Below are 115343 nucleotides of genomic sequence, written 5' to 3'. Positions count from 1 at the left end.
TAGAGATCAACCCTTTCGTCTCACCGGAACCGGAACCGAGGACTAACACATCCCCCTGTTCAATCCCCGGAGTCACCGTTTCGCCTACAACATAAGCCTCTTTACCAACATGCATTAACCGCATAGCAAAGGCCCGTCCCATCAATCCAGATCTGCCCGCTCCAGCCACGAAGATCTTGTTGGACTGAAGCAGCAGCTCAGCCATTCGCTCAGTCTCTTCTTCATCAAGCTGAGATATGGAGCGCTGGAGCTCCTCTATAATTTGCTGCGCGTATTTCATTGTATCCATTGTAATCTTAAGCCTGACTAACTAGACGTTTCATTTCTGCTGCGGCAGCCTTTTGATCCGCTTCACCTGTGATGCCTCCGCCAACGATGACAAGATCAGGGTTCGCGGCGATCACTTCTGGAAGTGTGCTTAGCTTGATCCCTCCAGCGATAGCTGTTTTTGCCTGCTTAACCACACTCTTAATCGCATTTAAATCTGCAAAAGAATTTTTACCTTCCGCTTGATGGTCATATCCAGAGTGCACACAGATATAGTCTACGCCAAGTGCGTCTACTTCAGCCGCTCTTGTTTGGATATCCTTCACATTGATCAGATCAACTAGAATCTCTTTATTGGTTTTCTTCGCTTCCTCCACTGCACCTCTAATGGTAGAATCATCAGAAACACCAAGTACAGTAACGATATCCGCGCCCGCTTCCACGGCCTTCATCACTTCATATCCACCTGCGTCCATGATTTTCAAATCTGCCAACACAGTCAAAGCAGGAAAAGCCTCTTTAATTGCTTTCACTGCATGCAAACCTTCATTTATAACGATAGGTGTTCCAATTTCAACGATATCTATAAATTCGGCAACTTTTGAGACAACCTCTTTCGCTCCCGCAATGTCCACTAAATCCAACGCTAATTGTAATTTCATATTTATTTGCACTCCTCATTAATATATTTTAGTAAGTCATGTACAAATTGTAGTTCCTTACATCCCTCTAGGGAAGTAGGCACTTTATTGTGATGTAGTTACCTGGAGGATACTAATGCGCGGTTAAAGGGCTCTTTTCGACCTAAATTAAAAACGTTTTGTCATTTTTCTGTAAAAATACTGCATTTCCATGAAAGCTGTGCTAATATTACAGTTTGTTTATGAAATTTTAGGAAGTACATCATAATATAAGAAGGTGCACAATGAAGCAAAATAATCACCAGGAATTCAACCTGGTCAAACTGACCTGGCCGATTTTCCTCGAGCTATTCCTCTTTATGCTCATGGGTAGTGTGGATACTTTTATGATCAGTTCAGTGTCCGACGATGCCGTGTCTGGTGTCGGCGCAGCGAATCAGATCATTGCGATAGCAATTTTAGTCCTCAGTGTAATTGGTAACGGTGCAGCTATTGTGGTCTCCCAATATCTCGGTTCCAAAAAACCTCTGGAAGCCGCTCAAGTGACCGGCAATGCCATTACCCTAAACCTGTTAGTCGGCATTCTTCTAAGTACGTTTTTGCTGATATTCGGAGGGACGCTACTGACTGCGCTGAATGTAAAAGGGGATATCCTCATTTACGCCAAAGCCTATATGAATATTGTTGGGGGCGGTATTTTTCTGCAAGCATTAATCAATGCTCTGGCGACTACTATCCGTACTCACGGTTTCACCAAACAGACGATGGTCGTATCCTTGCTGATGAACATTATTCACGTGGTGGGCAACTACCTGCTCATTTATGGTCATTTCGGACTTCCGGCGTTAGGTGTGGAGGGTGCGGCTATCTCAACAGTGATGAGTCGATTTATCTGCCTGATCCTTTTCTTCCTGCTGCTCTACAGAGTGATGGAGGTACGGGTGAAAGTAACCTATTACATTCATCTTTCTAAAAAATACGTGCTGCAAATTCTCAAAATTGGCATCCCGTCCGCTTTTGAATCCATCACTTATCAATCATGCCAGCTTGTATTCACACTCTATATTACTTATTTAGGCGCTGAAGCTATGGCTACTCGCCAGTACGCGCTTAATATTTCCAATTATATTTATTTATTCAGTGTAGCTGTCTCTATGGGAACTTCCATCGTTGTAGGACATCTCGTGGGAGCTAGACGCCCTGATGAAGCCTATAAGCGTGTATTCACCAGTGTAAAGTGGGCGCTGCTGGTTACCGTAATAATAGATGCTGTGGTGATTTTCTTCCGGGTACCGCTATTCGGGCTTTTCACAGACAATGAGAACATCATTAGGATGGGGGCGCAGGTCATATTGCTTAGCTTCTTCCTGGAAACCGGGCGCACAACCAATCTGGTTATCATTAACTCTTTACGCGCCTCGGGCGATGCCAAATTCCCTGTATATATGGGACTGATCTCTATGGTCTGCATGAGCTTACCTCTTGGTTATTTCCTGGTGTTCCAACTTGATCTCGGGTTAGCCGGCGTGTGGATTGCCACTGCGGTGGACGAGTGGGTGAGAGCCGTCATTATGTATTTCCGTTGGAAAAGCCGAGCTTGGGAGAAACATGGACTTATTGAACACGAAGCTCCAGAACACTGTACGCCTTCCGCTACTCCCGCAGCTGTAAATTAACATGTATACTCAGAGGTTCTTTAAGGTCATATCAGATCTTAAGGAACCTTCTTTTTTATTTACGCCAACATTACATAAAATTTGAGAATGAATGAACCATTCTACGTTACAATAGATAGAACATAATTAACAAAGCTAAAGGAGAGAGCTTCATGCCGGAGGAAACCGGAATTCATGAGTTACTGACGCTCAAAACGATTGCGGAGACTTTGAACAGTTCCAATGAGCTGAGACCCATGCTCGATACAGTCATGGGCAAGCTACTTGAGTTAACCGGAAACACTGCAGGCTGGATCTTCCTGAGCGAAGAATACATGGAATATGAGTGTGCCGCTGATCGAGGTCTGCCACCTGCACTACAACGCGACAATAAACAACCAATGCAGTGCGGAAGCTGCTGGTGCCTAAGCCGCCTATGGGATGATCGGCTCGAGCATGCCGTCAACATTCTAAGCTGCAAGCGGCTCAGTAACGCCAGGCAGTATAACTGGGGCGACACGCTGGGGATCACCCACCACGCTACCGTCCCGCTGCATTCAGGTGAGCGTTACTTGGGACTTATGAATGTGGCTGCACCAGGCAAAGCACATTACGCCGACAGCGAGCTGGCTCTGCTGCAATCCGTGGCTTTGCAAATTGGCAGTGCTATTGAACGGATGCAGTTATATAGCACCGAGCAGCGCCGCGCGAATCTGTACGCCAAATTAGGCGAATTCAGCGCAGCTTTAAATCTAACCGCCAACCAATGTATCTCGCCCAGTATTCTAATCGAGAAAAGCGCCGCCCTGATTGGCGACTATTTCGATTGGCCCTTTGCAGCGATTATCGGGCAGCATGAGGGACAATTCGAAGTCCATGCTGCCTATGCGGCTAATATAACGCCGGAAACAGCTCCCTTCGAGCTCTCGGATTCTTTTAAAGTACGTCTAGGAGATATCGCAAAAGGACAACGCTTTGCGACATTAAGCCCTGATGAAGAGCAGGAAATTACGAAGTCCTGCTGTTCTGAACAACCTGTTGCGGAGCGTGTCGTGATGCTCGCTGTGCCCTTTCGGCAGATTGCCGCACAAGGTGCAGGAATTCTACTGATCACCTCACCCAAAGCACTAGCCTCCGCAACTGCGGATGGAGAGGTGCTTGAGGCTGTCGCTGAACATATTTCCGCTACATTGGAAAGTGCTCAGCTTGGAGAGAAACGCCGCGAAATTGCGCGTCTTGACGAGCGGAATCGTCTGGCCCGTGACCTGCACGACTCCGTGAACCAGATCCTCTTCTCCCTCTCAATGACCGCCAAAGGCGTGGAAAGCATGCTGAAGCAGGAGCATATCTCCCATCCTGCTACTGAAGCTGTCCGCGATATTCAAGCTTTATCCCAGTCAGCACTCAAAGAAATGCGTGCATTAATTATGCAGCTTCGGCCTGCCGGACTGGAAGCCGGTTTATTGACTGCGCTGCAGGCTCATGGCCAGCAGCTAGGGCTGCTGATACAGACGCAACGGAGCGGTGTTCACGAACTTCCCCGCAACGTGGAGGAAGGGCTGTGGCGCATTGGCCAAGAAGCGCTCAATAATGTACGAAAGCATTCCGGAACCTCTAAAGCGGAGGTATCTCTGCATCTGAATGCAGCCGAGGTGGTAATGAGCGTTGCCGACCAAGGTAAAGGCGGGGCCAAACGTCGTTCTAACACAGACACTAATGAATCTCTTGGTCTGCATATTATGAAGGAAAGAGCAGAAGCTCTCTCCGGTCGTATTCATATCCACAGTGTGGAAAATCAAGGCACAACGGTTGAGGCAATCATACCTCTGCCCATCCAATCTACATGAAGTCGGGTGATCATAAATGACGATAAACTTATTATTAGTAGACGACCATGCAATGGTACGCCGTGGGCTGCAAGTATTTCTCTCCACACAACCCGATATCAAGGTTATTGGGGAGGCCTCCAACGGCCGCGAGGCACTGGAAAAAACAGCTGAATTGAACCCGGATGTCATATTAATGGATTTGCATATGCCCATTATGGACGGCATTGAGACCGCTCAAGCACTGAGGATCTCCCACCCGCAGGTCAAGGTCATTGTATTGACCTCCTTTTCGGATCAGGATCATGTACTCCCGGCTATCCGCGTAGGAATCAAAGGCTATTTGCTTAAAGATATAGAACCAGAAGCGCTGGTAGTTGCGATCCGCAAGGTACATAACGGGCAAGTGGAGCTACATTCCGAGGCTGCCAGCCAACTGATGAATCTAATGGCGACCTCTACACTAGAGCAATTGGAACTTAATGCTTCCGATCCGAACGGCCCAAACGCAACACCTGCTGCGATCACCGGATTAGAGCTTCTTACTCCACGCGAGCAAGAAGTATTAGACCTGATTGCGCTCGGTATGAGTAACAAAGAGATTGCCAGCAAGCTGGTCATCACCGAAAAAACCGTTAAGACCCATGTCAGCCACGTTCTCGGAAAGCTAAACTTAGCGGATCGGACTCAGGCTGCCATTTTCGCATTGAAAGGCGGCTATAACGCCTAGAATCAAAACTCCTCTACAACTTTAGTCTTAGACGCTCAGCACAATGGCTGAGCGTTTTTATTATGTATGTTCATTCCATGTGCTGATGTTAACAGAGGCTGATTCAACTATCATTGGTTTATAGCAATTGACCTCACATAGGAGTGGATACAGATGAAAGTGATGATCCTGACAGGCAGTAATCGAAAAGAAGCAACCAGCACGAAGCTGGCAGAACATGCTGCCCATTTCATTAGTCAGCATGGGGAAAAGGTTACCGTGTTTGATCTCTACAAACGCCCACTTCCCTTTTATTCACCAGACGAGGTTTACACAGAGCATGAACATTTAAACGAGCTTAAACAAGAGATGTTAGCAGCGGATGCAGTAATCTTGGTTACTCCGGAATATCACGGCTCGGTAAGTGGCGTATTAAAAAATGCGATTGATCATCTAGGCCAGGCGCATTTCAACGGTAAAGTTGTGTTATCCGCCAGTTCAGCCGGGGGAGCGGTAGGGATAAGCTCATTACTTCAATTGCAAGCCATCGTACGCAACCTGCACGGCATCAATACACCAGACTGGATCTCCATCGGTGGACTGCAACGCAAGCGGTTCGAGGTCGGGTACGACGGATATGAGGGTGGGCAAGAAATCGAAGATCGCATCCACCTAGTATTAGAAGCATTCCTGAACTTAGCCCGCAAAATCGGCAGACCGGCAGGTGCTATCCAATGATCAAAGGACTATATGAAGCACATTTACCAGTAAGCAATCTTGAAGTATCCATCGAATTTTATGAGAAATTAGGTCTGAAAATGGCTTGGCGGGATGAAGAAACTGTATTCTTCTGGATCGAGGAAGGTCGGAGCTGGATTGGTCTTTGGGAAGGCCAGGAGGTTCAAACCCCATACCATCCGTCCTTGCGGCATATTGCCTTCCGTATCACTTACGAGGACTTGAAGCAATCACTGCAATGGCTGGAATCGATTGGGGTAGAGGCTGTTCCGTTCCGCAACCGGACTTCTGTTGAGCCTTTTATCCGGGCTTATCAAGGAAATGCTTCTGTCTACTTCAACGACCCTGACGGCAACAGCTTGGAATTTATGTGCCACGTAGAGGTTCCTGAACATCTGAAGCCTATTTCAGAGAACATAACCTTAACGGAATGGGAGAAATTACTGCACAGTAAATAAAATACTCAAACAAAAAAACAGCTGCTCCCGTCCAAGGGTCCAGCTGTTTGAGTATATTAGCTTCTTCGATTACTTAATCGAAATGCCCTTCTTCATGGCCTTCATGTCTGCATTCGTATTCACAAGCGTTGGCAGTATCTTCATACTTCTAGTCATGGGAGAGTTGCATTGCCAGCAGGTAGGTACATATTGAAAGGCGAAATTATCGCGCATCCAACCTGTGCAACCTTCCTTGGTACAGGACCAAATAGCTGTGTCTTCTTGCGGAAGTTCCTCCAGTGCTTTTTTACGAAAATACATAAGTACCCCTCCTTGGATCGAATCGAGACGATATCGCTACCCTATTAGGGGCAGATTCATACTATGAAAATAAAAAAAGCTGCCCTCAACTTGTGTTAAGGGCAGCCTGATTTTTAAACTACAGTTTTACAACGTTTTCGGCTTGTGGTCCACGAGCGCCTTGAGTTACGTTGAACTCAACGCGTTGGCCTTCGTCCAAAGATTTAAATCCGTCGCCTGTGATTGCGGAGAAGTGTACGAATACGTCGCTTCCACCTTCAACCTCGATAAAACCGAATCCTTTGTCTGCGTTAAACCATTTCACTGTACCTGTTTGCATGATATTACCTCCAATATTTTATTTAACACATGTCCTTTTATTCCTACGTAGTGTACGAACAAATAAAAATTCACACATTGGAAAAGGACTCATACGCACAAATGATAACCTTTTACAATATGTGAATTAAGGGTTAAATTTATGATTGATTTCATTGTACCACACTAAATCACTAAAAGCAATGCGTATGCCTATTTAATTTTCACTCCGGCTCTTATTGCCTGTAAACAGCAGCAGCCGAGCCGGACGAATACCCATGTTAGTCGATATAACCTGCCAATCCTTTATCCATCAAGTAATCCATTTCTGCATCAAGAATGGTCTCTACTGTGATTTCATCCAGCTTCACATCACGTTGGGCGGTAACATAGTCGACCAGATCATCGCTGTCGATGTCTACCTCACCCTTGGCGTTCGCCTTGGCCTTATTGATAAAGGTCTGTTCATGCTTCAATACTAAGCGGATGATTTGCGGATCCACTTTGGTTTTGGCAGATAATACATTTACTAGCTCCTGCTCATTTACTTTGTCACTCATTTTTTAAATTTCATCTCCTTACAATTATTACACAATCATTGTAGCATATTTCGCGCTTTAACGCGTCATTACGCGAAGTATACCGCGGTTTATTCACACTTTTCTTATCATTCCAGTGTCTATAACGTTCCACTTGAAGTAAGTTATTTAATAAAAACAGTTGTGAGGAACATTGACTTGTGCCAAAATATAAAAAAAGTGTTGGACCAAATGAATACTAGAAAAGGCGGTTGAATTCATGAGCTCTGTATCTACCCAGCAATTAGACACAAACAGCAACAAGGCACATCGTTATATCGAAGACGTATACGCACAGGTTGTTGCGCGTAATCCTTTTGAGCCCGAATTTCATCAGGCCGTAAAGGAAATCCTTGAATCTTTGCTTCCAATCCTCGCTGCTGAACCTAAGTATCAGGAAAATGCCATTCTGGAAAGATTGGTTGAGCCAGAACGTTTGATTATGTTCCGTGTTCCTTGGACAGACGATCAAGGTAAGGTCAGAGTTAACCGTGGATATCGTGTACAGTTCAGCAGTGCAATTGGACCTTACAAAGGTGGACTTCGTTTTCACCCATCCGTTAATGCTAGTATTATCAAATTCCTTGGTTTCGAGCAAATCTTCAAAAATGCTCTTACCGGCCAACACATCGGCGGAGGTAAAGGCGGCTCCGACTTTGATCCTAAAGGTAAATCCGAAGGCGAAATCATGCGTTTTGCACAAAGCTTCATGACTGAATTGCAAAATTACATCGGTCCTGACCAAGACGTTCCTGCAGGAGATATCGGTGTAGGTGGTCGTGAGATCGGCTACATGTACGGACAATACAAGCGGATCCGCGGAGGATATCCGGCTGGCGTATTGACTGGTAAAGGTATTGGTTACGGCGGAAGTCAGGCTCGGACAGAGGCTACTGGTTACGGTACAGTTTATTTCGTAAACGAGATGCTGAAAGCAAAAGGCCTTTCTTTTGAAGGAAGCCGCGTTGTTGTTTCCGGTTCTGGTAACGTAGCGATCTATGCGATCGAAAAAGCTGTACAGCTAGGCGCTAAAGTCGTAGCTTGTAGTGATTCCGCCGGATATATCTATGACGAAAATGGGATTAACCTCGAAACTGTCCGCCGCCTGAAAGAAGTCGAAAGAAAACGGATTAGTGAATATGTGAATGAACATCCTAACGCTGTGTATACTGAAGATTCCACGCAAATTTGGACCATTCCTTGTGATATCGCCCTTCCGAGTGCTACTCAGAATGAGATTGATGAAGCCATGGCATTGAAACTGATTGAGAATGGTGTAAAAGCAGTAGGCGAAGGTGCCAATATGCCGTCCACCCTTGAAGCTATTCATCAGTTCCAACAAGCTGGCGTACTATTCGCACCTGCTAAAGCTGCTAATGCTGGCGGCGTAGCTGTCTCTGCGCTTGAAATGGCACAAAACAGCATGCGGTTGTCCTGGAGCTTTGAAGAAGTAGATACGAAGCTGCATGAAATCATGGTTTCCATCTACGAACAATCTGTAAATGCATCCGAGCAATATGGACAGTCCGGCAACCTTGTTGCAGGAGCGAACATCGCTGGATTCAAAAAAGTGGCCGACGCTATGCTGGCTGAAGGTGTAATCTAAATAAATTACCGGCGCTCTAGTCACGAACGCCCGACATACAAAAGTCCCCGTAACCGGTCAGCAAGAATCCGGTTACGGGGACTTTTTGTGTGTCTAAGCGTTCCATCCGGGGATCTTCCGCAAATCCCCGTCCCATATCGATTGAGTACTCTCCACAGTCGTATCGGGGGGTGAAGAAGCCGTACGAATGTAACAGGAATCTATTCCTATCGTTAGTGCCCCTGCAATATCCGTACGGGGATCATTCCCGATCATGATGGCCGAACGCAAGTCCGCTCCATAATGTTCAACTAGATAACGATAAAATAGCGGATCCGGCTTACTCACTCCTGCTTCGGAGGAAATGGCAATGCCATCGAATAAAGGAAGAATACCCAGCATCGTTAATTCTGCTTCTATAAAGGTTTTCTGGCCATTGGAGAGCAAAAACACCTTTTTGCCACGTTCTCTTAATGTTTGCAGAATTTCAACCACACCCTCATAAAGCGAGATATGGATCATCGATAATGTCCGCAGCCATCTAACCGTTTCATGTAACCACGCTTGATCCGGTTCCCCACCCAATTGACGGGCCACAGAACGAAACACATCCTCCATTACGAAATCTGGATACTGACAATTCCGTGCGGCTTTGGCGAGCTGTAAATCCCTCTCCCGCAGAAATTGTGCCTGTAGCTCACTTCCTGTTATGGACATCCCCTGATATCCGAAATGGAGCGATAATCGATCCCATACCTCCTGCTTCTCCTCATCTGTCTGAATATCGATTAATGTGCCATACAGGTCGAAAATATAAGTCTCGTACATCCACCGTCTTCCTTCCTATTATTCTCTCTGTGTTTTATCCCTTAGTACCATTGCCATTGTCGGTGGTTGTCTGGCCCTCCTCCATCCGGTTTGACACCTTTTGATAGAGATAGGAGATGCCGAGCAAACAGATACCAAAGCTGGCATAGGCTATGATTTTGCTGCCAGTATTCAGCAGACCCAAATCATAGAGCAGCAGCTTGCCCGTGGCCAGCAGCGTTAATCCAAGGCCGAAGCGCCGGATGTACACATACCTTTTGCGGAAGCCATACATGATAAATAGAACGGCTAACAGTAGATAAATGAGACTAAAAATTAACCCTGCATCACTCAGTTGCAATTGCACTCCTAGGAAAGCGGTGATAATGCCGAGTAGATAAATCGCCATGAAAACAGGATAGATCTCCATACTCTTAAACTGGCGATTCAGTGCTGCAATCAGCAGATCACGTCCGCTAAACCAAACAAAGATATTAAAGATAATCAGTACGGCCAGTGCGATATAATCAGCTGCTGTATTTTGCGCGAGATTATTTTGCAGACTTGGCAGGCCTACTGTAATCACTATACAAATGACGTAGCCAATCCCAAACAGAAGTCTCACAAAATATTTAACAATCGTGTCATACAGCACCTTAACCTTTGGCAGCACGTAAGCCAGAACCAAGGTCCATACCGCGGACAGCAGCAAGTTATAGAAGGTTCTATGCGCAAAATCCTCCGGTACAACCAGATGATACAATCTTCCCGATTCATACAAGCCGTAAATCCAGAAATTTAATAACGCCGCATATTTGAACCACAACGCTAAGGTGATTTCATAAGGTTCGCTGCGCTGAAGAGCATCCTTACGGTTATGCTGAACAGCATACAACACCGCGACAATCAGCATGCCTGCTGTGATAAAGACATATTTTAGCGGGAAGTAGACATCTCTAAAATTCGTCCATTGATAGTCTGCGACCCACTGCGTCGGTACATTTAGACAGAAGAATACTACAAGGCAGAGCATCATAATGCCCCAGCCTGCCCTTTCCATCCCCTTAAAGCGGTTCAGATTGCCATACAGCGTAAGAACGACGGCCTCAATCAGCCAACCGATGGACCACCAAGCCGCTCCAAATTGAAATGGAATCATCAATATGCCGAAGGTCAGTGAAGTGGCATAGAACAGCAGCATGCTTTCTTTTTCCTGTGGCATCAGCTTCTCGAGCCCTCGACCCAGACCGAGATACAGCAGGCAGAAAAGCAACGCCAGTGCACCATTGTAATCCTTCAGTCCTGCATCCATAAATAAAATATACAAGGTGAGACAGCTAATAAACGTATTACATCCTAAGAGAGAGAAATCCCACCAGGACAGCTTGGAACGATATTTGAACGGGTACCACAAGGTAATTCCCAGATACATCGCAAAAGTCAAAACAGCATAACACATATTAATTCCGTTGCTATCCGACAAAGCTATTAATATGAGCATGGAGGGTGTATTAAATAAGTAGCTGATATAATTGACAACGTTCCAGCGTTTGCGGAAAGAAATCAATAAGATGAATAAATTCAATAGAAACAAGTAACCCATAGCCACATAAACCGCGTTGCCCGAAAGGCCAAACGCCCCCAGATAAGAGTATAAGGGCAGATATCCTCCGATTAAGCCCAGCGCACAAATACTCCGTGATTCATACCTTAAAGACAGGAGTACCGCAGTTAAAGTAACGAGTACAGACAAGGATAACCCTACATATATACTAATAATATCAAGCAGAAAATAGCTATAAAAAATAGAGCCATACAGCACCGAAATCCCGCCGCCAAGCAGCCCTAAAGCGAAGGTGCCTTTTCCTTTGCGGTATAGCCACTCCCCGCCTCCCAGCATCAATAACCCCAGTAGAAAAAAAGCGCTTCCCTTCATATAACCTGTGAACCAGTTGGAATAGGTATACCGGAAGCCTGCCCCCACCGCCAAAATCAACAGCAGAATGCCCAGCTTGTTAATCCAGCTTAGTCCAATCTTCATTTCGATCTGATTTTGTTTTCTTCGGCGCTTAAGCACCTCTTCACTGATCTCTTCCGAAGCAAAATCATGTAATCCATTATCCATGCCCGAGTTGAGGCGAAGCTCCGCTTCCCTCAGTCTCTGCCGCTGTGCCAGCACACGCTCATTTAATTCTGCCGCCAACGCCCCGAGTCGACTGGATATCTCTGCTTGTTCCTCACCCAGCTGCCTGGAGGCTGTGTGGTACAGCTGCTGAATATGGCGTTTCGTCTCCACTTCAAAAGCCGTCAGCCGATCCGTATGAGCGTGGCTTCTAGAGGCAAAATAAGTCTGCAGCTTCTGCCTCGACACTTTAAGAATGCCCAGCTTTTCATCTAAAATTTGTTCCGTTAGCGCAACTCTTAGCTCAGTATTCTCTTCTTGAAGCTTACCTACCTGAGTCTTTAGCTCGACCAAAGCGAGCTTATGCTTCTCATATTGCTTCTTCAAGTATTCATTCTCGTTGACCAGATCGTGACTTTCATATTCCGCAATCAGAGCCTCATATTCCTTAATAAGCCCGTCCTGCTGTACCTTCATGAATCTCAGTCGATCTTTGAATGACTCCATAGCGCCTCCTTATGTGAGCGATTGTTAATACTTACATATTACTACATATAGCTGGGGGGTCTTATGCTTTTTTTATATTTGCAATGAATGAAGATTACGATCGGGATGCAAAAAAACTGCAACATTTTGGAGGGGTGTCCCGTCAGAATAATAACAACACTAACAAAAGATTTTAAAAGGAGCTCACAACCATGAACAACATTTTAAAAACAAGTACAGTTCTTTTAACTTTGTCCCTAGCACTTTCTACAGGAGCAGCTTATGCTGCACCCACCACAACTTCTGCTAAAAATGAGGCTACACAAACCTCCGCTAGCGTTAATCAAAAGACGTTTGCGATTGAAATCAACGGATCGACTATTAAAGAAACAGGCTTCCAAAGCACAAGCGGTAAAGAGCCGATGGTACCACTACGTTCAATTACTGAAGCCCTTGGATTTGAATTAACCTGGAATGCACAGAATAAATCCGTTGAACTTATCAATGGCGCTGTATTCACTACAGTGAAAGCTGGAGAAGATCGTTATAGTATCAACAAAATGAATACAACACTTGGAACTGCACCACAATTGGTTGACTCCACTTTGTATGTCCCAGCTTCCTTTTTAAGCGAAGTAATTCATCAAAACATGACTGTGAAGGGAGATTCCATTGTGATCAACACAAATGCCGCCGAGCAGCACATGACTAAGACTGGTGTGATTACAGCAGTCTATGATGGTGGTAAATACCAATCCGTTCAAATCCAAGGTGTAGGTACGGATGGAATCGTATTAAATGTAGGGGAAGATACGGCTATTGAGATGGCTGACGGCACTAAAATTGCACTCAAAGATCTCCATATCGGGATGACAGTAAAAGCAGAACACTCCATGGTCATGACTATGAGTCTTCCGCCACAAACACCAACTTACAAAATCACCGTTCTGGATAAGCAAAAACAAGATGATCTTCTAGGTACTGCTGGTACTATTGAAAAAGTTCAAAAAGACGATAAGGGAAATATCAGTATCACTGTTAAAGGTAGTGGCCTGAGCGAATTGTCACAAAAAGAAGTAGTACTGCGCATTAGCGAAGACACAGTGCTCATTAACAAAGACGGCGAAGCTGTTAAAAGCAGCGAGCTTGTTAAAGGCACAAAAGTTATCGGATTCTACAGCCCAGTGCTGACCAGAAGCCTGCCACCCATCGGCACAGCTGTCAAAGTTGTAGTAGATTCTGCGCAACAATAAGAGAGACACTGGAATCTTATTAAAAAGATTCCAAAGAGACATTAAAACAGCGATCCTTCCGTTATGGGAGGATCGCTGTTTTGCGTTATAGACTATAGGTTGGCTGACTCGCTTCAGCCGATTTGTGAGGTAAACGAAAGCCGGCTGAACGCTTGGTCACACTTTTACTTGCCTTGCTGCAGAGTTTTAGATGATCATAATCGCGAGCCTTACGGACCCAGCTGACGTTATTTGCGATTTTTCCGCCTTTAGAGCAGCGTTTCAGACTCCAGCGCCACTATTCATTAAAAAGAGGGGCATATTCGATGTTTTTTATGCCAATAGCGTCAGTGGGGTCCGTTAGAATTACAGATGTGGTAAAAAGCTGTGTTAACGGTCAGCTGTGTCCGATAGAGCAGATTATAGTTACTTCGTTCGCGCAACTTCACTCGAGTTGTCCGAAGTTAGAGGTCTAGCTCATGAATCGCTAGCCAGTATCAATTGCATCAACGCTAATAAACGTTCCAGGTTAATCGGCTTGCTAAGATAATCTGTTGCCCCAGCCTGTAGGATTTTAGCCTTATCTTCCTTCATCGCTTTTGCAGTCAGTGCAATGATGGGAATATCCTTCTTTGCGGGCATTTGTCTGATCCGATTGATTGCCTCATACCCGTTCATCACTGGCATCATAATATCCATAAGAACGATATCTACAGAAGCCGCTTGCTCCAGTTCATACAGGCCGCTCTCTCCGTTAGTAGCTGTAGTTACATGCAGCCCGCGCTTTCTTAGGGTATTTGATAAAGCGAACAAATTCCGTTCATCATCATCCACGATAAGTACATGCTTTTGATTCAGAGAAGTGAAGTCAGTACGTGTATCCTCAGCCGTTGTAGCGGCAAGTACCACTCCACTCCCGATCTCTTGAATAACAGTCGCTTGATCAGCCACTTCCTCAAGGCTTGGAGCCTCAAGCTGCAAAGGCAAATACACTGTAAAGACACTGCCCACACCCTCTTGGCTCTCCAGCGTAATTCTACCACCAAGTAATGTTGCCAGCTCTCTGGATATGGATAAACCAAGCCCAGTTCCCCCATATTGACGTTCTGTATTTCCATTCGCCTGTTGAAATGCTTCGAAGATAATTGACTGTTTGTCTTCTGAAATCCCAATTCCAGTATCTTTGATGGCGAAGGCAATAAATTCCCCTGTATACGAACCTGCCAAATCCAGCAACTCGTCCTTAGTTGCTAAACGGATTTCCAGAGTGACTGCGCCTTCCGCTGTAAACTTAAACGCATTGGACAGCAAATTTATAATAATTTGCCGTACTCTTTGAGCATCCGAATAGAACAGCGGGGGTAAGTCCTCTCCGAGCTGTATTTGCAAAGGAATCTCTTTTTTGCGGGAAAGCTGACTGAAGTTCTGGATCATTGCCTCCGGAATCTCCGATATATTTATCGCTTCAATTTCAATATTCAGCTTTCCTGCCTCAACCTTGGACAAATCCAGAATGTCGTTAATCAGCGCCAGCAGATCTTGTCCCGAAGAATGAATGGCTTTTGAGAATTCAATATCCTCTTCGCTTAGAGCTCCCGACTGATTCTCCATAAGAAATTCGGAGAGCAGCAGAATGCCGTTCAGCGGAGTTCGCAGTTCATGAGACATATTAGCCAGAAACTCAGATTTATATTGTGAGCTTTGCTGCAATAACTCTGTGTATTCACTAAGCTCCATTTGAGCTCTTTCCGCCTCCAATGACTTTTGTTCCGCCAGCAGATTCTTATCCTCCAGCTTTCTATTTGTTGCATGCAGTGACTCCGTTTGGATCTGCAGCTCCTCAGACTGAGTCTGTAGTTCCTCGGTATATACCTGTAGTTCTTCGTTTAGACGCTGAGATTGTGCCAGAAGTTGGTCAATCTTCATACTGTTAATCGTGCTGTTAATTGCAGAGCCAAAGGCATTCGAAATAGACCCTAGGAACTTAACCTGCAATTCCGTAAGTGGAGCAAAGGCGGCGATTTCCACCACAGCAACTACCTCACCCGAAAAAGAAATCGGCATTAACAGAAGCGCCTTCGGTGCAGAAACACCCAGCCCAGACTGTATGCTAATATAATCCTCCGGCAGATCCTGTATTTGCATCAAACGCGCCTCTTTAGCACATTGTCCAACTAGACCTTCTCCGGTCTGGAATGCCCGCTGATCTGGAATGTTACTGCTTCCGCCAAAAATAGAGACTCTCTTAAAGAAATCCCGATCATGATCCTGTGTTCGAACATATAAGGATCCATATGGGTAATTGATCACTTCTGCGGTTTTGCCAAGAAAAATATCGCCCAGTTGCGAGATATGTGTGATGCCCTGATACCTCGCCAACAGTTCGTTTGCGTTAGCCTGAATCCATATCCGTTCTTGTTGCGTGTCTATCAGATGATTCGTAGCTACGCTCAGATCCCTGATCTCATCATTCGTGGTGATCTCTATCCTTGTCTTCATATCTTCGTCAGATTCCAATTCTGCAATCGTATGGGTAACTTTACGAACCGTACTAACGATGGAGCGTGAATTGATCCACGAAGCGACCATCGCGGTAACCGCTATAATTGCCCAAGCAATATAAAGAAGCTCTAGCAATAATTTATTCTTATCTGCTTGTCTAGCTATCAGACTGTTGGTGTTCTCTTTCATCGTCTCGCGGTAAGTGCTGATCTGATTACGAATCCGATCCATTTGATCTTTGCCATCGTCGGAATTAAAGTATCTTAGGAGCTCAACGTCCTGTCCCTCTTTTTTCAACTGGATCACATAATTTCCGGACTGTTCGATCCATTGCTTAATTTTACTTTCAATACCCAACAGACGCTGTAGCTGTAAAGAATCATTAGCAGTCAGCACGTAGAGCTTATCATAATTAGCCTCCCATTCAGCCTTACCCAAATTGTAGGGCTCCAGATACTTGTTATCGCCGGTGATGACATATCCGCGTTGTCCGGTTTCCATATCCAAAATATTCTTCTCAATTAGATTAGCTAAATTAGTAATCTCTCGATCCTGATGAGAGATGAAGCTGGTTTCCCGCTGTAGAGCATTGATTCTTCCATGCATGACAAAAACGAATCCTAATAGACAGATCACGATTAAAACTGTAATTGACAGTATTTTATACTGCAAAGTGAATCGGCGTTTGTTCACAACTAGCCTCCGTCCTGTCTTCTAACTATAAACCCCTTTCTATTCTACATCATTGTAAAAGATTACTTGAATAAGGCTTCATTAATTCTTCTATGTAAATTTTGACTGCTGCTAATTTAAACAATTTCCGCAGGGTTGAAACACTTGTTTTTCCCGGAATAAAAAAAACCCCACAAGTGCCTTTCACCTTGAAGGGTTACCTAAATATCTAACTTAGCAAATACAAGTTTTCTTCTTCACACCAAGCTTCCCAGCTTGTTCAACCTTAGCAATATAATCAACAGCCATAGGAACTTTACAAGCGGTTTGTCCCATGTTCACCTGGACCTTACCTATACCTGCTGCGATCTTTGCTGCCTCCTCATGCAGTTCTGTGATACTGCTGCCCACCATAATTAAGAAAGTATTCATCGTATAACGGACACGATTCCGCTCCCGATGAATAGTAGCGCCTACTTGTTGTAACAACTCCCTAATTTCAGCGATGTCCAGCTTATCATCCGGTGTAATTGAAATGTAATTGGCATAAGTGCTCCAGCCGCAAATGGCTATTAGTTCATCCGAGGAACGAATCCACTCTCTCGCAAGTTCCAATCCATATGGACTCTCTGCGGCGAGAGGGGATACTATATATTCCACTACCGCATGCCAACTGACCGCCGAAGCCCAGCTTTGAAGCTCTTCCTTCGTCATACTCTTAGGATTGACCGTTAGTCCAGCCAAATACATTGCATCGTAATTGCCTGTCTGATACAAAGCCCTTGCCAGACTCTGATCTTTTTTCACATCCTTAACCAGCTTCTTCATATCCCCTACCTTTACTCCAAATAAAGGTTCCACTGCGCCATGTCGTAAGAAAGTACGTTTCGTCTGCTCTGTACCCATCTCCTCAAGCTTGCTCATCACTTCATCAACAGTCAGATTCATTAGGCCACTCCCTTATCTTCGATGTTCTTATCCCTTTACCGCTTCTCTTATGATCGGTTCACGACCTAACGTAACTCTGTTCTTCCCTGTATTCTTAGAGTGATATAACGCTTCATCCGCTTCCCGATATAAATCTTCGAAAGTCACCTCTCTACGCTCCGTAAAAGAGATTCCGATACTTGCGGTAAGATGAATGCTATCCTGTTCATTCAAGATTATCGTGTAATCACTCATCATTGTACGAAAATCCTCTGCTTCTTTTAAGGCTGCACGTTTATCTTCAGCGAAAAAGCATACAGCAAATTCCTCGCCACCTACTCTTCCAGCAATACCTTTATTCTGGTATACCTGAAGTATTTTATTCGAGAAATCAACTAACGCCTGATCGCCCGCTAAATGACCATAAGTATCATTAATTAATTTAAAATCATCGATGTCAAATAACAGCAGAGCCAACCCTAATCCATCCGGGATCGTTTGATTCTGAACCCTTTGCATGAAATGCCTGCGATTATAAAGCCCTGTCAGATCGTCAACCGTTGCCTGATAGACCAGTTCACGCTCATATCGCTTTTTCTCACTATGATCACTAAACACAATAAGCATACCCTTATTCTCTGTTGTCGCATGTTCCGTAGCAATTAAAGAAACCCCATAACAGAGCTCCTCTGCACCAGAACAAACTACCTCAAACTGTCCTTCCGTCCTCTGATTGTAATGAGCTGCAATGTCTTTGTGAGACTTCGTAAAAAGATCAATGTTTTTTCCCATCCAATTATCGTTCGTTATTCCGGTAATGTCGTATAAAATAGCAGTCGCCGCATCGTTTATGCCAATGATATTATCATAACGGTCAGTCAGAACTACGCCGTCTTTCATGTGCTCTAGAATTTTGTTTTTGGTTAGAGGGAAGATGGTTAATTTGGAGCTAACAAAAAGTGCAAAATAAGCCGCTATAATCGCAGGCAAATAAGTAAACGCCGTAAAACCTGTAATGATAATCTTCAAGAGGGGGAGTAAAAAGACGGAAATAACCGGAACCAGCAAACCCGCCAACAGCAGGACATTAGTCCGCAAATAAACTCTCGGGGTATTTAGTAGGGAAACTGCAAGCAAGCAGACTGCATATAGCCCAAAAAGCTGATCATACGCAATAAAAGCCATACTAAGGAGCGTAGGCTTTACAGCAATTCCACTAACACCCGCAACCGTCAGGACGGACACTTCACTGCGCATCAGATGATGATAGCTATCCGTAAAAATAAGAAGTACATCCATAACAATAGGGATAGAGAAGATTGCAATCTTCACGGGCAGGCGCCCTGTGGAAGGAGATACGTATTCTTTTACCACAGCATAAGTAAAGAGCGCACTAAAAAAAAGCGGAGCCTGCTGCACATTCTTCCACCACAGCTTAGACTGAAAAGAGAGTGACATAATCTCTCCCGCCGTTGCAACAAATATAAGGCTGACTAACAGCATTAAGATCCACAAATAGCGTCTGCCTGCTAACTTACGGTGCCGATAGGAGCTGACGCCCATGTACAGACTTAGAACACTGCCCATTAATAAGTAATACGGATATCCCTGAATCCATGGCATGCCATATTTCTCCTATTTTTCAAGTCGCTCCTATCATTATAGCCTAATCCTTGGTACAAATGAATCAACAATAACAGCACATCTTATGCCTTAAATTTCACCCGATTGGAGAACATATATTTTCTGGCTAAATCCTTAAATGTTATTTTATCTTGTGCCGATTCAAAGAAACGTTTAGGGATAATCAGCGCTCTCTGTGTGGACACAAAAAACACAAACAAGTTCGTAGTTTCACCTATCTTATGTATCTCTTCCCACTTCACTTGTCCAGTGCCCGCTTCGGAAAGATAAGATATGCCTTCATCTGAAATCGTATAATTTTGCGGTTGCTGAATTAGGCTATCTGTTTTGAACGCCTTCTTGGATTTTTTGATCAAGCTTGCCTTGGTCATATACCATAAGACAGCGGCAAGAATTATAGCAGTCACAGCCAGGATTGAGATGCTTTGAGTACTGTAATCCTTAGTAATTAATAACAAAATCATAAAGTAAGCGACTACGCTAAAAGAGTTGAGTATAATCCGGCTATTCAAGCTGAACCATAAGTTAAACTCCTGAACGTCTTCACTCTTTAGGACTGTATCTACTTTTATTACATTTTCCATCACTGATCGCTCCCTCGACGCCATGTATATTTTTAAATTCATCTCATTTTAACATGCCTGAACACAAAAAAGGGACATCCCCGAAGCGATTGCTTCTACATGGGTTGTCCCTCTTCAATCCGTAAGGATTCTTATTTCTTTTGTGCAAGACGTTGTTTGAACTTGTCAACACGGCCGCCTTGTTCTGTATCTCTTTGTTTACCAGTGTAAAATGGGTGGGATGCGGAACTTGCGTCCACACGGAGCACTGGGTAAGTGTTGCCGTCTTCCCATTCCATAGTTTCATTGGATGATTTAGTAGATGCACTCAAGAATTTGAAGCCTACGCTTGCATCCAAGAAAATCACTTGGTTGTACTTAGGATGTATGCCTTCTCTCATTCTAATCGTCCTCCTTCTGAATAAATTCGTGGAGCCTTTATGGTAAATTATCCAAATGATCTGTAGGTTTATATATAGTATAACCTAATAAACGTAGGAAAATTCGTAAATCTTACGATTTAGACCACCGCTCCATCATACGCTTATTTAGAGCACAAAGCAACTAATATTGAAATTACTAATATTTCCATAACCTTTCAAAGCCTACCCATAACGCCGGAGGTTAGAGCGATTTCACCATTCCTCCATCGACTAAAAGAGATTGTCCCGTAACATAAGTATTCGCAAAAGAGCCTAGAAAAACAGCAGCCTTGCCGAATTCTTCGGGCGTGCCCAATCTTCCTAACGGGATTTGCAGCAGCGCTTCCTCTTGAATCTGCTCCATAGGGATCCCCTCTGCTTGTGCACGTTTGCCGTCTAGTTGAAGAATCCTGTCGGTTGCAATACGCCCTGGAGCGATCGTATTAATTAAAATGCGATCCGCAGCCAGCTCAGTAGCCAAGCTCTTGGTCAAGGCATACACGCCAGCGCGAAAAACATTGGAAAGAATTAGTCCCTCAATAGGCTGCTTGATAGAAATCGAGCTTATATTAACGATTCGCCCTGCCCCAGAAGAGCGCAGATGCGGCAGTGATTCACGGATCAAACGAATGGTGCTCATCAGTGTGAGCTCAAATCCTTGGTTCCAATCCGCGTCTTCCATATCAGCGAAACCTCCGCCATGAGGCCCCCCCGCATTGGTCACTACAACATCAAGCCCACCGTTTTGGGCTACAACCGTTTGAATAGCATGTACGATATCCTCTGGGACAGTCACATCCATCTGAACAATGTTCACCTGCTGTCCTGTGGCTGCCTGAATCTCTTTCTGTGCGTCTACAAGCTGCTCCATACTCCTGCTGGCGATCATTACCTTCGCCCCCTCACGGGCGTACTCCAGCGCAGTTGCGAGTCCTAACCCTTTACTTGCTGCGGCTACAAAAACTGATTTCCCACGAAGTCCCAAGTCCATCATTAATGCCTCCTTCTTAATTAAACTCCCAACAGCTAAGACTTAAATTGCCATACTGATAACTTCGGTGCAGCAGCTTCGCTTCTTTCCCTTTATCGCCAGCCCCCATAGCTATTATCAGAGGGATAAAGTGCTCATTAGTCGGCACTGCATCAATACCATAGGGAGCAAGCTCCTGATAGTTAAATAGCGACTCTGTATCCCAAGCTTCCACCCTGTGCTGCAGCCAGTCATCGAATGTCTCCGCCCATTTCTCGACGTTCTCCATTCCCCACTTCACGCTACGCAAATTATGGACGGTTCCACCGCTGCCAATAATCATAATATCCTGCTCACGCAGCTCAGATAAAGCCTTACCCATTAAATATTGCTGTTCATTGGACAGCTCTCGATTAACTGACAAAGACACGACAGGAATATCTGCATTCGGATAGATTAATTTAAGAATAGCCCAAGCTCCGTGATCTAGTCCACGCTCTGTATTTAATTTGCTGACAATCCCATTCTTGTGGAACAGAGACATAATTTGCTGTGCAACCTCATTGTCTCCTTTGGCAGGATAAGTCATTCGATACATCTCATCTGGGAAGCCATAGAAATCATAGATGGTGTCGAAAGTCTCCATAACTCCAACCGACTGTGTGTGTTCTTCAAAATGTGCAGAAAATAGAACAATCGCTTTAGGTTTGACATTCCTCTCAGCGAGCTCCCCAAGAAATTTCGTATATGCATTGTTATCAAGTACCAGAGAAGGAGCACCGTGGGCAATAAAGTATGAAGGTATCATAGTTTATCACTCCCTAAGTTCTGCAGTAACCAAGCGATCAGGTCCTGCTGATTCTGCGGTAATACACCATGATCCGAAGGATAAGTTTTAAAGGTTAATAATGGGGTTAGACCTTCGAAATAAGCGGCTGTTTCTGTCCCCACTGAAATTGGAAATACAGAATCATATTCACCATGCGAGATGAAGACCGATACCTCCTGCACACTCTTCAGCTCATAATCTGTCTTCACAAACCCCGGAACATAACCGTTCAGCGCCACAATTCCCCGAAGCGAATTCCCCATTGTAAGAGCGAGTGTCATGGACAAAATGGCTCCTTGACTGAAGCCAAGCAGATAACGGTGTTTAGCATCTATAGGATATTTGTCGGTGGCGTATTCGATAAACTGCTGCAATTGCGATACAGCCTGATCAAACTGCTCACGGATGGGATGACCTAGACTTTTGAGATCATAATATTGAAATCCAGCCCCTAAAATCATATTTCCCCGAATCCCGATAATAATAAACTCTTCAGACAAGGGCTCGACAAGTCCGAACATATTCTTCTCATTGGAACCTTTGCCATGCAAGGTGAAGATAACCGGATAAACCCGATTCACATCGTAGCCGGAAGGTAGAGTGACATCATATATATAAGGTGCCTTCATACTAAACACTCCTTCAAAATATTTGTAATACAAAAATAATATTTGTAAGGATAATATTATAAACCTCTGGCTAGTATGTCAATTAATAATTTGTTAATATAAAAATATATTTGCTATTACTAATATTAAAAGGGGCTTTACTTATGAATATAGGTTCAAACATTCGTACAATCCGTAAAAGAAAACATATAACGATTGCCCAAATCTGTGAAACTACTGGCCTGTCACAGGGTTTTATGAGCCAGGTTGAGACTAACAAGACCTCTCCTTCGATCGCAACCCTTAGCCTGATTGCGGATGCGCTGAACGTTCCGTTGGCTTATTTGCTGTTAAAAAAAGAAGAGCGGATGCAGGTGGTACGATCCGAGGAGCGGCAAATCACCAGTAGCGGAAGTGATCGACTGCAAGTTGAGCATTTAAGCTCAGCAGGTGGTGTACGAATGGTGCTTGTCCATTTCCCTCCGGGTACTTCCACGGGCGAAACTCCGCAGGCGCACGAAGGCAAAGAGGTCCATTTAGTGATAAAAGGTGAGGTTTATGCGGAGCAAGGTGAAGATTTCGGGATGTTCCAAGCGGGGGATTCCTTTAGCTGGAATGCCTGTGTGCCACATCTGGTCATAAATAAAGGCGATGAGCCGGCAAGCGTGCTCATCGCCATCCATACAGAGGCTGATAGTGAAACTGTTGATTTTTAAGCTGGCCTACACGTCGTACTCCAGCTGTTTTTTGGCCTGAACAATGAAATCCAGCGGATTCTCAATCGTGCCGGCCTGGTATTCGACCGCCCCAATCTTAAGACCCAGGCTGACCTTATATTTTCTGGAGAAATTATTGTCATTCAACTCCTGAAGCTTGAGCTTAATCCGCTCGATCACAATCTTCGCCCCATCGCTGTCCGTGAACAGCAGCAGGCCCCATGTTGCTTCATCCTTATCTAGCAGATAGAGTGCATCATTGGTACGAATACTCGCCTGACTAAGCTGAGACACGTCATAGATAGCTTCTGCCAGCTGATCTTCAGGAATGATCCGTCTGATCTCTTTCCAATACTTCACCTTCACCACTAGCAGGGTGAGCGGAATCTGATAGCGGGTCGAAATGCTTGTAAATAATGTAGCATCCGTCTGAAAAGAAATACTGTTCCGCAAATTTGTGTTTTCATCGACGATAGCCATATTGGCAGTCTTTTTGCGTAGCTGCTCATTCTCCACCTGCAAATCACGGCTGCTTAAAGTGAATACCCATAGAACGACCGTTAATAGCGGAGTCATAATTAACCAGAAATAAGTATTCAGGCTAATCGTCTCCCCTAGCGTTATCGTCTGGTACATCGTGTAGAATCCGTAAGCAAAGATAAACACCAGATTCAAGACCAGCCCTGCAGTGACCGTTGTAAAATACGTAACAATGGCCAGAATAAAAGCCACCGTTAAAATGATAATATTCTGGAGGTAATCATCCGGTGCCCCGGCAATGAAGACGATACAGAGGAACGATAACATCAGGAATGATAAGAGAGCGATGTCCGACACTAAGCTGCGATTACGTCTCACGCTTATCACCACGTTTCTTCATGTGTTTGCGAAGCAGTAGGATCAGCGATAGAACTACCAGCGTCAGCACCAGTAAAATCACGATGATAAAACTGAGTACATCCGACCGTTCCATTATTTTCTGGGCCACAGAGTCCTCGGCTGCTCCAGTGATCGTTTTGAAACGGTGTGCGCTGACATTACCGTCTTTATCAACGATTGCACCATCGCCAAACACCTTCCACTTGTCCCGTTCTGTAGCGAGCAGCTTCGATCCTAAGTAATACTCTTCCGAGCTGACTCCCGTAACCGCGAGCAATGCACGTCCCGCCTCAAATGGGGAATCAATCAGCTGCAGTGTTCCGATTCGTGCGCCGTATTGCTCTTCAATACTCATTTTCTCATTGGAGCGAATTGTGGTTCCATCTCCGTTATATTGAAAATAAAGCTTAGCATTCTGATCACGGATCACCTTATTATTCTTATAAGCACCAATAACGATGATATTATTATTTTTCAAATGATCGGCGCTGACAGTATCGGTATAGAACTGGATATTCCCTATATTTCCGCTGGCATATTTACCAAGCAGATTAAAGATATTCGATACACTTAAATAGGCGTAATCATCCATTTGTTCGGGCAGTACAACCGCCACATGATTATAGATCCCATCGCGGATGAACGGATATGGATAGTTATTAAATAAGAGATCCGTGCGATCCTTCGTATTCAGCTGCATTACAGAATCTTTACTGATATAAGCCCACGGCATTTGATCCCGATCGATAATACATCTGGCTCCTTCGATCTCCAAATCAAAAGCCACTGTCACCGAGAAATTTCCGGATATATTCAAGTTCTGAGGCACCGAGAGATTAAGAATATCGCCATTCGCCAGTTCCTTGGTCAGCTTCTTACTGCCAATCGGAGTATTATTGATGCTCACGGTAACCAATGAACGAGTAAAATCCAAATTCTGTGCATAACGGAAATCCAGGCTGATTTTACCGGAATCGGCAATCGAGCGGTTCGCTGGCAATGAAATAAAATACGTCTGCTCCTGATGATGTGCCCCGGTCAGTTTATCACCTGTTTCAGTGAACGTGATGTTAGAGCTAATCGAAAGCGCAGGTGCTGACACTTCTGTAGCATCCGTTACTGTTTTCAGATCACTAGTGATCTGCCCGATCAGCTCTGGATTAGCAATCAAACGACCCGCTTTAATCAGCAAGTTCTCATCCTTCGAGGTTACAACCAAGGTGGGCTGGGTATCCTTATTCACTAGCTGGAGCAACGCGTGCGTACCCAAATCTTCAGTGGAGCTTAGCTGAGCTTTCAGCCCGCTTGGTACTCTGTCATACATAGCTACCAGTACAACTGCGGCCTTATTCTGCACAGTGTCTGCCCGGTAGGGAAGCAAGGGAATAGTCTTATCATTTAACGTAATCCCCTTAACAAACCCGGAGAGCGCATAAGTGGCTGCTTCCATTTCTGCCGCCGTGCTTTTGTCCGGTACAGTCAGAATACTCTGATTCTTCGTTAAGGTATCTATCCCGGCGAATCGCTCGCTGAAGTCACTGATCCCTCCACTCAAGGGCTTTGCGGTATAAATCACGTTAACACTGGACGTATTGAACAGATGCAGCCAATTATCCGACGTTTCATCGACCGAACAAAAGAGATCATCTTGACGATCTGTCTTCAAATAGCCCTGAATGCCCAGCGTATTCGTCCCTTTTTTCAGAAACCCCTTGGGCGCCGCAAGGGTCAACAGCTGTTCGCCGTTGTCTTGTAGTGACGGACGAAACGTATAGAACGGGCTGCCGTTTAGCGTTAAGGTAACACTAGAAATCTGCTCTTCGGTAATTTGTGAAATTTGAAAATGCAGTTTGATCTTTACTTGATCCACATTCCAATAATCCAGAACCTCAAAATATTGCTGCTGGGCACTCGAACCTGTTAAGGACGAGTCTGTTCCCGTGAATGAGGTTGTATAAGTAGACTTATGATCCTGTGGCAACGTCTCTGCGGCAGCAGGATGGATTGGAATTAAGAAAAGGGAGAGGCAGGTTAACAGTATAACCAGCTGTTTTTTTATCTTCATGTTCTGTTTCTCCTGTGATTACATTTTTCTCATATGACTTTTTGGTGCCTCGTTAGTAGCGCTCCGTCTTATACCATTTGGCTTCTCTTTTGAAGATGAGGTCTTTCAGGTATAGATATAATCCGTTAGCCGCGACAACCATCCACAGCTGGCAATAAGACACATACATCAACATTACAATCCCTAGATTGGACAAGCTCATCTCGCCCTTTTCTGTTGTTAGCGTAATGAAGGTCCCCACAACGAATAAAATAATAGCGAGCAGCCATAAGAAATTACTAAGACCTGCAATAGTAGTATGCACATAACCCAAAGCATGCAGGATCAGCAGCACATCCGAGGTGATTAACGACAGCAGCAACAAGAAGTAAATGGATAGAAAATAAAGAATATCGAACCGCACCTTTGCGGCCGATTTATTGAACAGCAGCGGGATATTTTTGACAATGACATAAATATTGCCCTTCGCCCAGCGGGTTCGCTGCTTGAACCAGACCTTCAGGGTCTGTGGTTCCTGCTCCCACGTGACGGATTTGGGCTGGAACTTGATTTGGTAACCCATCATATAAATCCGGAAGCTGATTTCTGTATCCTCGGCTATCGCTTTGACATCCCAGCCACCGATGCTTTCCACAATAGACCTGCGCATAATGAAATTGGTTCCCGGAATAGTGCAAAGCTTGAACAGCTTCCAGCGCCCCGCTTGAGCCATCCATTGAAAGGATAAGGTCTCAATATTAATGAACCGGGTCAGTAAACTTGCATCACGATTACGGGTCCGGAACTTCCCAATCACCGCACCGAGGCTGGAATCATGCATGATCTCAGCAACCAGATAACGCAAAGCTGTTTTCTCCGGAGTATTGTCGGCATCATAAATGGCGATTAGCTCCCCTTTACAGCTGGTAAAGCCTATATTCAAGGCATTGGATTTGCCTTTGCCTCCTGTAACTGCATCCGTATTAATGACTACCAGCTGACGCCCCGGATTTCGGGATTGTATGCCCGCAAGCAGCTCAGCACTGTTATCAGAGGAATTATCATTAATCACAATAATCTCATACCGATCTTGCGGATAATCCAGCGCCAGCAGAGATTCAACCGTCTTACAAATCACTACCCCCTCATTGTGAGCGGGAACCATAATTGAAACAAAAGGATATTCACCCTCTATCTCTGGTATGTCCTCATTTTCGGATTTAATGTAATATAGATAGCCCGCGATAATGAGGGTCACATTCACCAGCAGCAGAGACCAAATACAGATCACCGCAATCACCATCAGCACGTCTGAAATCGTCATAGGGTCCTCCAAATCACGATAGTTGTCTCATTTCAAAAACTTTCTGCGATATAACCGGTATCCGATCATCAGCAATCCGCCAAACAGCAGCAGAGAAATCATGATCACAACAATAAAAAATTGATTCTGAATATTAAAAAGTCGGGTGAAGCTCTTTTGCTGTTCCTCTGTGTAGCGATAATCGCTATCTACTGTTTCCGGTGTATAGTCCAGGCTTAGAGGTTGTCCATTAATAGAAATCATTCCATCTAGTGAGGAGATTGTGTTCTGATCAGTAACGACCTGGTGCTCTTCTTGCTTATAATCGGCAAAAGAAACCCAATTCCGTTCCAGACTTTGCAGCATTTCTTCAAGCTGACGCTCATCCTCGGGCATGTCGACGGTGATTACAGTATCCATCGGCAATTGCGGTATCACTTTATTGGATGTAGGCAAAGCCTGAAGAAATTCCAGCGGAACGCTATATAAAGAGGATGGAAAGGATTTAGAGGTGTCGCTCTGCTCCATATAATCAATCTGTTCATCCGGATATAACACCACGGAATCAAAAAAGCTCATCCCCGCTTCTGAATACTCTTTGTCATACGACCAATGCATTTCCGCCCCGACTCCAAGCGGCCCAAGCCCATTTTCGGCCAACAGATTGATGAAATCATTCATCTTTCCTTTAAGCGTATGGTCAATGGAGCTTATCGTTGGCATCACCACTGGGGCATTGACCAGAATGCTTCCATTGCTGGATTGCACACTTTTCATGGCCACTAAATAACGCTGCATGGCCGGATAATCGGTATTGCGGAACACAGGCCGCACACTTGCAAGAAACGGAATCCCCAGTTGATACAGCCGCTCACCCGTTTCTGCCAGCAGTCGCAGATCGGAGAAAGGATAGATTTCTTTGATCGCAAGGTACATTTTAGGAGCAGCAGTGATATGGAGCCAATCCTTCAGAACATGCGCCATCCCCAGCGTACTGACATTCCCTTGTTCAAAATATGGGGCATATGTATCATTCCCCTTACTCACAGCGTACGGTGCTTGCAGACCCTCCTCCGCAAAAGAGAGTTTCCCAAAGGATTTGACCGCCTGACTCGCTGCAATATAAGGCATATCCTGCACCTTAGCTTGAATTCCGGAGAACTGTCCAATTTCGAGCTCAGCACTCCCGTCATAGATCACATCAGTGGTTAGCTGTAACGCCTTCATTAGACTAGCGGGTGGGTTGTACCCAATATGCAAATACTGCCCCTGATAATGCTCCCAATCCTCTATATAGGATTTATTCGTGATCGAAATATCCGCTTCGTTACGGACCATGATCACTCTGGAGTAATTTTTCAGCATCCCCTGCTCGTATTGATCTAGGCTTCGAAGTGTAACCTTTGTCGAGTAAGCTGCCAGCAGACGTTGAAGTTCAGTCACATTTCCATCCTTAGCGGTCCCCTTGGCAAGGCTGTCATAGAGCAGTAAGACTTGTTGTGGCGATGCAGCAGATTGAACAGGAGTGGCGGGAAGCAATAGGATGGTTAAGCTCAGCGTCAGCAGCAATATACAGTATAAGATCCCTCTGCGCTTCAAACACTCACATCCTTTTGAGGCTTTGTAAATGGACTAGACGTGGTGGGGCTCTCGTTAACCGGCTTTTTACGATTTTTGGAGAATCTGCGTCCGATCACACTAGATACTGTCAGAAAGGTCACCAAATCAAAAGATAAAGTGAACAAGAATTCATGCTTGGAAATGTCGGCATCACCAGCACCGATAATCGATACAAAAATGCCTGAAAGACCAATGCCTATCGTAGCGACAATCAATACCATCCGCTGCAATCCTCTAAAATTACGTGCCTTAATGGCTGTTACGAAGGAAGGCATATACAGACCGATGACAAGCACTGTCCAAAGGAAGATAAAACCTATCGTTCGTGGTGCTAAAGCTTTTTTCAGCTGACTGTATCCAGTAAAAAAGTGACTCTGTGCTCGAAATTCCTTCCCAACGGATTGCTCGTAATTGCCCATCGCCGCTGGTTTGATCGAGAATGCACTTTGAGCAGCTACATTAAGAATCGAGTTAAGCTGATCCGGATTCGATATATAGTATTTAAGGATCGAAACAAATCCGTAACGACTGTAAAAGTTCTCTTGGAGGATTGGTGAATTCACATCAATAGTTCCGTATTTCTCGTAGTAAATGCTATTCTTCAAGATGGCATATTGTTCATTAATATCGAATGACTTCAGTGCCTTCTCCGGATCGGAGGAATCCTTCAGCACCCCGCGGGTCATGGCATGGAACTGGTTAATATTCACGAACTCATCCGAGATATTCAAATAGGTGAACACACCCGCGAACAGGATCAAAGCAAGGGAAACCATTGTCAGAATGCGAAATATTTTATCCCTGCGAATCCAAAGGAGCGAACACCCCAGAACCGCAATGATTATACCCACTGGCGCATTTTGCTGCTTGGAAGTAGTCAGGATGATCGTACTGATCAAGAACAGGGCCAGCAGCACATAGTCATTGTATCTTTTTTGATATAACAACAACCAAGCTGCGAACATAGTAATCATCGTGATCATCACGACGCTCTCGCCGTAAAAGGAGTTGAAATAAGCGGTATACCCGGTATCTCCAAATATAAAAATAGCAATACCTGCAGTGACCCATCCCTGCTTGCGGGTCATCCCCCATGTAACAGCCTCTATTAATAAGTAGATCGCCGCAACATATAAAATCGTATAAATGACTGCTTGAAACCGGATATCGAAAACCTCGCTGCTAAAAAACAGCTTATTAAGTCCAATGGCCAGCTTGATAAATAGGGACTGCGAAGAAAATAATGTCGCGCCATTCTCATTAAAATATTGAAAGATTCCATATTGCTTTACAAAATAACCAAAGTATTGCTCGTCATAATCCGGCAGATTGAAATAAATTCCGTTACTATAGATGCTGCGAAAAAAATCACCATTATCCGCCATTCCGACATACGGGGCGGTAAATAAGGCTATGATGGTTATAAGCAACACTCCAACAGCAGTGATAAAAGCCGGGGACAATGGCAACGGTAGGTTAGCGAGTGTCATCCCCTGCCTCAGAGGTGATTTCACCGTGTTGTTTATCATGCAGATTCACCTTCGTTACTATAGGTTTAAATTAATAGACAAAGGCCAATGATGCCATCAGATTATCAAAGGAATAGGCTTGGCCACTAGCTACATCGCCGAAGCCTCCATACAGTGAGCTGCCGGCATCGGTTATTCTGAACTCGTTCATTCTTTCAATGCTTTTGCGATAGAGTGCATCGTCTCCGATCTCGGCACCAATCATAGCCGTAATAGCGTAAATGGCTGTTGAGCGAATATCGTTAAGCGGCTTTCCCTCACGCGAATATTGTCCATATAATGTGCCAGCTTCGACCTGCTGCTTGATATAATCAATGCTGGAGGATTTCTGCTGGTCTACCTCTGCCAAAGCCAGAATAGACAGTAGCGATTCTACTGTATTGATATTCTCCGAAGTATAGGTTCCACTCTCATAATTAAACCTTGTTTCATAGAAGGGAAACTCATCTGATAAATATCCATCTTTCAGTATAACGCTCATATTATTCAACAAAAATTCACGAGATTCTCCAGAAACCGACAATTTTCGCATTGTACCTAAATCAATATAACATAAAGTAACGAATGTGTTGGTTTTTTTGTAATTTTCATCATAGAAGTCATACATATATCCATTTTTTACATTATAGTTATAAAATCTTTCACCATACTTATCCGCTTCCTCTGTATAGTGTTTATCCCTAAACGTATCCCCCGCTTCATAAAGCGCACGAATGATACGTAAGTCATCAACGGCAGCATTCACAGGATATAATTTCTGCTGTTTAGGGCTATATCGGTAGCTAAAACCGCCCTTCATATCAAAGGTTTGCTTAGCCAGCGCCCATTCTTCTGCAAATCGCTCTTTCTCACCACTCCGTACGGCTGCCAGCATCCTCAGAGAGGCAGACTCACTTAGAATCTCATGGCCGCTTGCCGCTTCCCCGGATTGCTCTGTTTCAATTAAATTCGTATAAACACCGGACGAGCCGGTAAGCTTCGTAACAATAAATTGCTCTAAAGCATCCAATTCCTGTGAATGGTCCCCCACATCATTATTAGCCGAACCCGTAGGATTCGGTGGCTCTGTTGTATGAACATCCGCGGAGGGCGAGGGTGTTGATGCCGGCGTTGCTGTTTGCTCGCATGCTGTTAATGCTGTAAAACCTATAAGTACCACTACAGCAACAGCTATCTCTTTCCTCAAAAAATCACCTCCCTAAGCATCTGCTTATATTGCCTAGTATTATCTATAACGGTAATATACATCACATACTTAATCCAAATGTTAAATTTATGAAACTATTAGATGAAAAAAAGAGGCATCCACACGCCTTCTGACGAGCAGACCCCTCTTTTTCTATCATCTATTTACTTTATTCCATACGTTCCCAAAAACGATGGGCAGAAATGGCCGCAACGAAGCTAGCCGCAAAAACTTCCCCACCATCGCCTATTACGACGCCCGGACTGCTTCTGTGTTCATCTGTTGCAAGCAGCTCAGCAAGTGTTGTGGTCATCGCGATGGGTTTAAAATGTGCATATGCTTGGTTGAGGAATAGCGCTGCATCTTTATGGAATTTCTTGCGCTCTGCATTTCCACCAGCCGCATAAATCGCATCGAAGAGCACCGAATCTGTAGTGGATAAGGTGTGGATGACTTCAAGCTCTGTGCCGTTTGAGCCTTTAATAAATCCAAGCTTATCACTGATTAGCTCCGGTTGAATCCCAGCTCCCATAAGCGTGTCCAATACAGGCATTACCGCAGCTTCATCAAAACCATCCCCGATAATCACGCCTACTTTACGCGTGTTGGGATGTTTTTTCGTATTAGCCTGACTTAAGGCTGGGGAAGCTTGAGTGACCTCAGAACCGCCAACTTCTGGAGCCGCTACTCCAATGGCTTCTGCCACAGGTACAGCAAGCTCGGAGGTAATGTTAGCAAGCATATTTACGACCTGCTGTCGGACCGACTTACTCTTAACCTTTCCAAGCTCAAAAGAATAAGCTTCGATAATATGCAATTGTTCCGGAGGGCTCATACTATTCCAGAATAACTTGGCTTGTGAAAAATGATCCTCAAAGCTTTTACTCCGGCTCCGTACCTTACGGCCCTCAACCTTTTCTTGATAATGCACATAACCGCCTTCAGCCTCTGGGACAGGTCTCGGCGTATTTTGGGCCAGAGAATTATTATGATAACTCACAGTGCCCTGATTAATCGTCTGCCGCCCATATCCGTCACGCTGGTTGTTGTGGAAAGGACACACCGGTCTATTAATCGGCAATTCATGAAAGTTAGGACCCCCAAGCCGAATCAGCTGGGTATCCGTATAAGAGAATAGTCTGCCCTGAAGTAGGGGGTCATTGGTGAAATCAATACCAGGCACTACATGTCCAGGGTGGAAAGCCACCTGCTCCGTTTCGGCAAAAACATTATCCACGTTGCGGTTCAAGGTCATTTTCCCAACGATCTGCACGGGCACGTCTTCCTCTGGCCATAGCTTTGTAGGGTCCAACACGTCGAAATCAAACTTGAATTCATCTTCTTCACTAAGAAGCTGAATGCCCAGCTCATATTCCGGAAAGTTGCCGGCTTCAATCGATTCCCATAAATCACGTCGGTGGAAGTCAGGGTCCGCTCCTGATATTTTCTGTGCTTCGTCCCACACCAAAGAGTGTACACCAAGCACTGGTTTCCAATGGAATTTAACAAAATGTGCTTTCCCCTGCTCATTGATCAGACGGAAGGTATGAACCCCAAACCCTTCCATCATCCGGAAGCTTCGCGGAATGGCGCGGTCAGACATCAGCCACATCGCCATATGGGCCGATTCCTGGTTATTGGCGATGAAATCCCAGAAGGTATCATGGGCTGATGCCGCCTGAGGCATTTCATTATGCGGCTCCGGCTTAAGCGCATGCACTAGATCAGGGAACTTAATCGCATCCTGTATAAAAAAGACCGGCATATTATTGCCTACCAAATCATAATTGCCTTCTTCGGTATAAAATTTGGTCGAGAAGCCCCGGGCATCCCGCACAGTTTCGGCTGAACCCCGTGATCCTGCTACCGTTGAGAATCGGACAAACACCGGGGTCTTTACGGACGGATCTTGAAGGAATTTCGCCTTCGTATATTCTTTCAACGATTTATATACTTCAAACTCCCCGTGGGCGGCAAATCCGCGTGCATGCACGATCCGCTCAGGAATCCGCTCGTGATCGAAATGGGTCATTTTTTCCCGAAAATGAAAATCCTCCAGCAAGGTTGGCCCCCGGTCACCGGCTTTTAGGGAGAACTCATCCTCGGACACTTTCAATCCCTGATTGGTTGTTAAAGCGTGACCTTCGTCCTTACTGCGAAACTGTTCCAGATGCTCATTTTTGCTATTTCCGTTCACTTTTTGCTGTTCACTCATTAACAATGGCTCCTTCCGAAAGGTAGAGTAACGATAATATTCATCTCTTACCCTTAAGGAAGGAACGGCAAACAAAAAGAAGCGGAATTCCGAGAAGCCCTTCTCCCGAAAATCCGCTTACTCGCTTATCTCTGACCTAACCTTTAATTCTCCGGTACGTCTCTTCATCCGAAACAATATATAATCTAGCCTCTTTAGGAATAGGCTGGCCCAGCTTGCGATTGATGCTAAGGTCACTACGATCCGAGAGTAAAGTTGCACCTTGAAGGAGCAATTCCTGAAACGCCTGCCCATAGGTCTTCCATGCACTATTCACTGGAATCTCATAAATATCATCCCCATACTGGCGGCTCAGCAGCTGCGTAATCACCTCTGAATTCCCCTCTTGTAGAGCGGATCGGACAGCCAATCTAGAAATGGCATCATGCGACAGAACGAATTCATTGACCTGAACATGCCTGAAATTCTGTATATTCTTCTCCTGCATAATTTCTACGGTAGTATGTACTTGTGGCGCTATGCGCTCAATGCTGGAGGCGATAAGCAGAGACTTCCCGTCAATTAGCGATGCTTCATCAATCCGTGTGTCTCCGAACACAATGGCTGCCCGGGCTTCGTGTATGTTAGCTTTAAGGAGAATCTCATCGCTGGAAGCATCACCGCTCACAAAGTGGACCTGTTCCATATGCTCCAGCGGATGCCGTCCTATCTCATCAATGATGACGATATGACATTTAGGTGAATAGCATAACACCTCATCTACCGCAGCTTGTGCTTTCTTACTCCAATTGATTAATATCACATGATCCTTTCCCCGGAAGCTCAATGTTCCTGCTCCTCTCCTTCTCTGCACTTCTGCAATAGAGTCAATGACCTTGCCAATAACCAAGCTGAGAAGACCAATCCCAAAAATATACAGAAACATGGTGAATAGCTTACCAACTACAGTCTCGGCAAAATAATCCCCATACCCAACGGTGGCCATCGTTGTCATGACCCAATAGAAGGCATTAAACCAGTTGTGGAATGTACTCGGTTCAAGCAGGTAAGCTATCGATGCGCTAAGAATTATAAAGATCAAAATAATCAAACCGATCGACCGTTTGCGTAAACGCATCATCCTGGTGGATATTCTCAGAAAAAAATGCATCTGCCATCCCTTCCTCACATTAATAAAGCTGCCTCTCGAGGTTATTACTGAGGGCAGCCTTATCCATGTTCATCTGCGATTTTTGAACTAAACAATCAAACTGCTGACTGCAAACGCTGTGCCGATAAACACCAAGCAGAGCATAGTGCCTACTGCCACATTGCCTTTTTCCAGATGTTCTGAAATTTTAAAGCTTGGGGTCGCCAATTCAAAAATCCAGTAAGCAGCGATGAGGCACACATAACCGACAGCAAACCAAATGATCATATGCAGAATAGAGGTATTCGTATACGCCGCTACTCCAATGATAATTGCTGTGGCGAGAAATTTGCCGCCAAGCGCTAGAGCTACAGCCACATTCCCTTTTTTCAGCTCTTCCATATCCTTGAACGGGGTCATCAAGCCAAAGATAACCATACCCAACAATTGCAGAAGAATAATCACAAATATACTGACTATCAAATTAACAACAATCGTCACTTTGCCCACCCCCGAAATTTCGCATATGCCGAGTCATAATCGGCGAAATCATGTACTTCCTCAAGGACTACGGAAGCGGTCTTTTCTTTCTCTAATGCTGCATAACGCTCATCGTCTATCGGCTGCTTGATCCGGTTGCCGGAAGGCAGCTCAAGGACGGCAAAGTTTCTTGTCTTCTCATTATATTTTGTCTTGTATACTCCTACAAGATCAACATCCGTAGTTACCGATACCTTAAGGTTGGTAAGGTCCTCTACTGCTGTTTTTTCATCGGGATACGATTTAATGGTCGTCCAGGAAGATAGGCGGACTTCATTGCGCTGGTCAGCATCTGTGATCAGCTCAGCGTCCATGAACTGCAATGTCCATATTTTATCGCCAGTAGCATAATTCTCATCATTCGGCAGCAGCTCATTATCCGGCAACACCGTCATATCGCTGCCAATTAGATCACCTACAGTACTCTCCACAACCCGGTAATCCCAAGGTACCCGTGCAACACTGTCAGAAGTTTCGGCAGTGCCTGAATCAAACACACTCCCCTGATTACTGGAACATGCACTAAGCAGCAGCACCGTTAGAAGCATCATACATAAAGCGCCGATCCGGGCCTTTACTAGTCTAGTAGACGACTTGTTTATAGCCTTACTTTTATCCAACTATCTCACTCCCAACGCGATAAAATGACTGGCATTGCCCGTAATCAGTCCGCCAGCCCGGCCGAGCAGCCCACACGGCTTCCCATTAATGACGAACATGCCTGTCAGTAAGTGGAATTCACCTTCGGCGGTGTGTATTCGGGCTAGTTCAGCTCTTTTTTGATATACAGAGGGAAAAAGCTGACTGCTATCATAACCCTCTTCGTCCTCAATTTCCAGAGTTCCACTATCGTCAAAGAGACGTACAGAACCGCCTTCGCGGCCAAATACAGATTTGGACACAAAGCTGCCAGAGAACACAGGCTTATTATAAGTCGGCAAAATATAACGTGAGATCGCCTCACGCTCTTCATTGTCAAATAATAAGCCAAGCTCATACATTCCCCACACAGCTGCAATCAATCCCTTAGACTGCAACAGGATACTGTGAGGTCCATTAAAAAGCTGAAGATTTCCCTGCTCAACGGCATAGGCAAGTGCATCTCCACCTTCGTCGACGGCCATCCACTCTTTAGGATATAGAGCAAACATCCGCTGTATCACCCGGTCCTCCCCATCCTTCAGAATGCCCTCATCGACCCACAGGTCGAGGCAATCCACACACTGAATAGTAAGTCCGCTATGTCTGACCAAGGCTTCAATCGTACCTGAATCTTCAAGATGGGACCCATAAGCAACACAAGCTGCGGTATCTGGACGTTCTATCTGCCATGCTGCGGCAAGTTGTTCCTTCATCGCATGATTTGGACTAGCCACACCCGCCTGTTCACAGATCCAAGGTGTTGCTATGGAAGCCTCCACATAACCTGTAGGTGTATCGGCATTCAGTTCCAGAAGCTTGATGGTTCCATCATGAGCTATCGCAAAATCAAACCTTGCATACCGGCTGATTAAGCCTTCTTCCGGAATAGGAGACCCATCAAGCATCTCCCAAAGAACAGGGGGAATGCCCAGTAGCTCATACAAATCGCGTTTTAGATGTATATACCGAACCGCCTTATCGAGGATAGCCCAAAGCTTTGCGGAGGCTTCCTCAAGCTCCTTGTAAATGTCGCTGCGCATCACAGCTATTGCATCCATCCAATACTCTTCTTCCTCTAGATCTGCCCAAGTGAACCCAAGCTCATACAGCGCTTGTACCCGTGGGCCCCGCTCCAGATCAGACAAATCCAGGATCTCAAACACGCTCTGCTGATCACTCATCCGCCGAAACCACTCTTGCTTGAACCTGATCTCGATGAAGATTTCGAGCCTGAGCTTGATTTAGAGTTCTTCGAAGAGTTTAAGCCACTGGAAGTGCCCCCGATTCCGGTCTTCGAAGAGGAACCCCTTCTCGTGATGGAACCCGTGGATGAGGTTGAGGTTTTAGGTTTCACTACAGAACCGGGCACCTTTTTATTCTGAAACTTTTCGCTGCTATAAGTAGGTGGTTTATAAGTGGTTCTCGTGCCTCCATAATAGGTAGGACGGTCCTTAGCCCATCCTCTGGAAGAGTAATTGGCACCGCTGTTAAACAACATGTGATACAGAAGCAAATCCGTCCAGCCAAAACCTGAATGATAACCGCCATAGTTATTCACTACAGTTGTCCCGTTTGAAGTTACTACGCCTTGGCCTTGCTCCTCTACCTCTTTCGTACCTTCTTCGGGGTAGGGAATATTCCAATCCACATTTTTATCAAAATAAGCTTTAACCTCTTCATTAGACCAAGAGACTAGCTGTGGTTCGCCCGCAGAAGTATTCGCGCTAGCCCCCGCTCCGCCAGGAATAAACATAGCATTCGCTAATAAGGCTATGCCTAGCGATGTTGATAATACACGGATGGGTTTGCCATCGGCGGTAAATAATTTTGATGCAGGCAATTCCTTATCCCTTTCTTCTTTAGCCATCGTAAGGTTCTCCTTCCCTGATGATCTTCTATCCCTCAGTGTGCATCGGAACAAGCAAAAGCTCCAGCTTGCCTTCATCCACATTCAGCCGTCCTTCAACCGCTTCATATTCCTTACTGCCCACCACTATATAATTGACATGTTCAAGTGCAGTTATCATATTCATGCTCCACGTACGCTCTTCAATTACTCGTAGATCACCCTCTGGCATTTTTTCGATTAAAACTACACTCATCCCGTTATCCATTATTACCATTCCTTCCTTATATCTGCTATAGCATCTGATACGTTTTTATCACCTTTTCGTTTCAGTTCTAAGCTTGTATAGATTGCCCAGTATTACTTTTGGAATAAGAACGTCTGTATAAAAGGAGAACTCCTAACGAACACAAGCTGACAAGAAGCAACAGTCCGTATACATGCTCATATGCTTTTGCCGGCGCAAGATCACGCTGAGCATGCAGCAACAGCCCACAGACCGCAACAGATACAGAACCTCCAAAGAACTGAATCAGTTGTAAAAGCCCCATACCTGAACCAATCCAAGTTCGCGGAAGAACCCGAGAAGCTTCATTATTTAAGGATGCCATTGTCGCCGAGAAGGCAGGAGAGAAGCAAAGATAACCAAGCAGAAGAACTACAGGAGATACAGAAAGGTTCAGCGCAAATGCAGCCATAACAGCGGCAAGGATACAATGTCCTATGATTAAGAAGCGCAAGTTGCCATACCGGTCAATAAAACGTCCAACAAAACGGGTAAGAAATGCGGATAATAACGCACCAGGTGCGATAAACAAACCAATCATCAACGCCGATTTACCAAATAGATTAGCGAGCACAAGCGGCATCAGGAACAAATTCCCCAAGTTCAGCACCAGAATACAAAAGCCTATGGTAACTAGCTTCAAGTATCCCGGCATTTTTAGCAGCTGCGGGTTAATAAAGGATTCCTTCGCCTTCTTCAAATACCAAGCGTGCACGATAATAGATACTATGCCCACTGCTAACCATACCAGAGATTGGGTAGTTACGGCTACCAGCAGACTTGCCGCATTTACAACGGTCAACGCCGCCCCAATAACATCAAAGCTTGCAGGCTGAGGCTGTTCCTTAGGTAATAACCGCAGCAGCACTGGCAATACAACAAGCACAAGGCAAGTAATTCCGAATAACCCATTCCAGCCAAAATACTGACTGATGACGCCACCGAAAATAGGGCCCAACCCAAAGGCCATTGCACTCCCTGCGGAGATCATGGCGATAGCCGCACCACGTCTTTCAATAGGCACATAACGGCTGGCCAGTACGAGACCCAATCCAGCCATCGCACCCGCGCCGGCAGATTGTACTATTCTCGTTATCAATAATGTATTAAAGTCATGCGCAAATAATCCAAACACTGAGGCTAACCCAAGAGTAATTAAGCCAACGGTCAAAAGTCTCCGAATCGGCACCACGTCTGATAAGCGGCTATAAATAACCGTCGATAAAGCATATCCTATCGAATAGCTCGAAATTACCCATGAACCTAGATCAGCAGAAATTTGGAGATCCTGAATAATGGTTGGAAGTGATACATTAAACATCGTTGTGTTCATCACTACGATAAAAAGGCACATGGTCCATAATGGCATGACTACTTTATCATTCATTACTACTTTATCATTCATTCCTATCCATCCCTGTCCTAATTTATCTATACAAGCTTATCTAAGTTTATGCCTATAAAATCAGGATGGCAATTGGAATAGGGGGATTTAAATTACTTCCGCCACATCAATCCGCACAACAATTCAAACAACTCCATGTAGTTGCGTGGATTTTTGCCCGTCAATGTATGAATGCGATTAAGCCGGTAGTTCAGTGTATTTCGGTGAATATTCAGCTTCTGTACAGTACGATTATGGTCCCCATTCTCAGCAATAAATACTTGCAGCGTTTCAATCAGGCCTGTCTTATCGCCCGACTGATCCAGCAGAGCATAAATCGTTCCGGGCCGTTCAGCACCGTCATAAGAGAGATGAATCAAGAATTTTAGTTCCTCATAAGTGTACAGTTTCTTGAGCGGGTCGACTCTGCTGCCAACACTAATCGCCGCCTGGGCCTGTTCAAGTGAATAAGCAGCTAACTCCGCCGCTTCGCCAGAACCTATTCGCCCCACATTCGTACATGAATTTAGTTTTCCTATAAGCTCTTTATAAAGAAAAGCATCCGTTATGAAAAAAACCGCCTTATCATTCTCCAAATTCCAATAATGTGGATAAGACCTAAATACATTTTTGAATTCTTTGCCGTTCACATCGCCTTCCACAAGGATCGCCCAGCATTTTTTCTTAAGATCAAGCCCATAGCTGCCTGCCCGTTCCAAAAACTCAAGATCATATGCTTCTTTACGATAAGACAATTCATGATAAAATTTCACACGTTTTACTCGCTCATCCTGTTCCAGCTTGTTCCTTGCTTCCTGCTCAATAAGTAATATAGTAGTGACTCTGACCAGCTTACTAAACGGCCTAACCTCATCTGGATGTCCCGTAATACCTACCACACCCAAAACTTTATGATCTATAATAATGGGTTCATTCACCCCCGGCTTCATGCCGCTGCCATCCTCGTACACTTCAAAGACATGACCACTTTGAATGGCTATTCTCGCTCCCTCATGTAAGGTTCCGACCCGTTTCAGATCTCCGCTCCCCACAATAAACCCGCTCTCATCCATAACATTAATGTTATAAGGAACTACGCTCATCATTTCTTGTGCTATTTGTCCTGCGAGTGTTTTCGATATCTTCATGTCTGTACCTCCTGTTCCTTTATATTCTACTCAGAAAGCTTCTACCTTAAAAAAGAAAAAAGGGGCTGACTCCGTTCAGTCAGCCCCTTTATCACTTTGTATAATTCAATCAGCTTCCTTGGTTCAGCATGACTAACCTAGCTACATTCTCAGCCGTTCTTTCCAGGTTCTCTTGCCCTTTATTCAAAGCATCCTCCAATGAAGCTGCGCCTGGCATAATGCCAAAAATAGCATCGATCCCTTTATCATACAGCACTTCCGTCTGATCGCCGATCCGTCCCGCGAAGGCCAGTACGGGTTTATTATATTTCTTAGCTACCTCAGCAACGCCAAGCGGGGTCTTGCCATATTGGGTCTGGAAATCGATGCTTCCTTCCCCGGTCCACACCATGTCCGCCTGCTGCACCTTTTCTTCAAGTCCAGTATAGTCGATCACAAGCTCAATGCCCTTTTTTAATATTCCGTTTAAGAACACTACCAGTCCTGCCCCAAGTCCACCCGCTGCACCAGCACCAGGCATATCTATAATATCGAAACCCAGTTGCTCTTTGATGACACTCGCATAATGATGCAGATTGCTGTCCAGCTGTTTGATCATATCCGACGTAGCCCCTTTTTGCGGACCAAATACATTGGAAGCTCCGGTCGGACCACATAATGGATTCGTAACGTCGCAGGCCACTTCAACCTGTACATCCTTCAGGCGAGGGTCAAATCCACTCAGATCAACACGGGCTAATCTGCCAAGCTCACCACCACCAAATAACAGCTCATTGCCTTCGGCATCCAGCAGTCTGCCGCCTAATGCCTGCACCATCCCGGCGCCTCCGTCATTGGTGGCACTGCCACCTATGCCAATCAGCAGCTTGCTGACCCCACGATCCAGACATGCTTTGATTAATTGTCCTGTCCCGTAGGTGGTTGTAATCAACGGGTTACGTGTCTCAGGGGATACCAGCTGAATGCCACTCGCACTAGCCATTTCCAGCACCCCTGTCAGCCCGTCTCCTGTGATTCCGTAGGATGCGCTAACTTCATTGCCCAGTGGCCCTTTAACTTTTGTTATATATACTGTACCTTCCGTTGCATCGACCAAGGACTGCATCGTTCCTTCGCCGCCATCTGCCATGGGTACATGAATACAAGTAATATTAGAATTTACTTTATGAATGCCTTTTTCCATGGCTTCACAAGCTTCTTTGGCTGTCATGCTTTCCTTGAAAGAATCCGGTGCCAATACGATGACAAAGTCTTTATTCATAGAATATCCGTCCCTTCTAGTTGCAAATATAAATTATAGGATGAAGCCGTATAATATAGTGGCGACGATAGCCATCGTCAGACCCACGAGACTTTCATAAGGAATCAGTGACATCCGGTCCTTGATGTTCATCTTAACGGAATCTGCGGTCACGTGGAAGAAGTTACCATGTGGCAGATGGTCAATAACTGTAGCACCGGTGTGCACCATAATTGCTGCATTTAGCGGCGCTGTGCCCATCGAAAGAATAGCGGGACCAAATGATCCGGCAGCCACGATAGAAGCCGTAGAGGTTGATGCTGTAGCAGCCGCCATCAGGATTCCTGCAATTGGAGCAAGGAACGTTCCGGAAATCCCCATAGCCGTTATTGCATCTACAACAGTAGCGCTCAGATCCGATTTCGAGATAATACCAGCGATAGCACCAGCACCAATCAGGATAATGGCTGTACCTGTCATTTTATTTAACCCTGAGGTTGTAAAAGAAATGATGTTCTTCGTTTGTTTCATAGCAATCAATCCAATAATGCCGGCAAGAGGCAAGATGATCATAGAATCGACTTTAAATGATTTCAGCAATTCGATATTTAGAATATTTCCGATTGGGTTAATGGCTAGAAGCAAAATAGCGACAACTGGAGCGACGATAGCACGGCCAAAGCTAGGTTTAACCTTAGTGCTGTCTTCCTCTTTAGTTACAACGTCGCCCTCTGCAATTTTTACACCTTTGTTGACTAACAGATTAGCAATAATAACAGTGACAATCAGACCCGCAACGGCTGGGATGAATCCATGAATCATGACCTGAGCCAAATCTACATCAAAGCCTTTAGCTACGGCAATGGTGTTCGGGTTCGGTGAAATAATGTTACCGGCTTTACCGCCACCGACCAGTGCGAGCAGCAAAGCGGTTTTGGAAATGCCGATCTTCTTACCTACGGACAAAGCGATTGGAGCGACAATAATGATAGCAACTGTGATGAATACGCCCACTGCTGTAATTATCATAGTAGCCAGCGCTATAGATAATAACGCTTTCTTTTCACCAAGCTTATCTACTATGGTCTCGGCCATTCGTTCGGCTGCCCCAGATTCAATCAATACCCCCGCCAGCACACCTGCCGCGAGTACACGTACAACTGCACCCATAACGCTATTCGTTCCGTCGATGATATATTGTACTGTCTCTGCAATGGATGCCCCGCCTAATATTCCTCCAGCAATCGCGCCTAAAAAGAGTGCGTAGACCGGGTTAACCTTTTTGAAAATCAATACGACGGCCAGAATCAATCCCGCAATTGCGCCCATCCAGTTAATTACTGTGCCTTCCATCTCTAGTTGCCCCCTAGTATAAGAATTTGACACTATACAGTGTGTAATTTGATAACGCTTTCTAAACTGAGTATACTGCGCTTACAAACCCAATAATATTGACGGGACAACCTATTTTTTTGTGCATATGCACAAGCTATGAGCATGAGAAAAAGACCAAGCTTAGGTATCAGCACACCAGAGCTTGGTCTTTTAACATGAATTAGGCGTATTAAGAAACTTGGGTTTCTTTCGTTAGAACAGGGGCAGCAGGATCTTCTGCCAGAACATTATCCTTTGTCTTCGAGAGGAAGATATTCAGTACAATCGCTGTAAGGGAACCGGATACGATACCGTTTTGCAGCAGCATCCGGGCGAATTCAGGCAATTGATCGAACATCGCAGGTACAGTTGCCGAACCCAAACCAACAGCGATACTACAAGCGGCAATCAGCAGATTACCATCCTTACGCAGATCTACCTCTGACAGAATCGACATCCCGGAAACAGCAACCGATCCGAACATCACGATCATCGCTCCACCCAGTACGGCATTGGGAATAACCGTTGTCAGAGCCGCCAATTTAGGCAGTAATCCAAGCACAACCATAATCCCGCCTGCTGCAAAAATAACATTCCGGGTTTTGACCCGAGTCAGCGAGACCAATCCTACATTTTGCGAAAATGCTGTGTACGGAAATGCATTAAAGATCCCGCCCAGCATAATCGCCAAACCTTCCGAACGTAGCCCGTTTACGATCTGCTTTTGTTCCACTTTCTGATCCGTTACTTTACCAATCGCAAAGTAAACGCCTGTGGACTCCACCATACTAACAATATTAACAATGATCATAGTGAAAATAGCCGTAAGATTGAACTGAGGCCATCCGAAGTAGAAAGGCTGTGCAACACTTACCCAAGAGGCTTCACCTACTGTAGAGAAACTAACAATGCCCATTCCATAAGCAATAATTGTACCCACTAAAAGACCTATCAAGACAGAGACCGAGCGAAGAAATCCTGTAGTAAAACGGTTAACCGCTAAAATGACCAGCAGCGTGATCAGTGCAAGCAACAAATTGCGGGGATTCCCAAAATCAGCGCTGCCTTCTCCGCCAGCTACGCTATTCATAGCTACAGGAATAAGAGATAACCCAATAATGGTCACGACTGAGCCCGTTACTATCGTTGGGAAAAACCTCAGCAGCTTCCCGTAAAGGGGGGCCGCCAGTACCACGAATAGACCAGATAAAATAATTGCTCCGTACACCGTTGCCAAATTGTTGGCACTGCCGATAGCGATAATCGGCCCTACTGCCGTAAAGGTACATCCAAGAATAACCGGCAGCCTGCTGCCAAAATACTTAGTGCCCATAATCTGCAGCAAAGTAGCTAACCCGCAAGTAAACAAATCAGCTGCGATAAGATAGGCCATTTGGGTGGCATTCAGGTTCAGCGCGTTCCCTACGATCAGCGGAACAACAACTGCTCCGGCATACATCGCCAGTACATGCTGAAATCCTAACGCAAATACTTTTTTCTTGCTTAACATCTCGCACTCTCCTTGATTGGCTCTTTTGAACTTTCATTATCAATGAAGTGAACTTCACCTGGTGACATAGATGTGATCCGGGCTAAAGCATGGACTTCTATCCCTCTATCCTCGAGTAGACTCCGGCCTTCTTGGAAGCATTTTTCAATCACACAACCAACGCCAAGGAGCTCAGCGCCAGCCTCTTGCACGATATCAACCAATCCAACAAGAGCAGCACCAGTAGCCAAAAAGTCATCTACAATAAGCACCTTATCGCTTGGTCCGATATATTTTTGCGAGACACTAACCATATAATCCTCTTTGCGTGTAAAAGAATGTACCGGCGCGGAATAGACCGCTTCAGATAAGGTCACTGCTTTCTTTTTCTTCGCATATACAAACGGTACGCCTAAGGCGATGGCCGTAGCCATGGCGAATTGAATGCCACTTGCTTCAATAGTGATGATCTTAGTGATAGGTAAATGTCCAAACAACCGCTTGAACTCCTGTCCAATTTGTAAGGCAAGCTCCGTATCCACCTGATGATTCAGAAATGAATCTACCTTTAGTACCGTATCTGATAAAATAAGACCCTCTTGTCTGATGCGCTCTTGAAGTACCTTCATAGTAAACTTGATCTCTCCTTCTGAATTAAAAACAAAAAAAGGACAAATCCCTTGAGTCGTTTCTCTCAAGTGAATTTGTCCTTCTGGGTTTTTGTCCCTTAGTGGTGTAACACTGCATAGTGTCCGCATCGCTCGGTCCAGTCCTTCCATAGTCAGGAAGCGGAACCCTAGATGCGCTATTTCACTCATAGTCGGATAATTACAGTGGTTATCCGGTAGAAACTTATGGGCCATATTCCCAAGATTATATGAGTTGATAAGCAAATATAAGGATAATGTATAATGTGAAACTTATATTTTTATAAATGTTCGATATGAATACCTTGTATATCTTACACGCTCTGTCTGGTGCTTACAAGCAAAATTTTAAGCAATTTGCATGCCATTTTCAGGTTATTTTCACGAAATTCAATTGTTTACATTTAGTAGTTGTTACTCCAATATCTTCTGCGCCGTTTCTTGGGTCGTTACAAGTACATTCATATAACCGCCATTTAGCGCACCACAGATCCCTGTAACCTTCTCAAGTGACTCCGCTACACCAATCGAATACCGAGCTTGCTTGATCTGCTCCAGCTCAATAGTCAGCGTTCGATCCGATATTCCGGTATGCACGGGAATCCCGTTGCCATCATAGAATCGTGAACAGATATCACCAGCGACCTTTCCATTCTCCAGCTCAGCAATCACTGCATCACCATAAAATCCGCGCCACGCCTCTTCCCCTTTCATTTCCGGTGATCCGATGCCGAACACAGCGATATCCAGATGGTCCCACGCCTTGGCAATGGTCTGATAATACTGCGAATTCATCAGTTGATCTCTAGTTTCCTTTTGCTCCGTGATCGCTGGAACATCAATCATTAACGAGCGCGCACCCCATTTCAGGGCAGCTTGATAGCAGATGTTATTTACATGGTACCCGCTCTCCATCTTTCCTGATGGGCCGCCGACCGTAGGTACACAGGTTACAAAAGGTCTCTGGGCTTGTGTTAGGCTTTCTACAACGGCAGCTAAGCTGCTTCCCCAAGAAAACCCAATCGTATCTTTCGGCTGAAGCACTTGCTCGAGCCATCTCGCACAGGCTTGTCCTATAGCTTTGCGTTTAATCGTACTGGACTGTGCAGGGTCTACCTCCACAACAATGGCTTCCCGTAGCCCGAACCGCTCCTTCAGCTCCTGCTCCAATGTAAAATGATCGCCAGTATCGTAATTAATAGTTATTGTAACGATACCTTCTTCACGTACCCTCTTTAGCATCCTGCTGATGGTGGTACGATATATACCAAGTTTGCTAGAGATTTCACTCTGCGTTAAATTCTGTTCATAATACATTTGTGCTATTTTAATGAGCAGCTTCTTATCTTCTTTTCGATCCATGTTACAACGCCCCCGCTATATTCAACAGTTTGACGGATTTAGAACCCCCCGCTATACTGTAGACGATTGTTTTGCACATTTATTATTATATTGCACAAATGTGCTTAATATCAAAACTTTTATGGAGATGAATGGTTCAGATGGAATCAAGGTTATCTCTAAATAAAAACAAACAATCCAAACAGGTGAGGTGCTGGAAATGAATCCCTTAAAGTGGGCAATTGTAGGTCCGGGAAGTATAGCTGCCGAATTTGCGGCTGCGCTGAATGAAACGGGGGAAACATTGTATGCGGTTGGATCGCGGAGCTTAGAGAAAGCACAACAATTCGCTAATCAATATGGAGCCACGAAAGCTTATGGCAGTTACAGTGAAATGCTGCAGGATCCCGCAATTGATGTAGTGTACATCTCTACGCCACATAGCAATCATTATGAATACATCATTGAAAGCTTACAGAATAACAAACATGTTCTCTGCGAAAAAGCAATCACAGTGAACAGCAAACAACTTCAAGAGGTCACCCTACTTGCCGCTGAAAAGGATCTGGTTGTGGCCGAAGCTATGACCATCTACCATATGCCACTGTATAAAAAACTGCGGCAGCTCATTGAGGATGGCATCATCGGGCGCCTCAAAATGGTGCAGGTCTCCTTTGGCAGCCATAAAGAATATGATGTGAACAACCGTTTCTTCAGCAAAGATCTGGCGGGCGGAGCCCTGCTGGATATTGGGACGTATGCGTTGTCCTTCACAAGATTCTTCCTGTCCAAACAGCCCCATGAGATTCTTACTACGGTAAAACGATTCGAGACAGGAGTGGACGAGCAATCCGGCATTATTCTTAACAATGCTGCAGATGAAATGGCGGTAATCTCCCTTACAATGCGCTCTAAAATGCCTAAACGGGGTGTGGTTGCAGGAGAACTAGGCTTTATTACCGTGGACAATTTCCCGCGGGCCAGCAAAGCCACCATTCAATATTTGGATGGCACAGTAGAGACGATTGAGGCTGGAGATACAGCCAAGGCTTTACAATACGAGATTGAAGATATGCGGCGGTATATTGCAGATAAAAGCCATAAAGAGACCCTCGACCTCTCCTTGGATGTCATGGACATTATGAGCAATGTCCGGGATCAATGGGGGATCAAATATAGCTTTGAATAAATAAACCGATTATTAGGCAGCAACTTAGGCAAATGATTGTTTTTCGAGGTGGTCCGCCCGTATTCATCACTTAATCCCCCCATCTGCATTAATGTTAATGAAGTCAAAGTATGGGAGAGTGAATATGGGTGGCCTATAAAAGAGACCGGATCGTTGTCATTATTCAAAAAGGAAAACGGCGCATAATTACAAGGACCCCACTCCACGGAGTGGACAGATTAATCTTTGTCATCAACAATCAATATACGAACGCCCCCAACACTACACAAATTGCAAGCGGTGCAGGACGCAGCAGCGCAAGCGGCAATAATGCCGCCATTGCTTCTCCCTATACACGCCAACAACAAAGTGTCGGCGCAGGCGGTGATGCGACTAACCTAGGCAGTGGGGGCAACAAACGCGGCAAAGCTAAGCCCCTCTTATTATATCCGTATCGCAAAGAAGTTGTGGTCGTTATCAATACCCAGACGGTTAAACTGCCTAAACGGAGCCAGAATGCCTCCGCAACTCAGGTAGCAAGCGGAGGCGGAACGTTCAGCACCGGTGGAACAAACTCCGCTATTGAAAGTCCAGGAACAAGACAGCAACAGGCGGTTGGTGGAGGATCGGGTGGGCACGCCACTAACAAAGGCACAACTAAACGGCGCCACCTCAAACAACGGTCTCGTTAACCCTTTCGGGACTATATAACAAGTATAGCAAAAAGCATGGGCAAACCCGACGAGATCAGGGCGCCCATGCTTTTTTTGGGTTTGGTGAGTTGCGTTACAGGTACTTTTTAGTACCTATAGCACTTTAAAGTACGTACTATACTTAATGGACATATCTCTTCATAATAGCACTTACCGGCCGGTGATTAACACAGCGTAGGAGTGAAAGAAATGTCCTTAGATAAAAGAAGAAGCACCTTGGCGCTCTTAGCTCTAGCCATTAGTGCCTTTGCCATTGGTACCACTGAGTTTATCAGTGTGGGGCTGCTGCCTCTAATCGCCACGGATCTGCATATACCGGTAACCACAGCCGGGTTGACCGTTACTTTATACGCTTTAGGAGTAACTTTTGGCGCACCCATCTTAACGTCGCTAACCACGTCGATATCGCGCAAAACCTTACTGCTAAGCATTATGATCGTCTTTATTATCGGCAATAGTCTTGCGGCGGCTGCGGACGGGATTACATTGCTGTTAATCGCGAGAGTAATTTCCGCACTGGCACATGGCTTGTTCATGTCGATTGCTTCGACCATTGCCGCCGACCTCGTGCCTGAGGATCGTAAGGCCAGTGCCATTGCCATCATGTTCACAGGACTTACAGTAGCTACTGTTACTGGCGTTCCGCTAGGTACGTTCCTTGGCCAACAACTCGGCTGGCGTGCTGCATTTGTTGCTATTATTGCTATCGGGCTTATAGCACTCATCGGCAATCTGATCCTTGTTCCTTCATCCGGGCTGCGCAAAGGTACCCACACACCCCTTCGTGAGCAAGTTAAGCTGGTCACCAATGGGCGTTTACTGCTTGCCTTCGCGATTACAGCTTTGGGCTATGGGGGCACATTTGTAGTCTTTACTTATTTATCGCCCCTTCTGCATGAGATCAGCGGCTTCAAAGAGAATACAGTCGCCGTCATCTTGCTTGTATACGGCATTGCGATTGCCATCGGGAACGTGATTGGAGGTAAAGCCGCCAACCGCAAACCGATGAATGCTCTATTCTATATGTTTGCAGTCCAAGCTGTCGTCTTATTTGTCTTAGCTTTTACCGCACCTTATAAGGTTGCCGCACTGATTACGATCTTCTTTATGGGACTGTTAGCTTTCATGAACGTGCCCGGCTTGCAAGTACATGTTGTTACGCTTGCAGATCGATATGCGCCAAGTGCACGAGATGTAGCTTCTGCATTAAATATTGCTGCTTTTAACGCTGGTATTGCCATTGGTGCGTACCTTGGCGGCATCGTCACAGATCATATGGGACTGATTCATACCACTTGGGTAGGTGCAATCATGGTTCTGTCCGCAGTATTACTGACGGCATGGAGCCGTGCTCTGGAGAAGAAAGATGAGGCTCCTCTCCAGACTAAAGCTGCTTAAACAGCAGTCCATTAACAACCCAAACAAACTTTTAAATATCTTAGGAGGTTACTTTATTATGGCTCAACATCTACAGGATACAACTACATTACACAACGGTGTAAATATGCCTTGGCTAGGGCTTGGCGTATTTAAAGTAGAAGAAGGCGCAGAACTGATACAAGCGATCAAGTCCGCTATTAAACACGGTTACCGCAGCATTGACACTGCCGCAATTTATGAGAATGAAACAGGCGTGGGACAAGCCATCCAAGAGGCTCTACAAGAGAACAACTTGTCCAGAGAAGAGCTTTTCGTAACCTCAAAGGTCTGGACCGCAGATATGGGCTACGAAGAGACCATCGCCGCCTACGAGACTAGCTTAGCTAAACTCGGACTTGAATACCTGGATTTGTACCTTATCCACTGGCCTGTAAAAGGAAAATATAAAGAGTCTTGGAGAGCGCTTGAAACGTTGTATAAAGAGGGCCGGGTAAAAGCCATTGGGGTCAGCAACTTCCAGATTCACCATCTTGAAGATGTACTGAAGGATGCTGAGATTAAGCCTATGGTCAATCAAGTTGAATTACATCCTTATTTGAATCAGCAAGAGCTGCTAGACTTCTGCAAAGAGCAAGGAATCCAATTAGAAGCTTGGTCTCCATTAATGCAAGGTCAATTGTTCGATCAGCCTGTACTGAAAAAAATTGCCGCCAAACATGGCAAATCCGTCGCTCAAGTTATTGTCCGTTGGGACCTGCAACGTGGGATTATCACTATTCCTAAGTCTACTAAAGAACACCGGATCATCGAAAATGTAGACGTGTTTGATTTCAATTTATCTGACGAGGATATGACTCTAATTAACTCTCTCAACCAAGATCAACGGGTAGGTCCAGACCCAGATCATTTTGATTTCTAAGGGCTTACGCACCTTGCACTAACACTATAAGCACCGGCAACACGAGAAACGAAGCAAGCGTCGTCCACAAAATACATTTGGATACCAGCTCCGGTGAGGCATTAAAGCGCTCGGCTAACACTACGGCGTTGACGGCAACTGGCATAGAAGCCAAAATTAGCAGCACAGAGAACAAGGTCCCGGTAATTTGCAGGATCGATAATCCGAGGTAAGCCACTAGCGGCGCTAAGATTAATCGAATCGACATCCCTGTCCAAAAAGTAGACTGGCCCTTGCGTGCGGATGGCATGGTTCTCACTTTAACCATCTGTGCGCCAAGGATCGCCAGTACCACCGGCGAATATCCTCCAGCTACCAAGGCAACCCCTGTAGCCACCTCTGTAGGCAAATGCAGGCCAAAGATGCGGAGAAGAAGGGCCAACAGAGCTGCGTAAATGGCAGGAAGCGAAAAGACCGATTTCACTGCATTTTTTACCGAGAACTGAGATCTTGCTGCAAAATAAACGCCTATCGTATTCACGATAATCATCTGTCCGATCACATATACAGAGGCCTTATCGAGACCAAGCTGTCCGAAAGCTAGCAGCACCAGCGGAAGTCCATAATTCACACTATTCGTAAACGTTGAAATCAAGGTCAGACCGGATACTTCGGATGGATCTAGCTTCAATAATTTGCCCACTATATTCGCAATCGCCCATAAGAAGATTAGATTCAGAAGCGAAAAGGCGAGCGTCTTATAAATATCATCCATGGAAATCTCGGCAGTAGCCAATGTATTTAGAATAATTGCCGGCGTTAAAAAGTATAGATAAAGCGTCAATAACGGCTTCGTATCCAGATTCTTAAACCGCCCAAGCAGCGCACCCACGATCACAGGGATGGACAAAGGCACGATGACTTGGTATAACGTCGTTAACACACTTTGGATCATGAATAGAACTCCTCTGCTGTAGGTTACTTCAAACTATAAGCGCAACAGCGCAGAACGTCTAAGATATGAAATCAATATACCTCATAGCCAAAACCTATCATGCCAACAAAAAAAGCTCCCAGCCCCTACAAAGGGTTGAGAGCTTTTCGGTATATTGTTACATCATTTTGATCTCAAGCAACTCATATTTAATGATGCCCATCGGTGCATTTACACTAACAATATCGCCGACCTTTTTACCCAGCAATTCCTTGCCTAGCGGGCTTTCATAGGAAATCTTGTTCTTAAGAACATCTGCCTCAGCAGCTCCAACAATTCTATATTCGATCTTCTCCGAATATTCGATGTCATTCAGAATAACAATACAACCCATACTAACCTTTGACAGATCCATTTGGCTCTCATCCACGATCTTGGCTTTGGTCAACATTTTCTCCAGAATCATAATACGAGTCTCCATGAACGATTGATCGTCCTTGGCCGAATGGTACTCACTATTTTCCTTCAAGTCTCCATAGCTGATCGCCAATTTAAGCCGTGCGGCCAATTCCTTACGCCCTGCGCCTTTCAATTCCTTCAGCTCTTCCTCTAATTGAGCCAACCCTTCTTTGGTCAAGAACACTTCTTCATTAGACATGTATACAACTCCTATTTAGATAATTTACAGCTTGAACATATAAATGCTTATATTTTAAAAAAATCCCTGCCACAATTGAACATTGGGCAAGGAGGTCAATGCTGCTTAATTATTCTGGCAAATGCTCTTTACAAAAAAGGAGTAACGCTTCTTCCTCGTCCTCTTCCATATCGAAATCGAGCAGTTGACCTGAAGTTGTCTCCTGTAGATCATAACTTACGATGCTGACTTGATCTTCATCCACCTTAATAATCGCTCTAGCGGATACTCCGTTCTCTACATACAGCTCATCATCCTCTGGAACGTCCAGTTGAACGACAAATTCATACCGTTTACCGGTTAGTATACCGAAAGGATCTTTTACATTCTCCACATTGTAGCCCGTAAATGTCAACATAACTCAATCAACCTCTTTTCCTAATACCTGCCACGTCATTGTATCACAAAAAGTAACATATTGTTGTCGAGGTAGTCCATCAAGCCATGGCTTTGGATTTCTTGATTTGTTTGCTTCGCAGCTGTCCGCAGGCAGCATCAATATCCACACCATGCTCCAGACGAGTGCTTACGCTGACACCCTGCTTCTTCAAGGTATCAAAAAAGGCCCGCACCGTCTCCCGCTCGCTTCTTTGATATTGGCTGTGTTCATCCACCGGGTTATAAGGAATCAAATTCACATTGACGAGCGGGCGTCGATCGCCAATCAGCTCGGCCAGTTCAAGCGCATGCTCTCTGCCGTCGTTTACATCCTTCATCAGAATGTATTCCAGCGTAATTCTCCGCTTGGTTTTCTCCAAATAATAATCTATAGACTCCATTAGCTTCTCTATTGGAATGGCCTTGTTAATCTTCATGATCTGCGTCCGCAGTTCATTATTAGGGGCATGCAAAGAAACCGCCAGGTTCACCTGCGTATTCGCATCCGCAAATTCAACGATTTTGTTAGCCAATCCGCTCGTTGATACGGTAATCCCTCTACCCGCAATTGCTAGTCCCTTGTGATCTTTGACAATCGCCAGGAAATCGAGCAGGTTCTTAAAGTTATCGAATGGCTCGCCAATGCCCATCACTACGACGTGACTGACCTTTTGATCCAGGTTCGCCGCATCCAGATGCTGCTGGACCTTCATAATCTGCTCCACAATCTCTCCGCTGGAGAGATCCCGGCTCTTCGCCAACAGCCCACTTGCACAGAAGCTGCAGCCGATATTGCAGCCCACTTGCGTGGTTACACATACAGACAAGCCGTATTTCTGTCTCATAAGCACTGTCTCGATCAGGTTGCCATCCTTTAGGCGGAACAGGAACTTAATCGTTCCATCCGCAGATTCCTGCTTCACATGTTCTTCCAAGGTATGAATGACAAAATTCTGCTCTAATAATTCTACACAATCTTTATTTACATCGAGCATTTCCGAAAAGTCTGTAATCCGCTTCCGATAAAGCCAATCCCAGACCTGCGTAGCCCGAAACTTTTTATGTCCACGTTCTAACAGCCATGCCGCCAGTTGATCAAAAGTTAATCCATAAATGGATTCTATATTCATTCGTTATCCTCTTTTCAAAACGTTAAAGTTCAGACCATCACTACTCATTGTCTCAAATTTTTTTTATTAAAACAAGGGGAGTTATTGGGTTGTGTCGAAGTTTACACCATTAAAGTCTGTTCTATGAACATGTATCTAAGGAGCGATGGAATCATATGGGTTCAACAAGAATAAAAGCAATCAGTCTCACCCTTCTAGCTGCCGTTCTAATCCTTGGCGGTTTTTTAGTGTATATTACCCTCACTGACTACAAACCACAGGAGATTACTACCCTTACTGTAAACAATAATCCGCAGCAAGTACTGAAGCAGGGAGAGTCCTTCTCGGTAACCACCTTTAATATTGGCTACGCCGGGTTGGATAAAGGCCAAGATTTCTTTATGGATGGCGGAACAAAGTCACGCTCAAGCAGTAGGGAACAAACGAAGACAAACCTTGAGGCCGTAGCGTCCCTTATGACAACTACAGACTCGGACCTGTTCATGTTGCAGGAGGTCGACGTCGATTCTTCCCGTAGCAACGGTATAGATGAAGTCTCTTTCTTGTCGAATAAGTTCGCTGATTACAGCAATGTTTTCGCGACCAACTACAAGGTACCTTGGGTACCGCTTCCAGTTCTTGATCCGATGGGCTCGGTGAACAGCGGTTTATTAACTTTATCCCGTTTTAACAGCACAAGTAATATTAGATATGATCTCCCGGGCAAAGAAACCTGGCCTCGCCAACAGTTTGATCTCGACCGTGCTTTTGTGGAGAGCAGATTGCCCGTTGATAACGGAAAAGAACTGATTCTGATCAATCTTCATTTATCAGCTTTTGACCAAGGCGGAACGATTCGTAAACAGCAGTTGGAGTATTTATCGGCTTATATCAAGAAGGAGAATGACAAAGGCAATTACCTCATCTTAGGGGGAGATTGGAACCATTCCCTTCCGGGTACAGCTCCTGATGCTTTCGAGACAACGCAGGATTGGCCGCAATGGCTGCAAGAATTCCCTGAACATTTTCAACAGGGCTTTCAGTGGGCTGTAGATGCCAAGGTACCCTCCGTCCGGACGCTCGATGTTGCCTATACAGAAGGTGTGAATTTCCGCGCAGTGATTGATGGCTTTCTAGTCTCACCAAACGTCAGCATAAGCGGCGTACAGGGTCATGAGTTATCCTTCGAACACAGTGATCACAACCCTGTAACAGCCACTTTTATTCTGCAATAACATGGATTCTCTGATTCTATTTAAAAACAACAAATTTCAGGTTTTTCTCTTGGAAATACTTAATGATAGCGGGCAAAGCTTCTACAGTAATCTTCTTTTCGTGAAATAGATAGACTCCGCCGGACGGATCGGCATGATGAACATATTGAAGAATATCCTCTGGGTTCTTGACGTTCCAATCCTCGGGATCACGATTCCACAATAATACCTTCATCTGCTGTTCCGTCACCTTGGCGGTTAACTTGTCATTGATCGCCCCATATGGCGGCCGAAAAATAGTAATCGGTGATTGTGTAATTTGCTCCAGCGCCTGATTAGTCTTCGCCAAGTTAATCCGGTTCTCCTCAACGCCATTAGCAGTCATTTTGCTATGATCCCACGAATGACTCCCAACCGACATCTTATGCTCATTAGCATACCTAACGGCTTCCGCATTATGAGCTACCTTATTCCCAATGAATAAAAAGGTGGCAGCCACCTTATGTTCTACTAGAATATCTACGATCTCTTTCGTATACTTTGACGGTCCATCATCAAATGACAAGGCAACATAACCCTTTGGCAAACTATACAAAAATTCATTCTCGGGTAATTCATACTTTTCGTACGGTAATGTCTGTTCTTGAGGAGGGACTGAAGGTTCTGGTGTAGGCTCGGCTTGCTGGTTATGAACCGATATCGTCTGCGCAAGGGTAACGAACGGTACCGAAAGTAATGGCTCAGAGTCGGCCTCTAATACGGGTTCCTCCAGCGCTTCAGCACTATCTACGAGTTGTCCATCCATTCGCAGAGGTAACACAAATATCAAACAAGCGAACATGAGACACAGCAGTGCAACCAGTCCAATTCGTTTGGTCTTCTTTCTGCTTATCCTATGCCCTGGTTCTGTAGAGGGAAGCATGGTCTGAACTACCCTCTCCTCTTCTGCTTGAGGATAGTCCTGCTGCTTTAATTGAAGAAGTTGGTTTACATAATTTTCAGAACAGGCAAAATACAATGTTTCGCTGTAAGCTCTGTTCATTATAATCAGTGTGCTGTAGTAACTATTCCGAAACGGATCCCACTTCGGATACAGCGACAATCTCATTCTCCCTCCGGAAAAGGGACCTAGCGCCTTCAATTGTTCGTATGTAAATTCATCTATGGTGAGCTTGCTTCTTGCGTACCCAACATTACGGGTTAGACCTACCTCAATCTGATAACCGGCCTGTTCATGCTCAAGCGACAGTAACTCAATCATTAGAATGGTGTCCGGTTCCTTAGATGCCATGAATCCTATGTATCTCCGTTTCCATCGTTTCGATCCGTCAGACTACTGCCACTCCCAAAAGGAACCGTCATCCGATTGGTGAAATCGCTGATCATACCCGAGAGATACGCCTTTTCTTGGCGAATCGTATCGTACTTTTGTTTTAGATGTGCATTCTCAATCTCAACCCGTCCGATTTTCTCTTCCAGATCATTCATCTTTTTGAGTTTCTCTGCATGGGCTTCGTTATGTTTTTGAATCAGATTTACATATTTTTGCTGCTCCAGCTCAATGGTACTCTTCAATTCCTCAATCTCAGCTGTGAGCGTAGTTTGAAGCTCCCGGTAATCCTCCAGCACTTGATCGACCTTCAAATTTCTCTCAATCAACTTATGCTCAAGCTCGCGGACATTCTTTTCTCTTTCCTCAATAACCTTATTGAGGTTCTTCATATCCCGGTTTAAGCGCTCCACATGACTGCTGGAATGGGTTAACCGATCCTGAAGCTCATTAATATTGGTCTCCGCATGTTGTCTGGCCTGAATAATCTGCTCCACGGAGAAGATCAAATCGAGTGATTTTTTATCAAGCTGAGCTTTGCCTGTAGTAACCAATCCAGCTAAAGTCTCGTCCGAGGTCTTTTCTTCTATTTCTTCGACCTGTTCATCTAATAATTGTACCTTTTGAACCATATCCGACTTGGATTGCTTATCCACTGAATCTTTCTTTTTAAAAAAGGGGGAAATCATCGATTTTATCACCTCAATTATAAAAAAATGTCAAAAAATGTCGAGTGCCCACGAGTCTATTATAGTTTACTTATCTTGTATGTAAGTGAGCCTTTATATCTAACTTTCTGAAATGCACCTAAAGACCTATTCTCTTCTGCAAAATAAAAAAAGCACCCCTTCGGGTGCTTTGATTTCAATTGAATTTATCGGGAAATTGTTTGATCAATCCCTCGGTTAAGATATCTGCGAACATGATCATATGCTCCAGCCCTTTATCAAATGCGACAATTTCGGCATCCCAATCCTTTTTTACTCTAGCTGTCACGTCATCAGTAATCAATTCCAGATGTTCATGAAGCATTTCCTTTAATTGTTCATAAGAATATTTGGGGTTCTGACTACTAAGAAACTTGGCAATGTCATCAGCGTTGGCATACCACTCTTTATTGTATTTTTCCACATCGGCCTGATTTCCAGCCTTTACAGCACCTAGAACTTTTCCGGCAATAAGAATATGCTCCCGCAATAATTGAGCCAGCTTATCTCCAACCGCTTCACCGTAATACGGTTTAAAGACATCCCCTATGTCCTGCTGATTCTGTAACAGCCTTGCCAGCACCTTATCCTTGTCCTCAGAATCTGCAAAGGCGCTAACAATGTAGTTCTTTGTCCATACCACATGATCGATCCATAACTTCCTAAGATTATCCTTAAGCTCAATTACGGAGGGGGTTAAGCATTGCTTGTGGGAGCTCTTTTTCTCTTTAGCTGCTGCTGCATCGGCAATTGTAGGTGTAACACTTACAACCAGAAACATACACAATAAGGTTAGCTTCAACATCAAATACTTATTTTTCAATATGACCTATCTCCTTGTGAACAGTGATGGATTTGAATATCTTGTATATTGTGCACCTTTACTTCCATTTCATTCGCAACTATTCTCAGAACACAAAAAAGCACCATCACGTGGACGGTGCCTGGGTCTTACTTTTATCTAAACATCACTTTATCTACGTTGTATTTAGATTTCAGTTCATTAATGATATAGGTTTCGTAGATCTCTCTATGAACTGGACTTTCGATTAAACACACATCAATTCTGGTGACCTCGTCCCGATGTTGCTTGATGTCAGATACGGTGTCTTCAAAATGTTTTTTAATTCTTGGTCTTAGCTTTCTCGCTTTACCTACAAACAACAACTCATCCTGATCATTGTAGAACATAAAGATACCGCCGTAATCTCTCGGAATCAGGTGAAAGTCCGTAAATCCGTAAATATTGCTTAACTGCGGGTTAATTTGTTTAGTAATACTAACATCCGCTTTTGGAATCGTTATGTTGATCATTAGCTCACGTCCTCTTTCTATATAGGAGTAAATAGTATCATAAATCGCTAAGTAAGACCATTCAATCTGGCGCAGTCAAATAAATACAATAAAAGCAAGTTCGATCGATCTAATAGAAATATCACTAAAAAATATGGCATTATTCAAAACCTTCCTGCCCAAGGGTTACGGTCTTAGACAGGAGAGGATTATAAATAAAATAGAGGCGTTTGCATCATGATATATAGATATTTATCATCTAGGAGGATTTGATTCATGGCAGTAACAGACCGGCAAAAAATAGTAGATAGCGTCCCGCAAAAGGGTTTCTTCGGACATCCTAAGGGACTTTTCACCCTTTTCTTCACAGAATTTTGGGAGCGTTTCTCTTATTATGGCATGCGAGCTATCCTTGTCTACTACATGTATTATGAAGTGAGCCAAGGCGGTCTCGGATTACCTGAAGATATGGCACTTTCTATTATGTCTATCTATGGATCGCTTGTATATATGTCAGGGATCATTGGAGGCTGGCTTGCGGATCGGCTTCTCGGGACTTCGAGGGCTGTTTTCTACGGCGGCGTTTTAATCATGTTCGGGCATATACTACTGGCTATTCCAGGCAATACCACATTGTTTTTTGCTTCGATGGTTTTAATCGTACTCGGAACGGGTCTACTGAAACCCAATGTTTCAAGTATTGTCGGCGAAATTTATAGCGAGCAGGATAACCGCCGTGACGCTGCCTTCAGCATTTTTTATATGGGTATTAACCTGGGAGGATTTCTCTCCCCACTAATTGTTGGCGCAGTAGGCATGAATAATTTCCATCTAGGTTTCTCGATTGCCGCAGTCGGAATGTTTGTTGGACTAGTCGTTTATATTATGACTCGCACAAAAAATCTGGGTTTGGCCGGTACGATTGTACACAACCCTATTCCTGCAGATCAGAAGAAAAAGATCTTTACTCGGATTGGTGTAGGATTAGTTGTACTTGCGATTTTGATTACGATCGGCATTCTTACCGGAGTGCTTACCTTTGAAACATTAATAAAAATAGTAGGGGTATTAGGCTTACTTATTCCTACGATGTATTTCATTATGATGTACCGCAGTCCCAAAACAACAGCCGTTGAACGGTCAAGAATTCTCGCATACATTCCTTTATTTATCGCATCGATTATGTTCTGGGCGATTCAAGAGCAGACTTCCACAGTTCTAGCTAGTTTTGCTGATAAACGGACCCAATTGGATTTTGCAGGCTTACACATTTCTCCTGCTTGGTTCCAATCGCTTAACCCGCTGTTTATTATCACTCTTGCACCTATATTTGCCTGGTTGTGGTTAAAGCTCGGTAACCGTCAACCCTCGATTCCGCAAAAGTTCTCGCTTGGTTTATTGTTTGCCGGTTTATCCTTCCTGGTGATTCTAGTACCTGCTTATTTCGGTGGAGCTAATTCACTTGTGAATCCATTATGGCTGGTACTCAGCTATTTTATCATCGTAATCGGGGAGTTATGCTTGTCCCCTGTGGGCTTATCAGCAACGACCAAACTGGCACCGGCGGCTTTTACCGCTCAAATGATGAGTATGTGGTTCTTATCGAATGCCGCTGCTCAAGCAATTAATGCTCAAATTGTGAAGTTCTATACCCCGGATACCGAAATGATGTACTTTGGAGTAATTGGTGGAGTGGCCCTTATCCTTGCGCTTATCCTCTTCCTATTCTCTTCCAAAATTCAGAATTTTATGAAAGGGATACATTAAAGACACCCAAAGGCTGCCCGAGATCTTCTCGGCAGCCTTTTTTTGGTTTCCTATAGTTATCCAACCTCTACACCAGAAACATGGCGACAATCGTCGTGACTACCAGCCCAATCAATACAGGCTTAACATTCCGTCTTGCCAGCTCAAAGGGGCTTACTCCGCAAATAGCAGCCGCCGGAATCAATGCCCACGGAATCAGCGTGCCTCCACCCACCCAAATGGCAGCTACCTGACCCAGCGCAGTTAAAGTCGCCGCATCGGAATGTGTGGCCACCGCAAACAATTTCCCAATAGACCCGGCAAGTGAAATGCCCGAGAACCCTGAACCATCTAGGCCTGTAATGGCTCCGGTTATAGTTGCGGTCACAGCACCCACTGCACCGTTCAGAGGAACGTTATGCGCTAGAGCGACCCCTAGATCATTTACAATCCCCTGAGATGCGGCGGGCAGCACTTTGCCGAATAATTCAGCAAACGCCGAATCCCCCAGATAGAAAAAAGCGGCAATCGGTATCACAGGACCAAATACTTTGAAGCCAAACGTAAGTCCATCAATCAGATAAGTAGTTACTTGCTCCAATCCTTTATTACGATGTGCCAACAAGGTTACTACAACCAGAATGAACACCGCAGTACCACCAACTAAGGCAGTTGCGTCTCCACCCTGCAAATCGAGCAGAAACATGCCTGCTACATCGGCTAAAAACAGGATGGGAATGGCGATGGCCAGCCATTGTTTCAATGCTGGATGAATCACCGCTGGATCTTCTGCCGTATCATTCTCTGCAGATAACGCACTCACGGCACTTTTCCCGGCAATAAGACCGTCTCGCCAAGTTCCCTTCTTCTGATCTCTGCGCATCATCCAATACGCCGTTATCGTAGTCACCACGCCCATAACAATTACAAGCGGAACACTCGCCTCCATGACACTGGTCACCGGAAGTCCGGCCGCATCTGCTGTTAGTTTAGGTGCACCTTGAATAATGTAATCACCTGAGAGCGCAATCCCGTGGCCAAATAAATTCATTGCCATCGCCGCTCCAAGAGCCGGCAGTCCCACTCGAATGGCAACCGGCAGCAGCACAACCCCGATCAAGGCCACTGCGGGTGAAGGCCAGAAGAACCATGAGGTGACCATCATAATCAGACCGATCCCCCAAAAGGCTATGAACGGTGTGCGCAAAAAGCGGGTAAGTGGAGCAACCATGATTTCGTTAATCCCCGTGCGTGTTAATACCCGGCTCATGGCTACTATGATCGAAATAATCATGATCGTACCCATTAGCTCCTTGGTTGCATATACAAAAGAGTTGAATACACCTGTGACCGAACCACTGACAGTTTCTGTGGCTAACCACCCAAGTACAAAGATGCCCGCAATACAGATCATCGTTGTGTCCCGTCTCTTGATCAGAAGTGCCATTATAAATACGATAAATGCCAGATATACATAATGGAGCGCTGTTAACTGGATGCCCATCTCTGCACCACACCCTTCTCCTACTATCCGAGTGCTATATGGTATGCAGGGGTGTAGGCTAATGTTCAGTAGAAATGGGCCTAAAACAGCAAAAGAAGCCGTCCCGCGCGTAGAGAAAATCTACGTATGGGACGGCTTCTTAATGTTTCTTAATTAGAGATTATTATTTAGCTACAACTCCGCCATCAACCGGCAGCTCAACACCTGTAATGTAAGAAGCTTCATCAGAAGCCAAGAACAATACAGCTTCAGCTACTTCAGAAGCACGTCCAACACGTGGCAGCGCAGTCTGAGACATAAAGAAGCTATGCATTTTTTCGTTATTTACAAATTCAGCACTCATTGGGGTTTCGATAAATCCTGGGTGAACAGAGTTCACACGAATGTTATCTTTACCAAAGTCTACAGCCGCTGCTTTACTAAGCATACGAACTGCACCTTTTGAAGCTGTATAAGCACCAGCACCGCTGCTGCCAGTCAAACCTGCGATGGATGAAATATTAACGATGGAACCACCTTTATTATTCTTCATTTGAGGAACAACATGCTTCATGCCAAGGAATACGCTGCTCACGTTGATGTTCATTACTTTGTTCCATTGATCAACAGTGGATTCGAGCAATTGAACCGGGAATGAGATCCCTGCATTGTTTACCAAAATGTCGATTTTCCCGAACTTGCTAATCACATCTTCTACAACCTTGATCCAGTCTTCTTCGGAAGCCACATTATGTGCATAAGCTGCTGCTTGACCACCATTTGCTTCAATTTCCTTCACAACTGCTTGTACGGCAGCCTCGTTAATATCAGTGGCTACAACTGTAGCACCTTCTTTGGACAATAAAAGGGCTTCTTCACGGCCCATGCCGCTGCCTGCACCTGTAATAATTGCCACTTTATTAGTTAGACGATTCATAATTAGGTCTCCTCTATAATCGTATTGTGATATAATATTTGAGTGATGATAGTCACACTATCACTGTGATATACATCATATCATTTTTACAAAAGAACTACAACCACTCCTTGCTTAATCCAATAAACGGTGGATATAATACTAATAATTGAAAATCCCAATCAAAAAATGGAAGGGTCTAGCCCTCATGAATCCTAAAACACGATACGAAAAAGAAAGATCCGATGGTAAGCAGCAACGATTAATTACGATCCTCGAATCCGCAGAACGAGTATTATCACAAAAAGGAATCGAAAAGTCGACGATGCAAGATGTCGCAAGCGAAGCCAATATCGGGATTGCGACGTTATTTCGCTATTTTCCCAGAAAAGAAAAACTCGTAGTGGCTGTAGCCACCCGAATGCTGGAGCCTATGCTCGATCATTTTAAATACGTAGCTGACTTGCCCCTTACTTGTCTTGAACAAATCGAGAAATTATTTGATTTCTTTATTCAGGATCAAAATCATCTAAGTATTATTTTTATGGTCAATTTCGAAAGCTACGCCTCACACTCAAATGAACCTGTTGAGGATGTTCTGAGCTTCAATGCACTCAACCGCAAAATTTGGCATGAATACTCCAGGATCATTCAAAATGGGGTAGAAGACGGCTCTATTCGTGCGGGTCTCCCCGTAAAAGAGACCTTAATTACGCTCATGAATAGCTTTGCCCTCTTTTCCAGAAAACTAACGATGAAAAAAAACATTCTCCTGCTGGAATCGGATCTAGACTCCGACGATCAGCTTGAGCTACTTAAACAAATTTTTCTGGATCATTTAAAAGCCTAAAAAGCGCCAGTTTCCTTAGGAGGGGAACTTGGCGCTTTTTCTATAGTCAAACAAAAAGAGACATTTCCGAGGAAAATGCCTCTATCCAGATTAAAGTTGCGACCTATATACTGCCTTCGTTAGCTAGTGAAACGGGCAGGTTGCGACGGATGATTGTTGATAAAGAAAACGAGGGCTGAAATCATATTCTTTTAACGTACGATCATGCCAAATCGGTGTAGACGAAGGTGACATAGGCGGAATCAGCCAGGACCAGCGCCCTGAGACTTGGCGCCCCTGCTCGTTCTCCTGTTGCTGGAATCGAACAAATTGATCTGCTGCTGTATGGTGATCCACGATGCTGACCCCTGCTTGCTTGAAGGAATGCAGCACTGCGCGATTCAGCTCAAGAAGCGCCCGATCCTTCCAAAGCGTTGTGTTGCTGGAGCGATCCAGTCCCATCACATCAGCTATAGCTGGCAAAGTGTTGTATCGTCCAGTATCCCCCAAGTTACGCGAGCCGATTTCAGTCTCCATGTACCAACCGTTAAAAGGAGCAGCCGTGTACAGAATACCGCCAATTTCCAACTGCATGTCCGCGATAATGGGTACAGAATACCAACGAAGCTGAAGCTCAGCAAAACGTTCAATTTCAGGATGTGTTAACGGTACCTCCTGAATGAAGTGATCAGGAATAGGGAAAACGCAGGGATGCCCGTTGCCAATACTTATCACTAACGGCAACACATCATAATCGCCACCCGTTCCTTGCCAACCTAGTTGCTGGCACATTTTTGTGAATTCATCCGATGCCGGATCGCCTGCACGTCCGTGTTCTTCATCGCCAGGATAACCGGCATAACGAATCAATTGGTGGTTCCAGATCCGAATCCGCTGATTCGGATCTTCTCCGCTGCGGAAGACCGTGATGAGTGAACGAATACGTCCTCCGTTGTTCGCCTTTTCCAGATGTCGCAGCAACGCTTCAGCAACTTGTTCCTCAGTCTCTGCTTGGCGTTCATCGATTAGCTCAATGGATTGCCAAAAAAGACGCCCAATGCAGCGGCTATTGTGGCGCCAGGCCATTCTTGCACCATGCGCTAATTCTTCCGTTGTATGTGTGTAACTGCCTGATTGGTTAATTTCCTCATGTACGGCTAGGATGCGATGATCCGTCTCGGCTTCAGACTTATCTAGTTCAGCGTAACATTGTCGAATGAAAGCTTCCGCCTGCCGGGTTAATTCTTCGATGTGCTTGCCATTCATATCCCTTATCCCCCATCTAAACCCTTGCTTAAACTCTCAATCCAGTATAACATCCCTCTTCCTATGCCACATCTTTCAGGGAACAGCGCATAAGAACAACCCGTGAAGCTTGGAGCTTCACAGGTTGCGGCAGGAACATTTAGCGCTCTGAACGTTTCCCTTGCTTATTCAATGAGGCAAGTCTGCTCTTATCCTCGGTCAACAGTTCTTCAGCCAACTCCACACCTTGAGGACCTAGCCAGTCCTGAGCTTGCTGAATCGCCTGCTCAGTATGTGCCAGGCGGTTCTCAGCCTGTGCCAAAGTCTGTTCTGTTGGATGACTAAGTGCCTGAGAGACAGAGAAATGAAGCTTGCCCAAAGAATTTTTGGCTTGAGTTACATTGTCATTCGCTTGCAGACTGGAATCGGGTTGTTTCATAAATGAAATACGCTCCCTTCTGAAATGCGCCTGTTCTCTTCTAGCATGGTTTGGGTGAAGTCATCTTATGCATTCACTATCTACTGGATAATGGATTGCATAAAGGACGTCATTTCATTACTCGCTTTATTCAGGCGCTCAATGACACCGCTGAATTCAGTGACCAATTCTGCTTGTGAGTGTGAAGAAGCAGAGATCGCTTCAATTTCTTGCTCCATTTGCTTAATGGACTTTTGAACATCACTCAGTGATTTTTCAATATTATGGGTTGCTTCTTTAGTGTTAACGGACAGTTTGCGTACTTCCGTAGCGACCACCCCAAAACCTGCCCCTTGCTCTCCTACACGCGCGGCTTCGATTGCCGCATTCAGCCCAAGCAGGTTCGTCTGCTCAGAAATCTCACGAATGAAGCCGGCAACCTTATTCACTTCTTGTGATTCTGTTACTGCTCTACGCGTATTATCTAATATTTGCTGCGAGGTTGCTGATAATTCCTGAGATTGGGCAGCTACGCTCTGCACCATCTCCATTAGATGACTGCTTATCTCATTAATCTCATCTGTGAATCCTTCAAGCTTATTCTCGTTCTCTAGTGTATAGGCAATGGCAAAAACCCCGATTACATCATCATCCGTTCCGTAGATAGGTACACATGTTGAGATTACAGGAGCTCCATAAATTTCTGCTGGGATTCGGTTAGAGCTTGCTATACCTTTCAGTCCATTTGAAAGCGACAGATCTTCAGGAGGGATAGGGTTACCCTTAACCAATCCGAGATCAATAACTTTACTTGGTGCGTAATAATGGAAGATCTCCCTGTCCGTGATTCCAATCATAATATCCTGCGAGTGAATCTTTTTGAAATAAGGTGCTGCGAGGACTAAGGCATCGATAATACTCATCTCTTCATCTCCCATATAAAAAAAATGTATATGTAGTTTTATCGTCACAATGGGTTATTAAATGAATATTGTCATAGTAGAGTAACAATCCCCGCGTATGATTTGTTTATGAATACTATTAGCAGACGACAATTTCTACAGAAAAGCGCTCAAGTAACTCTAGGCCTTCTTGGAACAGCTGGTGCATCCGGTATCTATTCACATTGGATCGAACCCTACTGGCTGGAAATCAAATACGTAGATATTACACTCCCTAGACTTTCTCCAGCCTTCGATTTTCGTATCGTTCATTTTAGCGATTTACATCAGGGGGTATATTCCAAGCCGCAAGCTTTAACGGAGCTAGCGCAGCAAATTCAACAGGTAAAGCCAGATCTGATCTGCTTCACCGGCGATTTATTAGATCATTCAGCCGATTATATTTCAGAAGCCGTAGCCTTGTGCTCTCAGTTGCGGGCTCCTTTTGGACAATTTGCAGTATTAGGCAATCATGATGCTTTTGGGACCAGAAAGGTTGTAACGAAAGGGCTAACACAATCGGGCTTCCACGTGCTCCATAATGAACATATCGTCTTAACCCAAGGTACGGACAAGCTCTATATTGCCGGAATAGATGATCCTTGGGTCGGAAAAGCAGACATCGCCCAAGCGCTGCTTCATATCCCGGAAGAGGCTTGCACAATTCTCCTTGCCCATGAACCTGATTTCGCCGATGACTTTTGCAAGCTGCCTATAGATCTGCAATTGTCTGGCCATAGCCACGGAGGCCAAGTGCGGCTTCCATTTGTCGGAGCTTTATATACCCCGCCTCACGGAAGTAAATATTCAAGTGGATTATATCAACTGCCCAACAGCCAACTTCAGGTCTATACCACTCGCGGGATAGGAGTAACTCGTATGCCTGTTCGTTTTAATTGTCGCCCCGAGGTCACCGTAATTACTTTACATTCTTAATGCTAGTGTCTTAATCGTACAAAATGGTTAAAAAGTATATACCTTTTGCATATCTATGCAACAACACTGTAACCGCCTTTGTAATCAAATCTATTTGAGACCTAGGTATAATTGTAGGAGTGATAGAGGAAAAAATATCATATTGCAACTACATAAGCCCATCCTTGGGAAGGAGAGATTAAGTTATGAATAAAAGTATGAAATGGACCTCAGCCATCTTGGCTGCTGGAGTATTGCTTGGAGGGTCGGGACTAGTAGGAGGAACTTCAGTTCAAGCCGCAGCTACCGGAGGAAGTACAGTAAAACAAGCCGCACAGCAACCCTCTGTAGTGCTTAAATATAAAGGCCAGACCTTATCGCAGCAAGCGAAAATAGTAAACGGCAACACCATGATCCCTTTAACTGTACTACGGGATGCTTTTGGCCTCTCCATTAACTATAATGCAAGCACCAAAACTTATAGTGTAGGCAGCGATTCCATGAAGCTGGACATGGAGGTCTCAGATTACGGTGTTAGTACAACCCTGAATGGCTATTACATTTATAGCATGACCGGCAGTCATGATGTGAAGGTCATCAACGACCGGATTTATGTTCCGTTCAAACTCTTGTCTGACTATTTAGGAGTGCAAGGCGTTTATAATCCTTCATTGAAATCACTTGATCTAAGTAAAAAAGTAATGAATGACATCAAAATTACCTCTGAAACCTTAGATAAGAGCAATAAAAATGCCAGTATCAAAGTACAGTATCCAAAAATCAGTGGCTTAACGGATGAAGTGCAGACTAAGATTAATGCGATCTTCAAAAAGCAAGCTGAACAATTCGTCGCAGAGAGTGAAGAACAGGCTAGCCGTAGAGATGGTACTATAGAGAATAAATATGACTTCTCTCAAACTTTTGTCGTCTCCTTTAACCGTGAAGGGGTTCTGAGCATCGTGACTGATCAATATGGCTATACTGGTGGAGCACATGGCGGAGCCCTTCGTGAAGGATTTACCTTCTCGCTGAAAGACGGCAAACCAATTGAACTTAAGGACCTGCTGAAGGCAGAGCCAAACTACAAACAAAAATTAGATAAAATGTTGAAGGAAAGCACCAAGGAGCTAGCTTTTCCAGATACACCTGGCGGACTAACAGAAAAACCAAACTTCTACGTTTCCGAGAGTGGCCTTGCAATCTTCTACCAACAGTACGAAATTGCCCCTTATGCGGCTGGAATTCCTACGTACACCTTTAATTTCAGTTCAATATTACCAAAGGGAACTAACCCATTCGCTGCCTTCAAATAAACTTCTATTGTAAAAAAGAGCGTCACAGTCATTAGGACTGGGACGCTCTTTTGGTTTTACAGCTTAGGCTTCCAAACTTCCAGCCGGGCCGAAGAATTCATAATGAATTCTGTCTTCAGCCACCTTCCATTCCTTAAGAGCCTTATATATCGCCTTCATAAAAGGAGTCGGTCCGCAGAAATAGAATTCAGAGTTTACGTCTGTTACTTCTTGCAACCAAGCTAGATCAATATAACCTGTTTTATGGAACGTATCTCCTTCACTTGGAGTTTCATAACATACATAGGATCGTAGGGTAGGATGGGACTGCTCCAAATCCGCCACCATTTCTTTCATAGCATGCAAGCTTCCATTGATGGCTGCATGAATGTACGTTACCTCTCGTTCTGGCTGCGTAGCAATTAATGTCTCCAGCATACTTACCATAGGGGTTAGTCCAACCCCACCACTGATAAGAACCACTGGACGGTCACTATCTTTATTTAGTACGAAATCACCTGCTGGCGAGCTTACTTCCAATATAGCTCCCACTTGTACGACATCATGAAGGAAAGTAGATACGACTCCAGCCGGTTTATCCGGCCCTTCACCTTCCCGTTTAACTGTGATGCGGTAATACGTCTGTCCCGGCGCACTGGACAAACTATAGTGGCGAACATGGGTGTATTCCTCTCCCTCAGGCTGAACACGAACCGTGATGTATTGACCCGGCAAGTAAGAAGCTATAGCCCCTCCATCCTCAGGAGAAAGGTAGAAGGAAGTAATAAGTTCACTTTCTTTAACCTTCTTAGTAACCACAAAGTTTCTAAATCCACTCCAACCCCCGGGAATTTCGGCAGCTTCACGATACTTCTCTGCTTCGACACCAATAAAGGCATCTGCAATCACGCCATACGCCTTTGCCCAAGCATCAATAATTTCCGGCGTCGCCGCATCGCCAAGTACTTGCCCAATAGCAGCTAACAAAGTCTCACCTACGATGGGATAATGTTCAGGTAATACTCCCAATGCCCGATGTTTCTCCGCAATCTGTTTTACCACAGGCAAAATATTTCCCAGCTGATCAATATTCATTGCCGCCGCGAGTACGGCGTTAGCAAGTGCAGTCTGCTGTTTACCTTCCCGTTGGTTGGCATGATTAAATATATTTAGTAACTCCGGATGATTTTCAAATAACATGCCATAGAAAGTAGTTGTGATGGTCTTCCCATGAACCTGCAATACGGGCACCGTTGATTTTATGATTTCAATGGTTTGTTGATCTAACATCTAAATACCCTCTTTCCTGCAATAAATTAATTCCTCTATAAAAAGCATATAGAAGCTGAACATCCCATAGTGTGCGTTCAATCACACGGGAAATTGAAAAAATGTGAACGATTCAATAATTGCAATGATATCCATCACAATAACGTACCCGAAATCAAAAAAACTATCCAAGCAGCCATTATAGCTTCCGGGATAGCTTTTTATCTTATTATTTTGACAGCTCCACAAAACCTTCTCCGAATACATCTCGTACATCGTGGATGGTAATAAACGCCTCTTTATCAATGGATTTGACGATTTTCTTAAGCATAGTCACTTCCTGCTTGCTAATCACAATATACAGCAGCTCTTTAGGTGTCTTGGTATAGTACCCACGGCCATATATTACTGTGACGCCTCTATCCATAATTCCATTAACCTGTTCAGCAATTTTGTCCTGCTCTTGGGATACAATCGTAACAGCTTTCTTAGGGTTCACTCCCTCAATAATGAAGTCCATTATCTTAGTGGCTACATAGAGCATCACGATCGTAAACATCAGACTTTGTACTCCAATGATGAAATACGAAGCGAACACCACAATTAAATCAACGAGCAGTAGCGCGTAACTAACATTCCAGTCCAAATATTTATGTAGGATTCTGGCGATGATGGTTGACCCTGCAGTCGTTCCACCCACTCGTATAATTAGCCCGATACCCACACCTGAGAAGATACCCCCGAATATTGCATTAATTATCAACTCATCGCTGCCAATATTCCAATTTTTCGTAAGAATCAGGAATAACGAATTGAAAAACACCGCAATAATCGTGTATACCGTCGTAGTTTTGTCTAGAAATTTGTACCCCACAATTAATAATAAAGCGTTAAGAATCAAACTAACAATACCGGGTGACCACTGATACAAATAGTAAGTAATCATAGTCAGTCCCGTGACCCCGCCTTCACCGAACTCGTTCGGAATCACAAACAAATTAACGGCCAAGGAGAATAACAAAGCTCCTACAATGATGGAAACAATATCCGAAATACGCTTTTTCATACCATGCCCCTTCTACCCTAGATCTATATCCACAAATACTAACACCGCTTTGATATAGATGCAATCCATCCGAAAGAAGTCAACAGTCTATAGATACAGTAACCAGCCACCCCGCCGCCAGTGTTCAAAATAAGATCATCCACATCAAAGGTGCCGATATACAATACTAATTGTGTGAATTCAAAACAGAAGCTCAGCGCCAGCGAGAGGAAGAAAACTCTTCGAAACAGCCTTACTTTTTGCGATAACAGCATGGGCACCAAGATCCCAAACGGAATAAAGGCCAACAAATTCCCTACTAAATTAATCGATGAAAAAGGATCTGAAAGCGACAGATCGTCCATCCCCCGGGAGATCTCCTTAAAAGGAATATAGTTGCCTCGCCGATTAAAAATCCGGTCTGGATGTTCAAACATACGTCCCGCTTGCTCCCAAAGCGATAATAAGTTCACCGGTGCACCTTTAAATAAAATAATTCGGATTAAAAAATACATATAGACGATAAATATAGCTGCCAGCAAAAGGTTTATAGCAGACTTTTTTTTCGGCTCTTTAGTCATTAATATGTAGTAACAATTATGCCATCCATGTTATCGCCTGACGTCATATATTGCCCTTCCTGTGGAATTTTGATCGTAGTGTATTTGGATACCGGAAAATAACTTACTGTATAAGCCTTGCCGTCTACTGTTGTTGAAATCTCTTTGTTCTCTTTCAAGAAATCCAAATATTGTTCTAGCACAAGCCCTTTCTCATGAATAATGGCGCTGTGCGGCAACCCTACATAACGGAAATGCCAGGGTTCATATTTTATCCCCGTAATCTCGGTTTTGTCTTTCGGATAGCGGAGAATAAAGCCGTATTTCCAGGCATTTTTTTGCAGCCATTTTCCTTCAGGCGCTTTACTCATTTCTGATTGGGACGACCCGATATCTAGAGATAATCCTAAATTATGTTCACTATATTGCGCCGGTAAAGCATAGTCCGAACCTTTTTCCTGATATAATTTCTCTTGCTCTTCAAAGTCCCTGTACCCGCTGCTAATTAAAAAGTGATTCACACCCTCTTTTTCGGCAGCTTTGACCATCTTATTGAATTTATGCGCTACACTTTCAGACAAACGAATCGAGGTATCCAGCAGCCCATAACCCTGCACCAGATCCGCCTGCTCATATAAGGTCACGATATCAGACTTCACACTATCCTCATGTACCGGGTATTGTTTGTTCACCAGCAACAAATCCCCTTGATACACTTGATCTTGTGTTACTACCTCTAAACTATTGTTATTTCTAATAGATTCTTTGCGAATCTTATCATCGTATCCTAAATTACCCGTATTCGGTAAATAACGAGCCGCTGCATACCCAAGCAACAACACAACCAACGCCAAAAAGCCCCACTTCTTCATCAGCAATGTCCTCCCATTTCCTTGATAGGAATAGAATAACGAAGACACTTTAAAGAAAAAGCAGGACAAATATAAAGTTTTTCTTAAAATAAATAAATCTCACTGGCTTTACCCATTAAAAGTATATCCAACGCCCCAGATCGTCTTAATGAATTTATTCTTATTGATGTCTTCACCGAGCTTTTTGCGCAAGGTACGGATATGAACCATGACCGTGTTCCCACTCTCATAATAAGCATCGCCCCATACCTGTTGAAAAATGTTCTCCGCACTAAACACCTGCTTGGGATGACTGACCAATAAATGCAAAATATCAAACTCTTTTGGAGTTAGCTCAATAACCTCACCATAAAGAGTAACCGTATGCTCATCCGGTGAAATCATCAATCCCCGAACCTCTAGCACCGATTTAGGTATGGCAGCGGGCTGACTGAATTGTATGGAGCGCCGCAACTGGGAATTGACCCGGGCGACCAGCTCCATTGGGTTAAACGGTTTGGTCATATAATCATCTGCGCCCATAACCAGTCCGGTGATTTTATCAAGATCGGAAGTTTTAGCACTCAGAAAAATAATCGGCAGATGATGATGCTCCCGAATATGGCGGGTTACCTCGTAACCATCCAGCCCCGGCATCATAATATCCAGAATCGCCAAATCTATCGTTTGCGACTCAATGGCTTGTACCGCTGCCCTTCCATCGGACACTTTGAGGATATGATACCCCTCTTTTTGCAAATGCAAGGCCACCAAGTCGGCAATTTCCGCCTCATCATCCGCAATTAAAATGGTGATGCGCTTCATCTATTTTTCACTCCTATAGGTTGTGCTGTACACTCTTCATCCATTATACCCTAAACTCAAAAACCACTCCTAGAAAGAAGTGGTTTCCAATTAAATCTATGATTTATATAGTTTATTTACTTTTATTATAGCTGTCTAACAATAGCTCTAATGAAATACCATTTACTGTGACGCCTGAAAGATTGCAGTCTCTTATATCCACATTCGAAAGATCACAATCTACAAAGGATGTCCCGTTCAGCTGGCATCGCTCAAACTTATTGCCTTTGCCGTACAAATGAATATCGTGGAAATAAGCCTCTCCTAGTTCACTGTTACTAACCTCTATTTCCCACAGCCCCACTTCATTAAACTTAACAGAATGCATATTGATGTCATTAAAGGTGGTACTGCTCATATTAATATTATCGAATCCGGTCCCCTCCATATTTACATTGGAGAAGTTTGTCTTATGCATATCAATATCATCAAATTCACTCTGGCCCATAGCCACACGGCGAAAATTCGTTTCAGTCATTCTTTCATCCTGAAAGACTCTCTTCTTAAATTCGTCCTGTAATTTGTTTTCAATAAGATTATTATTCACTGTACTCAACATCTCCCTTTTTAAGATCGCTCTTGATCTACGGAGTCTACTCTCAACAGCTTCGCTGGATAAATCAAGGAAATCGGCGATTTCCCTAACCTTGTAATTGTCGATATAGTAGAGAATTGTGACTATACGATTAGCTTCTGATAGGGTGTTTAAGGCTTTCCACACATCTTGCTGGAGTTCTTTTCTGATAAATTTTAATGGAGAGGGGATTTCAACTTTTCTACTATGGTCTTAGCCAATCTGCTTCATCCCCCAAATGTATTCGGATGCTTCTTCACCGTGATAATTATAGCCTAATTATTACCTAGCTAAAACAATCTGCGAGCTGTCACCAAACGTTTCTTCCACTTGTCACTTAAGGCTTCATAATGAACGCCAAGCTCCTTGGAGTACGTATGTAGGATCTGATTATTTCCCGCGTAAATCGCCACATGTCCAATATCAAGTCCACGTGCACTGAAGAATAACAGATCCCCCTTGCGCAGCTCGTTAATTCCAACCTCTTTGCCCTCTTTGGCCTGATTGTAAGAGACACGTGGCAGGTCAATTGCCAACATATCCTTAAATACATGTCCTACAAAAGAAGAACAGTCAAAGGTTGACGTCTGGTCAGTAGCAGCGCCAAATTCATAAGGCGTTCCCAGATATTTTTCTCCGTAAGCAAGCAGCTCGTTTCCCTGCCGCTCTACAAGAGCAGCACTCGTATAATTGCTATATTTGGGTTTAGCAGAGATATATCCACTCTTGTTATCCTGCGTTCGCACTTCTAACCATAAAGCATCTACTTCTCTAACCACATGTACCTTATCTCCTGCCGACAACATTTGCTGAACCGTTGATTGGGCTGACGAATCTGGCAAACTTCGCAGATTAACTCCATATAGAATTGTCGTATCGTAATCCACTGCCGAGTAGATACGAACAGCACGAGTAGCAGTATCCCACTTCACAGTGCTGCCCAAAGCTTCGCTGACAAAACGCAGTGGCATCATCGTATAACCGCCGGCAATCTGGCCGGGAACGGCTACGCTTAAGGAATGGCCATTTTTATTCGCTGCTTGATCGCCAATATGATAGGTCAGCACCAGGTCTCCCTTGGTTGCCTTAACGGTCTTGGTATCATTATTCCAAGTAATCTTTGCCCCTTGAGCTTCAAATAACTTGCGCATAGGGACTAGTACTGTATCGTTTACGAGCAAGGGCTGAGCCTCTAATTGTAGCTGTTGATCATCCAGATAGACGGCTGTAACCGGAGTCTGAGGCGTTGTCCCCGCATAGGCCGGAGCAGTATAGAGCATAGATGTAAGTAGTAAAAGTAACATAGCTTTCTTTTGAAACTTCATGATGTCATCACCTCGTTGATTGATATGTGCACCTATTGTTACTAAAAAAAGGGTAATTAGTTTTGTTACAAATATTGGGGTGAGCATCTAGCTACAGCATAAGCACCTAAAAAAAGAGGACTGCGATCACCTTTCGGTACCACAGTCCTCTTTTTAAGTATGCCCTCATGGAGCCCGCTAGACAGGTTCCTCTACCTCAAAAATGGAATCAATAATGAGCGGAAGATTGTCCCTTACAGAAACAGCACCCAATACAGAACGAGCATGAAGACCCTTGTCTCCGAACACCTCCAGCATTAAATCTGAACAACCGTTAAGCACTTTATGATGTTCTTCAAAGAGGGGATCTGCATTAACGAAGCCTTGAACTTTGACTACTCTTTTCACTTTATCCAAAGAACCTAAAGCTGTCTTAAGGACGGCAAGGATCTCTATACCCGTTAAACGTGCAAAATGGTAGCCTTCTTCGGTAGTGTAGTCTTGTCCCAGCTTTCCTTTGGGATGGCCCGCCGGTCCTTTTCCCGATACAAAACATAAGCCATTAACAATTACGTAGTTAGCGTATTTTGCCGCGGGTTCACTAGCCTCAGGCAGGACAATTCCTAATGCTTCAAGTCTGCTCGCTATAGTGTGCTCTGTCATATCCATCTCCCCCTCCATTATCAACAGCATCAATAATTTAGTAAGATCATAGTTACTACTTAGCTTCAACCTCTGCTTCCCATCTCGATATTTCAGCGCGAACAATGGGTGCTACTTGGGTACCCAATAGCTCAATGGCTCTCATTACATCCTTATGAGGCATCGTGCCAAGCGGCACATGCAGCATAAAACGTGTGATGCCTACTTGCTTGCGCAGGTGAATGATTTTCTCAGCAACGGTCTCCGGGTCACCTACATACAAAGCGCCTTCAAATCTACGTGCCGCATCATAGCTTGCACGAGTGTATTGACCCCATCCGCGTTCCCGGCCAATTACATTCATACTAGCTTGCGTAGAAGGAAAGAACATATCGGCAGCCTGCTGATTGTCCTCTGCAATAAAGCCGTGTGAGTGTGAAGCAACGGGCAGCTTCGACACATCATGTCCCGCTTGTGCTGCAGCCTTCTTATAGAGCTTCACTAGCGGAGCAAACTGTAGCGGACTGCCACCAATGATAGCCAACACAAGCGGTAATCCTAGTAACCCCGCACGAATTACAGATTCTGTATTTCCCCCGCTGCCAATCCATACTGGCAAAGGATTCTGCACGGGACGCGGATAAATCCCCAGATTATTAATGGCAGGACGGTGCGCACCGCTCCATGTTATTTTTTCGGATTCCCGTATTTTGAGCAGCAAGTCCAGCTTCTCATCGAACAGCTCATCATAATGATTCAAATCATACCCAAACAGCGGGAACGACTCGATAAAAGAACCCCGGCCTGCCATGATCTCTGCGCGTCCATTTGAGATTCCATCAAGAGTAGCGAAATCCTGAAACACACGTACTGGGTCATCAGAGGAAAGTACTGTAACCGCACTGGTTAGCCGAATCCGTGTCGTCTGTGAGGCCGCCGCAGCCAGCAAAACTGCTGGAGAAGAAGCCGCATAATCTTTACGATGATGTTCGCCCACGCCAAATATATCTAAACCCACCTGATCTGCAAGCACAATCTCCTCTACGACCTCGCGCAAACGCTGCGCATGACTTATCACTTCACCTGTCTGGACATCCGGTGTTGTTTCTACGAACGTGCTTATTCCTATTTCCACTTACAAATCCCCCTTAACTATAATTTCCTCTTTAAATTGTTTGTTTGATTATAACACAAGTTAAGGTTAAAAAAGCTAATCATTCTGTCCAACCCCAGTTTGTCGAGAAACTCATCCTTAAAATTTGCAAAACCACGCTTACAAATAGAGGATTTTGAAGGAATATGTTGAAACACTCTTAAACAAATAGCCGTTCTCGTAGAACAAATGATCATATGGCAAACCATTAAAATTCAAGGTAACATGAAAGAACTGTTAACCGGGTGGGAGAAGGTGTCACTGAAATGAATATCATGACATGGATTGATTTATTATTATTTTTTGTTTTGTTCGCTTTGTTCATCTACATATTTGCGTCTGTAACCATCACTAACCTACATAAAGCATACTTAGTATTTCATTTTACTATGATGTTATGGCCCTTCTGTCAATTTGCTATCAAAACAACCGACAATCCCAGGTTTCAATTGTTTTATGTGAAGCTCGCATTTATCGACTCGGTTCTGTTAACGATTGGCTGGCTTCTTTTTACGATACTTCTCACTGGAAATTCACATCTCCTTCGAAAAAAGAACACGCTGATCCTATACATTCTCGCAGCATTGATCATAGTAGTAGTGATCGCTAATCCAAACGGAAATTTTGTTCTCCCTATGAACGGCGGATATATCGAAAGATATTATGGTCCGATTTTTTGGCTGCTTATTATCTTCTTAACCACCAGCGTAATGATTTCTCTGTATATCATCTATTCAGCCCTAGTCTCAAACACTACACAGCGGATCAAAAAACAGGTTGCTCATGTGCTCAAAGGGGTGCTGGTGCTAACGGTATTTATATTATTGGATGTTTTTCTTAATGTGGTGTTGCTTAAATCTGATCCAGTTATTCCGGGGCTGACCTCTCTGGGGATCTTAATCTCGGCAATTTTTTTCGTAATTGCTATTCATCGGGATAAAATATTTGATCTCGTAACCATCGCCCATCAGGATATCATTGACACAATTACAGAAGGAATTCTTGTACTGGATGATAGTGAGACTGTAGTAGAAATCAATCGCTCGCTTTTCCCAAGAATCAATCTACAAAACGGTGCTCGCTTTGACGTGTCGACCATCGCACCCATGGAGCAAACTTCCGGAGCTTTCGATTTATTCCTTCATACATACTTGAACCAGCCCATGGAGAGAACCGAGGTTGAACTATTCTACACCTCACTCAATGCATACATTAACATTACTGCCGCGCCGATTGTGGTAGGTGGAATCAGGGTTGGACGCATTCTTACTTTTCAGGACAGAAGCGAGCTGCATCGCCTCATAGCCGAGACCAATCACCAGAACGAGACCCTGCAAGAGCGTAATGCTGCATTAACTGAAATCCAGAATGAACTATCGCAAACCAACCAAAAACTTAAGCAGATGGCCATAACGGACAGCTTAACCGGTTGTTATAATCGTCATTACTTAACGTTACACTTAGAGCATGAGATCATAGAAAATATGAAACTCAAGCAGCCTTTTGCTATCATCCTTCTGGATATCGACTTTTTCAAAACAGTGAATGATAATTACGGCCATTTAATCGGTGATGTGGTCATTTGCAGCACGGTAGAGGTAATTAAGAAAACGTTGAGGGAGACGGATGTTCTGGCGCGTTATGGCGGAGAAGAATTTATCATATACTTACCAAATACAGATCAAACACAAGCAAACCACTTGGCAAAACATATCAAATCTATAATAGAAGCTAATAAAGTACATGTAGAGGATGTTGCTCATGCCCTATCAATTACTGTTAGTATGGGACTGCTGTCCATTAGTAATTTTGCAGCTCAATATACAGAAAGCCTGACCAATCAACTAAATGATTTATTCGAATCTGTGGACAAAGCCTTATATCAAGCAAAAAATGCCGGACGAAATCAGATTGTTGAGATTAATAGATAACGTTTAAAATAAAGAATCAGCCTACTTCTGTTGAAGTTAAGCTGATTCTTATTTTTTAGATCTTTTTAACAAACTCGGACTTTAATTTCATAGCTCCAAAACCATCGATTTTGCAATCAATATCATGATCTCCGTCCACTAAACGGATGTTTTTCACCTTTGTTCCTATCTTCAGAACGGATGAGCTTCCTTTTACTTTAAGGTCTTTAATAATAGTTATAGCATCTCCATCATTTAAAATATTTCCGTTGGCATCTCTGACAACCTTGTTCTCTTCACTGCTTTCAGCCTCTGTGTCGAGGCTCCACTCATGCGCACATTCCGGGCAGACGAGCAAACTACCATCTTCATAAGTGTATTCTGAATTACATTTCGGGCAATTTGGCAAAGTAGACATCAAAGTGTCCTCCATTCGTTAATGTAAATCTAGTTGTGGTTCCAGTGCATAGCCTCAAAAGTATATTTCATATTTGGTAAGGTTTCCACTAGATATCAGCAGTAAGTTTGTCTAGATTTCGACAGCGGACAGTAATTCTCAAATATTGTCTTGTATATTTTTTCCTAATTCAATAAGATGGAAATGTCGAATTTTTATGTAAATACATAGGAGAGTGAGTAATGATTAGTCGCAGAAGTGTTGCATTCGCCATTATTTTGTCATTAATTACATGTGGGCTCTATACAATATATTGGTTTATTGTTCTAACCAATGAGGTAGGCGAACTGAGTGGGGACTATACATTTACAGGAGGAAAACATTTTCTTTTAACGTTGGTTACGTGTGGGATCTGGAGCTTCATTTGGGCCTATCAGGTAGGTAAACATATTGCTGAAGCCCAAAGACAGCGCGGCCAATACCCGTCAGATAATTCAGTGCTTTATGTGATCCTGACACTCTTTGGTCTGGGTATTGTCACGTATGCCTTGGTACAATCCGATGTTAATAAACTGGTATAAGTTTACGACTTATAAAAGGACACATCCTAAACTATTTTGGGGTGTGTCCTTAAGTCTCGTCGGCGTAGTTTATCTCAAAGCATGGATACCCTTAACCAAGATTAGTATCCCTTGTCCATTTCATGAATGGACTGGATTGTATTGTCCCGGATGTGGAGTCACAAGAGTTATTCTTTCCTTGCTGAAGTTCGACGTTATTCAAGCGTTTAGATTTAACCCGTTGCTGTTTATTTTAGCTCCTCTGTATATGTTGTATTGGATTACTAATAAGAAGCAAATCCGGCCTCTTAGCCAGGCAATTATGACTATAATGTTGATTCTGACCGTTACATTTGGAATACTGAGGAATCTCCCGCTGTTTGAATATTTGGCCCCGACAGTAATTCGTTAACAGCAACAACTATTACAAAATAGCTTGCAGTCGCACAATCGCTTGGGCCCGATCAACCACTTCTAATTTGCTATAAAGATTGCTAATATAATTGCGCGCCGTACCTTCTGCAATATGTAATGTATCGGCGATTTCACGGTTATTCAGTCCCCGGATAATGAGCTGTGCCAGCTCTTCTTCCCGTTCTGTCAGACTGATACGATCCAGACCCGATCTTTGCCAATGTTCATAGTCCTCTGTTAACCTGTTCATCCTCGACGCCAGTTTGGCTGCTACCGGAGCTGGCAGAATAAATTGCCCGGATAACGTATCATGAATCGAAGCGATCATTTTATCTGCGTCCATGTCCTTCAGCATATAACCGCTTGCTCCGTAGGCCATTCCCTCTACAATATAATCAGTCTCTATAAAAGTAGTCAGGATCAGAATGAAGATGTTCGGCCGAATCTGCTTTATTCGTTTCAAGGCGCTAAGGCCATCCATAACTGGCATTTGAATATCAAGCAGCACCAGATCAGGCTGGAGTGCCTCCACCATCTCGCAAGCCTCTTCTCCATTCTTGGCAGCACCGACCACTTCCATATCATCTTCCAGATCCAAAATGGTGCGAAGTCCTTCCCGCGTCAACAATTGATCATCGGCAATTACAATTTTTATTTTACTCATGTTCTATCCACAACCCTTCGCATGGGCAGATCAATCTCCAGTAAACAGCCTTCATCCATTTCTGAATCGATGGATAAGCTGCCTCCCAGTTGCTCAACCCGTTCCTTCATCGTCCTAAGTCCAAATCCCATCACGATTGGACTCATCCCTAGCCCACAATCCTTGAGTCTAAACTGCAAGTTCGCTCCAACAGACTCCAGACTAAAATGGAACTCGGCACTCTTTCCATGTCTGATCCCATTAGTTAAGCCCTCCTGCAAAGCATGATAGATTGCCTTTTTATAGGCTGTTGACATGGCTTCCGGCAGATCATAAATAACTGCATGAACAACAACGCCTGCATTGCGTTCTGTATCTTTAATCAACTGCCTCAGCATCACGGTTAGGTCAGAATACCTGTCCTCTTTCAGCATATGGACAGAGCCGCGGATTTCATTCAAGCTATGCCGCACAAGATCCTGGGCTTCTGCCAGACGCTGAAAGCCGCTGTCTATCTCCTTCTTCTGAAGCAGCCGCTTGCCAGCTTCAATCTGCAGAATCGTCGATGTAAGGGTATGCCCGACAATATCATGAATCTCTTGGGCAATACGATTGCGTTCCTCAAAAACAGTAGCTTCGGCCAAAGCCGCAGATGTTTCCCGCATCGAACGCTCCAGGCTGCGAGTTCTTTCTACCACTTGATCCTCCAGATTTTTTTTGAGATATTGGATTCCCGAATATAGCTTGGCATTAGCGATTGAGATTGCGCATTGTGAACCAAGCAGCTTGAGCACATCGAGTCTGCTTGGAGTAAATACACCCGGCGATAGATTATTCTCCAAATAGAGCAGGCAAACCAATTTATTCTGATTCATGATGGGGAGACATAGAACGGATTTCAGTCTATTATTCCTAACGTAAGTATTACGTGTAAATATCCCTTCACTGAGCGCATCATGTAATACAACCTGTTCTTGTGTTCTTGCCGCGTAAGCTATAATCGCTGCCGGGACCAACCCCGATTCTTCCCCAAGTGGAACAGATTCGATATGCTGGGCTTCTGAGGTCCCATAAGCTTCCACCATCCATTTGCCGTCATGATCAAAAATAACAGCCCCATATTCTGCCCCAGCATTGTGGAGCATGATTCGCATCAGCGTGGCCAATAATCGGCTCATCTCCATCTCGCCCGATAATGCTTGGGCAGACATTACCACAGAAAGGGAATCCACACGATCGAGCCCGGGCTCTCGTTTAATATGCAGCAAATGGCGATGCTGCTGCTCCAGGTCAGCCGCTTTAGCCTTTGCGCCCCATTGCAGATAAGCCTCATAGGCCTCAGTCATATAGATTCTTGCCAGATGCATTTTGCCATGACGAAGCCCATATTTGCCATAACATTCCGCCGCCATCGCTAAATCGTGAATATGACCGTGGACCCGGGCGGTCTCAATGGATTGCTCATACAACGCTTCAGCTTGGCGGGGATCTCGCGATAGACGAGTTAACTCAGCCTTCATCAACAGATATTTATGCTGATAATTCCCCGGACAACGCATGGCAAGATTTTTCATTTTCTTCAAGCATTTACGCATTTTTGCCCGATATGTACGTTGCTCTTCAGCGTTATATTCCTCATACAACTGAGCCCAGACTAAACATTCATACATGATCTGCATGGGACTGTCTAAGCCATCTTCGCGTGATTTTATAATGGCCGCTGATTTGGCTAATGCCTCACTGGCTTCTCGGTATTCTCCAAATACATAGCCCGTCAAATACTGATAGATCCAGACCATTTCTTGTATAAAATCAAAGGTGTCCCCATGAACCGACTTTGCAAAATCAGGCTCGCTAATCTCCGCGATGGGAAAGGGATCATCTATAGAGCGATAACCTGTCAGTCGAACAAGAATGGCCGCCGCTACAATAGCCTGCTTACAATGAAGACTGTTGTTATGGCGCAGCAAATCTCCGGAATGAGTAATTAATCGCTCATAGATATCGCCGAGAGGATGACCAAATTGCAAAAGGGAGGCACAGTTGATCAGCACATTCTGGTTGCCCTTCCATAAGTCACCTGATTCCAGTCCCACTTTACCAGCCTTCTCGGTAAATGTATGGAGCATAGCAGGATCATAATGCCGCCAGCTGTCGTAGCACATGGCGAACGCAGCTAAGGTTGTCATATGCTGTTTCGGATAGGGTTCGGATAAGCTGAATGCCAGCATGGCCCATTTGAATGTCTCTTCATCATTACGGAAGTAATAGTATTGAAACATTGCATAACCTATGAATCCAATGGAAGCCTCCGGAGTCATCCCATAATCAAGCGTTAATTCAATCATGGTGAAGGAAGAAGCGAGCCACCCTTCTCGATTGACGTAGAAACAAGCATTGCTCGAATGATCTAAAGTAGACATTGCGATTCTACGTGCTTCATCAGTCATTGGAGGTAAAAGAGTAAGCGATTCGAGTGAGACCTTCTTGAGTCTACGCCGCAATCGCAACCATTGAAGCGTCAATTGAACATACCCAGGATCAAATTGATGCTTCACTTTCAGTAACGATAGGGTATGCTGGCCTAAGGAGATCACCTCTTCGTGGTTATCATTACTTGCTTCCAACTGCACCTTCATTGCGTAGACGTAAGCCTTATCCATATTTGTCGTAGCTTTATCAATTAACAGATGGAATAATTCATTAGCCGTATCAAAATGGGAACATAAATATTCGAGCTCCGCCCTCTCACGAAATACCCGGAAGGTTAGCCCATATTGCGCCTCCCAGCTCTGCTCCGCTAATAATGACGTTGCCTGAAGCATATATTGCAAGGCTGTCTCATGTGCGGTTGTTTGCTTCGCTTTTACCCCTGCCTGTAAGTTCAGCTCTACCAGTTGAAGCCTCTGTTCAGGGCGGTCTAACCATGTAAGTGCCTGATTCAAATGCTGGACAGCTTCAAATAGGGTCGTTCCTTCACTTAGCGGGCTGCGGCCTAGCAATAACAGACCAATCTTCCAATGCAGCTCGGAACGCTCCTCTTCGGAAATAAAGGCATATGCTGCCTGATGAATGCGGTTATGCTGAAACTTATAATGCGGATATTCCTCCCCGTTAACGGGCTGCAACAAGCGCCCATGTACAGCAACCGCCAACGCTTCGCTCAATGCCTCTATCGGGGTCTCCGTAATATCAGCAAGTGTACGTAAATCAAATAGGCTGCCTATGAATGCGGCTCTGCTAAGTGCATATACCGTCTGTTCAGGAAATTGTTGCAATTTACTTGAAAGGTATGAAGCTACGTTATCGGGAACATTTAATTCAGTAATACGCTGGAGATCCCATTTCCAGCTTCGAATATTCTCATCAAATTCCACTCGCTGATCATCTATCAAATCTTGAAGGAATTGCTTAATAAATAACGGGTTTCCATCTGTCTTATGAAGCAGCACACGCGCCAGCTCGTCCAAGTCAGCTGCCTCGTAACGCATAACATCAAGTAGCAGTTGTTTTAAATCGGTGAGTTCAAGCGCTTGTAAAGAAATTCTGCTCATCGCTACGTTGCGGTCAATCAGATGCTTTTCCAGCCTACTGAGTGGGTGCAGCCTTGTAATCTCCCGATTGCGATAGGAAAGCACGATTAGCAGATGAGTCGTTGCCGTATCCTCTATAAGCGAAGTGAGATATTGCAGCGACGTATCATCAGCCCATTGCAAATTATCCAATACCAAGATCAATGGATGATCCTCATGAGGAAAGAGTTGAATAAATCGGCTCATGATTAATTGAAAGCGATGCTGAGCTTCCAGCGGTGGCAGTGAAGGCACGGAGGGTTGTGGGCCAATCAAAAGTTCAAGCTTAGGAACAAAATCGATCAGCAACTGACCGTAATTGTCCACTGCTTGTAGAATACGCAGCTTCCAAACTTCCACTTGCAGCTTTGTTTCCATCAGCAGCTGACTAACCAACTCTTCTATGACTTGATGCCAGATGCCATAAGGGAGTGAGGTATGTCGGGATTCGAATTTGCCTCTGGCGAAGAAACCATCCAAAGAGACTGTATTTCTAAGGGTCTCCTTTAGAAAGGTTGTTTTGCCGATACCACTCTCCCCGCTAATCCAGACCGTCTCTACGGCACCTTGTGATGCTCGTTGCAGCGCTTCCCTTAAGCTTTGTTGCTCAAGATGTCTTCCATAGAAGCGTCCTGATACCATCCACCGCTCTGGGATATCCCAGCTTCCTAGTGGAAAAGGCTCAATATGCCCGGATTCTTCTAGACGGGATAGACATTCCTCAAAATCCGATTTAATGCCTAATGCGCTGGCGTATCTCGCTTCAGGCATCTTCTCCATGCATTTACCAACAATATCAGAGACCGATAGAGGGATAGTGGGGAACTTGCGGTGCAGAGGCTCAGGTGTATCTGCAAGATGACGATATACAATATCAACAACATCATGCAGCTCAAAGGGGCGGCTGCCTGAGAGACATTCATACAGGATGATCCCAAGCGAATAAAAGTCAGAACGGTAATCCGGTTTGACTCCGGTTCGTCCCGTTTGTTCTGGAGCTATATAAGGAAGCAGAACATCGGGCCGACCGCTTAACGGTGACAAAGGACTCGTGATGTTTTCGGTAGAGCACATTCTTATATCAATAAATTTCACTTCAAAAGTAATGGGATTGACGATTAGATGAGCGGGGGTTAGTTCATTTAGTGTTATTTTTTCACGATGAATTTGCATAAGACAATCAGCAATGGCTGTAGCGATCCGAAGCAGCGCTGGAAGACCCAGTGAATTAACAGGCATACGCAGGATCTGCCCAAGAGTACTCCCCTCTATATCTTTTAAGAGAAGGACTGGTCGGTCCGCCATAATTTCCAAACTGTACGCCTCTATTGCACCACGTCCGCAAAGTCGCTTAAGCATGTCATACTCATGACGAAAAGCATCGACCATGGCAGCTCCCGGGTATTCTCCTATTGTTGTCTTAGCGATAACCCTTAGGCCGTCCTCTTGACGTAGGAGTCTGTATAATCTGATATCCGCGGTATTATCTATCAGATCTAAGGTTTGGTATCCTGGCAATTCAAACATCAACAGCACTCCCTAATTACAATTAGACAGAATACTCAATCTTGCAAAGTAGTTAAAGCCATTATAACATCTGATCTTGCCGTTCTACTCGTAAGACATTTCATATTTCGTTAATCCTATCGCGTTGGCGCACAGTGCCGCCTGTGTCCGGTCAGTAACCTGCAGCTTCGCTAAAATCTGACTGACATGCTTCTTCACCGTAAATTCACTGATAAAAAGACGTGTGGCAATCACTCTATTGCAAGCACCTTGTCCAAGCTGAATCAGGACTTCCTTCTCTTTTGGTGTCAATTCATCTGTTGGACTGCTGGCGCTCATTCGCATCTTTTCTTCCATTAGGCCAGGATCGTAATATTTTCTCCCTTTGTACACCAACTGGATAGCAAAGAGTAATTCCTCCGGCAGTGCCTCTTTCAGTACATATCCGTCTACCAGTACTTCTTCAGCCCTCAAAAAATCCTCTCTGCTCGCAGAGGAAGTCAACAGTATGAATTTACTAACAATGCCGCGGGTACGTGCTATCTTAATGACATCCAGTCCTGATTCATCAGCAAGTTTAAGATCAATGAGGACAATGTCTGGCTTTGTCTCTTCAATCACATCAAGTGCTTCCGGACCAGTCGTAGCTTCACCTGCAAATTGCATATCCGATTGCATTGCAATGACAGATGCCAGCCCTCTTCTAACTAAAGGATGATCATCTACAATGATGATTTTCACAGAAACACCTCTCTCTAAACCGCATACATTATTTACTTCTTTGTATAAAAAGCTTCAATTAGAGTATTCATTTAAATTTGGCGCATTTCTGATTAAGTATAGTTAAAAGACTACACCGCTTATAGTGAGCGTTGTCATTTCTTTTGTCACATGACAAAATGGATATTTTTACATAAAAACTTCCTCATTTAAAAACTGGCGAACCATGGTTATAGAGACCACAATCCGCCTGTTTTCTTGGGAATTTAATTATTATCAATAAAAGAAATGATTTGCACGAGATTACCTGCGACTTGGTAAGTTAACCCCAGCATGTAAGTTCCTTTCTCCTCGTTTGATAGGTCAATAGTGAACACATCCGGATTAGCAGCCCATTCCTTCATATCAAACACAATTTCTTTAGATGTTCTAGTGTTTCTTACCCCAGCGGAATTAGGGATCACTTTGCTGCCATCGAGCCCTCTCACCAGATTAGCTACTTCAACCACAGGTCCCTTAAATTCTCCTACCTCTAACACTTGTGGGTCGGCCAATAAGCTCGTTAGTTTAGTTAACCCTTGTAATGGGGAGAAATCTGTAATTTCATTTCCAGTAATATCAAGTGTCTCTAGGTTCTTTGCGTACTGCAAACCTTCCAAGGATCTGGCTCTTCTGGTTTCGCTGGTTAACGTTGTAAGGTTATACATATCCCCTAACGTTAGTTCTCCAGTTACGCCCAATGTAGTCTTGATCGAAGCACTTAAATACGGGTCCGCCACAGTAATCTCTTTCGTAAGATCTATTTGGACCAAACCTTCGGTTGCTTGTTGCAACGCTGCTACAGCTTCGTCTACTTCACTTTGCGTAACAGAAGAGTTAGCCAACACTGTCTCTGCTGTCGAGAGGTTGGACGTAAATGCCGCGATGCTCTCAGGTGTGAAGCCTTCTAGAGAAATTGCTTTAGCCGCTGCAATCGCCTGTTCCAGATCTCCAGTGAATAAGTGATCTCCATTCGCAAAATGTAGTTTGGCTCCACCCCATGTAGCATGGTCAGATCCGTTGCCATTTCCCCCGTCTGTGACAACTAATTTCAGTTCTTTTGCTCCATTAATATCCAATTCAATGAATTTCTGCGGATCTCTTGAACTCATGACTCCACTATCGAATTTCTTCTCTCCATCGACAAACACCTCAAAGCTCACCGAACCAACAGAACCGTACATTTGTCTATCTACACCTACATAGGAAGTGAAATAGTCCACGTTTTTGTCGCTTAGATCGTATACAATCGTCGAGTTAGAGTGCGCTCCAATTCCTCTTTCATAGGACACTACCTGATTGTTCTCATCTGTTAATCTCAGCGTATTCGCACTAATAGATTTATCCTTCAAAGGTGCAGTATAGCTGTTCTGAGTAGAGTTCCAGTCGTAATCCGTCATATACGTAAAGTCCGTCATGTCTACTACGGCTATAGTTCTAATCTTCGTGGTCGTATTTCCATCACTATCTGTTACTGTGTAAGTGATTGGATACTTTCCAGCCCGGTTGAATTTAACTTGCTCTTGACCTGTGACCTTCACTTGAGCCGTCAAGTCACCGTCTTCCGAATCCATTGCCGAATAGCTTTCACTGATATCAATCACTTGGCCCACTTTGGTTGAGACAGATTTAGGTATGGTAAGCTCTGGTGTATTGTTCAAGATCATAAACTTCGCATCAGCAAAATCACCGTGATCTGAAGCATTTCCGTTACCTGCATTATCTAACACCAGCTTCAATTCACTTACCCCCTTAACAGGTATCCGCGCAAGCTTGGCTTCTGTACCAAATTTCATCAGTCCGCTGTTATAAACCTCTGCCCCATCGGCAAAGATTTTGAAAATCACACTGGAGTTGCTTTGCTCAGGGATATTTCTATCAACCCCTACATATGTTTCAAAATATTCATAGTTTGTACCCGCCAGATTATACACGATTTCAGAGCTGGCATGGGTTCCTAAGCCCTTAGCGAACTCTTTGACCTCGCCATTTACCAGCAGCTTAATCGGATTGTTAGAGCTAGCCTTATCTTTTCGAACCACATTATAATCCGTTTTTGCCGATTGCCAATCTACATCACTCAGGTATTTACTAGCGCTGTATACAACAATCTTTCTGGCCTGCACAGCGGAGTTCCCATCTGAGTCTGTGACTGAAAACTCGACGTTGTAAGTCCCTGTTTTGCTTGATGTGAACCCATTTGGGTTTACATCAACGGCTCCAATTAAGTTACCATCTTCCGTATCAAAAGCCGTAACATCGCTCAACACATCAAATTCGCTGTTCAGCTTAACGAAGGTTGTCTCTTCCGGCACTGTAATGATAGGTTTGCTTGAATTATTCGAGAACTTCGCATCGGCCCATACCGTATGGTCTGAAGCATTGCCATCCTTAGCATCTGTTGTAACCAGCTTCACCTCTCTTGCGCCAGTCACAGGGATTTTCACAAATTGATGTTCTGTTCCTGCCCGGAAAACATCACTCTCAAATTTCTGTTCTCCATCCACATACACTGCAAAAGTAGCCGAGGAAGGTTTCCCTTTCATGGCTTGATCGATCCCAATGTAGCTTTCAAAGAAGTCGTAACCCTTACCTTCAATATCGTAAACTACCTCAGAGTTGGCATGAACACCAATCCCTTTCGCGTATGTCGCAGCCAATCCTTGGCGAACAAGGGTTATGATTCCCCCGGAAACGGCTTTATCTTTCTTTAATTCACCCCAGCCTACAACGACTGACTTGGCATTGAGATCGGAAATATAGGCGTAGTCGCTCGTTACCGTAACCTGTGTGGTTTTCGTTTCCGTAACCCCTTCGCTTTTCACTTCATATACAATTTCGTAGTTGCCTTTTTGCGTTACATCAACGTTATTGGCTTTCAGAGAGACATCTGCAGTAATATCGTTTCCTAGATAGTTAGCCGCTTTTACATAGCTCATCGGATCAAAGGTTTGATTAAGCTTTAAAGTGAGCTGATCTTCAACAGACAAGGCTGGCTTAAAGGCTTTAACCTGTACGGGCTTCAGTGGGTTCAGCTTTTTATCATAACCGACGATCTTGTACGTATAGTTGATACTCGCATCTACATTCTGATCCACAAATTGGTCAGTCCCTGTAAAACCAACTAACACATTATTTCTATACACTTCATATCCTAAGAAATCTTGCTTAAGCTCTTTATCTATACTGAAACTTAACGTGTTCGTTCTAGCCGTGGTGTTAGGTGTGATATTAACCTTAATGGCCAGATTTTTATCCGCTATTCCAGTTCCCTCATAATTAATCACCGAGTTATTTAAATACCATAACTTTTGCGGTGCCGGATACTTGGCTACTTTCGCTTTTGTCTCAGGATTCACAGTGAAGCCATGTCTGGCAAAATAGCTGCTTAAATCTAATCCCAGTACTTCGGAGGAGAACTCCACCAAATACTGCTGCTTGGAATTGTCACCGTTGGGAAGGGTGACCTTCCGCTCCCGATATAGCTTGGTCAGCTCTGTCCAGTATCCCGGATGTGCCAGCTCCAGCTGCCAATAGGCTCCGAGTTGTGCAAATAAGCCCTGCTGATTCATAACCACTTTATTTTCTTCGAGGACATATTTATAGATATCTGATTCATACGGTATACGATTATCTATCGAATTCGCCGCGACAGACATAAACATAGACACCATATTATTAGTTACTTCGCCATATTCCCGTTCACCCATAGCCAAGCGATGCCCAATTTCGTGATTCAGTCCCCAGCCCGGATAAGCTTTGTTAAAATCACCTAACATGGTTCCTACTGTTCCAAGTTGGATCCCTGTATGATCTCCCGCTGCATACATCGCACCATAAGGCTGCATCAATCGAATATTCTCACGAATTAGCTTGGCATCATGAATCTCACTACTGCCATCCAAGCCATAGAAGGTAAAAATGCTTTTCATCCAGGTGTCATACCCAGTTACGGTATCCAGCGGGTTATTTCCTTGCGTAATAAATTTGTTGTACGCTTCAGTCGCAGTTCCTGTAAAAATAACATGATCGCTGGCCATTTCTACCACATCGATAAGTTTGCGATCTTGAACATTTGGATGAGCCGCTTTATCTTCGTCTAATCTTTGTTTGTATGTGGTTAAGAAGGTTCTGAATTGTTCTGGATCCGTGGTCTTGGTCATAAAAGGAATCTTTTCTAAACCTTCGAAGCGGATCAGTGGCGCCTTCCCTTGCTCCTCAGCTGTATAGGGATTTACGATATAAACGGTTCCGCCCTTAGTTACATCATGAGCATAAGCACTAGTCGTTGCAATTTCAGGTACAGTTATAGTGTTCTTGCCCGCACGCAATTGTACGCCCCTAGCCCAACTATTCCAAGCTCCCTCTTGTTGAGAAAAGATCAAAGAAGGCAACTTATCACCCGAAGCAGCATCCACATAAACATTGATGGTCTCGCCAGGCATTGCCGCAAGTCCTGTAGGCTGGTTGTTCGTGCCGAAGCCTATTCTCAGGTTTTGCTGAGCATGTTTTTTCATATCTCCACGCTGCTCCGCCTCTATGATGGTACCTTCGATTTGAACCTCGCCATTAACCAGCTTCTTAGCTAGTTCCAATGAATCTTTAAGGATTGGATAGAGCGGATGTACTTTTGTCGCTTCCTCCAATTCATTGATTTTTGCAACGTTATTATAAGCAGACACAACCGCACTCATCGTTCCATCTGTGAAAATACCATTTACAGCTTCGCTTACTTTATCTTCTGTATAAAATCTAAATTCAGCCGCAAAAGGTCTGTTAATATTAGCTTTTGTGAACTTAAATTTTAATCTTTTAAACTTCGTCGGTTCGAATTTAAATTCCAGAAAATCATTGGTACTAATCGCGGTTCCGCTAGATACAAGTTGGAAGGTCTCTCCTTTACTCGTCTCTGATGCATAGATTTCAAAAGCCTCTGGGAATCCTTTGCGGTTATCTCTAGCCAAAAAAGCCACTCTGTCCAGCACTTCCGCTTGCGCTAGTTCAAACACGACTTCATTCGTGAAGCTTGCATCATTGTTTTTGTTCGTTTCCCAATGCGTAGTGGGCTGGTCATCCAGCATATATTCAGGCTTCGTACCTGGGTAGCTTCCACCGTTCACCGTTACTTTTGATACGTTTGCATTTGGCATTCTATAAGCTTGGCTATAGGCATTTTCATAGGCTGTACCATACCCTTTTAGCTTCGAAACCTTGGCTGCCGTTGCATCTACCTGATGGTTCTCCAAAAGGATCTTTGCATTCTCTATCTCTTCTTTAAACTGCGTATACAGTGGATGTGCCTGCACTTCATTCTCTAAAGCTGTTAATTTCTCTGTCGTATTAAAGGCAGCACTAACTTGGCTCAAGGTATCATCTGTAAATAAATTTTTCATTTTAGCAGAGACACTATCCTCTTTATAAAAAGAAAACTCAGCCGCACTCGCCCAATCTTGGTTGGCTTTTTTGAAGACAAATTTAAATCTCTTAAAAGCCGTAGGTGCGAACTGAATCTCCACTACATCACCGGTTGAGCCTTTATATTCTCCAGAAGACACGAGTGTGAAATCGCCTGCATCTGTAGTGGAGCCATAGATATCAAATTCTTGAGCAAAACCTTTACCTTTAGCACCAGATTGCCTAGCGGCGTAGACCATTCTATTTAATTCAGTGGACTCATTGAAAACAAACACAACCTCATTCGTAAACGTTGAACTATTCGGTTTGCCAGTCTCCCAATGCGTGCTCATATCCCCATCCATAGCCTTAGCTATAGGTGAGCCTGAGTAGTTGCCACCGTTATTTGTGATGGTTTTAATATTTGCTGGATTCATTCTAAAAACCTCATTATAGGCATTTAGAACATCCTTGCCGTACAGCTCAAACGGAATAACCGAAGCGTTGCTTAATAAGTTGACCTTACTTTGCGCGACTGTTTTTGTTACATTTACCTTGCTTGCCTCACTTGCTAAAGCATAACCTGCCTCACTCGAAAAACTGGCCAACATGGCCGCCGATGTAGCGATCGCAATCATTTTCTTCATCTCTTCTTACCCCCAGATGTCATATGAATCTCTCCAGTGCCCAAAAATGGGCACAAAAAAAACTACCCCAAAAGAGTAGCTTGATTGCGTATAAAGTCGCCTAAAAATTAAGACTTAATTTTTATTAAACCTTAACAAGCATAAACGCCTTCGGCGTCCTTATAAGGACGGTAAGCGTTTAAGCGAGAAATATAAGATATTAAGTATAGGTGTATAACTTATACTTTCTTATATTTTAACAAAAAGCGTTACACACTCTTTGGCAGCTGGCTGACAATAGTTATGATAACCTTAGTCCCTATAGCTTTGCGTCCCTACATTTCCATAGGTTTGCCTATGAAGTTTCGAATACATTCAAAGAGTAACATAAGCCTAGATCTGATCGCATGATTAATTGGTATGAAATGAGTATAGGTAATTGCAATTAGTTTTTCTCATGTGATAGATATTATTTATCGACTATCCCGGAAGAGAATGGGATCCTTTAGGACTGGAGGTCTAATTAACTCCCCGATCCGAACAAACGCCGGAACCAATTCCACACATCGCCCGTGATGGGAATTAATCCGAAACCATGTTCGCCAACTGCGATTACACCATATGCCCATTGTCCGATAGCTATGGCACCCCCAGCGATCCTGCCTATCGCTATCGCACCAAACGCCGTATCCCCTATGGCGATGGCCCCCAACGCTTTTTCCGCGATTGCGATCGCTCCTACAGCCACTCCTGCAATCGCAATCGCTCCCACTGCGAAGCCAAGCCAGCTAAGTGCTATTGCTCCAATCGCTAACCACATTCCCAGTGATATTGCTCCTAAGGAAAGTACGCCCACGCTTATCGCACCTATGGAAATCAATCCGACAGCTACATCTCCAATAGCGATTAAACCAACAGCTGTCTTTACACGGGGTTTACTTCCATGACCATACTTTTGACCTGAGTATCGCCCTAAATTACTACGAATACTGATGACCGGAAATGAGGGAGAAGGCCATTGATAATCAATTTCTCGTCCATCAAAGCCCCTAGAATCCGCCCAGCGCGTTACAAATTGATGCCATTTCATATCCATCCCGTCCCCCTTTTCAAATTACCTAAATTATACAACCCCGGGGGTTGGCTGTACTCAGACTCTGACCTGAAATTCATCTCATCCTCTGGACCGATATATACTCATTAGGATTACTGTTTGGGAATAGGATCAGGCTTTCCAAATAAATATCCCTGAAACAACTGATAACCACTCTGCTTAAGCCATTCAAAGTCCTCTCTAAACTCCACACCTTCTGCTAAAGGAACAGATTGGATTTCTAAAGCCTTTTCTAAAAATTGTTTAGCTATTTTCTGTTTGTTCGGATCACTGGACACGCCTTGAACATATTTCATATCTAACTTCATGTAATGAGGTTTAAGCTCCAATAACATCTCGATTGTGCTGAAGCCTTCCCCAACATCATCTAAAGCGTATTCAAATCCCCGGTCCTTGTAATATGTCAAAATAGCTTTCAAATGAGCGAGATCATCCACTTTCTCCGTTTCAACAACTTCAAAGACAAAAAGAGAGGGATCGACACCTAATTGATTAGCCAATTCAACCGTTGATCTTAAGCAGAACTCTGGAGCGTAAATTGATGTAGGGATAAAATTAATAAACGTTTTTTTATTTAAGGGCGCAGCATATTTTACGGCAGTCATTCTACATAACCGGTCTAAAGCATATAAACGCCCACGATTCCGTGCTGCCGCAAAGATCTCATTAGGATAGATAAGGGATCCATCTTCTTTTTTAAATCTCGATAAAAGCTCGTATGCAAAAATCTCTTCCCTTACGTTCACAATCGGTTGGAAGTAACAAGTAACAAGACCCTTAGTGATAACCTCATCAATCCACTTCATATCCATTACAGTAGACATCTCGGATAGAGGTCTCCATGCTTGGTCATCTATACGAAATTCAATTTTCCCGGACTCCATATGATCGTTACAGAAATCTAGAAGATCTCGCGCTTCAGCTTCCTTAATCGTAATCACATTTTCTTCTACCTTATGTATCGTATTACTTCTACTCAAGTGATGAATAACCTTAGGTAAAACCCTAAGATTAAGCTCACCATGAGGCTTGATTTGAAAATTCAGCTCTCTTACTACACAATGATTACAAGCCATATTCATAACCCCTTTAATAATCGATTCTCTGAAAAAGATCCCGGAACGGCTCTTCTCAATCGAAATCCGTATACTCCAGTAAATATGTCGCGTCTAACACGGTGATCTGCTGATGTTGAATCTCAATAATCTTTTGCTCTTGCAGATCTTTAAGCACAAGGGTAGCCGTCTCCCTTAACGTTCCGATCATATCCGCGAACTGCTGATGGGTCAATCGAAGATCAATCCTCTGTTTGCCTTGCTCCTCTACTCCAAATCTTTGGTATAGTCTTCTCAGCGTAAATATCGCACGCGCTCTCGCATCATGAAATTTCATTTCATGTAATAACCGATTCGATAAAAATAAACGGTCCATTTGCAGCAGCATCAATTGCTCCTTAATCAACGGGTAATCGGCAAGCATCTGCTTAAAAAGCTCATGTTTAATCTCAAATAATACAGTATCATTCATAGCCACCGCAGACAGCACTCTTATATTGGAGGGATGGATCACTTCCAGATCGCCAAAGAAATCGCCTTTTCCAAAAAGATCTACGGTATGCTCTTTCCCTTTCGTGGTAGCGTACACCCTTATAATCCCCGAATAGATAATGTAGGCATAATCCCCCGGATCTGATTCTGCAAACACCATGGTCCCCTTAGAATATGCCTTATAAGTGAATAATCCTGAGACCGCCTCGATCTTCTCCGAGGGTAAACCTTGAAAAAAGCGAGTGCCAGTCCAAAAAGAAGCTTCCATCTCATTATTCCTTTCTAACAGATTCCATAGTTTTGTATGCCAACATACTGATAATAAATCATCATCCTGTTATATTCTATCGTAACGTTGTCACATAGGCTTGATGCCAATACAAATTACAAAGGAGATCCATTCATGAAATATAATTTTGACGGAAAAGGACTTATTGAAACGCCAGATGTCGTGTTTGAGAGCAATCCGCTACTAGAACTGAGCATGTACAACAATCATATTAAAGAGATTCCCGATCAGCTCTTCCTTCATGACGAATTAGAGGTACTTAATTATGCGGGCAATGAAATCGAACAGTTATCCGAGAACATCGGTCGCTTAGTTCACCTAAGAATGCTGGATTTAGGCCATAATCGGCTGAAGGTGTTGCCGGAGAGCATTGGCGGATTGCAGGGGTTGGATTCTTTTCTATACCTAAGCAATAATCAGTTCGAACAGCTGCCGGAGCAGCTCTGTATTCTCCAGAAACTTAAGTATCTGAACGTAACAGATAATCATCTCAAGCAATTGCCTGCCCGTATAGGCGAAATGAGCAGTCTGATTGAAATGCGGCTTTATTATAATCAGCTAGAATGTTTACCTGATTCGATCACACAAATAAAAGGGCTAAGAGAGATCCATCTCTATGGTAATCAACTGGTCATGTTACCAGAACATTTAGGTGCTATAGAAGAACTTCGGATACTTGATTTAAGTGATAATCGAATCACTAAGCTGCCTTCATCTATCGGTAATTTAAGCAAGTTAAGAAGACTGAACCTTAGAAAAAATAAACTTAATCAGCTTCCTGAGGAAATAGGTCAATTAAGCAGCCTTGTTGAGCTTGATTTAAGAGATAATAATCTGCAAGAAATCCCGGATTCGATTCTACAACTTGGACGATTAGAGAAACTGGATTTAAGATGGAATCACAGCTTAAGAAGAACAGAATTATTAGAGCAATTAGAGCAAAGAGGATGTATCGTTTATAAATAACAAAAAAGCCTCCGATTAAAGAAGCTTTTCACTCAAATCCATAATATGCGTAACGCGATTTCTCCCCTGTTCTTTCGAAGCGTAAAGCGCATGGTCAGCTTTTTCCAGAAGAGTGATGTCTGTATCGGTTGCTTCAAAAGTAGCTATGCCGACGCTTACCGTAACCCTGCCAATCTCCCAAGTGGAGCTGGCAATGAATTGCCGCAAATTGTCCGCTATAGCCTTGGCATCCGATGAATCTATATTAGGCAGCAGAAGGATAAACTCCTCACCACCATACCTAGCTACTATATCTTCTTTACGAGATTGGGACTTCAGGATACTCGCCAATTTCTCCAGGACATAATCACCCATCTGATGACCGTAGGTATCATTCACATTTTTAAAGTGATCAATATCTAAAATACATAATGAAAAAGGCGCCTGATCACGGTGATACGCTGCAATCTGCTCTTCCAGCTTTTCTTGCAGGAACCTTCTATTCTTTAATCCAGTAAGCTTGTCTGTAGTAGATAGCTCTACTAAAACGGCATTCATCTCCAGCAATTCAGCTTGCTTTTGCTCGATTTCCAGGTGGATTTGTTTGAGCTTTGCCAGCGCCTGATCTTTTTCCCAATAGGCCTCTTCTATTTGCTTCTTCGCAGATCGTAACTCTAGCTCATAATCAATACGTTTGCCCATCTGTACGAGAATACAATCAATGACCTCTACACCTTCACACTCGAGGCGTCTACCATTTAACAAGTAAGGGACGGCTTGTCCCTTGCTGTCCTTCAAATTGATAAATAGCTCTTCTACATGTCCATTCAGATTGATAAAAGGATAGAAGTATGAATGAAAAATAAGCTTGTTTGCCGTAGACATGATAGATTCAAAATGTTTATTTACCAAATCAACCTGCTGATATCCCATCCCATCCAAAAAGGTTTGATTCACATTGAGGATCATTCCTTCATGGGTAATGGAAACATATCCGCATGGCGCATATTTTAACCGGTCATCCATTGTCTAAATATCCTTTCAACACCATAATCTTCTCCATCTCACCTAAGATACTCATTAATCAAAGTAATGGTCTCCTGTGGATGGCTAATATGCGGATAATGGCCCTTGGCCTCCATTAACCGGAACGTACTATTATTCAAGTGTCTATGTAAATATTCTCCTACTTCTATAGGAACGATACTATCATCCGAGCATTGCAATATGAGTGTAGGCACTGTCGCTTTAGGCAGATCTTCTCTATGATCCGAAAAAAATGTAACTTCCGCAAATTCTCTAGCGATAATAGGGTCGGCCGAAATAAAACTTCGTTCCAGCTGTTTAGTCAACATTGGGTCAGGGTTATTCATCGCAAGTGGAGCCATAAAGCTAGCCCAGCCCGCGAAATTCATCTCCATCATATCCAGAAGCTCAGTAATATCACTTTTTTCAAAGCCCCCGAAATAAGCATCTCCCTCATTTAAATAACGTGGGGAAGGTCCGATCATAATCATTTTATCAAAATAATCCGGCCGCTCGATTGAAGCAAGCAAACCGATCATAGAGCTAATAGAATGGCCTATAAAAATAATATCCTTGAGTTCAAATGTTTCGATGACATCTAGTACATCCTGTACATAACCATGGAGAGTATGATATTTATCCGATGTATATGCGCTTAAATCTGAATGGCCTGAGCCTACATAATCAAATAGAACGATTCGATACTTTTTCTCAAATGATGGCGTAATAAACTGCCACATGCTTTGATCACACCCAAATCCATGCGCAAAAAGGATAGTTTTTTCTCCTGCTCCAATGACTTTTACATGATTCCGCACCATAACATCGTTCATTTCATATAACTCCTCTATAGTTAGCATTCTCTCTATTTTGCAGGGTTCCCCTGGAAATATCAAGCGTATAAAAAACTCCGCTAGATTAATCTCTAGCGGAGTTTTATGTAACATCCCGTTTGGGTCATCATTTGGCATAATGGTAGCGTGCTGGGGCACTCCTTCGTTTAATCCGATAACATTTTGCCCGAAAAAATTGGTTGGCGGACCCAGCAGACCTTAAATGCGCCATTATTCCATATTTGAATTGCTATCGGACTCCACTGCAGCTATTGGCGCGAAAACACCAAATATGGGTCGATTTATATGAAATAGCGTCTCTGGAGTCCGAATCCCTTCTCAAAAGACTGAAAATTTGCGAATAACGTCATCTGGGTCCCTAAGACTCCGTGGATAAATTGTTGAGGCAGAGGTAGACAACCAACATTTAGAATGCAGAAGTCCAACCCGCATCAGCAGCGATGATAGCTCCGTTCACAAAACTGGAATCATCCGAAGCCAGGAATAACGCAACTTGTGCGATTTCTTCAGGTGTACCTACACGAGGGATCACAGCCTGTGTTAATTGTGTACGGCTCACGCCGAATTCATTTATATTTTTCATTGAAGCACTGATGTTTGTGGCAGTAGCTCCCGGTGCGATAGCATTACAACGAATCCCTTTGTTGGCATACATAAAAGCTGTATTTTTCGTCAAGCCTACTACAGCATGTTTAGAGGCAGTATAAGTTGCTCCCGCATGGGCACCACTTACGCCACCTGTAGAAGCGGTATTAACGATAACCCCTTTTCCTTTTTCCAGAAAAATAGGCATTGCTTTACGAGTGGACCGCATTACACTTTTGGTATTGATATCAAAGATAAGATCCCATTTCTCGTCGCTAATGTCGCCAACTGGCTCAAACCCATCCATAATACCGGCGTTATTCACAAGAATATCTAGTGTTCCGTATTCTTTTACTGCGGTATCAATCATGCTATCGATATCTTCAACTAGGGCAACATTTACTTTCAGTGCCTTAGCTACTCCACCATTACTGTTGATCCCTGCAGCTACTTGTTCTGCACCTTCGAGATTAAGATCGGCTACAATCACTTTCGCCCCTTCTTTAGCGTACAACTCTGCGATAGATTTCCCCATACCTGATGCCGCCCCGGTAACCACTGCAACTCTGTCTTGAAGTTTCATGTTGGAAGTCTCCTTTACGTTTATCTATAATGTAAATATCAATATATAAAATCTCTTTAACGCTTAAAATTTATACTACTCAAGTTTAATCCTCTAAAATTTAACTATCAATATACAAATGGGACACCAAATGTTCATAAATATATATAATGCAGGATTCTGTTCAAATAGGATTAGAAAATAGACAGTTAGGTGGTCTTCTGTTGCTTAAAAATAATCGGAGAACTAGCAAATCGCGTAAAGAGCTTAAAAACGCATTGATATTAATCATGGAAAAAAAGAATTTCCGCACCATTACGATAACCGATATCGTTACCCTTGCCGATTTAAACCGCGGAACCTTCTATAAACATTATCAAACCAAAGAAGAACTTCTGAATGAGCTAATTGATGATGTGTTGGAGGATTTAATTAAGGCTTATAAAGAACCCTATCTTCATACCGATAAATTTATAGTTAGTGAGCTGACCACCTCGAGCATCAAGATTTTTGAACATGTGGTCTCTTACTCTAATTTTTATACCATCATTATAAATTCCAATGTTCTGCCAGGGTTCCAAAATAGGATTTGCGACCTCTTAAAGGAGCTCACCAAGCGGGACTTAGTCGCAGTTAATAACACTAATACCAATGTTAATATCGAATTGTTTTCCAGTTATACCGCCTATGCTCTATTTGGATTAATCATAGAATGGGTAAAAGGCGGATTTAAATATACAGCTAACCATATGGCAGAGCAGCTAATTGAGATTCTGTCTTTTAATTCACATAATGTGATCATCAATACTTCAAATCAACCGATTAAACAGAATTCCATCCCTGTTAACGGCGACTGATTTACCTCAAACTATCAAAAGCCACTCCAAAATAATGCTGGAGTGGCTTTTGATATGCAATTTATAAACTAAGGTCTTCTGTTTCCACCACCACCGCCACCTGGACCTTGATTGGTGTTTGCGGTTGTTACTCCGGATTCATTTAGCCAAGTTACGCTGCTTGTAATTTCGAAGGCTACTACTTTTGTTCCTCCTGTGTATTCACCATCCGTATACAGTCCGTTCGCTTCACTACCAGTCGAGGTACCTCCCGAGTAGAGGGTGTAAGAACCTCCGTCCTTCAGATCCGGTGAACTAATCACCACCGTTTGATAGCTCTTCGAAGGAGCAAAGGTCAGGATTGTGTTGCCTTCGCTGTCCTCTAGATGAACCAAGGTTCCAGCCTCCTGGGTCTGAGGGAAAGTCATGCTCACTGCATGTTGGCTAGAGGTGTCAGACGGTGCTTGTGCCATGCCCGAACTTCCCGCAGCCACCAAAATTCCTCCACTCTGTTCAAAGCTACCGTCGAAATCAAGTGCACCGTTACCGCTATTGGTAGGTCCATTGACAATAACCGTGCCACCCGACATTGTGATGGAGCCGTTCGAATCCAGCCCGTCACCTGAAGCATCCACCGTTAGTGTTCCTCCACTAATCGTTAGCATATTGCTAGCAGAATCGCTGAATTGATCCTGCTCCTGAGGCCCGCCGCCTACAGTCGCCTCATCGTTACCTCCTGCTACATTCACTCCATCATCAGAAGCAACCACATGAGCCTCGCCACCGGAAATCTCGATGTTTGCTCCTTCAATCCCTTCGTAGCTCTTCGTAATATCAATTTTGCCACCAGATATCGCCACCAAGGCATCCGCATGGATTCCATCGTCGCCAGTTTTGATGTTGAATTCTCCATCAGCTATAGCAATGTTACTGTTGCTGTGCACTGCATCATCAGCAGAATCGATGGTAAAGGTTCCGTTGTTCACGCTAATATCTCCTCCAGCCTTCAAGCCTTTAGTACTTGGTGTTTCCGATCCTGTAGTTGTTGCCGTTGTTGTCGTTGTTGATGCTTCCGTTGTTGGTATCTCCGGTTTTGTTTCTGGCATCGTCTCTGGTTTTGTTTCAGGTGTTGAGGTTCCTGTTGTTCCTGGTGCTTGATCCCCTGTTCCCTGACCTCGGCCACCTCTCATGCCCATACCTTGCCCTTGATCACCTGTTTTCACTTCACCCTTCTCGTTGCCCCCACCCGTAACTAAGGTGTATGTTCCGCCATCTATTACAAGTGAAGTCTCAGCTTGAATTCCATCATTACCAGCCGTAATATCAAATGTTCCTGCTGCTATTGCTATGAAGCCTTTGTCCGTCTCAGTATCGTTGGTTGATTTCATACCATCGCCTTCTGCCGTTATGCTGATATTTCCGTCTTGTACAGCGACAAGATCTTTACCTACAATCCCGTCATCGGCAGCCTTAATTTCAATAGTGCCACCCATAATTTTCAGATCGTCCTTGCTCGTAATTCCGTCATTATAGTTAGCGGAAACAGACAACTTCCCGGTACCATTAATCGTTAAATCCGCTTTACTGAAGATAGCCGCACTCGGTTCATCTGTAGTTTCATCGGCATACACGTAAGTTGCTCCATCAGATACGGAGTTCTCCGTCCCGTCTTCCAAGGTAATGATCACTTTGCCTGCTTCTTTAATATAAATTGCAGCACTATCGCTGTTCGTGATGTTCACACCGTTCAGTACCAAGTGCACACTACCTTCATCCTGATTATTAACTACAATCTGTCCATCACTCAGCTTACCAGACAGCACATAAGTTCCTGCTGCAGTAATTGTCACTGCGCCATCCTTAGACTCAGCCCCGGTGCCGTCAACAAGCGCACTTGTTCCAGCCAAAGCAATTTCCGTCGATTGGTCAGCCGTCCAAGTTGTATTAGAATCCTCTTCATCGAACGTCACCAGATCGGACAATTTGGCGCTTGCCAGTTGTACTCCCGTGTCAGCCCCGTTCTGAGTTATCGTTGTTCCCGAGGCTGCTGCTGTACCCGCCGCTTCAGACTGTGTTGTTGTGGAATTGGTGCTGCAAGCCGACATAAGTAATGCACACAATAGCAAGATTCCTACTTTACTTCCGGTTATATATTTATCCATTTTTCATCCATCCTTTCGTTATCTTAATAGTCATTAACAGTTGGAGTCATGGTCAGCGAGAGGTCTAGATTACCGTTCCGGGTACGAATCGCATCCAAAAATTCCTTCTGGTTCACAGCCTCACCCAGCGTTACAGCGTAGACCAGCTCATATAAACTGCCAAGCTCAGTTGTTCTAATCTTTTTAAGCTCGTATCCAACATTATATTTATTGAATACTTCAGCGAAGGCTTCCTCATATCCCAGACTCTCCGGGATGGTTACCTTTAATGTTTTTTGCGACGTTGTTCTTACGCCAAAGTTAGTCCGGTTAAGGATAAACATAAGGGCACATAGGATAAGGGTGAACAAAACTGCATATCCAAAGGAACCCACTCCGCAGGCAAGTCCAGAAGCCATGGTGAACAAAACAAATGTGATATCCTTCGGATCGCCCGGCGCACTTCTAAAGCGAATGATGGAGAACGCCCCGGCAAGACTGAAAGCTCTGGCAACATTACTGCCGATAAGCAAAATGATGATTGCCACAATTACGGGCAGCAGTACCATCGTCAGTGTGAAGCTTTGCGAATAGCCGCTGGCATTCGTCTTCATATAGGTGTAGCTAATGATTCCGCCAAGAACAATAGCTATAAAAATAGTTAGCAGTGCGTTGGTAAACGTTAACTCTGTACTAGTTGCTACGGTAAATAATGAATCAAGCATAGAGGGCACTCTCCCGTTCTGTTTTACTGTTCTTCAGCATTTTTTTATATTCGTTGCCGTACTTAGAGAAGCTTGTACGGTACATTTGATGCTCTGAGAGCATTCTGGCCAGCCAGACCGGAATCGTGTTCTCAGCCTTTACTTCCATAAGCCACTGCCCCGGCTCCAGCAAGGGTTCGCCATGAACACCCTGCTCCATCTTCAGATCGTACCGGCGGCTGCGAATATTTGTATCGAATGTAATTCTTAGATCGCGATTGTTTTTACAGAACAACGCTTTTCGGTCATAAGACAGATACACCTTGGGCTGCAAATCATAGCGTGTCAGAAAATATTTGATCTCTTCAATCACCTGTTTATTCATGTAATCCTTGAATTCCGGTTCCATACCGGTGGCGACAAAATCATAAGCCTCGTTTAATTTAAGCGACGTTCTTCTTTTATTAACAAGACCAAATACCTTCTTCTTGATTTCCAGATACACCTTCGTATCTTGATTTGGAACACCGTAAGCTCTTAAACGAAGCTTCTCTTTGTACTTGGGCTTCGCAAGACTGTTACGAATCAGGGTGTTGTGCTCCGTGTCATAATATAAGTTGGTTATGGAGTAAAACTCATGTTGCTTGTTGAAATCGTCCAGTTCCATGTATTCAAGCAATTGGTTATAAAATTTATAGTAGGCTTCGTTGTCCAACAAATATTTGTTCTCATAACGGTTGAATACCTCAATCGCCATATGTGATCAATCCTTTCTGTTTATCGTTGTCTCGTGTGCTTATGAATGTATCTTAGATCCCAAACCTTTAATGAATCTTAAATGGTTTTACAAATTATTGATTATCTTTTACATTCCCTTAACACAGGTGTACATCGTAACTGCGGTGTATGTTGGACTTCCGGCCGCTGTTGTCTCTCTTCATTAAGGTTCAATAAAGGTAATACTGATATAATGACCTCAATAACAAATACTGGTTCTATGTAGGGGATGGCAAAACCATGAGAATATTAATAGTAGAAGACGAGCTTCATCTCGCTGAAGCCTTAACTCAAATATTAAAAAAACATAATTATTCGGTGGATGCAGTCCATGACGGCAGGTCGGGTCTGGATTATGCACTGAGTGGAATCTATGATTTGCTGCTGCTCGACATTATGCTGCCTGAGATGGATGGGGTTAGCGTCCTCAAGATGCTGCGAAAAAAGGGGATACCCACTCCCGTTATCCTGCTTACTGCAAAGGGTGAGATTACAGATATGGTCACTGGGCTGGACTATGGGGCTGACGATTATATCGCCAAACCTTTTTCCTCAGAGATCTTATTGGCAAGAATAAGGGCTGTACTAAGACGTAAAGGCGAGGTGATACCGGATGATGCTTTAAAGTTCGGGGATATTGAACTGAATACATCCAATCTGAAGCTTACCGTGGGTGGCAAAGAGATCAAGCTCAATCTAAAGGAATGTGAACTATTGGAGCTTCTTATCTTGAGGAAACAAGCCGTAACCTCCAAAGAACAAATTATTGAGAAGCTGTGGGGCTTCGATTCTGATGCTGAGCACAATAATGTAGAGGTGTATATTTCTTTTTTGAGAAAAAAACTGACCTTCTTAAATTCGACCGTACGTATTAGTACGATCAGAAACGTAGGGTATGTATTAGAGGTGACGACCTAATGTTCACGAAGCTCAGAAATCGGTTTCTTATTGTTAACTTAGTCACTATCTCGGTGATCATGCTGGTGGCCTTCATCTCGATTTATGTAATTACGTACCAAGATGTCCAAAACAATATTCAGATGGATCTTCACAGAATCATGGAAAACTACAAGTCTCCCGGTGGTGATACAGGACGAATGGGCTCAACTAAGGGAAGTTCCCAGTTACCCCATGCTGATAATAAACGTATGGATAACGGGACTCCACCTCCTGAACGGTCAGTCTCATTTATGCTGAAGATAGATACAGCGTCGAACCTCATAGGGAAAGATTCCAAATTTACTATGGACGATGAATTTTATAATACGGCTCTGCAAGAAGCGCTAAGTGCCGGTAAAGATACCGGAAGGTTCACCTTGGATAGCAGCAAATGGATCTTCAACATCCAGCATACGAGTGATGGGGCGATGCTTGTATTTCTGGACATCACTGCAGAGCAAAAAATCCTCACCAATTTAATCTATACCTTCTCTGTAGTTGGTTCGGTGATGCTGATTATCTTGTACTTCGCTAGCCGCTTTTTTGCTAATCGTTCAATTGCGCCGGTAAAGGAGGCTTTTGAGAAACAGAAACAATTTATTGCGGATGCTTCCCATGAGTTAAAGACGCCGTTGACCATTATTAACACCAATGCGGATGTTCTCCTGTCCAACAGTGATGACACCATTCACAATCAGTCCAAGTGGCTGCACTATATCAAATCGGAAACAGAGAGAATGACCAGCCTGACCAATGATCTGCTGTACCTGACCGAGATGGACGATTCCAGATCGAGAATGATTTATTCGAAATTCAATCTGAGCGACGTGGTTGAAAATATCATTTTAACGATGGAAGCTGTAATCTTTGAGAAGCATATCTCCCTTGAATATGACATCGAGCCTGATCTGACAGTGCTAGGCAATAGTGAACAGATCAAACAAGTGATTATGATCCTCTTGGACAATGCTGTAAAATATTCGAACCCTAAAGGCTCAGTCACCTTATCCCTTAAAAAACAGCATAATGACATGGTGTTAGCAGTCACTAATACGGGGGAGGGCATTGCACCGGAGCACTTAGCGAGCATCTTTGACCGATTCTACCGTACAAATGCCTCCCGGGCGCGTAAACAAGGGGGATATGGCCTAGGACTGGCGATTGCCAAATCCATTGTTGAACAGCATAAAGGAAAAATTTATGCCAAAAGTTTCGTCGGCGAGTCCACCACGTTTTACGTACATCTTTCATAACTACAAATAAAAAAGACTCAAACCCTGTTATCACTAAGGTTTGAGTCTTTTATTTATTTTACACTTCGCCCCAATAAATTTCGGTCTTATAATCAAAAAACACTTGCCCACTCTGGTTATTTCGTTCAAATATATTCCGCAGCTCAGTCATCATATTCTCATAGCTTGGATCTCCGGGGACCGGAGTGTAGGAAGACGATCGAAGCCGCCCGCTTAAGCCCTCCAAATCAAACACCTGCTGATTGCTAAAATGCGCTACTTGCATCTGTCCTTTCTTGAAAAAGGAGCTAAGGATCTCAGGGGTAATGTTCTTATGATTAACTTGAGTGTAGTTCGTGCCGAAGGTCTGCAGTAGCTGCTCATATTCCTCCAGAAATGGGGTACCGTAAGTAAGCCGGGAATTCCATATCAGAATAACTTTTCCACCCGGTTTTAGAATCCGCTTGAATTCCAATTGCGTTGCGTCCCTATCAAACCAGTGAAACGCTTGGGCGCATACTATAAAATCCATCGACTGATCTGATAATTCTGTATGTTCAGCAGACCCCGGCGATACAGAGAAATGGTTATCCTTTGCGAACTTCTCTTCCGCAGCTCTACGCATTTCCGGATTGGGTTCAACGGCAGTCACACAACTCCCGCGCTCCAGAAGTAATGCTGAGAATATTCCTGTTCCTGCACCAATATCAGCAATATCACAATTAGGTTGGAGCCCAATAGTATTGTACAAATAATTAATGGCTTCTCCAGGATAGCTCGGCCGATATTTCACATACGAATCTACCCGATTAGAAAATATTTCTTTGCTATTCATCCTTCGTCTCCTCCTAGGCGCTCAGGTTCATATTCACTTAATTTACCTTGGTAAACCAATCTCAGCCGATCACTTTGGCGAAAATCATCCGGAGTAACGAGTGCAGGCAGCTTATTCCATAACTTAATACCCGACCGCTCTAGAATTTCCGCTACAAATTGCGAACAAAAATAAGAGTTGCTGAATTCGACAGGCTCCTTCAGGGCAATGCCAATTACGCCGAGAATATTATAGAGATACTTTTGACGGCTTCGGATAAAGACTTGCAAGACCCGCTCCATTTTCTCCACTTCGCGGGCTGTAACTTGAAGTTCATATAGGACACATGTTGTATTTGGATATTTGCTGAACGTACCTGTCTTAATATCCTCCTTCACAAACCCTCCATTCAGGGGGTTGCTCGGATGCTTCCTGCCAAAGCTATACAGCTCGGAAAGCTCTCGATTAAAGGAGATCGAGGCATGATTATAGGGTGCTTTTGTATAGCCTTGAATGAGCTTCGTAAAAAGCGTCCCGGTATTCGTCAGTAATATAAAGACCGATGGATCTGCTGCCATTTACAATTTTCCCCTTATCAAGTTTGAACGTTTCCTTCATAATAACATATGAACCCATTAATGGAATCTACTCTAGGACAAGTTGGTGATCAGTTATCGACCGCTCTTTATTAACTATAATTCTTATCTTTGCGGCCCTATCGGCCATTCACTTGATGTATGTAGTTATAGGGAAGCTACAGCCAAATAAAGATTATACGGGCATTGGCTTTCGCATCAAGACGTGGTGGGGAATGCTTTTTATCTTTTGCCTAGCTACCCTATTTAATCCCGTCGTCTCTCTTCTTTCTCTCATGGTGCTCTGCTTCTTTGCACTGAAGGAGTATTTCTCCATGATGAAATCACGAAAATCCGACCGCAGGCTATTTCTGTGGGCGTACTTATCCATTCCGTTACAGTTCTACTGGATTTATATCGAGTGGTACGGAATGTTTATTGTCTTCATCCCAGTTTATGTATTCTTGCTCCTACCACTGCCCAGAATGATTAATAAAGGCACGGTTGGTTTTATGCGTAGTGTCAGCTCCACGCAATGGGGGCTAATGCTGATGGTATTCGGGCTTAGTCACTTGGCATACTTTCAATTTGCTACACCGGAGTATGGAGCCGGGCTTGTACTTTTTTTAGTAGTGCTAACGCAGCTCAATGATGTGGTCCACTATCTGGCATCACTTTATGTAGGGAAGCGTAAAATAGTTCCCACCGCCAATCCGTATTTGACTTGGGAGGGTTTCGCTTTCGCATTTGTCATCACGACAGGAGTTTCCTATCTAATCTATCCCTACCTGACGCCGCTCAACCCAATCTTCGGGTTACTGTCAGGCATGTTGGTCAGCTTGAGCGGCTTCTTTGGCAGTTTAACGGTTTCCGTGTTAAAGCGGGATCTGCTAATCGGCGATGGCGATAAATTCGTGGCTTTGAAGCAAAGCCATTTAAGCCGGATCGATAGCTTGACCTACACTTCACCGGTCTTTTTTCATGTCATTCGTTATTTTTTCGACTTCATGTAAATTATCTGATTGTGAGCTTGAATCAGCCCTTCCATGAATGATTATGCAGTATCTTCATCATCTGTTCTTGATGGCTGGCGAACTGCTTATATCGATGTCCGTTGGCGCCCGAGGGGTGGGGAAATCCCCATAAGCAGCGTTGTTTATCTAGCTCACCTGCGGACACAAGGAGTTGAAGTATACTTTCCACTGTTTTTCCTAAGGGAATAATTAAGGCCCGGCTCAGTATGTTCAGCTCCTCACGCAAGGAAGATAATGCCTGCGCCCTGAGGAATGAATTTGAAAGTAGCTTGGGCTGGGTCCCACTATAATTTTTCTTATCCACGAACACAGGAAAACGCAATAAAGAGCTGGTGTGCAGGATCGTCTGCTGCTGCTGAAATAGTTCTTCACAAGAGGTTAGGTTCAAGTGTTGATGCAGTTTAAGTGTATCTAACATATGAATTAACGTGTTCCGCATGGAGCCTGCGAATCTCGCCGCTTCCTTCGCTGTCCTACATACCTCTTCATCTGATAAACCAGCTTCCAGACCTATGATCGCTTCTTGTATCGCTATGCCCATTTGTGTGAACCCGGGCGTTAACCCTATAATGATCATCTTAGCAGAAGGATTAATGTATTCATTATGGGGGGCATAATACATTTCCACCTTGCCATTACGCTCCATTAGAAGCTTATCCACCTGCAGATCCTCTTTAGTTAGCACTGTACCCTTCGGGAGTGAGAGGATCGCCGATTTATACTGATGCAGATAGTTAGAGAGGAGCATATCATCTGCCTCACAGGTCTCTATTTGTTATCGAACCACTCACCAGACGGCCTTCGTACCAGACAGCTTGGCGCTGCGCTCTTCGGGCTACTGCTTCTGCCGAACAGCTGGCATGCAACAGCACAAAGCTAGCAGTGTCGCCAACCTTTGGCCATACCTGCTCGCCTTTTGGATCAAGGGGTGTTAATCCTCCTGTTATAAATCCGAGGGATTGAGATAATGCCAATTCATCGTTGCAGCCGTACAACTCCGCGTAACGTCCTGCCTTTTCCAATTGATCTCCATTACCAAAAGGGGACCAGTGATCGGTAAGGCTATCTGTTGCCAGCTTCACTTTTACCCCTTGGCTATGCAGCATCGGAAGTGGCATCATCATTCTTCCAATAGGCACTGTGGATGCAATAGTCATACCCAGTGATGCCATCCGTTTAGCTACCTCTTCTGCCTCTTGCTGCTGAGCTCCTGCGAACCAGAACGCATGACTGACCGTGACCTTTCCTTGCAAGCCAGCTTCTTCCGTCAGATCAGCTAACCGCGTCAGTGTTTTCTTTCCCGCTTCTTTTCCATCATGTAAATGAATATCAATGCCGGCATTACTCATCACTGCTAGTTCCACCATCGTCTGAAGTGACTTCTCGATATCTCCATCCACCGTATAAGGATCTACTCCGCCTACAAAGGTTGCCCCCTCTGCCAGAGATTGTTTTACCAGTTGCACAGAATCCGAGCGCAGCAGGCCATGCTGGGGAAACGCCACAATTTCAGCTGAAATTGTGCCCGCGAATGTATTTAATGCTTGTACAGTTGCCTCTAATCGCTGCAAACCGCTGACAGGCTCAATATTGCAATGGCTACGCACATGTGTGGCACCAAACCCCTGAATAAGCGTCAGGATGCTCTCTGCTTGTTGTCTCGCCATGGGCAGCAGCTTAGGCAATAATACCTTCTCTTCCTCAATCCGTTCGAAAACACTGGACGCAGGCTTTACCGCTCTCCATGGTCCACCGTAATACGTTTTATCTAAATGGATATGTGCTTCTTCGAAAGAAGGCAACATCAACAACTCTTTACAGTCATATTTCGGGAGCTGGCTCTGAAGCTCTATGTCTGCTCCAACAACTTCTGATATCTTATCCCCGTCAATGCGGAGATGACAAATCTTCGTATTCGTACCCGCTACTTGCCCATCCTCAATAACATAACCTTGTTCTAATCTTATATTGGTTAACCAGTAAGAAGCATTCAACATGCTACCCCATCCTTTTCTCAACAATTTATATAGGTACGGACCGCTTTACTCTAAATGTTACCATAGCCCTTGCCATATAAAAAATGATTGAGAAATTTCAATAGCTACAGATCAATCTGCCCCCGATGTTTGACTCTGGATCTAGCTTCTCTACTATGACTAACTTCCTTGTTCAGCAGTTCATCCATCCGAAGACACTTCAGACCCTTTTTATCCATTTCTTTTAAGACTTCTTCTAATCCAGTGATCATATTCAAGGGCGCTTCTTCATCTGCCCACGGTGTATCTCCGCTGTCGTGTAGAACAATGATTGAGCCTGGTTTTATTTTTTTTATTAAGGCATCCTTTAATTGTTCTGCACTCAGTGACGCTTTCCAATCTCCGACCATGACAGACCACAATACGATTCGATAAGATTCTCTTAGCAAAAAGAAATCCCCTAAATTAAGAAGCCCCCAAGGTGGGCGGTAAAAGATAGGCCGCTCTCCTGTAATTCGCTCAACAATGTCTGCTGTGCGATCTACTTGCTTCCGTCTATTGGTCCAGGGGAAGTGGATCCAGTTGGGTGTATGAGTATAATTATGAATGCCGATTTGGTGTCCTTCTCTGTGCATACGCTCGATCAATTCCGGATATTGCTTTGCCTTTTTGCCTAATACGAAGAAGGTCGCCTTTATGCCATGCTCTTTTAATAGATCTAGAAGTTCAGGTGTATAACAAGGATCCGGACCGTCATCGAACGTAAAGGCAATTTCCTTCTCTGCACCTACTTCCGAGTGAACCCCCCATCCCAATATTCGGGTAAGCGCAAAAGGAACGATCATATAAAGAACAATCACATCCACTGCTAAAATTATGAAGGTCCACATTAGGAAGCCGCCTCTGTCTTGCGCGGGGCAAATCGTGCTTTCAAGGACTGCTTGCTAAGCACAAGCATCATGGGAGATAACTTCTCTGTGCTGTCCTCTACACGATGTTTCCCTTCCGGATGCAGCATGCGAAGTAAGAAACGAAGGTATATCCCAAACCAGTGCCGCTGCCATTTGGACTTGATAGGGCGCTGCTCAAAACCTATTCCATGAATAATCCCCCGGTGAAGCAGTGTAATCCCGGTTAGCGCATTTACTTTGCTTAGTTCCGGATTGCTGTCTAGATCACGACTGATCTCCTTCATAGCCTCGCGGAGCATGCGTGCCGTACGAATTCCGGCCCGATCTGCGCCAAGCGTACGTGTCAGCTGCACGATCTGGCGATTGTCCAAATGAAGCTCACCCACCCAATCTCCCGGAAGTATCCGTTGCCCATCTTGGCAGACCAAAATTTCTCCGTGATATTTCAACACTACCAATTTACATATCCCGTATCTACGCACGGACTGACTACGAAATTTGGTGATGACAGCAAATACGTTCTCCCACATCATCCAAAGGGATTGTGAGAATAATTTTATAAATGGAACTGAGGTTATCATCATTTTTCCTTCTTTCCTGTTTGAGTTTATCTTCTAGCAAAATCCTTCACTAAACGCCGCGTATACCTGCCGATCATCTTTACCAGACTGTTTCCGAGATAAGCACCTATCCATAGAGACACTGCACCTAACAACATGAAGAAAAGTGAGATGTTGAATGTTTTATTTTCAATCCCAAATAGCGTTATAGAGGATACATCTAATAAATACAGGATAGGTGACAACAGGAGAATAATAGGGGTCAAGTAAAAAAGAGTGGCACAAATGAGACTGACCATGCCGATGCCAAGTTGCAACATCAACCCTATAATCGCTCTCCAGTTATGATTATCCTGCAACTCCATCTTCACCTTTTCCCACAAGCTGCCTTCTTCGTGAGATCGGGTTGGTAGCGTGCGAACGGAGATATCGGTATAGACTTTAGTTCGAATTCGCTCATACTGTAAAAAAGTCTCGGTAGAACGCAAAACATAATAGAGGATCGGAATCCCCACTAAGGTGAAGGACATCGCAACTCCAAAGGTAATACCCACCAAATAAAAACAAAAGTAAAATAGCCCTGTGGCAAAAGTAATTAATAAGAAACAGAAATTTCTCACATGTTTCCGGATCATTTGATTCATGCTTTTCTCTCCCTCTCTGCAATAAAAAATTGTTCATATCTAAGCAACTCTTATGCTAGTGCTTTTGGTGTAAAATCGACCAGTGCCATAATGTCATATGACAAAAAAAACACCCTACTGCCTACTCCCACAAGGGAAAGCAAACAATAAGGTGTTTCTCAATTTTAACTGATTTAGATTTAGTCAGCGTTAATCCGAAATGCCAAAAGCCTTCTCGACTGCCTCCTCACGGTTTCGTACCCCGAGCTTAGCATAGATGGTGGACGCGTAATTTCTCACCGTTCCATCGGACAGATATAGTTTAGCGGCAATAGATTTATAACGCATTCCCTTCGAGAGGCATTCTAGAATCTCCAGCTCACGCGAGGTCAGCCCATATTCATTATTCTTCTCCGTCGGCGGCGCCTCTGAAGCTGGATGCATCTCATAGTGATCAATTAATACATTCGTAATATCGGGTGTAATCATCTTTACGCCCCGATGTACGAGACGTATTCCTTCGAACAGCTCCTGCGGCTCGGTAGACTTTAACAAGTAACCATCTGCCCCATTTTGCAGTGCCTCGACTGCCATATCTGCTTCTTGAAAAGTAGTCAGGATCAACACTCGTACCCCTGGCCACTTTTGCTTAATAAGCTTAGTCGCTTCTGCACCGTCCATGCCTGGCATATTTAAGTCCATCAGCACCACGTGAGGTTCTTCCTGCTCGCAGAGGCTTATTGCTTGTTCACCATTCTCAGCTAACCCAATAATCGCAAAATCCGGCTCCTGCTCTAGAATAATTCGCAGACTATCGCGGATATAGGGTTGATCATCCACCAGCAATAAACGAACCGTTTCCTCCTGTATCTCTTCAAGCCTTGGTAAACTGCAGGTCACTAAGGTTCCTTCCCCTGGCTTAGAGTAGAAATACACCTGTCCTTGCAAGTTGGAGGCACGCTCCTTCATCGCATTGACACCAAATCCTGCTTTTAAATCTTCAGTGCCTAATCCATTATCCTGCACATCCAGCCGAATCAACTTCTCTTCATAATGTAAGCTGATGACAATTTCAGTGGCGTGACCATGACGTGCAGCGTTGGTTATCGACTCCTGCAAACATCTGTATAGTGCCATTTGGGCCTGCTTAGATACTGTATACGGCTCTCCGAATGTTCTTAAGCGAATCTTAACCTTGGAGAAGGTCTGGAAGTCATCCACTAATTTCTGTAGGGACTGCATAAGCGTCAATGCATCCTCCGAAGCGCCCACATGGTGCAAATATCGCCGAACATCATCCAAGCCATTGCGGGTTAGCTTTAACAAGGCATCTATTTTGTGCTCTCCTTCAGAGGTGTTCACCTCCGAACGTAAAGTCTCTAGCCCCATAATAATTGAAGTATAAGAATGCCCCACCGTATCATGCAGATCTTTGGATAAACGATCTCGTTCTTCCAGAAGTGTCATACGTTCAACTTGCGAGATATACTGCTCTAAAACAGCATTTTGCTCCTTAATAATTCTACCCTGCTTGTGATTCACCACTAGTAAATGAAAAGCGAACCCAAGCGTATACACTAAACCCATGTTAAAAATCATTGATACAGCATCCATTTGTTGTGACAATCTAGATAACATAATTGGAATCAAAATGACCGTGATCGGAGCTGTCCAACGATAGGACTTCTCTGCACTATTGCTGGCAATCATAAAAGCGATAGGCAGAAAAGTTACGTATGATTCAGGAAACAAAGCAGCCAAATATAAGCAAAGTCCACCCGAAAAGAGGATCTCCGCCATCAGATAATACTTGTAGTGCAGCTGCAAACAAAACCAAGGCACAGAAAAAGAGACCACGCCCCAAACAAACGCGATCCAGAACGGAATCGTAAAATCCTCCGAAAGATAACACATGGTGACCAAAAAAGAAGTAGAAAAACAAATCCGAAACAGGAGGACGAGCCAATCGTACCAGAACCACTGTTTGACCAGATTAAACAAGACATTTCCCCCTATATACTCTGCTGACTTAATCTTTATTATAGTGTAACCCCTTAAGGACTCACTAGTTACAAAAAGTCATGAGTTGAGATGACATTTTTACTAATGGTGTAATTAGTGTAATTGATCATTCAATGTCCCTCTGAATAAGCAGCTTTTTAAAGCAAAGCCCAGACTGTATGATAGTACATATTATTTGTCCATAAAATTGTAGTAAACCAATCAAACCAATAGGTCCGTAAATTTTATAACG

Annotated in this window: 104 protein-coding genes and 2 riboswitches (1 of these 106 running past the window's edge); of the genes, 25 read left to right on the top strand and 79 right to left on the bottom strand. The window is 44.1% G+C overall.

All coding sequences use genetic code 11. The annotated features are described in order from the left end of the window. A protein-coding gene (gene hxlB, locus MKY63_RS11735) for a 6-phospho-3-hexuloisomerase (RefSeq protein ID WP_036682124.1) crosses the window boundary here: on the bottom strand, positions 1–289 show its 5' portion. The gene continues 269 nt to the left of window position 1, outside the view; the window shows 289 of its 558 coding nt (coding positions 1–289); it begins with the start codon at positions 287–289; its stop codon lies beyond the left edge, outside the window. Positions 290–296: 7 nt separating this feature from the next. Continuing rightward, entirely contained in the window at positions 297–929 is a 633-nt protein-coding gene (hxlA, locus tag MKY63_RS11730; protein WP_036682127.1) for a 3-hexulose-6-phosphate synthase, read from the bottom strand. Positions 930–1192: 263 nt separating this feature from the next. On the opposite strand from hxlA, the gene MKY63_RS11725 reads away from it, so the two are divergent. The 5 genes from MKY63_RS11725 (at position 1193) to MKY63_RS11705 (ending at position 6294) form a co-directional block, all read left to right on the top strand. After that, complete coding sequence (locus MKY63_RS11725) at positions 1193–2584, top strand: MATE family efflux transporter (protein ID WP_038573751.1); 1392 nt, start codon at positions 1193–1195, stop codon at positions 2582–2584. A 152-nt stretch (positions 2585–2736) separates the two neighbouring features. Further along, on the top strand, positions 2737–4410 hold the full coding sequence (locus tag MKY63_RS11720; protein WP_076099722.1) for a GAF domain-containing sensor histidine kinase: 1674 nt from the start codon (positions 2737–2739) through the stop codon (positions 4408–4410). A 16-nt stretch (positions 4411–4426) separates the two neighbouring features. Next, positions 4427–5119 carry a response regulator transcription factor gene (locus MKY63_RS11715; RefSeq protein WP_076099723.1) on the top strand — a complete coding sequence of 231 codons (693 nt, stop codon included), beginning with the start codon at positions 4427–4429 and terminating at the stop codon, positions 5117–5119. 153 nt (positions 5120–5272) lie between these two features. Beyond that, a complete protein-coding gene (locus tag MKY63_RS11710) occupies positions 5273–5836 on the top strand; it encodes an NADPH-dependent FMN reductase (RefSeq protein ID WP_076278270.1) in 564 nt (187 codons plus the stop codon). Beyond that, complete coding sequence (locus MKY63_RS11705) at positions 5833–6294, top strand: VOC family protein (protein ID WP_076278269.1); 462 nt, start codon at positions 5833–5835, stop codon at positions 6292–6294. The genes MKY63_RS11710 and MKY63_RS11705 overlap by 4 nt, the downstream gene beginning before the upstream one ends. A 69-nt stretch (positions 6295–6363) precedes the next feature. Here MKY63_RS11705 and MKY63_RS11700 read toward each other — a convergent pair whose 3' ends face one another. The 3 genes from MKY63_RS11700 to MKY63_RS11690 all read right to left on the bottom strand — a co-directional run bounded on the left by MKY63_RS11700 (position 6364) and on the right by MKY63_RS11690 (position 7451). Beyond that, positions 6364–6594, bottom strand: a complete 231-nt coding sequence (locus tag MKY63_RS11700) for a cold-shock protein (RefSeq protein ID WP_036682139.1) — start codon at positions 6592–6594, stop codon at positions 6364–6366. 118 nt (positions 6595–6712) lie between these two features. After that, positions 6713–6913, bottom strand: a complete 201-nt coding sequence (locus MKY63_RS11695) for a cold-shock protein (protein ID WP_019914790.1) — start codon at positions 6911–6913, stop codon at positions 6713–6715. 259 nt (positions 6914–7172) lie between these two features. Further along, positions 7173–7451, bottom strand: coding sequence for a hypothetical protein (locus MKY63_RS11690; RefSeq protein WP_038573758.1), 279 nt, complete (start codon positions 7449–7451; stop codon positions 7173–7175). A gap of 238 nt (positions 7452–7689) precedes the next feature. Between MKY63_RS11690 and gdhA the strand changes: the two genes are divergently transcribed. Further along, a complete protein-coding gene (gene gdhA / locus MKY63_RS11685; protein ID WP_036682144.1) occupies positions 7690–9075 on the top strand; it encodes an NADP-specific glutamate dehydrogenase in 1386 nt (461 codons plus the stop codon). Between the two features lie 93 nt (positions 9076–9168). On the opposite strand, the gene MKY63_RS11680 is transcribed toward gdhA, so the two are convergent. Both MKY63_RS11680 and MKY63_RS11675 read right to left on the bottom strand, forming a co-directional pair. Then, complete coding sequence (locus tag MKY63_RS11680) at positions 9169–9882, bottom strand: HAD family hydrolase (RefSeq protein ID WP_339812927.1); 714 nt, start codon at positions 9880–9882, stop codon at positions 9169–9171. A gap of 34 nt (positions 9883–9916) precedes the next feature. Continuing rightward, the gene (locus MKY63_RS11675; RefSeq protein ID WP_339812925.1) at positions 9917–12490 is read right to left on the bottom strand and encodes a DUF2339 domain-containing protein; all 2574 of its coding nucleotides are present in this window, start codon (positions 12488–12490) and stop codon (positions 9917–9919) included. A gap of 191 nt (positions 12491–12681) precedes the next feature. Between MKY63_RS11675 and MKY63_RS11670 the strand changes: the two genes are divergently transcribed. Beyond that, positions 12682–13722 carry a stalk domain-containing protein gene (locus MKY63_RS11670; protein WP_339812924.1) on the top strand — a complete coding sequence of 347 codons (1041 nt, stop codon included), beginning with the start codon at positions 12682–12684 and terminating at the stop codon, positions 13720–13722. A 456-nt stretch (positions 13723–14178) separates the two neighbouring features. On the opposite strand, the gene MKY63_RS11665 is transcribed toward MKY63_RS11670, so the two are convergent. The 8 genes from MKY63_RS11665 to MKY63_RS11630 form a co-directional block, all read right to left on the bottom strand. After that, positions 14179–16896, bottom strand: a complete 2718-nt coding sequence (locus MKY63_RS11665) for a CHASE3 domain-containing protein (RefSeq protein WP_339812921.1) — start codon at positions 16894–16896, stop codon at positions 14179–14181. A 213-nt stretch (positions 16897–17109) separates the two neighbouring features. Then, positions 17110–17817, bottom strand: a complete 708-nt coding sequence (locus MKY63_RS11660) for a DNA alkylation repair protein (protein ID WP_339813502.1) — start codon at positions 17815–17817, stop codon at positions 17110–17112. Positions 17818–17850: 33 nt separating this feature from the next. Then, positions 17851–19425 carry a diguanylate cyclase gene (locus MKY63_RS11655; RefSeq protein ID WP_339812918.1) on the bottom strand — a complete coding sequence of 525 codons (1575 nt, stop codon included), beginning with the start codon at positions 19423–19425 and terminating at the stop codon, positions 17851–17853. Between the two features lie 83 nt (positions 19426–19508). Beyond that, a complete protein-coding gene (locus MKY63_RS11650; RefSeq protein WP_036682157.1) occupies positions 19509–20030 on the bottom strand; it encodes a YcxB family protein in 522 nt (173 codons plus the stop codon). Between the two features lie 131 nt (positions 20031–20161). Continuing rightward, positions 20162–20410: a type B 50S ribosomal protein L31 gene (locus tag MKY63_RS11645; protein WP_036682161.1), complete on the bottom strand. Its 249-nt coding sequence runs from the start codon at positions 20408–20410 to the stop codon at positions 20162–20164. Between the two features lie 223 nt (positions 20411–20633). Beyond that, entirely contained in the window at positions 20634–21422 is a 789-nt protein-coding gene (locus MKY63_RS11640) for an SDR family oxidoreductase (protein WP_036682457.1), read from the bottom strand. 16 nt (positions 21423–21438) lie between these two features. Next, a complete protein-coding gene (locus tag MKY63_RS11635) occupies positions 21439–22209 on the bottom strand; it encodes a class III extradiol ring-cleavage dioxygenase (protein WP_076099728.1) in 771 nt (256 codons plus the stop codon). Next, on the bottom strand, positions 22206–22859 hold the full coding sequence (locus MKY63_RS11630; RefSeq protein WP_076099729.1) for an alpha/beta hydrolase-fold protein: 654 nt from the start codon (positions 22857–22859) through the stop codon (positions 22206–22208). The genes MKY63_RS11635 and MKY63_RS11630 overlap by 4 nt, the downstream gene beginning before the upstream one ends. Positions 22860–23002: 143 nt before the next feature. On the opposite strand from MKY63_RS11630, the gene MKY63_RS11625 reads away from it, so the two are divergent. Next, the gene (locus MKY63_RS11625; RefSeq protein WP_076099730.1) at positions 23003–23554 is read left to right on the top strand and encodes a helix-turn-helix transcriptional regulator; all 552 of its coding nucleotides are present in this window, start codon (positions 23003–23005) and stop codon (positions 23552–23554) included. A gap of 6 nt (positions 23555–23560) precedes the next feature. Here the strand turns inward: MKY63_RS11625 and MKY63_RS11620 are convergent, their stop codons facing one another. From MKY63_RS11620 to MKY63_RS11525, 20 genes are all read right to left on the bottom strand, one after another. Beyond that, on the bottom strand, positions 23561–24412 hold the full coding sequence (locus MKY63_RS11620) for a diguanylate cyclase (protein WP_076099731.1): 852 nt from the start codon (positions 24410–24412) through the stop codon (positions 23561–23563). Then, on the bottom strand, positions 24402–26498 hold the full coding sequence (locus MKY63_RS11615; RefSeq protein ID WP_081382518.1) for a cellulose biosynthesis cyclic di-GMP-binding regulatory protein BcsB: 2097 nt from the start codon (positions 26496–26498) through the stop codon (positions 24402–24404). Before MKY63_RS11615 ends, MKY63_RS11620 begins: the two co-directional genes overlap by 11 nt. A gap of 52 nt (positions 26499–26550) precedes the next feature. Further along, entirely contained in the window at positions 26551–27801 is a 1251-nt protein-coding gene (locus tag MKY63_RS11610) for a glycosyltransferase family 2 protein (protein WP_036682179.1), read from the bottom strand. A gap of 27 nt (positions 27802–27828) precedes the next feature. Continuing rightward, positions 27829–29379: a hypothetical protein gene (locus MKY63_RS11605; protein WP_076099732.1), complete on the bottom strand. Its 1551-nt coding sequence runs from the start codon at positions 29377–29379 to the stop codon at positions 27829–27831. Further along, on the bottom strand, positions 29376–30929 hold the full coding sequence (locus MKY63_RS11600; protein ID WP_076099733.1) for a hypothetical protein: 1554 nt from the start codon (positions 30927–30929) through the stop codon (positions 29376–29378). Before MKY63_RS11600 ends, MKY63_RS11605 begins: the two co-directional genes overlap by 4 nt. 31 nt (positions 30930–30960) lie before the next feature. After that, a complete protein-coding gene (locus MKY63_RS11595; RefSeq protein ID WP_256717865.1) occupies positions 30961–32115 on the bottom strand; it encodes a glycosyl hydrolase family 8 in 1155 nt (384 codons plus the stop codon). 169 nt (positions 32116–32284) lie between these two features. Further along, complete coding sequence (locus MKY63_RS11590; RefSeq protein ID WP_339812909.1) at positions 32285–34330, bottom strand: catalase; 2046 nt, start codon at positions 34328–34330, stop codon at positions 32285–32287. 136 nt (positions 34331–34466) lie between these two features. Further along, the gene (locus MKY63_RS11585) at positions 34467–35480 is read right to left on the bottom strand and encodes a potassium channel family protein (protein ID WP_076099735.1); all 1014 of its coding nucleotides are present in this window, start codon (positions 35478–35480) and stop codon (positions 34467–34469) included. Between the two features lie 87 nt (positions 35481–35567). Continuing rightward, complete coding sequence (locus MKY63_RS11580; protein ID WP_038573772.1) at positions 35568–35960, bottom strand: DUF350 domain-containing protein; 393 nt, start codon at positions 35958–35960, stop codon at positions 35568–35570. Further along, positions 35957–36550: a hypothetical protein gene (locus tag MKY63_RS11575; RefSeq protein ID WP_232061559.1), complete on the bottom strand. Its 594-nt coding sequence runs from the start codon at positions 36548–36550 to the stop codon at positions 35957–35959. The genes MKY63_RS11580 and MKY63_RS11575 overlap by 4 nt, the downstream gene beginning before the upstream one ends. A 69-nt stretch (positions 36551–36619) precedes the next feature. Then, positions 36620–37822 carry a glutathionylspermidine synthase family protein gene (locus tag MKY63_RS11570; protein ID WP_036682191.1) on the bottom strand — a complete coding sequence of 401 codons (1203 nt, stop codon included), beginning with the start codon at positions 37820–37822 and terminating at the stop codon, positions 36620–36622. Further along, complete coding sequence (locus MKY63_RS11565) at positions 37819–38508, bottom strand: hypothetical protein (protein WP_036682194.1); 690 nt, start codon at positions 38506–38508, stop codon at positions 37819–37821. The genes MKY63_RS11570 and MKY63_RS11565 overlap by 4 nt, the downstream gene beginning before the upstream one ends. 28 nt (positions 38509–38536) lie before the next feature. Next, positions 38537–38755: a hypothetical protein gene (locus MKY63_RS11560; protein WP_036682196.1), complete on the bottom strand. Its 219-nt coding sequence runs from the start codon at positions 38753–38755 to the stop codon at positions 38537–38539. 67 nt (positions 38756–38822) lie between these two features. Next, positions 38823–40178, bottom strand: a complete 1356-nt coding sequence (locus tag MKY63_RS11555; protein WP_249267650.1) for an MFS transporter — start codon at positions 40176–40178, stop codon at positions 38823–38825. Between the two features lie 92 nt (positions 40179–40270). Beyond that, positions 40271–41305, bottom strand: coding sequence for a sugar diacid recognition domain-containing protein (locus MKY63_RS11550; protein ID WP_076099736.1), 1035 nt, complete (start codon positions 41303–41305; stop codon positions 40271–40273). 109 nt (positions 41306–41414) lie between these two features. After that, the gene (locus tag MKY63_RS11545; protein WP_038573774.1) at positions 41415–42566 is read right to left on the bottom strand and encodes a glycerate kinase; all 1152 of its coding nucleotides are present in this window, start codon (positions 42564–42566) and stop codon (positions 41415–41417) included. Positions 42567–42599: 33 nt separating this feature from the next. After that, positions 42600–43898 (bottom strand): SLC13 family permease, encoded by a 1299-nt coding sequence (locus tag MKY63_RS11540; RefSeq protein ID WP_038573777.1) that lies wholly within the window; start codon positions 43896–43898, stop codon positions 42600–42602. A gap of 211 nt (positions 43899–44109) precedes the next feature. Further along, complete coding sequence (locus MKY63_RS11535; protein ID WP_036682206.1) at positions 44110–45429, bottom strand: nucleobase:cation symporter-2 family protein; 1320 nt, start codon at positions 45427–45429, stop codon at positions 44110–44112. Further along, positions 45423–46037, bottom strand: coding sequence for a xanthine phosphoribosyltransferase (locus MKY63_RS11530; RefSeq protein WP_076099816.1), 615 nt, complete (start codon positions 46035–46037; stop codon positions 45423–45425). The genes MKY63_RS11535 and MKY63_RS11530 overlap by 7 nt, the downstream gene beginning before the upstream one ends. A 168-nt stretch (positions 46038–46205) precedes the next feature. Then, positions 46206–46309, bottom strand: a riboswitch (purine riboswitch). 160 nt (positions 46310–46469) lie between these two features. Beyond that, positions 46470–47417, bottom strand: coding sequence for a sugar-binding transcriptional regulator (locus MKY63_RS11525; protein ID WP_076099737.1), 948 nt, complete (start codon positions 47415–47417; stop codon positions 46470–46472). Positions 47418–47616: 199 nt separating this feature from the next. Here MKY63_RS11525 and MKY63_RS11520 point away from each other — a divergent pair, with 199 nt between their 5' ends. The 4 genes from MKY63_RS11520 to MKY63_RS11505 all read left to right on the top strand — a co-directional run bounded on the left by MKY63_RS11520 (position 47617) and on the right by MKY63_RS11505 (position 51576). After that, the gene (locus MKY63_RS11520; protein WP_076099738.1) at positions 47617–48585 is read left to right on the top strand and encodes a Gfo/Idh/MocA family oxidoreductase; all 969 of its coding nucleotides are present in this window, start codon (positions 47617–47619) and stop codon (positions 48583–48585) included. 158 nt (positions 48586–48743) lie between these two features. Further along, positions 48744–49256: a hypothetical protein gene (locus MKY63_RS11515; RefSeq protein WP_244886541.1), complete on the top strand. Its 513-nt coding sequence runs from the start codon at positions 48744–48746 to the stop codon at positions 49254–49256. Positions 49257–49466: 210 nt separating this feature from the next. Continuing rightward, positions 49467–50675 carry an MFS transporter gene (locus tag MKY63_RS11510; protein WP_038573785.1) on the top strand — a complete coding sequence of 403 codons (1209 nt, stop codon included), beginning with the start codon at positions 49467–49469 and terminating at the stop codon, positions 50673–50675. Between the two features lie 58 nt (positions 50676–50733). Then, positions 50734–51576 carry an aldo/keto reductase gene (locus MKY63_RS11505; RefSeq protein ID WP_076099739.1) on the top strand — a complete coding sequence of 281 codons (843 nt, stop codon included), beginning with the start codon at positions 50734–50736 and terminating at the stop codon, positions 51574–51576. Between the two features lie 4 nt (positions 51577–51580). Here the strand turns inward: MKY63_RS11505 and MKY63_RS11500 are convergent, their stop codons facing one another. From MKY63_RS11500 to rlmN, 4 genes are all read right to left on the bottom strand, one after another. Further along, entirely contained in the window at positions 51581–52510 is a 930-nt protein-coding gene (locus tag MKY63_RS11500; RefSeq protein WP_076099740.1) for an AEC family transporter, read from the bottom strand. Positions 52511–52667: 157 nt separating this feature from the next. Then, positions 52668–53147, bottom strand: a complete 480-nt coding sequence (gene greA / locus MKY63_RS11495) for a transcription elongation factor GreA (RefSeq protein WP_076099741.1) — start codon at positions 53145–53147, stop codon at positions 52668–52670. Positions 53148–53256: 109 nt separating this feature from the next. After that, on the bottom strand, positions 53257–53544 hold the full coding sequence (locus MKY63_RS11490) for a DUF6509 family protein (RefSeq protein ID WP_036682221.1): 288 nt from the start codon (positions 53542–53544) through the stop codon (positions 53257–53259). A gap of 79 nt (positions 53545–53623) precedes the next feature. Beyond that, positions 53624–54694 (bottom strand): 23S rRNA (adenine(2503)-C(2))-methyltransferase RlmN, encoded by a 1071-nt coding sequence (gene rlmN / locus MKY63_RS11485; protein WP_036682223.1) that lies wholly within the window; start codon positions 54692–54694, stop codon positions 53624–53626. Between the two features lie 155 nt (positions 54695–54849). Here rlmN and MKY63_RS11480 point away from each other — a divergent pair, with 155 nt between their 5' ends. Then, positions 54850–55908: an endonuclease/exonuclease/phosphatase family protein gene (locus tag MKY63_RS11480; RefSeq protein ID WP_339812898.1), complete on the top strand. Its 1059-nt coding sequence runs from the start codon at positions 54850–54852 to the stop codon at positions 55906–55908. A 16-nt stretch (positions 55909–55924) separates the two neighbouring features. On the opposite strand, the gene MKY63_RS11475 is transcribed toward MKY63_RS11480, so the two are convergent. The 4 genes from MKY63_RS11475 to MKY63_RS11460 form a co-directional block, all read right to left on the bottom strand. Further along, a complete protein-coding gene (locus tag MKY63_RS11475) occupies positions 55925–57178 on the bottom strand; it encodes a polysaccharide deacetylase family protein (protein ID WP_076202065.1) in 1254 nt (417 codons plus the stop codon). Between the two features lie 5 nt (positions 57179–57183). Then, positions 57184–57906 (bottom strand): hypothetical protein, encoded by a 723-nt coding sequence (locus MKY63_RS11470; protein WP_076124118.1) that lies wholly within the window; start codon positions 57904–57906, stop codon positions 57184–57186. A 175-nt stretch (positions 57907–58081) separates the two neighbouring features. Then, on the bottom strand, positions 58082–58747 hold the full coding sequence (locus tag MKY63_RS11465; protein ID WP_172628870.1) for a glycosyltransferase: 666 nt from the start codon (positions 58745–58747) through the stop codon (positions 58082–58084). A gap of 134 nt (positions 58748–58881) precedes the next feature. Continuing rightward, the gene (locus tag MKY63_RS11460) at positions 58882–59238 is read right to left on the bottom strand and encodes a nucleotide excision repair endonuclease (protein ID WP_036682230.1); all 357 of its coding nucleotides are present in this window, start codon (positions 59236–59238) and stop codon (positions 58882–58884) included. 255 nt (positions 59239–59493) lie between these two features. Between MKY63_RS11460 and MKY63_RS11455 the strand changes: the two genes are divergently transcribed. Continuing rightward, positions 59494–60984 carry a peptide MFS transporter gene (locus tag MKY63_RS11455; protein WP_339812894.1) on the top strand — a complete coding sequence of 497 codons (1491 nt, stop codon included), beginning with the start codon at positions 59494–59496 and terminating at the stop codon, positions 60982–60984. A gap of 67 nt (positions 60985–61051) precedes the next feature. Here the strand turns inward: MKY63_RS11455 and MKY63_RS11450 are convergent, their stop codons facing one another. Together MKY63_RS11450 and MKY63_RS11445 are read right to left on the bottom strand one after the other, a co-directional pair. Continuing rightward, on the bottom strand, positions 61052–62467 hold the full coding sequence (locus tag MKY63_RS11450; protein WP_076278256.1) for a hypothetical protein: 1416 nt from the start codon (positions 62465–62467) through the stop codon (positions 61052–61054). 163 nt (positions 62468–62630) lie between these two features. Beyond that, positions 62631–63383 (bottom strand): SDR family NAD(P)-dependent oxidoreductase, encoded by a 753-nt coding sequence (locus tag MKY63_RS11445; protein WP_038573803.1) that lies wholly within the window; start codon positions 63381–63383, stop codon positions 62631–62633. A gap of 187 nt (positions 63384–63570) precedes the next feature. On the opposite strand from MKY63_RS11445, the gene MKY63_RS11440 reads away from it, so the two are divergent. Beyond that, positions 63571–64212, top strand: coding sequence for a helix-turn-helix domain-containing protein (locus MKY63_RS11440; protein ID WP_076124124.1), 642 nt, complete (start codon positions 63571–63573; stop codon positions 64210–64212). Positions 64213–64335: 123 nt separating this feature from the next. On the opposite strand, the gene MKY63_RS11435 is transcribed toward MKY63_RS11440, so the two are convergent. The 3 genes from MKY63_RS11435 to MKY63_RS11425 form a co-directional block, all read right to left on the bottom strand. After that, positions 64336–65457 (bottom strand): nitric oxide synthase oxygenase, encoded by a 1122-nt coding sequence (locus MKY63_RS11435; protein ID WP_339812890.1) that lies wholly within the window; start codon positions 65455–65457, stop codon positions 64336–64338. A gap of 139 nt (positions 65458–65596) precedes the next feature. Further along, positions 65597–65875 (bottom strand): hypothetical protein, encoded by a 279-nt coding sequence (locus tag MKY63_RS11430; RefSeq protein ID WP_038573810.1) that lies wholly within the window; start codon positions 65873–65875, stop codon positions 65597–65599. 80 nt (positions 65876–65955) lie between these two features. Further along, a complete protein-coding gene (locus MKY63_RS11425; protein ID WP_036682244.1) occupies positions 65956–66777 on the bottom strand; it encodes a methyl-accepting chemotaxis protein in 822 nt (273 codons plus the stop codon). 108 nt (positions 66778–66885) lie between these two features. Between MKY63_RS11425 and MKY63_RS11420 the strand changes: the two genes are divergently transcribed. Both MKY63_RS11420 and MKY63_RS11415 read left to right on the top strand, forming a co-directional pair. Then, positions 66886–67731 carry a metallophosphoesterase gene (locus tag MKY63_RS11420; RefSeq protein WP_339812888.1) on the top strand — a complete coding sequence of 282 codons (846 nt, stop codon included), beginning with the start codon at positions 66886–66888 and terminating at the stop codon, positions 67729–67731. A 185-nt stretch (positions 67732–67916) separates the two neighbouring features. Further along, positions 67917–69023, top strand: coding sequence for a DUF4163 domain-containing protein (locus MKY63_RS11415; RefSeq protein ID WP_076278254.1), 1107 nt, complete (start codon positions 67917–67919; stop codon positions 69021–69023). A 63-nt stretch (positions 69024–69086) separates the two neighbouring features. On the opposite strand, the gene hmpA is transcribed toward MKY63_RS11415, so the two are convergent. From hmpA to MKY63_RS11370, 9 genes are all read right to left on the bottom strand, one after another. Further along, a complete protein-coding gene (gene hmpA / locus MKY63_RS11410; protein WP_339812885.1) occupies positions 69087–70292 on the bottom strand; it encodes an NO-inducible flavohemoprotein in 1206 nt (401 codons plus the stop codon). Between the two features lie 208 nt (positions 70293–70500). Further along, the gene (locus MKY63_RS11405) at positions 70501–71337 is read right to left on the bottom strand and encodes a YitT family protein (protein ID WP_036682251.1); all 837 of its coding nucleotides are present in this window, start codon (positions 71335–71337) and stop codon (positions 70501–70503) included. A gap of 38 nt (positions 71338–71375) precedes the next feature. Continuing rightward, on the bottom strand, positions 71376–71831 hold the full coding sequence (locus tag MKY63_RS11400; RefSeq protein WP_076303636.1) for a VanZ family protein: 456 nt from the start codon (positions 71829–71831) through the stop codon (positions 71376–71378). A 65-nt stretch (positions 71832–71896) separates the two neighbouring features. Further along, positions 71897–72748, bottom strand: a complete 852-nt coding sequence (locus MKY63_RS11395) for a M15 family metallopeptidase (protein WP_076124134.1) — start codon at positions 72746–72748, stop codon at positions 71897–71899. A 108-nt stretch (positions 72749–72856) separates the two neighbouring features. Beyond that, positions 72857–73552, bottom strand: a complete 696-nt coding sequence (locus MKY63_RS11390; RefSeq protein ID WP_076124136.1) for a response regulator transcription factor — start codon at positions 73550–73552, stop codon at positions 72857–72859. 112 nt (positions 73553–73664) lie between these two features. Next, a complete protein-coding gene (locus MKY63_RS11385; protein ID WP_036682257.1) occupies positions 73665–74138 on the bottom strand; it encodes a pentapeptide repeat-containing protein in 474 nt (157 codons plus the stop codon). Between the two features lie 317 nt (positions 74139–74455). Beyond that, positions 74456–75490 (bottom strand): stalk domain-containing protein, encoded by a 1035-nt coding sequence (locus MKY63_RS11380; protein WP_036682258.1) that lies wholly within the window; start codon positions 75488–75490, stop codon positions 74456–74458. Positions 75491–75667: 177 nt separating this feature from the next. Beyond that, entirely contained in the window at positions 75668–76132 is a 465-nt protein-coding gene (locus MKY63_RS11375; RefSeq protein ID WP_036682469.1) for a RidA family protein, read from the bottom strand. Positions 76133–76187: 55 nt separating this feature from the next. Then, complete coding sequence (locus tag MKY63_RS11370) at positions 76188–77246, bottom strand: LLM class flavin-dependent oxidoreductase (RefSeq protein ID WP_036682260.1); 1059 nt, start codon at positions 77244–77246, stop codon at positions 76188–76190. Between the two features lie 284 nt (positions 77247–77530). Here MKY63_RS11370 and MKY63_RS11365 point away from each other — a divergent pair, with 284 nt between their 5' ends. After that, on the top strand, positions 77531–79195 hold the full coding sequence (locus tag MKY63_RS11365; RefSeq protein ID WP_036682261.1) for a diguanylate cyclase: 1665 nt from the start codon (positions 77531–77533) through the stop codon (positions 79193–79195). 55 nt (positions 79196–79250) lie between these two features. On the opposite strand, the gene MKY63_RS11360 is transcribed toward MKY63_RS11365, so the two are convergent. Further along, positions 79251–79592, bottom strand: coding sequence for a zinc ribbon domain-containing protein YjdM (locus MKY63_RS11360; protein ID WP_036682263.1), 342 nt, complete (start codon positions 79590–79592; stop codon positions 79251–79253). A gap of 221 nt (positions 79593–79813) precedes the next feature. Between MKY63_RS11360 and MKY63_RS11355 the strand changes: the two genes are divergently transcribed. Then, a complete protein-coding gene (locus tag MKY63_RS11355) occupies positions 79814–80152 on the top strand; it encodes a DUF4234 domain-containing protein (protein WP_051491231.1) in 339 nt (112 codons plus the stop codon). Beyond that, positions 80115–80543 (top strand): DUF2752 domain-containing protein, encoded by a 429-nt coding sequence (locus MKY63_RS11350; RefSeq protein ID WP_306018812.1) that lies wholly within the window; start codon positions 80115–80117, stop codon positions 80541–80543. The genes MKY63_RS11355 and MKY63_RS11350 overlap by 38 nt, the downstream gene beginning before the upstream one ends. A 12-nt stretch (positions 80544–80555) precedes the next feature. Here the strand turns inward: MKY63_RS11350 and MKY63_RS11345 are convergent, their stop codons facing one another. The 7 genes from MKY63_RS11345 to MKY63_RS11315 all read right to left on the bottom strand — a co-directional run bounded on the left by MKY63_RS11345 (position 80556) and on the right by MKY63_RS11315 (position 95974). After that, complete coding sequence (locus tag MKY63_RS11345) at positions 80556–81209, bottom strand: response regulator transcription factor (protein WP_036682266.1); 654 nt, start codon at positions 81207–81209, stop codon at positions 80556–80558. Beyond that, positions 81206–86287: an AAA family ATPase gene (locus tag MKY63_RS11340; RefSeq protein WP_036682268.1), complete on the bottom strand. Its 5082-nt coding sequence runs from the start codon at positions 86285–86287 to the stop codon at positions 81206–81208. Before MKY63_RS11340 ends, MKY63_RS11345 begins: the two co-directional genes overlap by 4 nt. Positions 86288–86371: 84 nt before the next feature. Beyond that, positions 86372–87007, bottom strand: coding sequence for a response regulator transcription factor (locus tag MKY63_RS11335; protein ID WP_036682269.1), 636 nt, complete (start codon positions 87005–87007; stop codon positions 86372–86374). 245 nt (positions 87008–87252) lie between these two features. Beyond that, positions 87253–93066, bottom strand: coding sequence for an NPCBM/NEW2 domain-containing protein (locus MKY63_RS11330; RefSeq protein ID WP_076099749.1), 5814 nt, complete (start codon positions 93064–93066; stop codon positions 87253–87255). A gap of 258 nt (positions 93067–93324) precedes the next feature. Further along, positions 93325–93411: riboswitch (cyclic di-GMP riboswitch) on the bottom strand. Positions 93412–93568: 157 nt separating this feature from the next. Next, the gene (locus tag MKY63_RS11325) at positions 93569–94135 is read right to left on the bottom strand and encodes a hypothetical protein (RefSeq protein ID WP_036682474.1); all 567 of its coding nucleotides are present in this window, start codon (positions 94133–94135) and stop codon (positions 93569–93571) included. A 116-nt stretch (positions 94136–94251) separates the two neighbouring features. Then, positions 94252–95235, bottom strand: a complete 984-nt coding sequence (locus tag MKY63_RS11320; protein ID WP_036682271.1) for an EAL domain-containing protein — start codon at positions 95233–95235, stop codon at positions 94252–94254. A 55-nt stretch (positions 95236–95290) separates the two neighbouring features. Beyond that, complete coding sequence (locus tag MKY63_RS11315; RefSeq protein WP_036682272.1) at positions 95291–95974, bottom strand: Crp/Fnr family transcriptional regulator; 684 nt, start codon at positions 95972–95974, stop codon at positions 95291–95293. Between the two features lie 135 nt (positions 95975–96109). Here MKY63_RS11315 and MKY63_RS11310 point away from each other — a divergent pair, with 135 nt between their 5' ends. After that, positions 96110–96961 (top strand): leucine-rich repeat domain-containing protein, encoded by an 852-nt coding sequence (locus tag MKY63_RS11310; protein WP_036682274.1) that lies wholly within the window; start codon positions 96110–96112, stop codon positions 96959–96961. 15 nt (positions 96962–96976) lie between these two features. Here MKY63_RS11310 and MKY63_RS11305 read toward each other — a convergent pair whose 3' ends face one another. From MKY63_RS11305 to MKY63_RS11295, 3 genes are all read right to left on the bottom strand, one after another. Next, positions 96977–97966 (bottom strand): sensor domain-containing diguanylate cyclase, encoded by a 990-nt coding sequence (locus MKY63_RS11305; RefSeq protein ID WP_036682276.1) that lies wholly within the window; start codon positions 97964–97966, stop codon positions 96977–96979. Between the two features lie 38 nt (positions 97967–98004). After that, positions 98005–98799 carry an alpha/beta hydrolase gene (locus MKY63_RS11300; RefSeq protein WP_036682278.1) on the bottom strand — a complete coding sequence of 265 codons (795 nt, stop codon included), beginning with the start codon at positions 98797–98799 and terminating at the stop codon, positions 98005–98007. 427 nt (positions 98800–99226) lie between these two features. Continuing rightward, positions 99227–99988, bottom strand: coding sequence for an SDR family oxidoreductase (locus MKY63_RS11295; RefSeq protein ID WP_036682280.1), 762 nt, complete (start codon positions 99986–99988; stop codon positions 99227–99229). 203 nt (positions 99989–100191) lie between these two features. Between MKY63_RS11295 and MKY63_RS11290 the strand changes: the two genes are divergently transcribed. Beyond that, on the top strand, positions 100192–100824 hold the full coding sequence (locus MKY63_RS11290) for a TetR/AcrR family transcriptional regulator (protein WP_235219469.1): 633 nt from the start codon (positions 100192–100194) through the stop codon (positions 100822–100824). Between the two features lie 68 nt (positions 100825–100892). Here MKY63_RS11290 and MKY63_RS11285 read toward each other — a convergent pair whose 3' ends face one another. The 3 genes from MKY63_RS11285 to MKY63_RS11275 are packed head-to-tail and all read right to left on the bottom strand — an operon-like array spanning position 100893 to position 104405. Beyond that, positions 100893–102965 (bottom strand): carbohydrate-binding domain-containing protein, encoded by a 2073-nt coding sequence (locus tag MKY63_RS11285; RefSeq protein ID WP_036682282.1) that lies wholly within the window; start codon positions 102963–102965, stop codon positions 100893–100895. A 23-nt stretch (positions 102966–102988) separates the two neighbouring features. Continuing rightward, entirely contained in the window at positions 102989–103669 is a 681-nt protein-coding gene (locus tag MKY63_RS11280) for a DUF4956 domain-containing protein (RefSeq protein WP_036682284.1), read from the bottom strand. Continuing rightward, positions 103662–104405 (bottom strand): polyphosphate polymerase domain-containing protein, encoded by a 744-nt coding sequence (locus MKY63_RS11275; RefSeq protein WP_036682286.1) that lies wholly within the window; start codon positions 104403–104405, stop codon positions 103662–103664. The genes MKY63_RS11280 and MKY63_RS11275 overlap by 8 nt, the downstream gene beginning before the upstream one ends. Before the next feature lie 260 nt (positions 104406–104665). Here MKY63_RS11275 and MKY63_RS11270 point away from each other — a divergent pair, with 260 nt between their 5' ends. Both MKY63_RS11270 and MKY63_RS11265 read left to right on the top strand, forming a co-directional pair. Continuing rightward, positions 104666–105343 (top strand): response regulator transcription factor, encoded by a 678-nt coding sequence (locus MKY63_RS11270; RefSeq protein WP_036682288.1) that lies wholly within the window; start codon positions 104666–104668, stop codon positions 105341–105343. Beyond that, the gene (locus tag MKY63_RS11265) at positions 105343–106617 is read left to right on the top strand and encodes a HAMP domain-containing sensor histidine kinase (RefSeq protein ID WP_036682290.1); all 1275 of its coding nucleotides are present in this window, start codon (positions 105343–105345) and stop codon (positions 106615–106617) included. Before MKY63_RS11270 ends, MKY63_RS11265 begins: the two co-directional genes overlap by 1 nt. A 58-nt stretch (positions 106618–106675) precedes the next feature. On the opposite strand, the gene MKY63_RS11260 is transcribed toward MKY63_RS11265, so the two are convergent. Next, on the bottom strand, positions 106676–107431 hold the full coding sequence (locus MKY63_RS11260) for a class I SAM-dependent methyltransferase (protein ID WP_036682291.1): 756 nt from the start codon (positions 107429–107431) through the stop codon (positions 106676–106678). After that, positions 107428–107988, bottom strand: a complete 561-nt coding sequence (locus MKY63_RS11255) for a hypothetical protein (RefSeq protein ID WP_036682293.1) — start codon at positions 107986–107988, stop codon at positions 107428–107430. Before MKY63_RS11255 ends, MKY63_RS11260 begins: the two co-directional genes overlap by 4 nt. Before the next feature lie 95 nt (positions 107989–108083). Between MKY63_RS11255 and MKY63_RS11250 the strand changes: the two genes are divergently transcribed. Continuing rightward, on the top strand, positions 108084–108998 hold the full coding sequence (locus tag MKY63_RS11250; RefSeq protein WP_036682294.1) for a phosphatidate cytidylyltransferase: 915 nt from the start codon (positions 108084–108086) through the stop codon (positions 108996–108998). Positions 108999–109020: 22 nt separating this feature from the next. Here MKY63_RS11250 and MKY63_RS11245 read toward each other — a convergent pair whose 3' ends face one another. From MKY63_RS11245 to MKY63_RS11220, 6 genes are all read right to left on the bottom strand, one after another. Then, positions 109021–109767, bottom strand: a complete 747-nt coding sequence (locus MKY63_RS11245; protein ID WP_036682296.1) for a uracil-DNA glycosylase family protein — start codon at positions 109765–109767, stop codon at positions 109021–109023. A gap of 10 nt (positions 109768–109777) precedes the next feature. Continuing rightward, entirely contained in the window at positions 109778–111016 is a 1239-nt protein-coding gene (locus tag MKY63_RS11240) for an amidohydrolase (RefSeq protein WP_036682298.1), read from the bottom strand. A 104-nt stretch (positions 111017–111120) separates the two neighbouring features. Further along, positions 111121–111885 (bottom strand): polysaccharide deacetylase family protein, encoded by a 765-nt coding sequence (locus MKY63_RS11235; RefSeq protein WP_051491233.1) that lies wholly within the window; start codon positions 111883–111885, stop codon positions 111121–111123. Further along, positions 111885–112490, bottom strand: a complete 606-nt coding sequence (locus tag MKY63_RS11230) for a hypothetical protein (protein WP_036682300.1) — start codon at positions 112488–112490, stop codon at positions 111885–111887. The genes MKY63_RS11235 and MKY63_RS11230 overlap by 1 nt, the downstream gene beginning before the upstream one ends. Before the next feature lie 23 nt (positions 112491–112513). After that, the gene (locus MKY63_RS11225; protein WP_036682302.1) at positions 112514–113110 is read right to left on the bottom strand and encodes a sensor domain-containing protein; all 597 of its coding nucleotides are present in this window, start codon (positions 113108–113110) and stop codon (positions 112514–112516) included. Between the two features lie 189 nt (positions 113111–113299). Then, positions 113300–115090 (bottom strand): hybrid sensor histidine kinase/response regulator transcription factor, encoded by a 1791-nt coding sequence (locus MKY63_RS11220; protein WP_339812875.1) that lies wholly within the window; start codon positions 115088–115090, stop codon positions 113300–113302. Between the last annotated feature and the right edge of the window lie 253 nt (positions 115091–115343).

This window comes from Paenibacillus sp. FSL R7-0189, from assembly GCF_037969925.1.
GTDB classification, from domain to species: Bacteria; Bacillota; Bacilli; order Paenibacillales; family Paenibacillaceae; genus Paenibacillus_AQ; species Paenibacillus_AQ odorifer.
The sequence above is the reverse complement of the archived record's forward strand: the minus strand, read 5'-3'. Positions and strand labels throughout refer to the sequence as shown.

Excerpts from the sequence above, each read along its gene's own strand:
- hxlA (WP_036682127.1), bottom strand. The coding sequence starts at position 929 with ATGAAATTACAATTAGCGTTGGATTTAGTGGACATTGCGGGAGCGAAA.
- MKY63_RS11725 (WP_038573751.1), top strand. The coding sequence starts at position 1,193 with ATGAAGCAAAATAATCACCAGGAATTCAACCTGGTCAAACTGACCTGG.
- MKY63_RS11720 (WP_076099722.1), top strand. The coding sequence starts at position 2,737 with ATGCCGGAGGAAACCGGAATTCATGAGTTACTGACGCTCAAAACGATT.
- MKY63_RS11715 (WP_076099723.1), top strand. The coding sequence starts at position 4,427 with ATGACGATAAACTTATTATTAGTAGACGACCATGCAATGGTACGCCGT.
- MKY63_RS11710 (WP_076278270.1), top strand. The coding sequence starts at position 5,273 with ATGAAAGTGATGATCCTGACAGGCAGTAATCGAAAAGAAGCAACCAGC.
- MKY63_RS11705 (WP_076278269.1), top strand. The coding sequence starts at position 5,833 with ATGATCAAAGGACTATATGAAGCACATTTACCAGTAAGCAATCTTGAA.
- MKY63_RS11700 (WP_036682139.1), bottom strand. The coding sequence starts at position 6,594 with ATGTATTTTCGTAAAAAAGCACTGGAGGAACTTCCGCAAGAAGACACA.
- MKY63_RS11695 (WP_019914790.1), bottom strand. The coding sequence starts at position 6,913 with ATGCAAACAGGTACAGTGAAATGGTTTAACGCAGACAAAGGATTCGGT.
- MKY63_RS11690 (WP_038573758.1), bottom strand. The coding sequence starts at position 7,451 with ATGAGTGACAAAGTAAATGAGCAGGAGCTAGTAAATGTATTATCTGCC.
- gdhA (WP_036682144.1), top strand. The coding sequence starts at position 7,690 with ATGAGCTCTGTATCTACCCAGCAATTAGACACAAACAGCAACAAGGCA.
- MKY63_RS11680 (WP_339812927.1), bottom strand. The coding sequence starts at position 9,882 with ATGTACGAGACTTATATTTTCGACCTGTATGGCACATTAATCGATATT.
- MKY63_RS11675 (WP_339812925.1), bottom strand. The coding sequence starts at position 12,490 with ATGGAGTCATTCAAAGATCGACTGAGATTCATGAAGGTACAGCAGGAC.
- MKY63_RS11670 (WP_339812924.1), top strand. The coding sequence starts at position 12,682 with ATGAACAACATTTTAAAAACAAGTACAGTTCTTTTAACTTTGTCCCTA.
- MKY63_RS11655 (WP_339812918.1), bottom strand. The coding sequence starts at position 19,425 with ATGCCATGGATTCAGGGATATCCGTATTACTTATTAATGGGCAGTGTT.
- MKY63_RS11650 (WP_036682157.1), bottom strand. The coding sequence starts at position 20,030 with ATGGAAAATGTAATAAAAGTAGATACAGTCCTAAAGAGTGAAGACGTT.
- MKY63_RS11645 (WP_036682161.1), bottom strand. The coding sequence starts at position 20,410 with ATGAGAGAAGGCATACATCCTAAGTACAACCAAGTGATTTTCTTGGAT.
- MKY63_RS11640 (WP_036682457.1), bottom strand. The coding sequence starts at position 21,422 with ATGGACTTGGGACTTCGTGGGAAATCAGTTTTTGTAGCCGCAGCAAGT.
- MKY63_RS11635 (WP_076099728.1), bottom strand. The coding sequence starts at position 22,209 with ATGATACCTTCATACTTTATTGCCCACGGTGCTCCTTCTCTGGTACTT.
- MKY63_RS11630 (WP_076099729.1), bottom strand. The coding sequence starts at position 22,859 with ATGAAGGCACCTTATATATATGATGTCACTCTACCTTCCGGCTACGAT.
- MKY63_RS11625 (WP_076099730.1), top strand. The coding sequence starts at position 23,003 with ATGAATATAGGTTCAAACATTCGTACAATCCGTAAAAGAAAACATATA.
- MKY63_RS11615 (WP_081382518.1), bottom strand. The coding sequence starts at position 26,498 with ATGAAGATAAAAAAACAGCTGGTTATACTGTTAACCTGCCTCTCCCTT.
- MKY63_RS11610 (WP_036682179.1), bottom strand. The coding sequence starts at position 27,801 with ATGACGATTTCAGACGTGCTGATGGTGATTGCGGTGATCTGTATTTGG.
- MKY63_RS11600 (WP_076099733.1), bottom strand. The coding sequence starts at position 30,929 with ATGATAAACAACACGGTGAAATCACCTCTGAGGCAGGGGATGACACTC.
- MKY63_RS11590 (WP_339812909.1), bottom strand. The coding sequence starts at position 34,330 with ATGAGTGAACAGCAAAAAGTGAACGGAAATAGCAAAAATGAGCATCTG.
- MKY63_RS11585 (WP_076099735.1), bottom strand. The coding sequence starts at position 35,480 with ATGCATTTTTTTCTGAGAATATCCACCAGGATGATGCGTTTACGCAAA.
- MKY63_RS11575 (WP_232061559.1), bottom strand. The coding sequence starts at position 36,550 with ATGATGCTTCTAACGGTGCTGCTGCTTAGTGCATGTTCCAGTAATCAG.
- MKY63_RS11570 (WP_036682191.1), bottom strand. The coding sequence starts at position 37,822 with ATGAGTGATCAGCAGAGCGTGTTTGAGATCCTGGATTTGTCTGATCTG.
- MKY63_RS11565 (WP_036682194.1), bottom strand. The coding sequence starts at position 38,508 with ATGGCTAAAGAAGAAAGGGATAAGGAATTGCCTGCATCAAAATTATTT.
- MKY63_RS11560 (WP_036682196.1), bottom strand. The coding sequence starts at position 38,755 with ATGGATAACGGGATGAGTGTAGTTTTAATCGAAAAAATGCCAGAGGGT.
- MKY63_RS11555 (WP_249267650.1), bottom strand. The coding sequence starts at position 40,178 with ATGAATGATAAAGTAGTAATGAATGATAAAGTAGTCATGCCATTATGG.
- MKY63_RS11550 (WP_076099736.1), bottom strand. The coding sequence starts at position 41,305 with ATGAAGATATCGAAAACACTCGCAGGACAAATAGCACAAGAAATGATG.
- MKY63_RS11545 (WP_038573774.1), bottom strand. The coding sequence starts at position 42,566 with ATGAATAAAGACTTTGTCATCGTATTGGCACCGGATTCTTTCAAGGAA.
- MKY63_RS11540 (WP_038573777.1), bottom strand. The coding sequence starts at position 43,898 with ATGGAAGGCACAGTAATTAACTGGATGGGCGCAATTGCGGGATTGATT.
- MKY63_RS11535 (WP_036682206.1), bottom strand. The coding sequence starts at position 45,429 with ATGTTAAGCAAGAAAAAAGTATTTGCGTTAGGATTTCAGCATGTACTG.
- MKY63_RS11530 (WP_076099816.1), bottom strand. The coding sequence starts at position 46,037 with ATGAAGGTACTTCAAGAGCGCATCAGACAAGAGGGTCTTATTTTATCA.
- MKY63_RS11525 (WP_076099737.1), bottom strand. The coding sequence starts at position 47,417 with ATGGATCGAAAAGAAGATAAGAAGCTGCTCATTAAAATAGCACAAATG.
- MKY63_RS11520 (WP_076099738.1), top strand. The coding sequence starts at position 47,617 with ATGAATCCCTTAAAGTGGGCAATTGTAGGTCCGGGAAGTATAGCTGCC.
- MKY63_RS11510 (WP_038573785.1), top strand. The coding sequence starts at position 49,467 with ATGTCCTTAGATAAAAGAAGAAGCACCTTGGCGCTCTTAGCTCTAGCC.
- MKY63_RS11505 (WP_076099739.1), top strand. The coding sequence starts at position 50,734 with ATGGCTCAACATCTACAGGATACAACTACATTACACAACGGTGTAAAT.
- MKY63_RS11500 (WP_076099740.1), bottom strand. The coding sequence starts at position 52,510 with ATGATCCAAAGTGTGTTAACGACGTTATACCAAGTCATCGTGCCTTTG.
- greA (WP_076099741.1), bottom strand. The coding sequence starts at position 53,147 with ATGTCTAATGAAGAAGTGTTCTTGACCAAAGAAGGGTTGGCTCAATTA.
- MKY63_RS11490 (WP_036682221.1), bottom strand. The coding sequence starts at position 53,544 with ATGTTGACATTTACGGGCTACAATGTGGAGAATGTAAAAGATCCTTTC.
- rlmN (WP_036682223.1), bottom strand. The coding sequence starts at position 54,694 with ATGAATATAGAATCCATTTATGGATTAACTTTTGATCAACTGGCGGCA.
- MKY63_RS11480 (WP_339812898.1), top strand. The coding sequence starts at position 54,850 with ATGGGTTCAACAAGAATAAAAGCAATCAGTCTCACCCTTCTAGCTGCC.
- MKY63_RS11475 (WP_076202065.1), bottom strand. The coding sequence starts at position 57,178 with ATGGCATCTAAGGAACCGGACACCATTCTAATGATTGAGTTACTGTCG.
- MKY63_RS11470 (WP_076124118.1), bottom strand. The coding sequence starts at position 57,906 with ATGATTTCCCCCTTTTTTAAAAAGAAAGATTCAGTGGATAAGCAATCC.
- MKY63_RS11460 (WP_036682230.1), bottom strand. The coding sequence starts at position 59,238 with ATGATCAACATAACGATTCCAAAAGCGGATGTTAGTATTACTAAACAA.
- MKY63_RS11455 (WP_339812894.1), top strand. The coding sequence starts at position 59,494 with ATGGCAGTAACAGACCGGCAAAAAATAGTAGATAGCGTCCCGCAAAAG.
- MKY63_RS11450 (WP_076278256.1), bottom strand. The coding sequence starts at position 62,467 with ATGGGCATCCAGTTAACAGCGCTCCATTATGTATATCTGGCATTTATC.
- MKY63_RS11445 (WP_038573803.1), bottom strand. The coding sequence starts at position 63,383 with ATGAATCGTCTAACTAATAAAGTGGCAATTATTACAGGTGCAGGCAGC.
- MKY63_RS11440 (WP_076124124.1), top strand. The coding sequence starts at position 63,571 with ATGAATCCTAAAACACGATACGAAAAAGAAAGATCCGATGGTAAGCAG.
- MKY63_RS11435 (WP_339812890.1), bottom strand. The coding sequence starts at position 65,457 with ATGAATGGCAAGCACATCGAAGAATTAACCCGGCAGGCGGAAGCTTTC.
- MKY63_RS11430 (WP_038573810.1), bottom strand. The coding sequence starts at position 65,875 with ATGAAACAACCCGATTCCAGTCTGCAAGCGAATGACAATGTAACTCAA.
- MKY63_RS11425 (WP_036682244.1), bottom strand. The coding sequence starts at position 66,777 with ATGAGTATTATCGATGCCTTAGTCCTCGCAGCACCTTATTTCAAAAAG.
- MKY63_RS11420 (WP_339812888.1), top strand. The coding sequence starts at position 66,886 with ATGAATACTATTAGCAGACGACAATTTCTACAGAAAAGCGCTCAAGTA.
- MKY63_RS11415 (WP_076278254.1), top strand. The coding sequence starts at position 67,917 with ATGAATAAAAGTATGAAATGGACCTCAGCCATCTTGGCTGCTGGAGTA.
- hmpA (WP_339812885.1), bottom strand. The coding sequence starts at position 70,292 with ATGTTAGATCAACAAACCATTGAAATCATAAAATCAACGGTGCCCGTA.
- MKY63_RS11405 (WP_036682251.1), bottom strand. The coding sequence starts at position 71,337 with ATGAAAAAGCGTATTTCGGATATTGTTTCCATCATTGTAGGAGCTTTG.
- MKY63_RS11400 (WP_076303636.1), bottom strand. The coding sequence starts at position 71,831 with ATGTATTTTTTAATCCGAATTATTTTATTTAAAGGTGCACCGGTGAAC.
- MKY63_RS11395 (WP_076124134.1), bottom strand. The coding sequence starts at position 72,748 with ATGAAGAAGTGGGGCTTTTTGGCGTTGGTTGTGTTGTTGCTTGGGTAT.
- MKY63_RS11390 (WP_076124136.1), bottom strand. The coding sequence starts at position 73,552 with ATGAAGCGCATCACCATTTTAATTGCGGATGATGAGGCGGAAATTGCC.
- MKY63_RS11380 (WP_036682258.1), bottom strand. The coding sequence starts at position 75,490 with ATGAAGTTTCAAAAGAAAGCTATGTTACTTTTACTACTTACATCTATG.
- MKY63_RS11375 (WP_036682469.1), bottom strand. The coding sequence starts at position 76,132 with ATGACAGAGCACACTATAGCGAGCAGACTTGAAGCATTAGGAATTGTC.
- MKY63_RS11365 (WP_036682261.1), top strand. The coding sequence starts at position 77,531 with ATGAATATCATGACATGGATTGATTTATTATTATTTTTTGTTTTGTTC.
- MKY63_RS11360 (WP_036682263.1), bottom strand. The coding sequence starts at position 79,592 with ATGTCTACTTTGCCAAATTGCCCGAAATGTAATTCAGAATACACTTAT.
- MKY63_RS11355 (WP_051491231.1), top strand. The coding sequence starts at position 79,814 with ATGATTAGTCGCAGAAGTGTTGCATTCGCCATTATTTTGTCATTAATT.
- MKY63_RS11350 (WP_306018812.1), top strand. The coding sequence starts at position 80,115 with ATGCCTTGGTACAATCCGATGTTAATAAACTGGTATAAGTTTACGACT.
- MKY63_RS11345 (WP_036682266.1), bottom strand. The coding sequence starts at position 81,209 with ATGAGTAAAATAAAAATTGTAATTGCCGATGATCAATTGTTGACGCGG.
- MKY63_RS11340 (WP_036682268.1), bottom strand. The coding sequence starts at position 86,287 with ATGTTTGAATTGCCAGGATACCAAACCTTAGATCTGATAGATAATACC.
- MKY63_RS11330 (WP_076099749.1), bottom strand. The coding sequence starts at position 93,066 with ATGAAGAAAATGATTGCGATCGCTACATCGGCGGCCATGTTGGCCAGT.
- MKY63_RS11325 (WP_036682474.1), bottom strand. The coding sequence starts at position 94,135 with ATGAAATGGCATCAATTTGTAACGCGCTGGGCGGATTCTAGGGGCTTT.
- MKY63_RS11320 (WP_036682271.1), bottom strand. The coding sequence starts at position 95,235 with ATGGCTTGTAATCATTGTGTAGTAAGAGAGCTGAATTTTCAAATCAAG.
- MKY63_RS11315 (WP_036682272.1), bottom strand. The coding sequence starts at position 95,974 with ATGGAAGCTTCTTTTTGGACTGGCACTCGCTTTTTTCAAGGTTTACCC.
- MKY63_RS11310 (WP_036682274.1), top strand. The coding sequence starts at position 96,110 with ATGAAATATAATTTTGACGGAAAAGGACTTATTGAAACGCCAGATGTC.
- MKY63_RS11305 (WP_036682276.1), bottom strand. The coding sequence starts at position 97,966 with ATGGATGACCGGTTAAAATATGCGCCATGCGGATATGTTTCCATTACC.
- MKY63_RS11300 (WP_036682278.1), bottom strand. The coding sequence starts at position 98,799 with ATGAACGATGTTATGGTGCGGAATCATGTAAAAGTCATTGGAGCAGGA.
- MKY63_RS11295 (WP_036682280.1), bottom strand. The coding sequence starts at position 99,988 with ATGAAACTTCAAGACAGAGTTGCAGTGGTTACCGGGGCGGCATCAGGT.
- MKY63_RS11285 (WP_036682282.1), bottom strand. The coding sequence starts at position 102,965 with ATGGATAAATATATAACCGGAAGTAAAGTAGGAATCTTGCTATTGTGT.
- MKY63_RS11280 (WP_036682284.1), bottom strand. The coding sequence starts at position 103,669 with ATGCTTGATTCATTATTTACCGTAGCAACTAGTACAGAGTTAACGTTT.
- MKY63_RS11275 (WP_036682286.1), bottom strand. The coding sequence starts at position 104,405 with ATGGCGATTGAGGTATTCAACCGTTATGAGAACAAATATTTGTTGGAC.
- MKY63_RS11270 (WP_036682288.1), top strand. The coding sequence starts at position 104,666 with ATGAGAATATTAATAGTAGAAGACGAGCTTCATCTCGCTGAAGCCTTA.
- MKY63_RS11265 (WP_036682290.1), top strand. The coding sequence starts at position 105,343 with ATGTTCACGAAGCTCAGAAATCGGTTTCTTATTGTTAACTTAGTCACT.
- MKY63_RS11260 (WP_036682291.1), bottom strand. The coding sequence starts at position 107,431 with ATGAATAGCAAAGAAATATTTTCTAATCGGGTAGATTCGTATGTGAAA.
- MKY63_RS11255 (WP_036682293.1), bottom strand. The coding sequence starts at position 107,988 with ATGGCAGCAGATCCATCGGTCTTTATATTACTGACGAATACCGGGACG.
- MKY63_RS11245 (WP_036682296.1), bottom strand. The coding sequence starts at position 109,767 with ATGCTCCTCTCTAACTATCTGCATCAGTATAAATCGGCGATCCTCTCA.
- MKY63_RS11240 (WP_036682298.1), bottom strand. The coding sequence starts at position 111,016 with ATGTTGAATGCTTCTTACTGGTTAACCAATATAAGATTAGAACAAGGT.
- MKY63_RS11235 (WP_051491233.1), bottom strand. The coding sequence starts at position 111,885 with ATGTGGACCTTCATAATTTTAGCAGTGGATGTGATTGTTCTTTATATG.
- MKY63_RS11230 (WP_036682300.1), bottom strand. The coding sequence starts at position 112,490 with ATGATGATAACCTCAGTTCCATTTATAAAATTATTCTCACAATCCCTT.
- MKY63_RS11225 (WP_036682302.1), bottom strand. The coding sequence starts at position 113,110 with ATGAATCAAATGATCCGGAAACATGTGAGAAATTTCTGTTTCTTATTA.